At 66.5% G+C, this 92,746-nt stretch carries 62 protein-coding genes, 2 tRNA genes and 1 pseudogene; 39 read left to right on the top strand and 26 right to left on the bottom strand.

What is annotated here, in order from left to right; all coding sequences use genetic code 11:
• Nucleotides 1-205: 205 nt before the first annotated feature.
• The gene (locus tag OXQ33_RS08070; RefSeq protein WP_267434166.1) at nt 206-3,625 is read right to left on the bottom strand and encodes a TonB-dependent receptor; all 3,420 of its coding nucleotides are present in this window, start codon (nt 3,623-3,625) and stop codon (nt 206-208) included.
• Between the two features lie 310 nt (nt 3,626-3,935).
• Here OXQ33_RS08070 and OXQ33_RS08065 point away from each other — a divergent pair, with 310 nt between their 5' ends.
• The 5 genes from OXQ33_RS08065 to OXQ33_RS08045 are packed head-to-tail and all read left to right on the top strand — an operon-like array spanning nt 3,936 to nt 11,806.
• The gene (locus OXQ33_RS08065; protein WP_267434165.1) at nt 3,936-5,447 is read left to right on the top strand and encodes a tryptophan halogenase family protein; all 1,512 of its coding nucleotides are present in this window, start codon (nt 3,936-3,938) and stop codon (nt 5,445-5,447) included.
• Nucleotides 5,444-6,919, top strand: coding sequence for a tryptophan 7-halogenase (locus tag OXQ33_RS08060; protein WP_267434164.1), 1,476 nt, complete (start codon nt 5,444-5,446; stop codon nt 6,917-6,919). The genes OXQ33_RS08065 and OXQ33_RS08060 overlap by 4 nt, the downstream gene beginning before the upstream one ends.
• On the top strand, nt 6,916-8,529 hold the full coding sequence (locus tag OXQ33_RS08055) for a tryptophan halogenase family protein (protein WP_267434163.1): 1,614 nt from the start codon (nt 6,916-6,918) through the stop codon (nt 8,527-8,529). Before OXQ33_RS08060 ends, OXQ33_RS08055 begins: the two co-directional genes overlap by 4 nt.
• Nucleotides 8,526-10,325: a glycoside hydrolase family 9 protein gene (locus OXQ33_RS08050; RefSeq protein ID WP_267434162.1), complete on the top strand. Its 1,800-nt coding sequence runs from the start codon at nt 8,526-8,528 to the stop codon at nt 10,323-10,325. The genes OXQ33_RS08055 and OXQ33_RS08050 overlap by 4 nt, the downstream gene beginning before the upstream one ends.
• 35 nt (nt 10,326-10,360) lie before the next feature.
• Nucleotides 10,361-11,806, top strand: coding sequence for a GH1 family beta-glucosidase (locus OXQ33_RS08045; protein ID WP_267434161.1), 1,446 nt, complete (start codon nt 10,361-10,363; stop codon nt 11,804-11,806).
• A 450-nt stretch (nt 11,807-12,256) separates the two neighbouring features.
• Here the strand turns inward: OXQ33_RS08045 and OXQ33_RS08040 are convergent, their stop codons facing one another.
• From OXQ33_RS08040 to OXQ33_RS08030, 3 genes are all read right to left on the bottom strand, one after another.
• Nucleotides 12,257-15,166 (bottom strand): TonB-dependent receptor, encoded by a 2,910-nt coding sequence (locus tag OXQ33_RS08040; protein ID WP_267434160.1) that lies wholly within the window; start codon nt 15,164-15,166, stop codon nt 12,257-12,259.
• Between the two features lie 297 nt (nt 15,167-15,463).
• Nucleotides 15,464-16,504, bottom strand: coding sequence for a glycoside hydrolase family 43 protein (locus OXQ33_RS08035; RefSeq protein ID WP_346015347.1), 1,041 nt, complete (start codon nt 16,502-16,504; stop codon nt 15,464-15,466).
• Complete coding sequence (locus OXQ33_RS08030; protein WP_267434159.1) at nt 16,501-17,517, bottom strand: arabinan endo-1,5-alpha-L-arabinosidase; 1,017 nt, start codon at nt 17,515-17,517, stop codon at nt 16,501-16,503. Before OXQ33_RS08030 ends, OXQ33_RS08035 begins: the two co-directional genes overlap by 4 nt.
• Nucleotides 17,518-17,718: 201 nt before the next feature.
• Here OXQ33_RS08030 and OXQ33_RS08025 point away from each other — a divergent pair, with 201 nt between their 5' ends.
• The 7 genes from OXQ33_RS08025 (at nt 17,719) to cobA (ending at nt 27,446) form a co-directional block, all read left to right on the top strand.
• Nucleotides 17,719-18,300: an ANTAR domain-containing protein gene (locus tag OXQ33_RS08025; RefSeq protein WP_267434158.1), complete on the top strand. Its 582-nt coding sequence runs from the start codon at nt 17,719-17,721 to the stop codon at nt 18,298-18,300.
• Nucleotides 18,297-19,508 carry a CmpA/NrtA family ABC transporter substrate-binding protein gene (locus OXQ33_RS08020; protein ID WP_267434157.1) on the top strand — a complete coding sequence of 404 codons (1,212 nt, stop codon included), beginning with the start codon at nt 18,297-18,299 and terminating at the stop codon, nt 19,506-19,508. The genes OXQ33_RS08025 and OXQ33_RS08020 overlap by 4 nt, the downstream gene beginning before the upstream one ends.
• Before the next feature lie 343 nt (nt 19,509-19,851).
• A complete protein-coding gene (locus OXQ33_RS08015) occupies nt 19,852-21,096 on the top strand; it encodes a nitrate/nitrite transporter (RefSeq protein WP_267434156.1) in 1,245 nt (414 codons plus the stop codon).
• A 28-nt stretch (nt 21,097-21,124) separates the two neighbouring features.
• Nucleotides 21,125-23,605: a nitrite reductase large subunit NirB gene (gene nirB, locus OXQ33_RS08010; RefSeq protein WP_267434155.1), complete on the top strand. Its 2,481-nt coding sequence runs from the start codon at nt 21,125-21,127 to the stop codon at nt 23,603-23,605.
• Complete coding sequence (gene nirD / locus OXQ33_RS08005; RefSeq protein ID WP_230482309.1) at nt 23,602-23,940, top strand: nitrite reductase small subunit NirD; 339 nt, start codon at nt 23,602-23,604, stop codon at nt 23,938-23,940. Before nirB ends, nirD begins: the two co-directional genes overlap by 4 nt.
• Nucleotides 23,941-24,067: 127 nt before the next feature.
• Entirely contained in the window at nt 24,068-26,662 is a 2,595-nt protein-coding gene (locus tag OXQ33_RS08000; RefSeq protein ID WP_267434154.1) for a nitrate reductase, read from the top strand.
• Nucleotides 26,649-27,446, top strand: a complete 798-nt coding sequence (gene cobA / locus OXQ33_RS07995; RefSeq protein WP_267434153.1) for a uroporphyrinogen-III C-methyltransferase — start codon at nt 26,649-26,651, stop codon at nt 27,444-27,446. The genes OXQ33_RS08000 and cobA overlap by 14 nt, the downstream gene beginning before the upstream one ends.
• Nucleotides 27,447-27,677: 231 nt before the next feature.
• On the opposite strand, the gene OXQ33_RS07990 is transcribed toward cobA, so the two are convergent.
• From OXQ33_RS07990 to OXQ33_RS07945, 10 genes and pseudogenes are all read right to left on the bottom strand, one after another.
• A complete protein-coding gene (locus OXQ33_RS07990) occupies nt 27,678-43,823 on the bottom strand; it encodes a YDG domain-containing protein (RefSeq protein ID WP_267434152.1) in 16,146 nt (5,381 codons plus the stop codon).
• Between the two features lie 34 nt (nt 43,824-43,857).
• Nucleotides 43,858-50,493: pseudogene (locus OXQ33_RS07985) on the bottom strand (YDG domain-containing protein); the annotation flags it as partial.
• Nucleotides 50,494-50,557: 64 nt separating this feature from the next.
• Nucleotides 50,558-52,291, bottom strand: a complete 1,734-nt coding sequence (locus OXQ33_RS07980) for a ShlB/FhaC/HecB family hemolysin secretion/activation protein (RefSeq protein WP_267434151.1) — start codon at nt 52,289-52,291, stop codon at nt 50,558-50,560.
• Nucleotides 52,292-53,373: 1,082 nt separating this feature from the next.
• On the bottom strand, nt 53,374-53,652 hold the full coding sequence (locus tag OXQ33_RS07975; protein WP_267434150.1) for a hypothetical protein: 279 nt from the start codon (nt 53,650-53,652) through the stop codon (nt 53,374-53,376).
• A gap of 194 nt (nt 53,653-53,846) precedes the next feature.
• Nucleotides 53,847-54,329 carry a YetF domain-containing protein gene (locus OXQ33_RS07970; protein WP_267434149.1) on the bottom strand — a complete coding sequence of 161 codons (483 nt, stop codon included), beginning with the start codon at nt 54,327-54,329 and terminating at the stop codon, nt 53,847-53,849.
• On the bottom strand, nt 54,329-54,865 hold the full coding sequence (locus tag OXQ33_RS07965; RefSeq protein WP_267434148.1) for a hypothetical protein: 537 nt from the start codon (nt 54,863-54,865) through the stop codon (nt 54,329-54,331). The genes OXQ33_RS07970 and OXQ33_RS07965 overlap by 1 nt, the downstream gene beginning before the upstream one ends.
• Nucleotides 54,866-54,946: 81 nt before the next feature.
• Nucleotides 54,947-55,678, bottom strand: a complete 732-nt coding sequence (locus tag OXQ33_RS07960) for a phosphatase PAP2 family protein (protein ID WP_267434147.1) — start codon at nt 55,676-55,678, stop codon at nt 54,947-54,949.
• A gap of 141 nt (nt 55,679-55,819) precedes the next feature.
• Nucleotides 55,820-55,904: transfer RNA gene (locus OXQ33_RS07955), tRNA-Leu, on the bottom strand.
• 58 nt (nt 55,905-55,962) lie between these two features.
• Complete coding sequence (locus OXQ33_RS07950) at nt 55,963-56,274, bottom strand: hypothetical protein (protein ID WP_267434146.1); 312 nt, start codon at nt 56,272-56,274, stop codon at nt 55,963-55,965.
• Between the two features lie 31 nt (nt 56,275-56,305).
• Nucleotides 56,306-57,820 carry a YifB family Mg chelatase-like AAA ATPase gene (locus OXQ33_RS07945; RefSeq protein ID WP_267434145.1) on the bottom strand — a complete coding sequence of 505 codons (1,515 nt, stop codon included), beginning with the start codon at nt 57,818-57,820 and terminating at the stop codon, nt 56,306-56,308.
• A 200-nt stretch (nt 57,821-58,020) separates the two neighbouring features.
• Between OXQ33_RS07945 and rpmH the strand changes: the two genes are divergently transcribed.
• The 6 genes from rpmH (at nt 58,021) to OXQ33_RS07915 (ending at nt 61,969) form a co-directional block, all read left to right on the top strand.
• Nucleotides 58,021-58,155 carry a 50S ribosomal protein L34 gene (gene rpmH, locus OXQ33_RS07940; protein WP_007404632.1) on the top strand — a complete coding sequence of 45 codons (135 nt, stop codon included), beginning with the start codon at nt 58,021-58,023 and terminating at the stop codon, nt 58,153-58,155.
• Nucleotides 58,155-58,601 carry a ribonuclease P protein component gene (gene rnpA / locus OXQ33_RS07935; protein WP_346015348.1) on the top strand — a complete coding sequence of 149 codons (447 nt, stop codon included), beginning with the start codon at nt 58,155-58,157 and terminating at the stop codon, nt 58,599-58,601. The genes rpmH and rnpA overlap by 1 nt, the downstream gene beginning before the upstream one ends.
• A gap of 2 nt (nt 58,602-58,603) precedes the next feature.
• The gene (gene yidD, locus OXQ33_RS07930) at nt 58,604-58,816 is read left to right on the top strand and encodes a membrane protein insertion efficiency factor YidD (RefSeq protein ID WP_267434169.1); all 213 of its coding nucleotides are present in this window, start codon (nt 58,604-58,606) and stop codon (nt 58,814-58,816) included.
• Between the two features lie 18 nt (nt 58,817-58,834).
• Nucleotides 58,835-60,532 (top strand): membrane protein insertase YidC, encoded by a 1,698-nt coding sequence (gene yidC / locus OXQ33_RS07925; RefSeq protein ID WP_267434144.1) that lies wholly within the window; start codon nt 58,835-58,837, stop codon nt 60,530-60,532.
• Nucleotides 60,529-61,203, top strand: a complete 675-nt coding sequence (yihA, locus tag OXQ33_RS07920; protein ID WP_267434143.1) for a ribosome biogenesis GTP-binding protein YihA/YsxC — start codon at nt 60,529-60,531, stop codon at nt 61,201-61,203. The genes yidC and yihA overlap by 4 nt, the downstream gene beginning before the upstream one ends.
• 103 nt (nt 61,204-61,306) lie before the next feature.
• Nucleotides 61,307-61,969, top strand: coding sequence for a glutathione S-transferase family protein (locus OXQ33_RS07915; protein WP_267434142.1), 663 nt, complete (start codon nt 61,307-61,309; stop codon nt 61,967-61,969).
• A 168-nt stretch (nt 61,970-62,137) separates the two neighbouring features.
• Here OXQ33_RS07915 and OXQ33_RS07910 read toward each other — a convergent pair whose 3' ends face one another.
• Entirely contained in the window at nt 62,138-62,308 is a 171-nt protein-coding gene (locus OXQ33_RS07910) for a hypothetical protein (RefSeq protein ID WP_267434141.1), read from the bottom strand.
• A gap of 111 nt (nt 62,309-62,419) precedes the next feature.
• Here OXQ33_RS07910 and dapE point away from each other — a divergent pair, with 111 nt between their 5' ends.
• On the top strand, nt 62,420-63,535 hold the full coding sequence (dapE, locus tag OXQ33_RS07905; protein ID WP_267434140.1) for a succinyl-diaminopimelate desuccinylase: 1,116 nt from the start codon (nt 62,420-62,422) through the stop codon (nt 63,533-63,535).
• Here dapE and OXQ33_RS07900 read toward each other — a convergent pair.
• The 3 genes from OXQ33_RS07900 to OXQ33_RS07890 are packed head-to-tail and all read right to left on the bottom strand — an operon-like array spanning nt 63,513 to nt 66,100.
• Complete coding sequence (locus OXQ33_RS07900) at nt 63,513-64,040, bottom strand: Smr/MutS family protein (RefSeq protein ID WP_267434168.1); 528 nt, start codon at nt 64,038-64,040, stop codon at nt 63,513-63,515. The two genes, dapE and OXQ33_RS07900, sit on opposite strands and share 23 nt — an antisense overlap.
• A 25-nt stretch (nt 64,041-64,065) precedes the next feature.
• A complete protein-coding gene (locus tag OXQ33_RS07895) occupies nt 64,066-65,424 on the bottom strand; it encodes an MltA domain-containing protein (protein ID WP_267434139.1) in 1,359 nt (452 codons plus the stop codon).
• A gap of 25 nt (nt 65,425-65,449) precedes the next feature.
• Entirely contained in the window at nt 65,450-66,100 is a 651-nt protein-coding gene (locus tag OXQ33_RS07890; RefSeq protein WP_267434167.1) for a Tim44/TimA family putative adaptor protein, read from the bottom strand.
• 193 nt (nt 66,101-66,293) lie between these two features.
• On the opposite strand from OXQ33_RS07890, the gene secB reads away from it, so the two are divergent.
• Genes secB through OXQ33_RS07870 form a run of 4 tightly spaced genes read left to right on the top strand, consistent with a single transcriptional unit; the run spans nt 66,294 to nt 69,985 of the window.
• Nucleotides 66,294-66,809 carry a protein-export chaperone SecB gene (gene secB / locus OXQ33_RS07885; RefSeq protein ID WP_267434138.1) on the top strand — a complete coding sequence of 172 codons (516 nt, stop codon included), beginning with the start codon at nt 66,294-66,296 and terminating at the stop codon, nt 66,807-66,809.
• Nucleotides 66,810-66,822: 13 nt separating this feature from the next.
• Nucleotides 66,823-68,400: a murein biosynthesis integral membrane protein MurJ gene (gene murJ / locus OXQ33_RS07880; protein ID WP_267434137.1), complete on the top strand. Its 1,578-nt coding sequence runs from the start codon at nt 66,823-66,825 to the stop codon at nt 68,398-68,400.
• Nucleotides 68,401-68,408: 8 nt separating this feature from the next.
• Nucleotides 68,409-69,416, top strand: a complete 1,008-nt coding sequence (trpS, locus tag OXQ33_RS07875; protein WP_267434136.1) for a tryptophan--tRNA ligase — start codon at nt 68,409-68,411, stop codon at nt 69,414-69,416.
• The gene (locus OXQ33_RS07870; RefSeq protein ID WP_267434135.1) at nt 69,416-69,985 is read left to right on the top strand and encodes a topology modulation protein; all 570 of its coding nucleotides are present in this window, start codon (nt 69,416-69,418) and stop codon (nt 69,983-69,985) included. Before trpS ends, OXQ33_RS07870 begins: the two co-directional genes overlap by 1 nt.
• Nucleotides 69,986-70,073: 88 nt before the next feature.
• On the opposite strand, the gene dnaA is transcribed toward OXQ33_RS07870, so the two are convergent.
• The 3 genes from dnaA to mutM form a co-directional block, all read right to left on the bottom strand.
• On the bottom strand, nt 70,074-71,645 hold the full coding sequence (gene dnaA, locus OXQ33_RS07865; protein ID WP_267434134.1) for a chromosomal replication initiator protein DnaA: 1,572 nt from the start codon (nt 71,643-71,645) through the stop codon (nt 70,074-70,076).
• Between the two features lie 460 nt (nt 71,646-72,105).
• Entirely contained in the window at nt 72,106-72,369 is a 264-nt protein-coding gene (gene rpsT, locus OXQ33_RS07860) for a 30S ribosomal protein S20 (protein WP_007404699.1), read from the bottom strand.
• An 87-nt stretch (nt 72,370-72,456) separates the two neighbouring features.
• Complete coding sequence (gene mutM, locus OXQ33_RS07855) at nt 72,457-73,272, bottom strand: bifunctional DNA-formamidopyrimidine glycosylase/DNA-(apurinic or apyrimidinic site) lyase (RefSeq protein ID WP_267434133.1); 816 nt, start codon at nt 73,270-73,272, stop codon at nt 72,457-72,459.
• Between the two features lie 78 nt (nt 73,273-73,350).
• On the opposite strand from mutM, the gene OXQ33_RS07850 reads away from it, so the two are divergent.
• From OXQ33_RS07850 to OXQ33_RS07815, 8 genes are read left to right on the top strand one after another with little or no spacing between them, the layout of a single operon-like run.
• Nucleotides 73,351-74,082: a class I SAM-dependent methyltransferase gene (locus OXQ33_RS07850; protein ID WP_267434132.1), complete on the top strand. Its 732-nt coding sequence runs from the start codon at nt 73,351-73,353 to the stop codon at nt 74,080-74,082.
• Between the two features lie 28 nt (nt 74,083-74,110).
• Entirely contained in the window at nt 74,111-75,646 is a 1,536-nt protein-coding gene (ubiB, locus tag OXQ33_RS07845) for a 2-polyprenylphenol 6-hydroxylase (RefSeq protein ID WP_267434131.1), read from the top strand.
• A 51-nt stretch (nt 75,647-75,697) separates the two neighbouring features.
• Complete coding sequence (locus OXQ33_RS07840; protein WP_267434130.1) at nt 75,698-76,768, top strand: hypothetical protein; 1,071 nt, start codon at nt 75,698-75,700, stop codon at nt 76,766-76,768.
• Nucleotides 76,765-77,952 carry a bifunctional phosphopantothenoylcysteine decarboxylase/phosphopantothenate--cysteine ligase CoaBC gene (gene coaBC / locus OXQ33_RS07835; RefSeq protein ID WP_267434129.1) on the top strand — a complete coding sequence of 396 codons (1,188 nt, stop codon included), beginning with the start codon at nt 76,765-76,767 and terminating at the stop codon, nt 77,950-77,952. The genes OXQ33_RS07840 and coaBC overlap by 4 nt, the downstream gene beginning before the upstream one ends.
• Nucleotides 77,949-78,398 carry a dUTP diphosphatase gene (gene dut, locus OXQ33_RS07830; protein ID WP_267434128.1) on the top strand — a complete coding sequence of 150 codons (450 nt, stop codon included), beginning with the start codon at nt 77,949-77,951 and terminating at the stop codon, nt 78,396-78,398. The genes coaBC and dut overlap by 4 nt, the downstream gene beginning before the upstream one ends.
• Nucleotides 78,395-78,814, top strand: coding sequence for a hypothetical protein (locus OXQ33_RS07825; RefSeq protein ID WP_267434127.1), 420 nt, complete (start codon nt 78,395-78,397; stop codon nt 78,812-78,814). Before dut ends, OXQ33_RS07825 begins: the two co-directional genes overlap by 4 nt.
• Nucleotides 78,811-79,572, top strand: a complete 762-nt coding sequence (gene moeB / locus OXQ33_RS07820) for a molybdopterin-synthase adenylyltransferase MoeB (protein ID WP_267434126.1) — start codon at nt 78,811-78,813, stop codon at nt 79,570-79,572. The genes OXQ33_RS07825 and moeB overlap by 4 nt, the downstream gene beginning before the upstream one ends.
• A complete protein-coding gene (locus OXQ33_RS07815) occupies nt 79,569-79,925 on the top strand; it encodes a hypothetical protein (RefSeq protein WP_267434125.1) in 357 nt (118 codons plus the stop codon). Before moeB ends, OXQ33_RS07815 begins: the two co-directional genes overlap by 4 nt.
• Nucleotides 79,926-80,575: 650 nt before the next feature.
• Here OXQ33_RS07815 and galU read toward each other — a convergent pair.
• A complete protein-coding gene (gene galU / locus OXQ33_RS07810; RefSeq protein ID WP_267434124.1) occupies nt 80,576-81,436 on the bottom strand; it encodes a UTP--glucose-1-phosphate uridylyltransferase GalU in 861 nt (286 codons plus the stop codon).
• A gap of 112 nt (nt 81,437-81,548) precedes the next feature.
• On the opposite strand from galU, the gene wecB reads away from it, so the two are divergent.
• The 4 genes from wecB (at nt 81,549) to OXQ33_RS07790 (ending at nt 85,478) form a co-directional block, all read left to right on the top strand.
• The gene (gene wecB / locus OXQ33_RS07805; RefSeq protein ID WP_267434123.1) at nt 81,549-82,688 is read left to right on the top strand and encodes a UDP-N-acetylglucosamine 2-epimerase (non-hydrolyzing); all 1,140 of its coding nucleotides are present in this window, start codon (nt 81,549-81,551) and stop codon (nt 82,686-82,688) included.
• Nucleotides 82,672-83,940 (top strand): UDP-N-acetyl-D-mannosamine dehydrogenase, encoded by a 1,269-nt coding sequence (gene wecC / locus OXQ33_RS07800; RefSeq protein ID WP_267434122.1) that lies wholly within the window; start codon nt 82,672-82,674, stop codon nt 83,938-83,940. The genes wecB and wecC overlap by 17 nt, the downstream gene beginning before the upstream one ends.
• A gap of 344 nt (nt 83,941-84,284) precedes the next feature.
• On the top strand, nt 84,285-85,043 hold the full coding sequence (locus tag OXQ33_RS07795) for a metallophosphoesterase family protein (RefSeq protein WP_267434121.1): 759 nt from the start codon (nt 84,285-84,287) through the stop codon (nt 85,041-85,043).
• Between the two features lie 195 nt (nt 85,044-85,238).
• Nucleotides 85,239-85,478, top strand: a complete 240-nt coding sequence (locus OXQ33_RS07790) for a hypothetical protein (protein WP_219019341.1) — start codon at nt 85,239-85,241, stop codon at nt 85,476-85,478.
• 615 nt (nt 85,479-86,093) lie between these two features.
• On the opposite strand, the gene OXQ33_RS07785 is transcribed toward OXQ33_RS07790, so the two are convergent.
• Both OXQ33_RS07785 and rpsU read right to left on the bottom strand, forming a co-directional pair.
• Entirely contained in the window at nt 86,094-86,663 is a 570-nt protein-coding gene (locus OXQ33_RS07785) for an FKBP-type peptidyl-prolyl cis-trans isomerase (protein ID WP_267434120.1), read from the bottom strand.
• A 166-nt stretch (nt 86,664-86,829) separates the two neighbouring features.
• On the bottom strand, nt 86,830-87,036 hold the full coding sequence (gene rpsU / locus OXQ33_RS07780; protein ID WP_007404630.1) for a 30S ribosomal protein S21: 207 nt from the start codon (nt 87,034-87,036) through the stop codon (nt 86,830-86,832).
• 358 nt (nt 87,037-87,394) lie between these two features.
• On the opposite strand from rpsU, the gene cysS reads away from it, so the two are divergent.
• A complete protein-coding gene (gene cysS / locus OXQ33_RS07775; protein ID WP_267434119.1) occupies nt 87,395-88,867 on the top strand; it encodes a cysteine--tRNA ligase in 1,473 nt (490 codons plus the stop codon).
• A gap of 12 nt (nt 88,868-88,879) precedes the next feature.
• On the opposite strand, the gene OXQ33_RS07770 is transcribed toward cysS, so the two are convergent.
• Both OXQ33_RS07770 and OXQ33_RS07765 read right to left on the bottom strand, forming a co-directional pair.
• Nucleotides 88,880-89,194: a hypothetical protein gene (locus OXQ33_RS07770; RefSeq protein WP_267434118.1), complete on the bottom strand. Its 315-nt coding sequence runs from the start codon at nt 89,192-89,194 to the stop codon at nt 88,880-88,882.
• Between the two features lie 51 nt (nt 89,195-89,245).
• On the bottom strand, nt 89,246-90,289 hold the full coding sequence (locus tag OXQ33_RS07765) for a M48 family metallopeptidase (RefSeq protein WP_267434117.1): 1,044 nt from the start codon (nt 90,287-90,289) through the stop codon (nt 89,246-89,248).
• A 196-nt stretch (nt 90,290-90,485) separates the two neighbouring features.
• Between OXQ33_RS07765 and OXQ33_RS07760 the strand changes: the two genes are divergently transcribed.
• From OXQ33_RS07760 to OXQ33_RS07750, 3 genes are all read left to right on the top strand, one after another.
• On the top strand, nt 90,486-91,859 hold the full coding sequence (locus OXQ33_RS07760; protein ID WP_267434116.1) for a 3-deoxy-7-phosphoheptulonate synthase class II: 1,374 nt from the start codon (nt 90,486-90,488) through the stop codon (nt 91,857-91,859).
• Between the two features lie 123 nt (nt 91,860-91,982).
• Nucleotides 91,983-92,058, top strand: a tRNA-Glu gene (locus OXQ33_RS07755).
• Nucleotides 92,059-92,426: 368 nt separating this feature from the next.
• Nucleotides 92,427-92,746, top strand: a 320-nt coding sequence (locus OXQ33_RS07750) for an EamA family transporter (protein WP_267434115.1), incomplete at its 3' end; no start/stop codon positions are given.

The following is a 92,746-nucleotide window of genomic DNA, read 5'->3' as shown; positions in this document are numbered from 1 at the left end:
CCTGAAGGGGAGGGGCTCAGTTCGGGTCGACTCCATGTCATCCCGTTCTGGGGTAGGCGCCCCGGACAGGCTTCGACTTCGCTCAGGCTGAACGGGGGTTAGCCCGATCCCACAAAGAAAAACCGCCCGCCTCCCCTTGGAGAAACGGACGGTCGCAGGTCAGGCTTGCGGCCGGGGCCCGAAGGCCCCGACCGACTCGCCCGGATCAGAAGGTGCCGCGAAGCGCGAACGAGAAGCGGCGGTCGTTGACGATGTACGAGCGCGGCGCGGTCGCGGTCGAACCGCTGATATAGGCCTGCTCGGTCTTGATGACCTGATTGGCCAGGTTCACGCCCTGCACGCCGATCTTCAGATACTTGTTCAGGTTGATGAACGCCGAGGCGTCCAACTGCCCGCCCGCATCCTGATAGATGGAAGTGTAGGGGAAGATCACGTCCGCCGGGGTCAGCAGATATTTGGACCGCCAGTTATACGCCGCACGCAGCGAGACCGGACCCTTTTCGTAGAACAGCGCCGCATTGACCGTATGCTTCGACAGACCCTCGAGCGGGATGTTGCCCGGCTTGATGTTCGAGGTATTCGCCGGCGCGCCACCGTTCAGGAACGAGTTGGGCAGGCCCGAGCTGTCGATATAGGTATAGCTGCCGCTGGCGCCGAAGCCGCTGAGCAGACCCGGCAGGAAGTCGAAGGTCTGCTGATAGGCGGCCTCGAAGCCCTTGATCTTGCCGGTGCCCTCATAGTTGGCGGGACCACGGACCAGCACCGACTGCGTCACGCCATTGCTGGTGATCGTGCGGTTGGTCAGCGACTGGTAGAAGAAGTCCTTCACCGACTTGTAGAAGACGTCCACCGACAACTGACCGACGCGGGCGAAATACCATTCGACCGTCGCGTCGAACTGCCAAGCGGTCGCGGGCTTCAGATAGGGATTGCCCGCCGTCGCCGTGATCTGGCCGCTATTGGTGTCGAAACCGAGCTGCAGGAAGTTGCGGATATTCGCGAAATCCGGACGGGTCATGACCTTCGACGCCGCCAGACGCAGTACCACGTCACGGCCGATGCCAAACTTCAGGTTCATGCTGGGCAGCCAGTAGTGATACTGGCTACGCGCCGTGTCGGGCACCGTGATGCCGGTCGAGAATTGCTGGATGGCGTTATACCCGGCCTGGCCAAGCTGACAGATACCGGCGGGGACCGCGACCAGCGGCACGCCGTTCTGCAACACGGGCTGACCATTTTGCGTCACCGGCTGCGGGGCGCAGCGGGTGGCGAACGGATCGGTCGTGCCGGTCTGCTGCTGGGTCGGAGCGCCGATCGAGCCCGCCGAGGTGACGTCGGTCAGGACATAGCGGACACCGATATTGCCGCTCATCCGCACATCGCCGAACAGATTGCCCGGCGTCGCGAAGTTGAACTGCGCATAGGCATTCTTGTCCTGCTGCGACACGTCCTGGATTTCGGAGGGCAGATAGGGCGTGCCCGCGACGACGCCAGCACGCTGCGCCAGCGGCGACCATGTCGTCGCGGTCGAGCCATTGGCCGACTTCCACAGATTGCCGATCGACTGGAGATAGGCCGCCGACTGCTGGTAGTTCCCGGTCATATCGCCGGTATAGTAATAGGCAGACGGAGCGCCGTTGGTCGCGCCACGGAAGAAGTTCGGGAAGGTGTAAAGCTCGGTCTGACCCGGCGCCTGCGCGAACGAGACCGGGTTGGTGCCCGACCACACTTCCGACAGCGCACCCCAGTTATAGGTGGTGTAGCGCACCTGCGACGAGCGGTCCGCATAGCGCGCACCGAACTTGGCATGGGTCAGGAAGCTGCCATCGTCGAACTTATAGTCGACATCCGCCTTGAACGCGTATTCGCGGCCCTTGCTCTCTTCGAGATGGTCCATCGCCGCGCGCCAGAACTGGACGTTCCGGTTGGCGAAATAATCCGCGTCGCTCTGCTGGTTCAGGGTCGGGTTGGGCGTCGCCCAGCTTGCCTGCAACGTCGACGGCTTGTGCGGGGTCACGATCGGCAGGCTGCCGGTCAGGTCCAGCTCGGAATCGGCGAAGGTCGAGCCGAAGACGCGCAGATCGGTGCTGGTCTTGGTGGCGCGGGTATAGTCGCCGTCCAGGTTGATCGACAGGTGATCGTTGAGCTCGGTCTTCAGGTTGACGCCGAAATCGGTGACGGTGTTCTCGTCCCGCGTCATGCCGCGCGCGAGCGACTGCTGCGTACCGCCGGTCGGAATCCAGCAGGTCGCCTGGCCGCTGCACGATGCCCGGTAACCATTACCCGGCGCGGTGATGTAGCCCGACTGGAACAGGCCGTTCGCGTCGTAGACATAGTTCTTGGTCGTGCCGGTGGGGCACTGCGCGATCGTCGAGTTGGCAGGACCGGCGTTGTTCTGAACGCAACCCACCGGATAGGTGTTGTATTCCGACAGATCGGGCGCGGTCTCGAAGGTCCGCTCCGAGGTGTTGTTGATTGTATGGGTGCGCAGGAACTGCGCGGTCAGGACGGTGCGCTCGTCGGTGCTCTGCCACTGCCCCGCCAGCGCGATACCGTCACGCTTGCGATCAAATTCCTGCGTCGCGAACTGACCGCCGATCGGAGCGTAACGCAGCGATGCAGGATCGAGGAAACCGTCCGCGCCGGGCGTGCTGGCCGCGCCGCATTCGAAACCGGTCGCGCCGCCGACGGGCAGCGTGGTCTGGTCGACCGTGCCGGGCAGCGGGTTGCGGCAATTCTGCGCCGTGGTCGAATTGGCCGCCAGCGCCAGGACGTTGTCGCGGGTCTGGATGTTGGTGATTCGGATGCTGTCCGCGCGGCTGCGGACGCGCGAATAGGAGATGTTGCCGAGCAGGCCGAAGCGACCGATGCCGGTGTCCCAGGTGTCGCTAAGCAGCAGCGAGCCGGTCGGGGACCACTTCTTCTTGAAGTCGCCGTAATTGGCCTCCGCCGTGAAGCCGGCATGGAAACCCTTGTTGTCGAAGGGCTTGCGCGTGTTCAGGTTGACCGTACCGGCCAGACCGCCCTCGATCAGTTCGGCGGTGGCGTTCTTGTACACCTCGACCGAGCCGAGCAGTTCGGCGGGCACGTCGGAGAAGTTGATCGCCTGGCCGCCGATACCGGCCGAGAAGGTGTCGCGGCCGTTGAATTCCGAACGGACGAAGGTCAGGCCGCGCACCGCGACGCCCGAGCCTTCGACCGAGAAGTGGTCGGGATCGTTGGCGGCGGCGAAGCGGCTGATCGACACGCCGGGCACACGCTGCAACGCTTCGGTCACCGAACGGTCGGGCAGCGCGCCGATGTCGGACGCGGTGATCGCGTCGACGACGGTGTCGGAGTTGCGCTTGATCGTCTGCGCGTTCGCCAGGCTCTGGCGGATGCCGGTGACGACGACTTCCTTCTCGTCGACGGCTTCATCGCCCGCGGGCGGCTGGGACCCGGGGGCCTCGACGCTGGCGCTGGTGCGCGGGGTGGACGAACCGGCCGTACCCTGGCCCGCGACCGCACCGGTCGGCGAGGTCGTGCTCTGATCCGGATCGGTCGTCGTCTGCTGGTCGGCGGTCTGCGCCATGACGGGCGTGCTGAGCGCCGCGATGCACAGGGCACCGGCGGACGCACCGATCATAAGCCGATGAAAACGATTGGCAGTGACAGTGAGAGGCGCAACGCTGCGCATATGGTCATCCCCCCCTTTTTGCGCGCCCCTTTGGCGTCGCCCGTTAGGTCGAGATCATGCCTATCGACACGATCTTCGGACTCGTGATTGCGCTACCAGCAACATTTCGACAAGATGCTTAACTTATAAACGTCCGATCCGGTCGGAGGTGCGACATTCCTGCAACGCTTCCTTCTTGGTGGATTGCGGCGGCGGGGAAGGCGCGGCATGAAATGACGAAACGGCCCGGTCTTTCACGGGTCAGGAGGGGGAGCGAAGGGTGACGCAGGAACGGGTGCGGGTCGTCATCGTGGGCGGCGGCACGGCCGGATGGATGGCGGGCGCCGCTCTGGCGCGTCTCCTTTCGGGACAGTGCACCGTCCGACTAATCGAGTCGGAGGCGATCGGAGTCGTCGGGGTCGGCGAGGCCACCCTGCCCCATATTCGCGCCTTCAACGAACGACTTGGCATTCCCGAGGCCGAATTCATGGCGCGCACCCGCGCGACCTTCAAACTGGGAATCGAGTTTCGCGACTGGGGCCGGATCGGCGACAGCTATATCCATCCGTTCGGGACGTTCGGGCGGGGCAGCGGCGCGATCGACTTCCATCATTATTGGACGCGCCTGGCACGCGAGGGGCATGAACTGCCGCCGCTGGACGCGCTGTCCTATGCCTGCACCCTCGCGCGGGAGGCACGGTTCGATCACCCGATTCGCGATGCGGGAACGCTATCGTCGACCTTCGGCTATGCCTATCAGTTCGATGCGCTGCTCTTCGCCCCCTATCTGCGCGGGCTGGCCGAGGAAGCGGGCGCGGTGCGGACCGAGGGGATGGTCGTCGATGTCGAGCGGGACGGCGAAACCGGCCTGATCCGCGCGGTCGTCCTGGCGAACGGAGAGCGGGTCGAGGGCGACCTGTTCATCGACTGCTCGGGCTTCCGCTCGCTGCTGCTCGGCCAGACGCTAGACGAGCCGTTCGAGGACTGGTCGAAATGGCTGCCGACCGACCGGGCCGTGGCGATGCCGTGCCGGACCGAGACCGCCGTGACCCCCTATACCAGCGCGATCGCCATGCCCGCCGGATGGCGCTGGCGCATCCCGCTCCAGCATCGGACCGGCAATGGCTATGTCTATGCCAGCGACTTCATCGCCGATGCCGACGCCGCCCGTGCGCTGGAGGAGGCGGTGGAGGGCGAGAAGCTGGCCGAGCCGCGCCTGCTGCGCTTCAAGGCGGGGCGACGGCGGCGGAGCTGGGTCGGCAATTGCGTTGCGATCGGGCTGGCCAGCGGATTCCTCGAACCGCTCGAATCGACCAGCATCTATCTGGTGCAGCAGGCGATCACCGCGCTGATCGAGCTGTTCCCGGACAAGCAGGCCAGCGCCTCCGACCGTGACGAGTTCAACCGGATCATCGATCTGGAATATGATCGCATCCGCGACTTCCTGATCCTCCATTATCACGCGACGACGCGCGACGATTCCCCCTTCTGGAACTACGTCCGGACGATGGAGATCCCCGACAGCCTCGGCGAAAAGCTGGACCTGTGGCGCAGGCGGGCGCGCGTCGTGAAATATCGCGAGGGCGTCTTCCTGGATGCGAGCTGGATCGCGGTCTATCTGGGCCAGGGCATCGTGCCGGAGGGATGGGACCCGCGCGCCGATGTCGCGGGCACCGCCGATCTGCTGCGCGCGGTCGGCGATCTGCGGTCCGAGATCGCCAGCGAAGTCGCCATGCGCCCCGATCATCGCGGCTTTCTGGAACGCTATTGCCCGATGGTCGCCGCGGCATGACCGGCGCGGGACCGATCCGGAACGTGCTGGTCGTCGGTGGCGGCCTCACCGCCTGGTGCGCCGCCGCCGCGCTGAAGCGTCGGGCGCCGTTCCTCGACGTGACCCTGCTGGCGACACCGCTCGCGCCGGACGCGCTGGCGGATCGGATCGCCTGTACCCTGCCCTCCTTGGCGGGTTTTCAGGCCGATCTGGGCATCGGCGTGGATGACGGCGTGACGCGGACGGGAGCGGGCTATCGGCTGGGCACGCGCTTCATCGGATGGGCGGAGGGGCTGCCCGATTATGTCCATGCCTATGGCCCCTATGGCCATGCCATCGGTCCGGCGGCGTTCCATCTCCATTGGGTTCGCGCGGTGCGTGACGGCGTGGCGCGCCCCTTCGACAGCTATTCCCCCGCCGCCCGGATCGCACGCGAAGGGCGTTTCGCCCCGCCCGCGCCGGGCAGCATCTTCGGCGCGCACGACTTCGGCCTGACCCTCGACCTCGATCGTCACATGGCGATGATCCGCGCCTTCGCCCGCCATGTCGGGGTGCGGGAGGTGACGGGCACGGTCGCCGGGGTTCGGCTGGACGAGCGGGGGCATATCGACGCGATTGCCACCGGCGACGGCCGGACACTGACCGCCGACCTGTTCCTCGACGCCAGCGGTCCGGCGGCGGCGCTGCGCAGCGCGATCGATGACGATCGGCAGGACTGGAGCGCGTGGCTGCCCTGCGACCGCGTCCTGCTCGGCACGCGGGCGTCGGGCGAGGGCGCGCCGGTTCTGACCGACGTGACCGCCCATGCGGCGGGCTGGTGTTGGTCGAGCGGCGAGCAGGTGGGGCTGTCCTATGCGAGCGCCCATCTTTCCGACGCCGACGCCGCCGCGATGCTGTCGCGCGACGGAACGGTGGTCGAGGCGCCCATCGTCATCCGTCCCGGCACGCGCCCCCAGCCCTGGCGCGGCAACTGCATCGCGATCGGCGACGCCGCCACGCAGGTCGAGCCGCTGGAATGGTGCAACCTGCATCTGGCGCTGAGCGCGATCGACCGGTTGATCGCGATGCTGCCCGACCGCGCCATGGCCCCGGTCGAGGCCGCCGACTTCAACCGCCAGACGCTGGCCGAGGCGGAGCGGGTGCGCGATTTCCTGGCCGCGCACTACCGCACCGCGCACCGTCCCGAGCCGATGTGGCAGGCGATTGCACGCGCCGAACCGCCCGCCAGCCTCGCCCACACCCTGTCCCAATTCGCCGAGCGCGGTCGCCTGCCCTTCTATGAGGAAGAAACCTTCGCGCGCGATGGCTGGGCCGCGATGCTGCTGGGTCAGGGGTTCCTGCCGCGGCGGGTCGATCCGCTGGTCCATGGCGTTCCTCCGCACGAGGTGCAGGCGGTCATGACCCGCCTGTCCGACGCCATCGCCGCCGCCCTTCCCCAGATTCCCGCCCATGCCGAATGGCGCGCGGGCCAGATGAGACGCCTCGCCCGATGAGCATGTCGCCCCCCCATGACCATAGCATCCGCCGCGTCGTCATCGTCGGTGGCGGCACCGCTGGCTGGATGGCCGCCGCCGCCTTCGCCCGGTTGCTGAACAACGGCTATACCCAGGTGACGTTGATCGAGTCCGAGGAGATCGGAACGGTCGGCGTCGGCGAGGCGACGATCCCGCCGATCATCACCTTCAACCAGATGCTGGGCCTGGACGAGAACGACTTTCTCGCCGCGACCGGCGGCACGTTCAAGCTGGGCATCGAGTTCGTAGACTGGGGCGACAAGGGCGAGCGCTATTTCCACCCCTTCGGCCGGTTCGGCCAGGATTTGCAGGGGGTGCATTTCCATCAGCTCTGGCTGCGCGAGCGGAGCCGCCACGCGATCCCGGGCATCGCCGACTGGTCGATGAGCGCGGTGGCCGCGCGGACCGGACGTTTCGGGCGGGCCAAGGCCGATGCGCGCTCGCCGATCCGCGAGTTGTTCTACGCCTTTCACTTCGACGCGTCGCTCTATGCCCGCTATCTGCGCGGCTATGCCGAGCGCGGCGGCGTTACCCGGATCGAGGGGCGGATCGACGCAGTGAACCTGCGGCCCGAGGACGGTTATGTCGAGGCGGTGACGCTGTCCGATGGGCGGCGGATCGAGGGCGATCTGTTCATCGACTGCTCGGGCTTTCGCGGGCTGTTGATCGAGGAAGCGCTAAAGACCGGCTATGAAAGCTACGCCCATTGGCTGCCCTGCGACCGGGCGGTCGCGGCGCCCTGTGCCCTGCCCGATCCGCGCGAACCCGATCCCTTCACCCGCGCCACCGCGCGCGACGCAGGGTGGCAATGGCGCATCCCGCTCCAGCATCGGATGGGCAACGGCCTGGTCTATTGCAGCGAATTCCTCGACGACGAGACCGCGCGCGCGCAACTGGTCGGCAGCCTGGAGGGCGAGTTGCTGGGCGATCCGCGCCAGTTGCGCTTCACGGCGGGGCGGCGGCGGCAAAGCTGGAACCGCAATGTCGTGGCGCTCGGCCTGTCGAGCGGTTTCCTGGAACCGCTCGAGTCGACCAGCATCCATCTGGTGCAGGCGGCGATCCAGCGACTGGTCGCGCTGTTCCCCGACACGCGCTTCGATCCCGGCGAGCGGGACGAGTTCAACCGCCAGATGCACGATTTGTACGAGGATGTGCGCGACTTCATCATCCTCCACTATAAGGCGACGCGGCGCGCCGACACGCCCTTCTGGAACCGGGTGCGCACCATGGAGGTGCCCGACAGCCTGTCGCGCAAGATGGCGCTGTGGGCGGGTAAGGGGCGGCTGTTCCGCGAAGGCTATGACCTGTTCGCCAATCCGAGCTGGGTCGCGGTCTGCCTGGGTCAGGGGCTGGTCCCGCAAAGCTGGGAGCCCGCCGCCGATGCGCTGGATGAAAATCTGGTGGCACAGGCGCTGGAACAGATGCGCGGAGGCTATGCCGATGTGGCGGCGCGCCTGCCCAGCCATGGCGACTTTCTGCGGATGACCGCGCCGTCGCCACTGGCCCCCGGACTGGCGGCGGCCGGTGCGACTGACGGCGGTTTCGACTTCACTCGAACCACGCCCGGTTCGGCGGGGCGGCTGCTGTGAAGCGGATCGTTCTGCCCCTGCTCGCGCTCACCGGGATCGGCGCGAGCGATGCGCCGGGGCCGCATGTCAGTCAGATCGGCTTCCGCCCCGACACCGCCAAGCGCGCGATCATCGCGGCCAGCGGCTCGACCCCGCTTCCCTGGCAGTTGCTGGACGAGGCAGGTCGCGTCGTCGCGGAAGGGCACACCACCTATTTCGGTCCGGATGCGGCGTCGGGAGACAAGGTCCACCGGATCGATTTCGCCAGCTATACCCAGTCCGGCACCTATCGCCTCCGGGTCGATGGCCGGGTCAGCCACCCCTTCGTGATCGATGCGGGCATCTATCGCCCGCTCGCCCGCGCATCGCTGAACTTCTTCTACCAGCAGCGCGCCGGGGTCCCGATCGACGCGCGCTTCGCCGGCAGCCCGCAATGGGCGCGCGCGGCGGGGCATGTGAAAGAGGTCGTGACCTGCTTCAAGGGCCCCGACCTTGCCGGGACCAATTGGCCGGGCTGCCCCTATACGCTCGACGTCACCGGCGGCTGGTATGATGCGGGCGACCAGGGCAAATATGTCGTCAATGGCGGTATCGCCCTGTGGATGCTGCAAAATCTCTATGAGGTCGATGCGGGCTCGCCCCCCTTTCCCGATGGCAGCGCGGCCCTGCCCGAGGCGGGGAACGGGATCGACGACCTGCTGGACGAAGCGCGGTGGGAGATGCGTTTCCTGCTGGCGATGCAGGTGCCCGACGGGCAGACACTGGCGCTGCCGGTCGGGCGGCAGGGGCGCGGGCCTTACACGCTGACCGATGTCGATGCCGGGGGTATGGCGCATCACAAGATCGCCGACCGCAACTGGACCAAGCTGCCCACCGCGCCCGCCGACGACCGCGAAGAACGGCTGCTCTATCCGCCCAGCACGGCGGCGACGCTGAACCTCGCCGCCACCGCTGCGCAATGCGCGCGCATCTGGCGCGACGTGGACAAGGGCTTCGCCAAACGCTGCTTGGTCGCGGCGGGCAAGGCCTATCAGGCGGCGCTGCGCAACCCGGCCGTCTATGCCGCACAGGCCTTCAATGGCAGCGGCGGCTATGGCGACAACGACCTGACCGACGAGCTTTATTGGGCGACCGCCGAACTCTATGCCGCCACCGGCATGCCCGAACTGGCCGAGGCGCTGCACCGCAACCCGCTTCACGCCGCCGCCCTGACGGCGGAGCCGAGCTGGGGCGGGACCGCCGCGCTGGGCACGATCACGCTCGCCACCGCGACCGGCGTGCCGTCATCCGAGCGGGCGGCGGCGCGCGCCAAGCTCATCGCGCTGGCCGACCGGTTCCTGGAGGAGGAAGCCCGCTCGGGCTATCATATTCCCTATGCCTCGACCGCCTATCAATGGGGGTCGAACAGCGGGCTGCTGGGCCGGGGCATGATCCTGGCCCTCGCGGCGCGCTTCACCGGCGAGCGGCGCTACCGCGACGCGGAGGTCGACGCGATGGACTATGTGCTGGGCCGCAACCCGCTCGACCAAAGCTATGTCAGCGGCTTCGGGTGGAAGCCGATGCGGAACCCGCATCACCGTTTCTGGGCGCATCAGTTCGATGCGAAGACGCCCGGCCCGCCCCCCGGCGTGCTAAGCGGCGGCGCCAACAGCACCAGCTTTCCCGAGCCGGCCTCCGCGCCGATGAAGGGGCATTGCGTGGGCCAACGCTGCTGGATCGATGACGCGCGCGCCTATGCGCATAACGAGGTCGCGATCAATTGGAACGCGCCGCTGGTCTGGGTCGCGAGCGATCTGGCGATGCCGCCCAGACCATGACTTTTTCTCGATATTTTCGGAGGGGACCACAATCCATGGATCGTCGTAATTTCATGAAGTCCGGCATGGCGATGGGCGGTGCCGCGCTCGCCACCGGTGGCGGCACGCTGGCCGCCACCCGCGCGGCCGCCGCGACCGCATCGGACCTGAGCTTTCCCAAGGATTTCCTGTGGGGTTGCGCTACCGCCTCCTACCAGATCGAGGGCGCGGTGAAGGAGGATGGGCGCGGCCAGACCAACTGGGACGTCTTCTCGCACACGCCGGGCAGAATCGCGAACGACGACAATGGCGACGTCGCGTGCGACAGCTATCATCGCTATAACGAAGACATCGCGCTGCTGAAGAATCTCGGCGTGAAGGCCTATCGCATGTCGATCGCCTGGTCGCGCATCTTCCCCGAGGGTCGCGGCAAGCCCAACCAGAAGGGCCTCGATTATTATAACCGCGTGATCGACGGCCTGCTCGCGGCGGGCATCCAGCCCAATGTCACCATGTTCCACTGGGACCTGCCGCAGGCGCTGCCCGGCGGCTGGCAGAATCGCGACACGGCCAAGGCCTTTGCCGACTATGCGGGCTTCATGGCGGGCAAGCTGTCCGACCGCGTCCACCGGTTCATGACGGTCAACGAACTGCGCTGCTTCACCGATCTGGGCCATATGGTCGGCATCCACGCGCCGGGCCTGAAGCTGCCCCAGGGTCAGGTGAACCAGGTCCGGCACCATGGCGTGCTCGCCCACGGCCTGGGCGTCCAGGCGATCCGCGCCCATGCCAAGGCGGGAACCGAGGTCGGCATCGCGGACAATGCCAGCATCTTCGTCCCCGTCATCGAAACGCCCGAGCATATCGAGGCGACGAAGAAGGCGATGCGCGACGAGAACGCCATGTTCCTGACCGCCGTCATGGAAGGCAAATATATCGACAGCTATCTCGCGGCCGCCGGGGCCGACGCGCCCAAGGTGCAGGCGGGCGACATGGCCGCGATCGGCAGCCCGCTCGATTTCGTCGCGCTCAACATCTACACGCCCACCTTCGTCAAGGCGAACCCCGCCGATCCGCGCGGCTATACCCCCCTGCCCCATTTGAAGAATTCGCCGCGCATGGCCTCGCCCTGGCTCTATGTCGGCCCCGAGGCCGCCTATTGGGGCGTGCGTGCGGTTGCTGAGATGTGGAACCCCAAGGCGATCTACATCTCCGAGAACGGCACCTCGGCCGATGACGTGCTGAACGACAAGGGGCTGGTCGATGACGGCGACCGGATCATGTATCTGCGCAACTATCTGGGCCAGTTCCGCCGCGCCGCCGCCGAGGGATATCCGCTGAAGGGCTATTTCCTGTGGAGCCTGATGGACAATTTCGAATGGGCGGACGGCTATGGCCTGCGCTTCGGCCTGCACCATGTCGACTATACCACCCAGAAGCGCACCCCCAAGCTGAGTGCGCAATGGTATAAGGAACTCATCCGCCGCAACGCGCTGGTCTGATAGCGAAGCTTTGAAAATAAAAAAAGCCCGCCGGTCGTAGGAGCGGCGACTCTAAAAAATTATCATTAAATAAATTCTATTCCTTATTCATAATAAATAACATTTTTATAGCAGAAAACGACCCCCTTCTCACATATCATATCGGCATCGCGACTCGCGATACTGGGAGAGATAAGCCATGAAGACATTTATTGGAGCATTGCTTGTTGCTTCTTTTGGGGCTTCACCGATCATTGCACAGAGTGAACCCTGCCTCCAAACTTGCGATCGAGAATATTCGCGCAAGCTTTCCGACTGCTATCGCGGAACTGGTCCAGAAAGGGATCGCTGCGTTACAGAGGCGGCAATTGCGCGGGATTCCTGCGCACGCGGATGTCGCGGAGGCTGATTCAATCGGAAAGCGTGACGGGGAGCATTATCCCCGTCACGCTTTCCAAGCAATCATCCCTATTAGAACCGGAAGCGCACGCCCAGCCCATAGTACCGACCCTCGTCACGCACATCCCGCGGATAGGACAGGCCGTTGCCATAGCTGCGATAATTGTTGAACGGCTTGGCCAGCAGGTTGGCGGCGTCGAAGGCGATGGTGATCTCCTTCGTCAGGTTATAGTTGAACCCGAAATCGAGCCGTTGGATAGTGGTGGTGCCTTCGCCGTTATAGAAACCATCGCCGTTGATGAAATTGCCGTTCAGGAACGCATCGCGATTGTTGAACGACAGGCGCGTCGACACGTCGCCCTTTTCGTAGAACAAAGCGATATTGTACGTCCACTTCGACAGGTTGGTGATCGGCACGAACGGAGGTTCGGTGGTCCCGCCGTTCGAGGCGAACAGGTTGGCCGGATAACGCTGCTTGCCTTCCAAATAAGTGACGTTCGCCTGCACGCCGAAACCGCTCCACAGCCCCGGCAGGAAGTCGAAAAAGGTCTGGCCGCCGACTTCCACGCCCTTGATCCGACCCTTGCCCGCATTTTCCGGACGGCTGACTTCGATCAGGCCGTAAAAGGGATCGATGGTGCGATTGACGTAATTGCTGATGAAGCCATCGAGATCGCGATAGAATACCGCAGCCGTCAGAGATGCGGTCGGCGAGAAATAATATTCGACCGTCGCGTCATAGTTGGTCGAGGTCAACGGACGGAGGTCGGGGTTACCGCCGCTGCCATAAGCATTGGGCCGCGTGTTCAGGCCCGCCGGAAAGCGCGGGTCGAGCGGCTGGTCCGGAATGATCGCCTGGGTGTTCTGCGTGATGTTCAGTGCCGGATTCAGCTGGCCAAATTCGGGCTTGGTCCGGGTCTTGGTGATACCGAAGCGAATTTGCAGCTTGTCGTCGGGCCGGATACGCAGCGACGCGTTGGGCAGGATGTCGACATAATTGGCGCGGGTCGTCCGCACCTCGCTGCGGCGAACGCCGTCGAACTCCACGGTCGAGATGCCGCTATACTCGCCCACCGTGTTGACCACGCGGGTGCCGAGCATACCGTCGAACCGGACCGAGCCGATATTGAATTCATATTTGGCCTGCCCGTAAAAGGCATAGGTCTGTTCGGTCGCGTAGAAGGCGGCCAGCGGGTCGAGTTGGACTGTGGGCGAGGCGAAACGGTTCAGCGCGTCGCGATACCCCTGGTCGGCCGGATTGCCCGCCACCAGCCGCTGGAGCGCATCGAACGCATATTGGCGAAGCTGCGGCGCATTGCCCGCAATCCCGTCACGCGACGGCATCAGCCAGCTGGTGAAGCCCTGATTTCCGCGGAAGGCATTCTGGGTCAGCCCCAGATCGCCCGCCGGAACCTCCGACAGCGGGATCGCCAACTGCTCGGTATAGGCATAGCGGTTGCCGCGCTTCAGCGACGCATCGCGATCGGTCCAGCGGACGCCGAACTGCAATCTCGGCAGGAGCGACAGATCGGTCTCCAGGTCGAGGTCGGTGCGCCATTGCCACCCCTTGCCCTGTACGCGGTAGGTCGCTTCATAATAGCCGCGCCAGATGTAATTGGCCGGGTTCTTATTGTCGAAGCCGGGCAGATCGAACGACACGCCGTTGTCGACGAAGAAATCGACATTCGTCACCGGCGGCTTGGCGAAGGCCGTGTCGAAGCTCCATTCGTCGGAGCCATATTCCGACCGGGTATAGGCAAGGTCGGTGGACAGATGCGCGCGGCCGACATCCCATTTGGCGCCGCCCGCCGCCTGATAGGTGTTGGTGTAGCCCTTGGCGGTGCTGCGATACGCCTCGGGGCGATAGCCGCCGGTCTTGGTCAGGCTCTGAACCTGAAGCGGCTGGCCGGGACGCAGGACCACGTCGCTGAGCGTCGGATTGTTGTCGAGCAGCGGCACGCGGAACCAGTCGTTCGCGATCTCGCCGCGATAGCCCTGGTAGAGGAAGTCGTAATATAGTTCGAGATTGTGCGCGGGGCGCCACTGGACGCTGGCGTTGATCGCGGGGCGCCAGCGCTTACCGCTGTCATTATAGACGCCGACCGCCGTCGGTATCTGAAAGTCGCGGCCGACCGAGCTCGGCAGCACCGTCGTGCCCGCCGTCGGCGAGTTGGTGTTGCCCTCGCCCCAGCGCACCGCATTGCGATACTGCGCCTGGGTATAGGCGGCGTTGATGAGCCAGCCGATCTCACCGATCGCGGTGTCGGCGCGCTGGCTGATCAGGAGGTTGCCGAGCGGGTCGAACTTCTTCGACTGGTCGTTATAGGTACCGCGAACGCCGCCCGCGATGGTGAAGCCCTTTTCGAAATCGAAGGGGCGACGCGAACGGACATTGATCAGGCCCGCCAGACCCGGCTCCAGCAGATCGGCGGTGCCCGATTTATAGACCTCCAGCCCCGCCAGCGCGCCCGCTGGGAAATCCTGAAGGGCGGCGCGGCGGTTCTCCGCGGTGAAGATGTCGCGGCCGTTGAAGGTCGTCGCCACGTCGGGCAGGCCGCGCACCAGGACCTGGGTCACTTCGTCGCTATAGCGGCTGACCTGCACGCCGGTGACGCGCGCCAGCGACTCCGCCGCCGTATTGTCGGGCAACTTGCCGATATCCTGGGCGACGATCGCGTCGAGGATCGCGTCGGAATTGCGCTTGATCGCCTGCGCCGAACCCAGGCTGGCGCGATAGCCGGTGACGACGATGTCGCGCGGGTCGACGGCCTGTTCGTCCAGTCCCGTGGTCGAGGCCTGGACCGGGCTGCGGTCCGGAACCTCCTGAACATCCTGCTGGATTCCGACCTGTGTCTGCGTTTCGATCGGCGCGTTGGGATCGGCGGTCTGCGCCTTCTGGTCGGGCGCGGCGGTCTGCGCCATGGCGGGCGCGGCCAGAAGCGCCCATGGCGCAACCGACAGCAGCAGGACGTGATGCTTCATCGAATCTCCCCTCATACGGTCCGAACTTTCGGTACCGGTCGAAGCGATTTGTCTGACTATCCGACGCTCCGGTCAAGCTGGAGATGACGAAATAATGATAGACAATTCAGGTCGTGGATTTTGAGCAACACCAAGGCTTCAGCAGGCATCGTGATGTTAGCGCAAACATTGGCAAAATAACGTTTTTTGTCCGTCTTCTAGGCCGACTGGTGCATAGAATTTGCGCCGCTGTCTCTTGTCGGTCTTATAAACCGGGAGCAAACCGGATGCGAGAGCCGGAGCCCTCGCACCCTTGCCTCAGATCAAGACGGGACCGTTCGCGACCGGTCGTCCGAAATCGGGGGTGCCGTCGGCCCGATAGCCGAATCGCTGGACCCGCGTGTCGCGATTGGGGTCGTAGAGCGGATCGCCGGTGATCGGCTCGTAATCGCGGGCATGATAGACCAGCACGTCCTTGCCCGCCCGATCGACCGTGAAGCTGTTATGGCCGGGGCCGTAGATCCGCCGCGCGGCATCGGTGCGGAAGACCGGCTCGGGCGATTTGGTCCAGGCGGCGGGATCCATCAGATCGGCGTCGTCGCGCGCCATCAGCATCCCCATGCAATAACGCGCATCGGTCGCGCTGGCCGAATAAGTCATGAAGATGCAGCCGTTGCGGATCAGCGGCGCGGGGCCTTCCGCGACCTTGAACCCCTGTACCTCCCATGGCAGCGTCGGCACGGTCAGCCGCGCGGGCCGCGCCGCCAGCGTGGTCGGAGTGGCCAGCGGCGCCAGATACAGATTGGAATTGGTGTCGATCCCCGGCTCCTTCTGCGCCCAGGCCAGATAGCGGGTGCCGCGATGGACGAAGGTCGTGGAATCGAGTGTGAACGTGTCCCACGGCGTTTCCAGCTGCCCCAGCAGCGACCATTTCCCCGTCACCGGATCGGGGCCGTCGCATTGCAGGACATAGGTGCGGATGTGGAAGACGTCGCCGCCATCCCCCGCCGCGACATAGACATACCAGCGGCCATCGATCTGATGGATTTCGGGGGCCCAGATATGCCCGGCCATCCTGCCCGATGCGGGCCGCCGCCACAGCACCGTCTCCGGCGCGGTCGCCAGGCCGCCGATGGTCTTGGCGCGGCGCAGCACCACCCGGTCATATTCGGGGACCGACGCCATGAAGGTATAGAGGCCGTCCGCCTGAAGCGCGATCTGCGCATCGGCACGCTGCCGGATCAGCGGGTTCGTCACCCGCTCCGCGCCGGGGGCCGTCGCCCGACCCAGTGCCGGAATAGCGGCCAGCGCCGCGCCGCCCGCCACCAAAGCGCGACGGGTCATTACGAAGTCGGTCATGGCGTCTCCTTTTCAACCACGGGCCAGCCGCCCGCATCCCAGCGAAGCCGGGCGATCCGCAGCGTCGAGGCCCCCTTGGCCTCGGCGTCATAGGCATGATGAATGAGGTAATCGCGCCCGTCGCGATCGTGCAGCACGCCCGCATGGCCGGGCCCGCGAAACCGGTCGCGTCCTTCGGCATCGGCCCGCAACAGCACGGTTCCGCCGCCGTCACGCATCGCCCGTCCGCTCCGGTCGATATAGGGCCCGTCGATCGATCGCGCCCGACCGACGCGCAGGTGATAGCTGCTCTTCGTTCCCCGACAGCACAGGTCGAACGAGACGATCAGCCAGTACCAGCCGCCGTGATCGACGATGAAGGGCGCCTCGATCGCGTTGCCGCCGCCATCGCCCTCCCCCACTGCGCGGGCAGCGATCGTCACCGGGCGTGCGTCGGGTGCGGGCTTGCCGGTGCGGGGGTCGAGCCGGATCAACTGTATCCCGCCCCAGAAGCTGCCGAATGCCAGCCACTCGCCGCCCCGCCGATCGCGCGCGAAGGCCGGGTCGATCGCGTTGTAACCGTCGCCCTCGCGCGAGGCGATCACCAGCCCCTCGTCCCGCCAGCCATAGTCGGCGCGCGCCGGATCGAGCGTCGTCGCGGTCGCCAGACCGATGACCGAACGCTGCTTGCCGAAGGTCGAAACCGAGTAATAGAGCCGATAGCGCGCGCCGACGCGCGCTATGTCGGGAGCCCACATCTCCCGCGCGCCCGGGACCGCCGCGAGCGCCCAATCGGGAATGGCGGGCAGCGGCGAGGCCAGAGGCGTCCAGGATCGCAGATCGCGCGACATGCGCGCCACCAGCGGCTTCCTCGCGCGCTGTCCGGTCGAGTAGGAGTAATAGACATCGCCTTCGCGGATCAGAACGGGGTCGTGTGCGGGCACGATATCGCCGGACAATGGCCGATTGGTCGCGGCGGAGTGCAGCGCCTGTCCGCTCACCATCAGCGCGCCGGTCAAAAGCAGCACGCGCATGGCGCGCAAGCTCCATGATCGGCCCAAATGGCGCATGATCGGCGATCTCCCCCGTACGAATGATCTATCTTATTGGGATCGCGTTCATTCGATCCGATGCCATCTGATTATAGTCCGACATATGCCAAGGCAAGCGGCTTTGACAGGGATTGATCGCCTTCGCCTCTTGTCGATCGGGGGCCGACACGGCATCAAGCCGCCATGCGGATCGCGATCATCGATACCAGCAGCACGCGCGCCGCGATCATCTCCGATGGCCTGCGCGAGGCGGGGCTGACCGATCTGGTGGTGATCGACCCCGCCGGGCCGCTGGCCGCGCAGGTGGAGCGCGCCGCACCCGAGGTCGTGCTGATCAACCTGGAAAATCCCAGCCGCGACGTGCTGGAGGATTTCTTCGCCATGTCGCGCGCGCTGGATCGGCCCATCGCGATGTTCGTCGACCAGTCGGAGCCGGAATCGACCATGGCCGCCGTCGATGCGGGCGTATCGGCCTATGTCGTCGACGGCCTCGCCAAGCAGCGGATCAAGCCGATCCTCGACCTGGCCGTGCGCCGGTTCCAGGCCTTTTCGCGGCTCCAGACCGAACTGGCCGAAGCCAGGACCGCGCTGGCCGACCGGCAGGTGATCGACCGGGCCAAGGCGATCCTGATGCGCCGGCGCGGCGTCGACGAGCCCGCCGCCTATGCCCTGCTGCGCAGCCACGCCATGACCACCAACCGCCGCATCGCCGAGGTGGCGGAGGCGATCGTGACCAGCGAGCAGCTGATGGGAGATTTGCCATGAGCCTCGACCCGTTCCGCATCGGCTTCCTGCCGCTGGTCGACGCCGCCCTGCCTATCCTGGCGCACGAACTTGGCTTTGCCGAGGCTGAGGGGATCGCCATCGAGCTGGTCCGCGACGTGACCTGGGCGGCGGTGCGCGACCGGCTGCTTTATGGCCATACCGATGCCGCGCATCTGGTGGCGCCGCTCGCCATATCGACCGCGCTGGGGCGTGACCGTCCGGCGGTGCCGATGGCGGTGCCCTTCGTGCTGGGGCTGAACGGCAATGCCATCACCTTCTCGATCGCGCTGGGCGAGGCGGTCGGCCTGGGCGAGACTTTGGGCGATCCGGTCGCCATCGGTGCGGCGCTGAAGGCGGTGGCGGAGCAGCGGCGGGACGCGGGCAAGCCGCTGCGCTTCGGGGTGGTGCATCGCCATTCCAGCCACAATTACATGCTCCGCTACTGGCTGGCGGGCGTCGGCATCCGCCCGGACACGGATGTCGCGATCATCGTCACCAGCCCACCCTTCGCCGCCGATGCGCTGGCCGCCGGAGAGGTGGACGGCATCTGTGTCGGCGAGCCCTGGAACTCCATCGCGGTCGATCGCGGCGTCGGCCGGATCGCGCTCGCCACCGCGCAGATCTGGCGGCGCGGCGTCGAAAAGGTACTGGCGATGCGCGCCGACCGGGCGGAAGAGCGGCGCGACGGCGTCCTGTCGCTGATCCGCGGGCTCCATACGGCGGCGGCGCATTTCGTCGATCCCGAGACGGTCGAGCAGAGCGCAGCCATCCTGTCGCGCCCGCACTATCTGGACGCGCCGGTCGATGCGATCCTGCGCGCGATCACCGACCGCATCCGCGTGGTGCCGGGCGGCGAGCCGGTCCATTATCCGGACTTCATGTTCCAGTATCGCGAGGCGGCGAACTTCCCATGGCGCAGCCAGGCGGCCTGGCTCTATGCACAGATGGTGCGGTGGGAGGGCCCGGCCTTCTCGACCACCGACGCCGCGACCGCGCAAGGCGTGTTCCGCCCGGACCTGTACCGCGCCGCCCTGGCCGGATCGGGCGCGCCGCTGCCCGGTGCCAGCTCGAAGCTGGAGGGCGCGCTGGTCGAGCCGATCGGGGCGGGATCGACGCAAGGACGGCTGGTACTGGGCAGCGACCGGTTCTTCGACGGGCGCGCGTTCGATCCCGACGATATTCCGGGGTATTTGGCGGGCCTCCCCTGACCCCGTCGCCCCAGCGCAGGCTGGGGCCTTTTCGCGATTGGAGAACACCCCCGGCCAGAGATCCCAGCCTTCGCTGGGATGACGGAAAGCCCCACATTTTGCTGCAACAGCGAAAGGGACTTGCGCGGGGTCCGCGAATCAGGCAATTTTCGCTTCGTCCGGCAATGGAGTCGGACACGAGATAGCAGCGCAGGCCGTTCCAACGATGGGGCAGCGCGCTGGCGGAGGCGGGCTTTGCCCGTTCCCGCTTGGAGGCAACGAAGCCGCCAGGATGCGACCCGCAAGGGCACCGCGTCCTGGCGGCTTTTTTCGTTTTGGGCCCTGGGCCCATAGAGGCGGCACGATGGCGACGGCATTCTGGGACGACACCGAAAAGACAAAAGCCGATGACGGCGGCTTCTGGTCGAGCGGCCATACGCCGACCCTGATCGCGGCGTTCCTGTATTTCGACCTGGCCTTCATGGTCTGGGTGCTGTTGGGGCCCCTCGCCCCGCAAATCTCGGCCAGCCTGGGACTGACCCCGGCGGAGAAGGGCGTGATGGTCGCGGTGCCGACTCTGGCGGGTGCGGTCCTGCGTGTCGTCAACGGGCTGCTCGTCGACCGGATCGGGCCGAAGCGGGCGGGCGCGATCAGCCAGATCATCGTGATTGGGGGCCTCTTTTCCGCCTGGGTGCTGGGGGTGAACAGCTTTGGCGGCACGCTGGCGCTGGGCGTGATACTGGGCTTTGCAGGCGCGAGCTTCGCCATCGCATTGCCGCTCGCCAGCCGCTGGTATCCGCCCGAGCATCAGGGCAAGGCCATGGGCCTGGCGGGTATGGGCAATTCGGGTACGGTCCTCGCCGCGCTGTTCGCGCCCGCACTGGCCAAGCTGTTCGGCTGGAACGCGGTGCTGGGCCTCGCCTGCCTGCCGCTCACCCTGGTCTTCGTCGCCTATATGGCGATGGCCAAGGACGCACCGGGTGCCCCCGCCCCGCGCCGCTTGGTCGAATATCTCGCGCCGCTGAAACAGGCCGATGCCTGGTGGCTGATGGGCTTCTACGCCGTCACCTTCGGCGGGTTCGTGGGTCTCGCCGCCAGCCTGCCCATCTATTTCACCGATCGTTTCGGTCTGACCCCGGTGCAGGCGGGCTATGCCACCGCCGCCTGTGTCTTCGCCGGGTCGCTGGTCCGGCCGATGGGCGGCGCGCTGGCCGATGCGATCGGTGGGGTGAAGGCGCTGATGGCCGTCTTCGCCGCCGCCGCCGTCACGCTGACCGGCGTGGCGATGGTCGACGGGTTCGCCGCCTCGCTGGCGCTGTTCGTCCTGTCCATGCTGGCGCTGGGTGTCGGCAATGGTTCGGTGTTCCAACTGGTGCCGCAGCGCTTCGCCGCCGAGATCGGCGTGATGACCGGACTGGTCGGCATGGCGGGCGGCATCGGCGGCTTCTACCTCGCCTCGTCGCTGGGCATTGCCAAGCAGTGGACCGGCAGCTTCTCGGGCGGCTTCCTGATCTTCGCCGCCCTCGCCCTGGTGGCGCTGGCCGGGCTGACGCTGGTCAAGGGCCATTGGCGCCGCAGTTGGGGCGCAGCCGATGGCGTGCGGATCTGATGCTTTTCCTCTTGCCCGGATCGAACCGATGAAACACGAAGTCCTGAGCGCCGCCAAGGTCGACACCCGCGAGCATCTCATCGTCGTCGGCAACGGCATGGCGGGGTGCCGCGCGGTCGAGGAACTGCTCGCCCGCGATCCCGGCCGCTACCGCATCACCATCTTCGGTGCCGAGCCGTTGGTGAATTACAACCGGATCATGCTGTCGCCGGTGCTGGCGGGCGAGAAGACGTTCGACGAGATCGTCATCAACGGGCTCGACTGGTATGAAGATAACGGCATCACCCTGGTCAGCGGCGATCCCGTCACCGCCATCGACCGGGAAACGCGCACCGTCACCGCGAAGAGCGGCATGGTGCTGGACTATGACCGACTGCTGATCGCGACCGGCTCCGACCCGTTCATCATCCCGGTGCCCGGCCATGACCTGCCCGGCGTTATCAGCTTCCGCGACATGAAGGATGTCGAGCATATGCTCGCCGCCGCCGAACGGGGTGGCAGCGCGGTGGTGATCGGTGGCGGCCTGCTCGGGCTGGAGGCGGCGCATGGCCTCTCGCTTCGGGGTATGAAGGTCACCGTCCTCCACCTGATGCCGACCCTGATGGAACGGCAACTGGACGAAGCGGCGGGCTGGCTGCTGAAACAGGCGCTGGAGGCGCGCGGCCAAACCGTGCTGTGCGGTGCCGACACCGCCGAGATCGTCGGCGACGGCAAGGTCGAGGCGATCCGCCTGAAGGACGGGCGCGAGATCGCCGCCGATCTGGTGGTGATGGCGGTCGGCATCCGCCCCTCGGTCGCGCTGGCCCGTGCAGCAGGGTTGGAAGTCGGACGCGGGATCAAGGTGGACGACCATATGGTGACGTCCGACCCACGCATTCTGGCGGTCGGCGAGTGTGTCGAGCATGACGGACAGGTCTATGGCCTCGTCGCGCCGCTCTGGGACATGTGCCGGTCACTGGCCGATGCGCTGACCGGCGCGCCGTCCGGCTACCGCCCGACCGCCACCGCAACCAAGCTGAAGGTCGCCGGGCTCGACGTCTTCTCGGCGGGCGATTTCGGCGGCGGCAACGGCGCGGAGGATATCGTGCTGCGCGACGCGGCGCGCGGCATCTACAAGCGTGTCGTGGTCAAGGACGACCGGATCGTCGGCGCGGTGCTCTATGGCGACACCGCCGACGGCAACTGGTATTTCGACCTGCTCAAAAAGGGCGAGCCTGTCGGCGACATCCGCGACGCGCTGATCTTCGGCCAGGCCTTCGCCTCCGGAGGTGGGCAGGCGGACCCTAAAGCGGCCGTTGCGGCGCTCTCCGACACGGCGGAGATTTGCGGCTGCAACGGCGTCACCAAGGGCCAGGTCGTGTCGTGCATCGCCAAGGGCGCGCACAGCCTCGACGCCGTCCGCGCCACCTGCAAGGCGTCGGCGAGCTGCGGCTCGTGCACCGGGCTGGTCGAGACGCTGCTCGCGCTCACCCTTGGCGACGAGGTGGAGGCGGGGCCGAAGACGATGTGCAAATGCACCAGCTTCGGCCATGACGATGTCCGCCGCGAGATCGTCGCGCAGGACATGCGCTCGATCCCCGAGGTCATGCAGAAGCTGCACTGGTCGACGCCCGACGGCTGCTCCTCCTGCCGCCCGGCGCTCAATTACTATCTGCTCTGCGCGCTGCCCGGCGACTATGTCGACGACCAGCAGAGCCGTTTCGTCAACGAGCGGATGCACGCCAACATCCAGAAGGACGGCACCTATTCGGTCGTGCCGCGCATGTGGGGCGGGATCACCAGCCCGAAGGAACTGCGCGCGATCGCCGATGTGGTCGAGAAGTTCAACGCGCCGATGGTCAAGGTGACCGGCGGCCAGCGGCTCGACATCTTCGGCATCAGGAAGGAAGACCTGCCCGCCGTCTGGGCCGATCTGAACGCGGCCGGCATGGTCTCGGGCCATGCCTATGGCAAGAGCTTGCGCACAGTGAAGACCTGTGTCGGCTCCGAATGGTGCCGCTTCGGCACGCAGGATTCGACCGGCCTGGGCGTCAAGCTGGAGCGCGCGACCTGGGGGTCATGGATGCCGCACAAGTTCAAGATCGCGGTGTCCGGCTGCCCGCGCAATTGTGCCGAGGCGACGATCAAGGACTTCGGCGTGGTCTGTGTGGACTCGGGCTATGAACTCCATGTCGGCGGCAATGGCGGGATCAAGGTCCGCGCCACCGACCTGCTCTGCAAAGTGACGACGGAGCAGGAAGCGATGGAAATGTGCGCCGCCTTCATCCAACTCTATCGCGAGGAAGCGCGCTATCTGGAGCGCACCGCGCCGTGGATCGAGCGGGTTGGGCTGGCCTATATCCAGTCGCGCCTCCTGCCCGATGCCGACGAACGCGCCGAACTGGCCCGGCGCTTCTTCTATTCGCAAGCCTTCTCGCAAGAAGACCCCTGGGCCGAGCGTGTCGCCGGGGCCGAACGCGAAATCCATGCGCCGATGGCGCGCTTCCAGCCGGTTGGAGAAATGGCATGATTGGCGAATGGCTCGATATCGGCTGGGTCGAGGAAATCCCCCTGCGAGGGAGCCGCACGGTCCAGGTCGAGGGCGGCGACGACATCGCCGTCTTCCGCACCGGCGAGAACAGCGTCTTCGCGCTGCTCGACCGCTGCCCGCACAAGCATGGGCGGTTGAGCCAGGGCATCGTCCATGGCGGCGCGGTGGCCTGCCCGCTGCACAATTGGCGGATTTCGCTCAGCACCGGCGAGGCGCTGGGCGAGGACAAGGGCTGCACCCCGACCGTACCGGTGAAGATCAGCGGCGGCCGCGTGCTGATCTGCCGCGCCAGCACCCTGAAGGCGGCGGCGTGAAGAGCAACCATCTCCCTCTCCCCTCCGGGGAGAGGGTCGGGGTGAGGGGCAGGTGTCTCACCGAGCTGAACATCTCTGCGAGGCCCGAACCCCTCACCCAACCCTCTCCCCAGAGGGGAGAGGGCTTATGATCCGCACCACCTGTGCCTATTGCGGCGTCGGCTGCGGCATCCGCGCGACCGTGACCGGCGAGCGCGCCGTGCGGATAGAGGGCGACCCCGACCACCCCGCCAATCGCGGCAAACTCTGTTCCAAGGGCACCCATCTGGGCGAGACGGTCGGCCTGGAGGGCCGCCTCCTCCACCCCTTGATCGGCAAGCGCCGCGCGTCGTGGGACAAGGCGCTGGACCTGGTGGCCAAGCGCTTCCGCGATACCGTCGCACAGCACGGCCCCGATAGCGTCGCCTTTTATGTCTCGGGCCAGTTGCTCACGGAAGATTATTACCTCGCCAACAAGCTGATGAAGGGCTTTATCGGCTCGGCCAATATCGACACCAATTCGCGCCTGTGCATGTCAAGCGCGGTGGCGGGCCACACCCGCGCGTTCGGCGAGGACGTGGTGCCCGCCTCCTACGACGACATCGACGCCGCCGACCTGATCGTCCTGGTCGGCAGCAACACCGCCTGGTGCCACCCCATCGTCTATCAACGCATCCGCGCCCGGTGCGATGCGGGCGCGAAGCTGGTCGTCATCGACCCGCGCCGGACCGAGACGGCCGAGCAAGCCGACCTCCACCTCGCCATCCGGCCAGGAAGCGACGTGGCGCTGATGAACGGCGCGCTCGCCTGGGTCCGCGCGGCGGGGCTGGTGGACGAGGATTTCCTGAACGCCTCCCTCAACGTGCCCGATGATTTCTGGACCGCGCTGGACGAAGGCAGCGATCTCTGGTCGGTCGCCAGGACCTGCGACGTCGCGCCCGCCGATCTGCGCCGCTTCTACGAACTGTTCGCCGCCACCCCGCGCACCGTCACCCTGTTCAGCCAAGGGATCAACCAGTCGACCGCCGGCACCGACCAAGTCAACGCGATCCTCAACCTCCACCTCGCCACCGGCCGGATCGGCAAGCCGGGCGCGGCCCCCTTCTCGATCACCGGACAGCCCAATGCGATGGGCGGGCGCGAGGTCGGCGGCCTCGCCTCGACGCTGGCCGCGCATATGGACTTCGCGCCCGACAACCGCGCGCGGGTCCAGCGCTTCTGGGCATCCCCCACCATCGCCCCCAAGCCGGGGCTGAAGGCCGTCGACCTGTTTCGCGAGCTGGGCCAGGGCCGGATCAAGGCGCTGTGGATCATGGCAACCAACCCCGCCGTCTCGATGCCCGACGCGGGCGCGGTACGCGAGGCGCTGGCCGCCTGCCCCTTTGTCGTGGTCAGCGACGTGATCGCCGAGACCGACAGTTCGGTCCACGCCCATGTCCGCCTGCCCGCCGCCGCCTGGGGCGAGAAGGACGGCACCGTCACCAATAGCGACCGCACGATCAGCCGCCAGCGCGCCCTTTTCCCCTTGCCCGGCGAGGCCAAGCCCGACTGGTGGATCGTCAAGGAAGTCGGCCGCCGCATGGGCTGGAAGACCGCCTTTTCCTATGACCGCCCCGCCGAAATCTGGCGCGAGCATTGCCGCCTGTCCGCTTACGAGAATGACGGCCAGCGCCTGTTCGCGCTGCCCGGCCGGTGGAGCGGCGGCAATGGCGATTATGACGCGATGGAGCCGTTCCGCTGGGGCGGCACGCCCTTTGCCGATGGCCGTTTCCCCACGCCCGATGGCCGCGCCCGCCTGATCCCCGTGACACAAAAACCGCTACCCGAGCCGCTTCGCGACTGGCCGATGACGCTCAACACCGGTCGTTATCGCGACCATTGGCATACGATGACCCGCACCGGCCTGGCCCCCAAGCTGGCGCGCCACCGCGAGGAGCCGTTGGTCGAGGTGCACCCCGACGATGCCGCACGGCTGGCGCTGACCGATGGCGGTCTGGCCCGCGTCGCGACGCCGCAGGGAGAAAGCCTCTACCGCGTGGCGGTCAGCGCCGGACAACGCCCCGGCGAGCTGTTCGTACCGATCCACTGGACCGACCGGACCGCGAAGGGCGGCCGCACCGGCCTGCTCCCCCGCCCGTTGACCGATCCCTATTCGGGCCAGCCGGGCTTCAAGCGCACCCCCGCCAGTATCGCCGCCGTCGCGACTCGCTGGCGTGGCTTCGTCATCCTGACCGGCGAGGCGGTGGCGACGCCGGACTGCCTGTGGGCCACGCGGGTCGCCATTCCCGGCGGCTGGCTGTGGGAGGTCGCGGGCGATGGCGATCCGGTCGTGCTGGAAACCCTGCTTCCCAAGGGCCAGCGGATCGAGGTGACCGACCCCGCGCGCGGATCGCGCCGCGTCGCAGTGATCGCCGAGGATCGCCTCGCCGCCGCGCTGTTCCTGACCGAGCGGGGGGAGTTGCCGGGCCGCGACTGGCTGATCGCACAGCTCAGCGCAAGCGAAGTCGCCCCCACCATTCTCGCCGGACGCGCACCCGGCGCGGCGGTCGAGCGCGGGGCGATCGTCTGCGCCTGTTTCGACATCGGGGTCCGCACCATCGTGACCGCGATCCGCGACCGGCAGCTTGCCGATGTCGCCGCCATCGGCGCGGCGCTGGGGGCTGGCACCAATTGCGGATCGTGCCGCCCCGCCCTCGCCCGCCTGCTCGCCGAAACCCAGGAGCCCGCCCATGCGCATGGATGATTTTCCCGCCGGTTCGGTCTGGCTGGTCGGGGCAGGCCCCGGCGATCCCGAGCTATTGACCCGCAAGGCCGAGCGACTGATCGCCGCCGCCGATATCGTCTTCTACGATGCGCTGGTCGGCCCGGATATCCTGGCGCTCGTCCCCGACACGGCCGAACTGTCCAGCGTCGGCAAGCGCTCGGGCCGCCACTCCAGGGACCAGGGCACGATCGACAGCCTGATCGTCGCGGCGGCACTGTCGGGCCAGCGGGTCGTCCGGCTGAAGGGCGGCGATCCGTCGATCTTCGGCCGCTCGACCGAGGAGATCGACGCCTGCCGCGCCGCCGGAATCGCCGTCCGCGTCTGCCCCGGTATCACGGCGGCGAGCGCGGCGGCGGCTTCGGGCAGCATCTCGCTGACCCTGCGCGGCTTGTCGCGCCGCCTGACCCTGGTCACCGCGCATTTGCGGGAGGGCGAGCCCCTGTCGCTCGACTGGCAGGCCCTCGCCGCCCCCGATGCGACGCTGGCCGTCTATATGGGCCGCGCCGCCGCGCCAGAAATCGCGCGCCAGTTGATCGCGGCGGGCATGCCGCCCGAAACGCCGGTGATGATCGCGGTGAACGTCTCGCTACCGACCGAAAGGCTGATCACCGGCCGCCTCGACGCGCTGGGCTTCCTCACCCGCACCATCGGCGACAAGGACCCCGCCCTGCTCATGATCGGCGAAGCGATCGGCGCGCGCCGGACGGGCAGCAGTGTTCATTCGCACCAATGCACGACGCTGACATCCCTGAACGTTCGCTAGAGCCGATCGATATTCACCCATTCCTCCCCGTGCAGGGGAGGAATGATAACCCTTCCGCCTGAATGTTGATCCGGCTTAGGTTCCACGTCGCTCCGGACCACATGCGGCGGATATTCATCCATCGCCCGAGAATCATTCAGGCCCCGCCCCCTTCAAGGTGGCGGGGCCTGCAATGTCATTCCTTTGTTCGGGCGCCGCCACCGACGGCGCCCAATTCCCGCCTCACCTCACTTAACGTTGCAGGAACCTGATGATCGGGGTGATGATCCGGTTCGTCGGATAGGGAAGCGTGAAGCCCTTGGCCGGCACGCAATTGCCCGCACTCTTAGAACCCGACGCGCAGGCCTTATCCCCTTCGCCGCCGTCACCATCGTTCGAGCCCTTCGCCGTACCGTCGCCGTTCTGGCCATCGGTACCGCCTTGGTCATCGCCATTCTGCCGCCGGCCGGTATCATCCTGAGATCCGGCATTCTGGCCGTTCTTGCCGTCCTGCGCGTCGCCGGTCTGCTGACCGTTGGCGTCAGTTTGAGTGCCGGCATTCTGGCCGTTCTGGCTAGCCTGAGCATCACCGGTCTGCTGACCGTTGGCGTTGGTCCGGGTACCGGTGCCCTGGCCGTTCTTCCCGCCCGAGGTGCTGCCGGTCTGCTGACCGCTCGCATTGGTCTGGGTGCCGGTGGCCTGGCCGTTCTTGCCGCTCTGATTGCCACCGCTCAGGCCGGTCGTGCCAACCTGGCTGTTACCAGTCAGGCCGTTCGCGCCGTTCTGAATGCCGCCATTCAGGCCGTTGGCGCCGCTCTGCGTGCCGCTATTCAGCCCGTTTGTACCGGCCTGAGTGCCAGTGTTCAGGCCATTCGCGCCGCCTTGGGTGCCGCCGGACAATTGACCCCCGGCATTGCCTTGGGTGGCTGCCCCACCTTGCGCCGCGCCACCGAAGGGATCGCTGGCGAACCAGGGAGCGGTGGAGATGGAGGTCGAGCCACCAGCGCTGGCCGCTCCACCCGTGTCGGCCCGGATGACCGGAGGCAATTGGTTACCGACCGAAGCCGCCTCCCTGACGACCTCCGGCGTTACCACCCCGGCACCGGTGCTGCCGCCACCGGTGCCACCACCGGTGCTGCCGCCCGTGCTGCCGCCCGTGCTGCCGCCGCCAGTGCCACCGCCCGTGCTGCCGCCGCCAGTGCCACCGCCCGTGCTGCCGCCGCCCGTGCCGTTGGCGACAATGCGGAACATGCCGTTCACGACCGTGACCGCATAGTTCGAGCCCGCCGAGAGACTGCCCTGCCGGATGACATAGTCGCCCGCGCTTTCCCCGGCTTCGCGAACGGCGTTGCCGGTCATCGTGTCGCCCGCCATCATGCCACCGGCGGTGACCGTGAAGCTCAGTGCCGGATCGGCCTGCCCCTGCAGCTTCGACGCGCTGTTCAGGGTCACGACGACATCGCGCGGCGTGATGAGGCCGAGCGCGTTGACCTTGACGACATTGTAGTTGCCGCCGCCATTGCCGTCGTCGAGCGTCCAGTCCGTCACCGCGATCGACCGGCTACCGGCATCCTTGCCGTCGAAGGCCTGCTTCAACCCGGTCATCTGGTCGCCGGCCATCAGGCCGCTGACCGTCACCGTGCCGTTCGACACCATCGTGCCGTCATAGGCCTTGCGGTCGGCGGTCGCGGTCACCGTCAGATCGGCCTTGCGGATCGTGGCGACGCTGTTCGCGATCGGTACGAGGGTATAGTTGCCCGCATCGGCACCGGCCAGCATCACCCCCGTCAGGGTCACCGCCTTGTTGGCGCCGACATTCCGGTCGGCGAACGCCATGTTGGCGGCCACGGCGAGACTATCGCCGTTCACGACATTGCCGAGCGAGCCGATGCTGCCGGTGGCGACGGTGGTACCGTCATAGACCTTGTCGTTCACCGTGACCGTGGCGGTCAGAGTGCGCTTCGCGATGACACCCGAGGCATCCTGCAACGTCACGGCATAGTTGCCGCCGTCATTGCCGTCCGCCAGCGAGACGCCGACGACCTTGATCAGTCGATTGCCCGCATTCTTGGTGTCGAAGGCCTGACCGGCCGTCACGGTGTCGCCCGCGATCAGGCCGAGCACCTGGACGGAGCCCGACGAGGTCGTGGTGCCGTCATAGACCTTGTCCTCGCCCGTTGCGGTCAGGGTCAACCGCGCCCGTGCGACATCCGCAACGCCACGCACCATCTGGTTGACCAGCTCGTAATTGCCGAACGTATTTCCATCGAGCGCGTAGCCCGTCAGGTCGACGCTCTTGCCGCTGCCCGCATTGCGATCCGCCAGCGTGCCGGTGACGCCGCTGGTGTCGAGGACGACGCCATCGGCCGCCAGCAACGCCTGAGTGATGGCATCCCCGCCCCCCGCAACGAACGTCAGCGTGCCCAGCTGGTCGTGATCGAGCAGCGTACGACCGTCATAGGTCTTCGCGCCCAGGCCCGAGCCGACGACCGTCACCGCGCGCGGCGTGATCGTACCGACATCGGCGTCGGCGCTGTTCGACAGGAGGACATAATTGCCCGCATCGGCGCCGGTCAGCGCCATGCCGTTCACCGTGACCCGCTTGCCGGTGCCGACATTGCGGTCGGCATAGCTGGCGCCCGCCATGGTCAGGGTCAGGGCGTCGCCCGCGATCACACCGTCGATGTTGACCGGCAACAGGGTGGCGGCGGTCGTACCGTCATACACCTTGCTGACCGTGCCGGTGAGCTGGCCCGTCAGCATCTTCTGCGCGACGGAGCCGTTCGCGGCGATCCGGACGACGGCATAGTTGCCGCCGTCATTGCCGTCGTTGATGGTCCAGCGGTCGGCCAGGATCGTGCGGCTGCCCGCATTCTTGCTGTCGAAGGCCTGGGTGGCGCTGGCGGTGTCGTTGGCGACGAGACCGCTGATCGCGACCGTCCCGACCGACGCCGCTGTGCCGTCATAGACCTTGCTGTCGGCAGCCGCCGTCAGTGTCAGCAGCGCCTTGGCGACATTGGCGGTGCCGCTCGCGATGGTGCCGAGGACATAGTTGGCGGCATCCGCGCCGGACAGCGTCACGCCGTTGACGGTGACCGACTTGCCGATACCGGCGTTGCGGTCGACGAACGCGAAGGTCCCGGTGCCGTTGGTGGCGACGGTGTCGCCCGCGACCACGCCGGACAGGCCGGTGATGGAACCGGTCGCCGCCGTCGTGCCGTCATACACCTTGTTCGCGACCTGCGAGGTGACCTGCAACTCCTTGCGGACGATGACGCCAGCGGCCGGGTTGCCGAGGCTGACGGCATAGTTGTTGCCGCCATTGCCGTCCGCGATGGTCCAGCCACCGTTGATCGACAGCGTGCGGTCGCCCGCATTCTTGCCGTCGAACGACTGGGTCGCGTTGACCACGTCGCCCGCGACCAGGCCGACCGCCTGTACCTGTGCCGCCGAGGCGGTCGTGCCGTCATACACCTTGCTGTCGGTCACCGCGTTGAGCGCGATCGCCTTGCGCGTGATGGTGCCCGTACCGTTGCCGGTCGTGCTCAGCACGTAATTGGCCGCATCCGCTCCGCCCAGCGTGGCGCCGGTGACGGTGACCGCCTTGCCGATACCGGCATTGCGGTCGGCGAACGCCAGCGTTCCGCCCGACAGCGTCACCGTCTCGCCGCTCACCAAATTCTGGAGCGCGCCGAACGTACCGGTCGCCGCGGTGGTGCCGTCATACTCCTTGGTGTCGACCGCGACCGAGGTGGTCAGAACACGCTGGGTGATCGCACCCGCCGCATCGACCAGCGTCACCGCATAGTTGTTGCCACCGTTACCGTCGTTGAGCGCATAGCCCGCAGCGACCCGCAGCGTCCGTCCGCCAGCGTTCTTGCTGTCGAAGACCTGGCTGGCGGTGACGCTGTCGCCAGCGACCAGACCGTTGGCGACGACCGTCCCGGTCGAGGTCAAGGTCCCGTCATACTGGCGGATATCGCTGACGGCAGTGAGCGCGAGGGCGGCCTTGGCGATCGTCGCCGTGGCCGAGGTCGGCAGCGGGACGAGGTTGTAGTTGGCCGCGCTCAGGCCCGACAACATGCCGGTGCCGATCGTCACCGTCTTGTTCGCGCCCGCATTCCGGTCGGCGAACGCCATCGCGACCGAAACCGCGACATCGTCCCCTGCGATCACGTTCTGCAACGGGCTGAGCGTGCCGGTGGCCAGCGTGGTGCCGTCATAGACCTTGTCGTTGACGGAGACCGAGGTGGTCAGGTCGCGCTTGGCGATCACGCCATTGGCGTCCTGCAACGTCACCACATAGTTGCCGCCGCCGTTACCGTCGGTGAGGGTGACCCCACCCACCTGCAACAGACGCGATCCGGCGTTGCGGCTGTCGAACGCCTGGGTCGCGGTGACCGTGTCACCGCTGACGAGGCCGGTGACGGCGACCGTACCGCTCGACGCCGACGTGCCGTCATACACCTTGCTGTCCGCGACGGCCGACAGGGTCAGCTGCGCCCGGGCGACATCCGCCAGCGCCATGGTCGTGGCGGATGCCAGGACATAGTTGCCGAATGCATTGCCATCGAGCGTGTAGCCCGACAGCGTCACGCCCTTGCCGGTCCCGGCATTGCGATCCGCCAGCGTGCCGGTGACACCCGTCGCGTTCAGGGCGACGCCATCGGCATTCATCAGCGCCTGCGTCACCGCATCGCCATCCGCCGCAAGGAAGGTGAGCGTCCCATGCTGGTTGGTACCCAGCAGGGTCGTGCCGTCATAGGTTTTCGCACCCAGACCGGTCGTCGTCACCGCGATCCGGCGAGCGGTGATCTCGCCGACACTCGCGGATGCGGTCGTGCCCTGGAGCAGATAATTGGCCGCATCCACGCCGTTCAGCGTGATGCCCGACACCGTCACCAGCTTGTTCGTACCGACATTCCGATCGGCATAAGTGGCGCTGCCCGCCGTCACCGTCACCGCATCGCCCGCAATCACGCCGAGCAGGTTGGTCGGCAGCAGCGTCGCCGCCGTCGTCCCGTCATAGACCTTGGAGACGGTGCCGGTGATCTCGCCGGTCAGCAGCTTCTGCGCGATGGTGCCGACCGCGTCGACCTTGACCACCGCATAGTTGTTGCCGCCATTGCCGTCGCTGATCGTCCAGGCATTGGCGCTCAGCGTGCGGCTGCCGGCGTTCTTCGTATCGAACGCCTGGGTCACGCCGCCGATCGTATCGCCGCCGACGAGGCCGCTGGCGGTCACGACACCGCTCGACAGCAGCGTCCCGTCATAGGTCTTGCTGTCCGCCGCCGCCGTCAGCGTCAACGTCGCCTTGGCGACATCGGCCACCGCCTGGAGCGAGGCGTTCGTCAGGGCATAGTTGCCGAACGCATTGTTGCTCAGACCATAGCCCGTCAGCGTCACGCTCTTGCCGTTGCCCGCATTGCGATCCGCCAGCGTGCCGGTGACGGCGCTCAGGTCCGTCGCCACGCCGTCGCTGGTCAGCAGCGCCTGCGTCGCCGTGTCGCCGTTCGCCAGCACGAAGCTCAACGTGCCGAGCTGGCCCGCCGTCAGAGCAGTCGTGCCGTCATAGGTCTTGGCCGCGTTGCCCGTGACGCTCAGCGCGATCTGGCGGGCCAGGATCGTGCCGACCGCCGCCTGGGCCGAGGTCGATTGCAGCGCATAGTTCGCCGCATCCGTCCCCGTCAGCGCGAGGCCCGACACCGTCACCAGCTTGTTCGTGCCAACATTCCTGTCGGCATAGGTGGCCCCGGTGCTCGACACCGTCACTACGTCGCCCGCGATGATGCCGTCGATATTGGCCGCGCCGAACGTCGCCGCATCGGTGCCGTCATAGGTCTTGCTGATCGAACCGGTGATCTCACCGGTCAGCAGCTTCTGTGCGATGGTCCCGACCGCATCGACCTTGGCCACCACATAGTTGTTGCCGCCATTGCCATCGGCAATCGTCCAGGCATTGGCGCTCAGCGTGCGGGTGCCCGCGTTCTTCGTATCGAACGCCTGGGTCATGTCGCTGATCGTGTCGCCGCCGACCAGACCGCTGGCCGTCACGACACCGCTCGACAGCAGCGTCCCGTCATAGGTCTTGCCGTCCGCCGCCGCCGTCAGCGTCAGCGTCGCCTTGGCGATGTTGGCGGTGCCGTTGGCGATCGATGCGATGGTGTAGTTGCTGGCATCCGCGCCGGTCAGCGTGACACCGCTGACGGTAACCGTCTTGCCGTCGCCCGCATTGCGATCGACGAAGGCGAACGTGCCGTTGCCATTGGTGAGGACATCGTTGCCCGCGATCACGCCGACCAGGCCGGTGATGGTTCCGGTCGCCACGGTGCCGCCGTCATAGACCTTGTTGTCGACGGTGGCGTTCGCCTGCACGGCCTTTGGCGTGATCGTGCCAGCAGCGGTGGTGCCGATGGTGACGGCATAGTTGTTGCCGCCATTGCCATCCGCGATCGCCCAGCCGCCATTGACGGCCAGCGTGCGGGTGCCCGCATTCTTGCTGTCGAACGACTGGGTCGCGGTGACCACGTCGCCCGCGACCAGGCCGACCGCCTGCACCTGCGCCGCCGAGGCGGTGGTGTTGTCATAGACCTTGGTATCGCCGACCGCATTCAGGACGAGCGCCTTCTGCGTGATTGTACCCGTACCGTCGCCGATCGTGCTCAGCACGTAGTTGGCCGCATCCGCACCGGCCAGCGTCGCGCCGGTCACGTTGACCGCCTTGCCCGCGCCCGCATTGCGGTTGGCGAAGGTCAGCGTGCCGCCCGACAGCGTCACCGTTTCTCCGACGACGATGTTCTGCAGCGCGCCGAAGCTGCCGGTCGCCGCCGTATTGCCGTCATACTCCTTGGTATCGACGGTGACCGAGCTGGTCAGCACGCGCTGCGTGATCGCACCGGTCGCATCGACCAGCGTCACCAGATAGTTGTTGCCGCCATTGCCGTCTGCGAGGGCATAGCCCGCATCGACGCGCAACGCCCGGCTGCCGACATTCTTGTCGGCGAAGGACTGGGTCGCGGTGAAGCTGTCGCCCGCGGCCAGGCCGACAGCCTGGACCGCGCCGGACGAAGCCAGCGTGCCGTCATACTGGCGGATATCCGTCGTCGCCGTCAGCGACAGCGCGGCCCGGGTGATCGACGCGGTCGCCGTGCTGGCGATCGGAAGCAGGGCGTAATTACCCGCATCCGCACCCGTCAACGTCACGCCGCTGATCGTGACCAGCTTGCTCGCACCGACATTGCGATCGTTGAACGTCATCGCCGCCGTCGCGCTGACGGTGTCGCCCATGACGAGGTTCTGGAGTGCACCGAACGTACCGGTCGCGGCGCGCGTGCCGTCATAGACCTTGTCGGCGACCATGACCGCCGCGGTCAGTTCCCGCTTGGCGATCGTGCCCACCGCGTCCTGCAGCGTCACGACATAATTGCCGCCGCCATTGCCGTCGACGATGTTATAGCCGGTGACCTGCAGCACCCGGTCACCCGCATTGCGGCTGTCGAAGGACTGGACCGCCGTGGCGGTATCGCTACCGATCAGCCCAGTGATCCCCACCGAGCCGGTCGACGTCCGCACGCCGTCATAGGTCTTGCTGTCACCCACGGCGCTCAGCACCAGCGTCGCCCGCGCGACGTCGGCCAGCCCACCGATCGTGGTGGACGAAAGCGCATAGTTGCCGAGCCCGTTGCCATCCAGCGCATAGCCGGTCAGCGTCAAGGCCTTGCCCGTACCCGCATTACGATCGGCCAGCGTACCGGTCACGCCGGTGGCGTTCAGCGAGACGCCATCGGCCGACAGGAGAGCCTGGGTGGCGGCATCGCCATCGGCCGCGAGGAAGACGAGCGAGCCCATCTGGTTCGCCGCCAGCGTCGTGGTGCCGTCATAGGTCTTCGCACCCCGGCCGGTCGTGCTGACCACGATCCGGCGCGCGGTGATCTCACCGACGTTCGCGGATGTGGACGCGCTCTGAAGCACATAATTGCCCGCATCCGCGCCGCTCAGCGACATGCCCGACACGGTGACCAGCTTGTTGGTCCCGGCATTCTGGTCGGCATAGTCCGCGCCGGTGGTGCTCACGACCACCGCATCGCCCGCGACCACGCCCAGCAGGTTGGTCGGCAGCAGCGTCGCGGTCGTGGTACCGTCATATACCTTGGTGACGGTGCCGCTGAGCTCACCGCTCAACAGTTTCTGCCCGATGGATCCCGCGGCGTCGACCTTCGTCACCGCATAGTTGCCTCCGGCATTGCCGTCGCTGATCGTCCAGGCGTTGGCGCTCAGCGTGCGGTTGCCCGCGGCCTTGCTGTCGAACGCCTGGGTCAGGCCGCTGATCGTATCGCCGGCCACCAGGCCGGAGTGCGTGACCACGCCGCTGGACGCGACGGTGCCGTCATAGGTCTTGCTGTCCGTCACCGCCGTCAGCGTCAGCACCGCCTTGGCAATGTTGGCGGTGCCGTTGGCGATCGACGCGAGGCTGTAGTTACCGGCATCGGCGCCCGTCAGGGTCATGCCGCTGACGGTGACCGCCTTCCCGTTACCGGCGTTGCGATCGACGAAGGCGAACACGCCGCTTCCGCCCAAAGCCACGGCGTCGGCGCCCACCACGCCCGACAGGCCGGTCGCCGCGCCGGTCGCTGCGATGGTGCCGTCATAGGCCTTGTCGTTGACGGTCGCGATCGCCTGCAGAACCTTCTGGCTGATCGTGCCGAAGGCGGTGGTGCCGATGGTGACGGCATAGTTGTTGCCGCCATTGCCGTCCGCGATCGCCCAGCCGCCATTGACGGCCAGCGTGCGGTCGCCCGCGTTCCTGCTGTCGAACGACTGGGTCGCGGCGACCACGTCGCCCGCGACCAAGCCGACGGCCTGCACCTGCGCCGCCGAGGCGGTGGCGCCGTCATAGACCTTCGTATCCGTCACCGCGTTCAGGACCAGGGCCTTCTGCGTGATCGTACCCGTGCCGCCACCGATCGAGCTCAGCACGTAATTGGCCGCATCCGCACCGGCCAGCGTCGCGCCGGTCACGTTGACCGCCTTGCCCGCCCCTGCGTTACGGTTGGCGAAGGACAGCGTGCCGCCCGACAGCGTCACCGTTTCTCCGGCGACGATGTTCTGCAATGCGCCGAAGGTGCCGGTCGCGGCCGTATTGCCGTCATACTCCTTGGTATCGACGGTGACCGAGCTGGTCAGCACGCGCTGGGTGATCGCGCCCGTCGCGTCCTGGAGCGTCACCACATAGTTGTTGCCGCCATTGCCGTCGGTGACGGCATAGTCCGCATCGACCCGCAGCGCGCGGCTGCCAACATTCTTGTCGGCGAAGGACTGGGTCGCGGTGAAGCTGTCACCCGATACCAGGCCAGCAGCCGACACCACGCCGGTGGAGGTCCGGGTGCCGTCATATTGGCGCACATCGGTTACCGCCGTCAGCACCAGCGACGCCTTGGCGATATCCGCCACGCTGTCCGCGATACTGGTCAGCGAGTAGTTGGCCGCATCCGCTCCACTGAGGATGATGTTCGACGCCGTGACCGTCTTGGCCGCCCCCGCATTGCGATCGGCGAAGGCCAGGGTCGCGGTGACGCCGACGCTGTCGCCCACGACCATATTCTGCAACGGCCCGAACGTGCCGGTCGCCGTGGTCGTGCCGTCATAGACCTTGTTGTTGGCGGTCGCGATGACGCTCAGCTGACGCTGCGCGATCGCGCCGGTGCCATCGACCCGCTGAACGATATAGTTCGCGCCGTTATTTCCGTCATCGAGGCTGTAGCCGGTGACCTGCAACGCGCGGTTGCCCACGTTGCGGCTGGCAAAGGCCTGCGACAGATCGGTGATGGTGTCGCCGGTCTTCAGCCCGACGACACCGACCGTGCCGGTCGAGGCGACCGTGCCGTCATAGGTCTTGCTCTCGTTCGCCGCCGTAAGGACCAGCGTCGCACGATCGACATTCGCCAGACCGCTGACCGTGTTGGAGGCCAGCACATAGTTGCCGAGCGAATTGCCGTCGAGCGTATAGCCCGACAGGGACACGCCCTTGCCGGTCCCCGCGTTGCGATCGGCCAGCACGCCGGTCATGCCCGACACGTTCAGGGAAACGCCGTCGGTCGCCATCAGCGTCTGCGTCGCCGCATCGCCGCTGGCAGCGGTCAGCGCCAGTGAACCCAATTGGCTGTGCGCGAGGGCCGTGGTCCCGTCATAGGTCTTCGTACCCAGACCGGCCAGGTTGAGCGTCACCGTACGCGCGAAGATCGTGCCGATATAGGCGGTCGCCGAGTCTGACTGGAGCAGATAATTGCCCGCCGAGCTGCCGCTCAGGTTCATGCCCGTGATGGACACGGCCTTGTTGGTCCCGACATTCTTGTCGGCGAAGGTCGCGCCGGTGTTCGAGACGATGACGTCGTCGCCGCTGATGATGCCCGCCACATTGGCACCGCTCAGCGTCGCCATGTCGGTGCCGTCATAGGTCTTGGTGACCGTTCCGACGAGCTGGCCGGTCAGCAGCTTGCGATCGATCGTGCCGACCGCATCGACCTTCGTGACGGTATAGTTGTTGCCGCCATTACCGTCGCCGATCGTCCAGGCATTGGCGCTCAGCACGCGGGTGCCGGCGTTCTTCGTATCGAACGCCTGGGTCATATCGCTGATCGTGTCGCCACCGACCAGGCCGCTGGCGGTCACGACACCGCTCGACAGCGCCGTCCCGTCATAGGTCTTGCTGTCCGACCCTGCGGTCAGCATCAACGTCGCCTTTGCGATGTTGGCCACTGCCTGGATCGAGGCGTTCGTCAGGACGTAATTGCCGAGCCCGTTGTTGACGAGTTCATAGCCCGTCAGCGTCACGCTCTTGCCGTTGCCCGCATTGCGATCCGCCAGCGTGCCCGTCACAGCGCTCAGATCCGCCGCGATGTTGTCGCTGGTGAGCAGCGCCTGGGTCGCGGTGTCGCCATCGGCCAGGACGAAGCTCAGCGTGCCGAGCTGGCCAGCCGTCAGAGCGGTCGTGCCGTCATAGGTCTTGGCCGCGGTACCGCTGACGCTGATCGCAATCTGACGCGCCAGGATCGTGCCGACCGACGCCTGGGCCGAGGTCGATTGCAGCGCATAGTTCGCCGCATCCGTCCCCGCCAGCGCCAGGCCCGACACCGTCACCAGCTTGTTCGTGCCGACATTCTTGTCGGCATAGGTCGCGCCGGTGTTCGATACCGTCACCACGTCGCCCGCGATGATGCCGTCGATATTGGCCGCGCCGAACGTCGCCGTGTCGGTGCCGTCATAGGTCTTGCTGATCGAGCCGGTGATCTCACCGGTCAGCAGCTTCTGCGCGATGGTGCCGACCGCATCGACCTTTGTCACCGCATAGTTGTTGCCACCGTTGCCATCGCTGATCGTCCACGCATTCGCGCTCAGCGTGCGGCTGCCGGCATTCTTCGTATCGAACGCCTGGGTCATGTCGCTGATCGTATCGCCGCCGACCAGACCGCTAGCGGTCACGACACCGCTCGACAGCACCGTGCCGTCATAGGTCTTGCTGTCGGCTGCCGCCGTCAGCGTCAGCGTCGCCTTGGCAACATTCGCCACGCCCTGGATCGACCCGGTCGTCAGGACATAGTTGCCAAGGCCGTTGTTGCTCAGCCCGTAGCCGGTCAGCGTCACGCTCTTGCCGTTGCCCGCATCGCGATCCGCCAGCGTGCCCGTGACGGCGCTCAGGTCCGTCGCCACGCCGTCGCTGGTCAGCAGCGCCTGGGTCGCCGTGTCGCCGTTCGCCAGCACGAAGCTCAGCGTGCCGAGTTGTCCAGCGGACAGAGAGGTCGTGCCGTCATAGGTCTTGGCCGCATTGCCCGTGACGCTCAGCGCGATCTGTCGGGCCAGGATCGTGCCGACCGCCGCCTGGGTCGAGGTCGATTGCAGTGCATAGTTCGCCGCATCCGTCCCCGCCAAGGCCAGGCCCGACACCGTCACCAGCTTGTTCGTGCCGACATTCTTGTCGGCATAGGTGGCCCCGGTGTTCGATACCGTCACCACGTCGCCCGCGATGATCCCGTCCAGATTGGCCGCGCTCAGCGTGGCCGTATCGGTGCCGTCATAGGTCTTGCTGATCCGTCCGGTGATCTCACCGGTCAGCAGCTTCTGTGCGATGGTGCCGACCGCATCGACCTTCGCGACAACATAGTTGTTGCCGCCATTGCCGTCGGCAATCGTCCAGGCATTGGCGCTCAGCGTGCGGCTGCCCGCGTTCTTCGTATCGAACGCCTGGGTCATGTCGCTGATCGTGTCGCCGCCGACCAGACCGCTGGCGGTCACGACACCGCTCGACAGCAGCGTCCCGTCATAGGTCTTGCTGTCCGCCGCCGCCGTCAGCGTCAGCGTCGCCTTGGCGATGTTGGCGGTGCCGTTGGCTGTCCCCGCCAACTGGTAGTTGGACGCATCGGCGCCGCTCAGCGTCAGGCCGCCGACGGTCACCGCCTTGCCGATACCCGCATCGCGATTGACGAAGCTGATGACGCCGTTCGACATGTCGACCGACACCGTGTCGCCGGAAATGACGCCGGTCAGGCCGTTGATGGTGCCGGTCGCGGTGGTCGTGCCGTCATAGACCTTGTTGTTGATCGTGACGTCGGCGCTGAGCGACTTCGCCGTGATCGTCCCCGCCGCCGTGGCGCCCAGCGTCACATCGTAGTTGCGGCCACCATTACCGTCGATGACCGAATAATTGTTCACCTGAAGCGTGCGGCCTGCGGCATCCTTCGCATCGAACGTCTGGGTGGCGATGACGGCGTCACCGCCGACCAGACCGACGGTCTGGACGATGCCCGCCGAATTCACGGTGCCGTCATAGACCTTGGTATCGCCGACGGCATTCAACGTCAGCGCCGCGGGAGTGATCCGGCCGACGCCGGACACGGCGCCGCTCAGGATATAATTGCCCGCATCCGTCCCGCCCAGTGACGCGCCGGTGACGGTGACCGCCTTGTTGGAGCCGACGTTGCGATCGGCGAACGTCAGCGTCCCGCCCGCGACGGCGACATCGTCGCCCAGCGCGATGTTCATCAGGGAGTCGAACGAGCCCGTCGCCGCCGTGGTCCCGTCATACACCTTGGTATTGATCGTCGCCGTCGCGGTCAGCGTGCGGCGTGTGATCGTCCCTGTCGCACCGGCGAGCGTGACGACATAGTTACGACCGTCGACCCCGTCCGAGATACGATAGTCGGAATTCACGGTCAGCGCGCGGCTACCCGCATTCTTCGACACGAAGGACTGGGTGGCGGTGAAGCTGTCGCCAGCCATCAGGCCGGTCGCCGCCACCGTCCCGTTGGACAGCGTCGTGCCGTCATATTCGCGGGTCTGTTCCACCGCACGCAGGATCAACGACGCGGGCGTGATGTCGGCCGTCGTGTCGGCGATGGTGTTCAGGACGTAGTTGCCGGCGTCCGCGCCGGTCAGCGCAGCCTGCGAGACCGATACGGTTTCCCCGGTCCGCGCATTGCGCGAGGCGAACTGCATGGTCCCCGCGACGCTCAGGCTATCCCCGGCGATGACGTTGGTCAGCGGCGTGAAGGTGCCGGTGGCATTGGTCGTACCGTCATAGACCTTATTGTCGGCGATCGCCGTGGTGGCGACCAGTCGCTGGAAGATCCGGCCGGTCCCGGCGGCCGTGGTGACGAGGTAGTTCCCGCCACCATTGCCATCCTCGATGGTATAGCTGTCGACGATGAGCTGGCGCGTCCCGGCATTCTTCTGGTCGAACCTGGTCGTCGCGGTGAAGCCGTCGTTGCCCACCATGCCGGACGACGCGACGGGAACGACCGACAGGGTCGTGCCGTCATAGGTCTTCGAATCATTGCCCGCCGTAAGCGTCAGCGCCTTGCGACCGACATCGGCCAGACCCGTCACCGCAGCGGACGACAGCACGTAATTCCCGGTCGCATTGTTCGAAAGCGTCAGGCCGTTCAGGGTCAGGCTCTTGGCCGAGCCCGCATTGCGGTCCGCCAGCGTGCCCGTCATGCCCGAGGCATCGATCGCGACGCCGTCCGCCGCCAGCATCGCCTGCGTCGCCGCATCGCCGCTGGCCAGCATCAGCGTCAGCGGCGCGAGCTGGCTCGTGCTGAGCGAGACATTGCCGTCATAGGTCTTGGCGCCGCGCCCGGACGTATCGATCGTCACCGTCCGCGCGATGATCGCACCGATATCGCCCGAGGCCGAGGTCGAGCGCAGCAGATAATTGCCCGCGTCCGCACCGCCCAAGCTCATGCCCGTCACGGTCACCGTCTTGCCGGTGCCGACATTCTTGTCCGCATAGCTCGCGCCCGTGTTCGAAACGCTGACCAGATCCCCGGCGATGATGCCGGTCAGGTCCGCGCTGCTCAGGGAGGCGGTGGTGGTGCCGTCATAGATCTTGCTGACCGTGCCGGTAAGCTGACCCGTCAGTTCCTTCTTCGCGATCGTGCCGTTGGCGCCGACCAGCACCACCTGATAGTTCGCGCCGCCATTGCCGTCGTTGACGGTATAGGCGTTCACGGCGAGCGTCCGGCTGCCCGCATTCTTGCTGTCGAACACCTGCGTCGCGGAGGCCAAGGTGTCACCGGCGATCAGGCCGGAATGCATCACCGTGCCGGTCGAGGCCACCGTGCCGTCATAGGTGCGGCTGTCCGCCGCCGCCGTCAGCGTCAACGTCGCCTTGCCGATATTGGCGACGCCGTTGGCGATCGTCCCCAGCGTGTAATTGCCCGCATCCACACCCGCGAGGCCCCAGCCGCTGGCCGTGACGGCCTTGCCGACGCCCGCATTGCGATCGACGAAGGCGAGCAGCCCGCCGCCGGCGCTGACGGTGTCGCCGGCCACGACGTTCGCCAGCGTCACCGTACCGGTCGCGCCGGTGGTGCCGTCATAGCTCTTGTTGTCGGCCGCCGCCGTCGCCGTCAGCAGACGCCGCGTGATCGTGCCGCTGGCCGCCGAACCGATGGTCGCGACATAGTTCGCGCCGCCATGACCGTCGGAGATGACATAGCCCGCATCGACCTGGAGCGAGCGCGTACCCGCCCTCGGTGCGTCATAGGACTGGGTCGCGGCGACGGTATCGCCCCCGACCACACCGGTGACCTGAACCGCTTCGGACGACGTGGTGGTGCCGTCATAGACCTTCTCGCCGGTGACGGCGGTCAGGGTGAGCGCCTTCGCCGTGATCGTGCCGATCGTTCCGGCGATCGTCGAGGCGATCGAATAATTGCCCGCATCCACGCCCGACAGGCTCAGGCCGGAAACCGAAACCGCCTTGTTCGTGCCCGCATTCTTGTTGCCGTAGACGGCGGTGCCCAGGACGAGCGCTGCGGTGTCACCGGAAACGACGCCGGTCATGGCATAGTTGGCGTTGCTCAGCGTCGCGGCCGTCGTACCGTCATAGATCTTGGACGCCGTTCCCGTCAGCGACAGCCCCAGCGCCTTCTTCTGGATCGTGCCCAGGCCGCTGATCGTGTTGCTGGCGAGGACATAGTTCGCCGAATCCGCGCCGGTCAGCGACAGGCCGCTGACGACCACCGCCTTGCCGGTACCGGCGTTCTTGTCGGAATAGACGCTGGTCGCGCCCGTGCCGAAGGTCACGGCCTCGCCGCCGATCACACCGGCCAGCGACAGGCCACCCGCGCCGATCGTGGCGGAGGTGGTGCCGTCATAGGTCTTGCTGATGTCGACCACCGAGGCGGTCAGCGTCTTGGCGGTGATGGCACCGATATTGCCCGTCACGCTGGTGGCGAAGGTGTAGTTGGCGGCGTCCGCCCCGGTCAGCGCCATGCCCGTGACCGTGACGGTCTTGCCGGTGCCGACATTCTTGGTGTCATATGCCGCAACGCCGGTCGACAACGTCGCGCTGTCGCTGCCCAGCAGGCCGCTGACGCTGAAGTTGCCCGACGTCAGAGTCGCGGTCGTCGTTCCGTCATAGACCTTGCTGGCGGTGCCGCTGAGCGCGATCGTCAGGGCGCGCGCCAGGATGGTGCCATTGTTGGTGGAGACGGTGTTGGCGACGGTATAGTTGCCCGCGTCCGTCCCCGTCAGGGTCAGGCCGGCGACCACGACGGACTTGCCCGTGCCGACATTCTTGTTGGTATAGCTCGCCACCGCACCGGCGCCCAGCGTGGCGCTGTCGCCCGCGACCAGGCCCGTCAGCGTGACGTCGCCCGCCGAGAGGCTGGCGAAGGCGTTGCCGTCATAGGTCTTGCTCAGCGCACTGATGCTGGCGGTCAGCGCCTTGGCCGTGACCACGCCGACCTGTGCCGAGGTCGTCGCATTGACCGAATAGTTGCTGGCATCCGTGCCCGTCAGCGCCATGCCAGACACGCTCACCGTCTTGCCGAAGCCGACATTCTTGGTGTCGTAGCTGGCGGCGCCGCCGCTCAGGTTCACCGTATCGCCCGCGAGCACGCGTGATCGTGCCTGACAGGCCGGTCGGCTGGACGAGCGTGTAGTTGCCGGCATCGATACCCGACAAGGTGTAGCCGGTCACCGTCACCGCCTTGCCGTTGCCGACATTCTTGTCCGCGAACCGCGCGTTCACGCCCGACGTGACGAGCGCCACCGCATCCTGGCCGAGCCCGACAACGCTGCCGCCGAGCATCGGCGCCACCGTGTTCCCGTCATAGGCCTTGCTCCCCACGGTCAGGTTGCCGATCCGCAGCGTGGCCGGCGTGATGCTGGCGGTTGCCGTCGGTGCCGATCCGGCGATGCGATAATTGCCCGCATCCGTCCCGATGAGCACGCCCAGGGTGCTGAGCGTTACCGTCTTGCCCGTGCCGACATTCTTGTCGGCAAAGCTGCCGGTCGCTCCCGCATAACTCAACGCGACCGTATCACCGGCCAGGATACCGGTCAGCGACAGCCCGCTGGTATCGACCAGGGCGGCGGTTCCGGCATCATAGACCTTGTCGCGGGCCAGCAGCGTCCCGCCAAGCGACACCGACAAAGCGGTGATCGTTCCGGTCAGCCCGGTCGGCTGGGCGAGCATATAGTTGCCCGCATCGCCGCCCCACAGCGCAAAGCCCGACGCAGTAACGGGTTTGTCCACGCCGACATTCCTGTCCGCGAACTGGCCGACGCCAGCCTCGATCCGGACATCCTCTCCCGATACCACGCCGACCAGACGGCCACCACGGAAGGAGGCGGCGGTCGTACCGTCATAGGTCCGGGTGGCCACCAGCATGTCGGCGATCGTCAGCGCCTTGGCGACGATCGCCGCCGACACGCCGCTCGAAGGCGCCAGCACATAGTTGGAGGCCAGGTCGCCATTGGCGCTGTCCGACAGCGTATAGGCCACGCTCGTCATGTACGTGCCGACATTGCGGCCCGATAGCGCCGCTGCGACACCCTCGACGCCGAGCGTCTCCGCACCCACCAGCCCCGACAGCGCACCGATGCTCAGCGCACCCGGGGCCGTCGTGCCGTCATACGCCTTGTCGGCAATCGACGGTGTGCCGATCGACAGGGTCGCCGGCGAGATGTTCGCCGTTGCGGTCGGTGCCGTTGCCACGAAGAGGTAATTGCCCGCATCGGCGCCGGTCAGCGTGCCCGCCGTGCTGAGCGTCACCGTCTTGCCCGCACCGACATCCTTGTCGGCGAAGCTGGCGGTCGCGCCGGTATAATCCAGCGCCACCGCATCGCCCGAAACGCCATTGACGAGCGTCAGGCCGCCGGTGTCGACCGAGGCGGCGGTGGTGCCGTCATAGACCTTGTCGCCTGCGACTAATTGACCGGTCAGCGAAAGCTGCCGGGCGGTGATCGTTCCGGTCAGCCCGCTCGGTTGCGCCAGCGTGTAGTTGCCGGCATCGCCGCCCCACAATGTGAAGCCCGATGCGGTAACGGCCTTGTCCGTGCCGACATTCTTGTCCGCGAACTGGCCGACGCCCGCATCGACCCGGACATCTTCTCCCGATACCACACCGACCAGACGGCCACCACGGAGCGACGCGGCGGCCGTGCCGTCATAGGTCCGCGTCGCCACCAGCATATCGGCCATCGTCAACCCCTTGGCGACGATGGCCGCCGACACGCCGGTCGAGGAGGCGAGCAGATAGTTGCTCGCCAGGCCGCCATTGGTGCCGTCCGACAGCGTATAGGCCACGCTCGTCCTATAGGTCCCGACATTGCGGTTCGACAGCGCCGCCGCGACACCTTCGACGCCGAGCGTCTCCGCACCCACCAGGCCCGACAGCGCACCGATGCTCAGCGCGCCCGGGGTCGTCGTACCGTCATACACCTTGGCCGCGATCGACGGCGTGCCGATCGACAGGATCGCCGGGGTGATGCTCGCGGCGGCCATAGGCGCCGATGCGACGAGGACATAATTGCCCGCATCCGCGCCGGTCAGCGTGCCCGTGGTGCTCAGCGTCACCGGCTTGTCGCTGCCGACATCCTTGTCCGCGAAGCTGGCCGTGGCACCGGTGTAATCCAGCGCCACCGCGTCGCCCGACACCCCGTTGCCGATCGTCAGGAAGCGCGTGTCGACCGACGCCGCGGTCGTCCCGTCATAGGCCTTGTTGCTGGCCACCAATCGACCGACCAGCGAAACCTCGCGGGCCGTGATCGTCCCGGTCAGCCCGGTCGGCTGGTCCAGCGTGTAATTGTCGGCGTCGGTACCCGTCAGCGTGAAGCTGGACAGCGTCACCGCCTTGCCAGTGCCCACATTCTTGTCGACGAACTGACCGTTGATGTCGCCCCTGGTCACGTCATCGTTCGCGAGAACGCCCGTCAACGTTCCGCCGGTGACGATCGCCATCGTCGATCCGTCATAGACCTTGGGGGACACCGACAGGCTGGAAACGGTCAGCGGCCTGCGCGTAACGACGGCCGAAACCGTCGAGGGCGCCAGCGTGTAGTTGGAGGCCCGACCCCCATTCGTCCCGTCCGACAGCGTATAGGCCACCGTGGTCGTGTAGATCCCGGCATTGCGGCTCGACAGCGCCGCCGCGGCACCCGCGACGTCGACGGTCTCCGTGCCCACGAAGCCGGAGAGCGCACCGATACTCAGTGCACCCGGGGTCGTCGTGCCATCGTACACCTTGTCCGCAATCGACGGCGTGCCGATCGAAAGGACCGCGGGCGTGATGATGCTGGACGAGTTCGTCACCGACGTCGGTATCAGCGTATAGCCATAGACCGGCTTGCCCCCGGACGACGCGCTAAGGATGTAAAGCCCCGTCGCAGTGACGGTCTTGTCCAACCCGGCGTTCGCGTCGGAGAAGGACGCGCCCGCCGCGTCCAGGATGACCCTGTCGCCCGCGAGTACGCCCGTGGCGCCCAGCCCGTTGACCCGCGCCGTCGTCGTCCCGTCATAGGCTTTCGAGGTCACCCCTAAACGCGCGCCGATCGCCGCCGTCGCTCGATACATCAGGCCGTTTCCGGTACCCGCGATGCTGCTCTGCCCGTAGGTTGCGCCATATTGCTTGAACTCGAAGTTCAGGCCCTCGACCTGGTCGTTGTCGGGTGTCCGCGACCAGATCGACCAGTAACCGGCCGGCGTCACCAGGGCATTCGTCCCCCCGGAGTTGATGAATCTGTCGCCCACGAGGTTGATGGCCTCGCCCGACGCCCCCGCCGTCAGCACCGCTCCCGACAGCACCACGACACCATTCCCCAGGCTCGGCCCGTCATTGACGACACTGATGCGACCGCCCGTGATGGACGAAAGCGCGATATCGTTGCTGGCGAAATAGGTCTTATCGGTGCCGCTCCGCATGTCGAACGTCACGTTGCCGCTGCCGGCATTGATCGCCGACCCCGCCGCCATGGTAATCGCCGCGGCGCCGCCGTCGCGCTGCGCATCGATCACGCCATTGGCGAGCCAGTCGTTGGCGATCACCGTCACGTCGCCACCGCCGGTGGTGATGTCCGCATTGATCAGGACCGACCGGCCCGCCTGCAGCGTCAGCGCACCGGGAGTCGCGAACCCCGGGGTAACGGACACAGGCCGGCTGACCGTGATATCGTTCGAGGCCTGCAGCGTGACCGCCGCTCCACTGGCGAGCTGCGCCGCCAGATCGGTGGCGCTGACCGTCACCGTGTCGGATGGGTTGCTACCATAGGTCGGCGTTGACCAGCCGGCATTCGATGGGGGAACGTCGCCGAAGAGCAGGACGGCCCCCGATCCCGCATCAGCGTTGGAAGCACCCCGCTTGCCGGCAACACCAACAGCCAGCTTATCGCCGGTGGCGTTAAAGGCAACGCTGTTCCCAAAGTTATCATATGGATCAATCTGGGTTACATCCAGACTCGGCGTATTGGGATCCGTTCCTCGCCCAACGCCTGTCGAGAATACGCCTCCCGAAAAATTACCGTCGCTGAAGGAGAATAGTCGGACATACCCGGAATATTGGAAACTGTTATTGGCACCGGCATCATAAGGCGCGCCAACGGCCAGCTGTGTACCATCGGCGTTCAGGGCGACGGCGCTACCGAAGAATTCGTTCCGCCCCAATCCAGTGACGTTGATGTTCTTACCGCCGGTCTGCCCCTTGCCGATCACGGCAGTCAGCGATCCACCGCCAAAGGTGGTATCATTGAAGCTGTAGAGAAACACTGCGCCAGTTTGCTCACCGGCATTTCCGGCTGTCGCAAAGGCCGAGGCGCCGACTGCCAGTCTGTCCCCGGCTGCATTCAAGCTGACGGATCGTCCAAAGTCGCCATTACTGACCAGCGTGGCGAAATTTATATTATTGCCGCCAGTGTAATCCCTGCCGATCGTAGCGATGCGGGAAGCACCGCTGAAATTGGTGTCACTGAACCCGAACAGGTAGGCAGCACCATATTGCAAACTCTGCGTCGTATAATTCTGGCCATCATCGCCAGGAACACCGACAACCAAGCGGTCACCGCTTGCATTTAATGAAACGGCACTTCCGAAATAGTCATAGCTGCCTACCCCAGAAACGGAAATATTCGATCCGCTATAACCAGAACCCATAATGATGGGCGTCGAAGCACCGGAGAAATTTGTACCTGAGAACCTGAAAAGATATACAGCACCGGCATTTATAACGGCATTTGACGCCCCCATATCACCGGGTGCCCCCACGACAAGTCGCGTACCATCAGCGTTCAAAGATACCGTTTGGCCGAAGGCATCGGATTGTTCCAAACCGGAAATATTGATATTCTTGCCACCGGCATATCCCCTGCCGATGATTCCTTCCAAAGCACCGCCGCCGAAGTTGGAATCCGTGAAGCTGAAGAGATATACGGCTCCTGCTCCGTTCGTGGCGTTGTCTACTCCGCGATCGCTGACTGCGCCGACCGCCATCCGGGTCGCCGTCGCATTCAGTGCGACACTAGCACCGAAGTGATCGTTTTGCTCGAGACGAGCGACATCTGTCGGGGTATAGCCCTTCCCCATGATTCCGATGTAGGACCATCCTTGCTGTGCCACGACGTCACCGATGATCAAATTCTTCGGGTCGAGCAGCAACTGCCCCTTCCCCACGGTCACCCGGTCCAGCGCGGCGTGCCGCAGGTCCTGTGCGGAGGAAATCTCGACCGAGCCGTCGGCGGTGACGCCGCGCGCGTCGATCGCGCCGAGGAAGGTGGTCTGCGCATCGGACCAGATCACCGCCGTGCCGCCGTCGCCACGGCTCGCCGACACATCGATCCGCGTCCCGTCGTTGACGAAGCTATGTCCCGCCGCGGCCAGCGTCGGCAGGGCTCCCCAGCGTCCGGTGAAGCTCTGCGTATAGGACTTGGACGGATCCGCCGCCTTGCCGCCCTGGAACGCGCCGCCGATGCGGACCAGGCCGCCCCGCTGCCGCCCCGTCGCCGAGATCGTCGTGCTCAACAGGCGCAGGTCCATCGCGGTCAGGTCGATACGCCCGCCCGCGCCATAGATACCGTCCGCCGTGTACCGGCCCGAGGTCATGGTGGTGCCGCCGATCACGGAACGGATCGCGCCGCCGTCGATCAGACCGGAGGCGTCCGTACGCCCGTCGCTGTTCTCGAACAGCCGAGCGGCGCTGTAACCGACACTACCGCCCGACCCCAGCGCGCTTGCCGCGCGTGTCGTTCCGCCCAGCGACAACAGCCCGCCGCTGTTGACGGTGATGGTGCCGCCCGCCTGGCGCAAGCCGGTGGCGGAGGCGTCGATGACGCCGCCCAGGCCGACCGCTCCGCCCTCGACCGCGACGGCGCCGCCGCTGGTGCCGCTCGCCAGGATCATCGACCCCGTTTCGGTGATGATGCCGCCCGAGCCGCTCAAGGTGATCACGCCGCCCTGGGAGGTCGCGGAATCCGCGCGCACGACGCCGCCGACATTGACCGAGGCATTGACCACCTCGCGCGCGGCGGTAGCGGTCAGCAGGATCCGCCCGCCCCGCGCCGTGATCGTGCCCTCATTCTCGACCAGCGCCTTCAACGGCGTGCCGGACGCATCCTTCAGCGTTTCGTTGATCGCGTCGCCCGCGCTGAAGCGCACCAGCCCGTCGCCGTAAAGGTCGATACCGAAGCCCTTGCCTGCGCCCAGCGAGATACGGCCCATATCGGCCTGGATCAGCCCGGCATTGCGCACGCGCGGGGCGACGAAGGCCGCCATGCCGGCGTCACGGATCGAAATCCGCCCCTCGACGACGATCTCCGCGGCATCGTTGCCGCCATTGTCGAAGCGCAGCACACGGTCACCGGCCATGAAGCCCGCCGCGTCGATGTCGTGCGAGGTGACGATCAGCCCGGCCGTATCGACGGTCGAACCCTTGCCGAACAGCACGCCGTTGCGATTGATCAGCACCACCTGACCATTGGCCTGGATCGACCCCAGGATCGTCGACGGGTCGCTACCGGTCACGCGGTTGACGGTGATGGACTTCGCATCGGGCTGGCGGAAGATCGCCGCGTCGCCCGCGTTCAGGGAGAAGCGGTTCCAGTCGAGGATCGCCCGGTCGCTGCTCTGGTTGACGACGGTCTGCGCCGTTCCCTGGCCGGTGATCGTCGCCTGACCGGCCACGACCGTTCCGCCGACGGTCTGCGCCTGCGCGGATGCGGTATGCAGCAGCACCCCCGCTGCAACGGTCAACGCGACGCCGCTCGTGCCGCAATACCAACGCTTGCCCCTGTTCGTCATCATTTCATCACCCCGTGTTTGTCATATGCATCTGGCTGCGCCCGACCGGTCCGGTCGGGCGGGATCAGAAGCGGAAGCCGATATTGCCGACCAACCGGCCACCATGATCGAGCGGGCTGCCCGCCGGCGCCCGGACGATCCGGCTCGCCTCGATCCCACCCGAAATATGGTCGGTCAGGCTGAGCCGGAGCCCGAGCCCCGCCGATGCGGCCGAGGCGCTGCGGCGCTCCTGGGGAAGCAGCGCACCCGCCTGCCAGATGCGACCGCCGTCGATGAAACCATAGAGTTGCGTCCCGACCGACACGCCATCGACCACGCCGCCCGTGCTCCAGCGCAGTTCCGCACTGCTCAGCACGCAATGGTCGCCGACCAGCACACCGGCATCGAAGCGTCGACCGAAACGGCGGCCACCCAGGCTGCACTCCGCTGCGCTATAGAGCGGGCCGCGCGCGGCCGCCTGGCCCTGCGTGGCGACCAGCGCCGACACCTGCCCCCCCGCCAGGGCGAAAAGCGGCTGGAGGCGCTGGACCTCCATCGTCACCAGCATATAGTCGAGCCGGCCATTGGCGCGGCTGTTGGCCCGGGCATCGAACCAGGTCAGGCCCGTCTCGACGCCCAGTCGCAACTGCGTCACCGCCTGCTGGCTGTTCGTCTCGGCATAGTTGAGGGCCGCCGTGGCCGAACGCAGCCGGTCGCGCATCTCGCCCGCGCCCAGCAACTGGGAGTCGGCATTGGCCAGCCCCGTCCCCACCTCGATCCCCAGATTGCGGTTGCGCGAGCGGATGATCGGATAGGCCAGCGAAACCCGCGCCGTGGCCGTATCACCCTGATAGTCGAGCAGGCGCAGCAACGGGGTGACCGGACGCGTATGCGAATAGCCGCCCGACAGGTTCAGCGTCAGCCCATCGGGGCCGATCATGGAGCTGTAATCGCCGGACAGGTTCCAGAAGGCATCGTCCGTGACGCTCTTGAACGCGCCCAGGCGCACCCGGTCGCCGCCGGTCAGCACGCCGTTGAAATCGACCGTGCCCCCGACGACGTGCGTCCCCAGCGAACGTGGAAGATAGCTGTTATAGCCGACATCCATGCCGCGGCGCGTCCGCCCGATCTCGATGGTCAGGACCGAGCCGCCGATCACGTCCTTGGACGGCGACAGGGTGGCGCGCGCCTGGACGCCGGGCACATCGTTGATGAGGAGAAGATAGCGTTCGAGATCGGCCGTGCGCAGCGGCCTGGACGCCTTGATCCGATCGGCGATGCCCGCGACCGGCCCGGTGTCGAGCAACCCCTTGGGCAGGGGTTCGCCGACGAACTCGACGCGATCGACGAAACCCTCGATAACGCGGATCACGACGATGCCGTCCTCGATCCGCTGCTCGGGCACGACCGCGAAGGACAGGGCATAGCCTTTACGGCTGTAGAGCCGCGTGATCGCATTCGCGAAGACGAACACGTCTTCGACCGAAACCTCCTCGCCCGGCGCGTGCTTCCATTCCTTCAGGAGTTCGGCGACCGGGATCGACTGGGCGCCATCGATCCGGACATCGCGCCACACGAAGCGTAACTTGCCCGCATCGGCGGGCGCCGCCTGCTGTTCGCCCTGCCCGATGACGAGCCTGGGGGTGGGCTTCAACTCCGGTGCCGCCTCCAGATTGCCGCCGACCCGGTTCGGATCGACCGTCGAGGGAACGCCCTGCTGCGCGAAGGCGGGCTGGGCGGCCAGCATCACGCCGAACGTACCCAATGCCCAGGCGAGGTGATGGACCCGGGCGGCATGGCGCGACTTCAGGAATCGCAACCGAGCAGACGAAGCGAGGAGATGATCTGACAAATTTACCTCATTGAAAAAGGACGCGGGCCGAGCACCCCGATGAGCGAGTGTCCCCGTGCCGATGGACGCGACGGAAGGGTGCGGGCGGGCGGCGTCCGAGGGCGGATGCCGCCGCATGGGTCCGCCCGGACGAGCCGTTTCGGAAAGTTTTTGCAGCGCGAGAGAAAGGGGCGAAATCTCGCGCTGCATTCCGCTCGCTCGGATGGAGTCCGACCGAACGAAATTCGAAGTCGATAGATGTGCCGGGAACAAGCGAAGCCGTGTGCGACGAGCGCTGGATCCTGCCGCTGCACCTCGCGCCGGTGAAAGCAGGCGGATCATTGACCGCGCGCGATATGAACGCAGGGCAGGCAACACATGTCCGGACAAGACGGACGACAAGACTGTTTTGATCACGCGGCGCGGACGAATGATCAATCCATCGCCGTTATTCGTCTCAGCGATACCACTGACAAATCTTACCGCTACACACACCACATCTTGTAGTGCAATCATCGACACCATATTTAAAATATGTTCACCACGAACCGCCCGATAGGCATCGTCGCAATATATACCGAGGCCATTTGACACGCGGGCTCCCCGCAATGACAACAGCGAAATCAAATATCGCTCGTTGGGTGATATCAATTGCGACATGGATCCCCCCACATCGTTAAAGCACAAAGCTATCTAATGCGGGCTTTTTAACCTTCGCGAAGAAATCAGGCAAGTTTACAACTTTAAACTATGGCCGTTTTCTTGAGTTGAATTATCGGTAACATAATGTGTTTGAACTATATTGTCTAACTCATGTAAATATATTCATTAGTTGGCATTAACATCATGCTTAACGTCAATCTATCGATGGAAAGTTTCTTAACATATGGAATATAATGGATTTTACTTTCCAGATTTTTGTTTACCGGCTCGAGGCAAGCTTCTGAATTTTACCTTTATTCGTCTATTGACCGATTCTACAGAATAACCATTTCCTCTTCAGGAAGATCAGCCTGAAACATGTGATATCGACCAGAATATTAGGATCAGGGACTTGCTCTTGTGTCCGGTCATGTCGACGTTAGTAATTGTTCCATAAAGCAAAAATCGGGGCACATTGCCGGTGCCGCAAAGCTTTCCCGTGTTCCTGCTATAGGCTGGGGCTCAGCGGCGTTGTTCTGAACCGCTGCGACAGAAGCGATCGCAGCGACACTATCGTTGTCGCGGCGGTCGTATCGGGTGCGGGCTAAAGCGACCGGCACGAGTCCCGCCCTCCAGGCATGAAGCTCCAGGATCGGCAGGGCGATCGAAACACCATGAGCATCGGCGTTGCGGACGGCTTGCGTCATCAGATCGAGAGGGCTGTCATGCCCTCCATGCGCAACCGCAAAGTCGCCATCCCTCATGACGACGCCGTCTACAAACCAGATGGAGCGATGCTTCGGCCGCCGGATGGAATTCCACCGCGGCGCCACCGACTATGACCGCCGAACCATCCACTTCAACGGCTTCGTCCCTCTGGCCGCCCCCCCTGCTACAGTCGTTACGCCGTGCCAGCGTCGTCGTCATCGGGCAGCACTTCGCCGCCGTCCTTGCGGATGAAGCTGATCTTGCCCTGCGTCTCCAAGATCGCCCAAGCGACTTGATCCATATGGGCGATTCCCGCCAGCCGCATCTCCGCCTCGACCTCTGCGCGCGTGATGCGGTCGCGGCGCAGATTGGCTTCGATCAACTCCCCATCCCGGATGATGACCTGCGGCCGACCGTCCAACAACGTTTCCAGCCTGGGTGAAAGATAGGTCGCCCAACTCATCACCAGCGCCCAGAAGGCAAAGGTCGCGATCGCGAGGATCGAACCGGTAAGGCTGAAGTCGTTATGCGTGACGCCTTGCTGGACCAGGTCGCCCATCACGACGATGACCACCAGTTCGAAGGGTGTGAGTTGGCCGATTTCCCGCTTCCCCAGCAGCCGCAGCAACAGGTAGAGTGCCGCGAACGTAACAGAGGCCCGTAGGACGATGTCCATTACGGCAAGACCGGAATGGCGATATGCGCCTCGGTCAGTGGGGCGTCGTCATCCAGAAGCGTGACGTTTCCCGCGACATGGCCGATCAACGGCGGATTGGTCTGGCCGTCGATCTTGACTTCCAATGTCTCCCCGGCCTTCAGCGCGCCATATTCGAAGCGATACTGCCCATGCTCGAAGCTCTCATTGGCAGGGGCTGGGACCTGACTGTTGATGGTCAGATCGCGCCACAGGGTCGCGTCCACCCCGATGACGGGCTTGGCAATGGCTTGTCGGGCGGTGACCCGAATACGGGTCTCGAAAAACAAGCCGCTGCGTAGCGGCCGGGCGATCTTGAGCTCCAGCGAAGCGGCGGGAGCGTTGACGGTCGTAACGGGCGCGGGTGCACCTCCCAGCAGCCCGGTCGCCGCCACGGCCAGCGTTGCGCCCAGAACAACGAAGGCGAGCGGGCTGGCATGCGCCCGAAGCCCTCGCACGGGCGCCACATGGCGCTCGTCGATGCCGTCGGGCAGGTCGGTGCTATCCATCTGCGTCATCGGGCCATTTTGCCCTATGGTGTATGCACAACGCCATATGGCTCGCTCCTCGCGTTCATTCCGCCATGCGCCATAAACGCCTCAAGGGCGTGCCAGGGCAATAAGCTCAGGTGAATAAAGTGCAGATCGGGCGGAGACTGCGTCCGTCCTGTCCTGCGGCATCCGAGGCGATGGCGGCGCCCCTGCAGGGCGGATGATCGGCGTCGCGGCGCCCCCGATCCCGCGCTGCCGTTTCGCAAGCTCGCGCCGGGTCCATCGGACCGCCAGATCGATCGCTGCGTCGCTCGCGCGTTCGGCGATCAGGCCTATGGCGATCCCGGCGACCACATCGCTGGCATAATGCGTTCCGCGCGGCACCTGCACGACAGAGACCGCCAGCGCTGCACCACGGGCAGCGAGTGAATGGTCGGGATAGGCTCGCGCCATGGCCTCGCCGACCGCCACCGCACCGGCGCTGTGGCCCGAGGGGAATGAATTCTCCTCGTGACGGTCGCTATCCCCGCGGCGCACCCGCGGATCATCACCGTTTTTCGGGCGCCTGCGGTCGATCACGGCTTTGATCCGGCTCTTGGTCCATGTCGCCAGCGTGTGGGCCGCCAACATCCTGACGCCGGCGCCGGTGAGGTGCCGATCCCGTCGGGCGATACCGAGAGCGATCGTGGCGGCGCAGATCGTCCGCATTTCCGGCTGATCGCCGATCTCGCTGGCGGCGCCCATCAGCCGCACCGGCCAACTGTCGCGTTCGTCATTCACTTTGGAGGTGATCTTGCGGTCAGCCCGCTCGACAGCCGTGGTTTTGCGTTCCCGATCCATGGTCGTTCAACACATGGATCAATCCTTTGGCTCCGCCCGATCGGCGTGGGAATGCGCGGTCTTATGAGATGACTGCGGCCTGGTCTGGTCTTGCGGAGCGGCGACGCCGCCATGACCATGGTGCGCGGTTCCGACCGGAAGTGGTGCCCCTGGCCGGACTCGAACCAGCATGCCTTGCGGCGTTCGATTTTGAGTCGAATGCGTCTACCAATTTCGCCACAGGGGCAGCGAAGAGGCGCTGCTAGACGAGGGTGATGCGGGGTGCAAGCGATGATTGTCGTTGCCTAGGGACAATCATGCGTGGCGATGCAGACGAAATAGACCAGGGTCGTCATCAACACCAATGCCACAGCGACCAGATAGAGTGGCAGGATCAGCCAGTTGGTGCTCCTCCGCACGGTGAGCAACGCCAGCCCGACGAGCCCCGGCGTTACCGCAAGAGCGGCGAGGCCATAGATGAAGATCGGTCCCTGCGGCCCCCACGCCACCGGGTCCGACCACAGGATCGCCAACCATGTCAGCGGCGGCCCCAACAGGATCAGGGCCGCGATCCCCGTCGCGCGGGCCAGCGTCGACGCCATGTGCCGCTTTGCCATGGCCGAACGTCCCACGCCGCGACCGCGCGCGTCAATTGGTCGGAGGGCGCTGGCGATAGCTGAGCGCTTCGGCGACATGGATGCGCCCCACCCGCTCCGCGCCCGCGAGGTCGGCGATGGTCCGGGCGACCCGCAGCACGCGGGTATAGCCCCGCGCGGTCAGGCGCATCCGCTCCGCCGCCTCGGCCAGCAGCGTGCGCCCCGCTTCGTCCGGCATGGCCCAGCGTTCGAGAAGAGCACCGTCCGCCTCGGCATTGGTACGGACGGTGACAGGCGCGTCGCGATACCGCTCGGTCTGAAGCGCACGGGCCGCGGCCACGCGCCGCGCGACCATCTCCGACGATTCGGCGGCAGAGGGTTGGAAGAGATCGACCGCGCGCACCGGCTGGACCTCGACCGACAGATCGATTCGGTCGAGCAGCGGCCCCGAGATCTTCGCCTGATAATCGGCGGCACAGCGCGGGGCGCGTGCGCATGCCAGTGCGGCGTCACCCAGATGGCCGCAGCGGCACGGGTTCATCGCCGCGACCAGTTGCACCCGCGCCGGGAAGGTCACATGGGCGTTGGCGCGCGCGATGCTGACCGTGCCCGTCTCCAGCGGCTGGCGGAGCGAATCGAGCACGACACGTTGAAACTCGGGCAGTTCGTCGAGGAACAACACGCCCAGATGCGCCAGGCTCACCTCGCCCGGTCGCGCCTTCAGCCCGCCGCCGGTCAGTGCCGCCATGGAGGCGGAATGATGCGGCGCACGGAAGGGTCGCGTCCGGGTCAGCCGCCCGCCGGCCAGCGTGCCCGCCACCGACTGGACCATCGACACCTCCAGCGCTTCGGCGGCGTCGAGCGGCGGCAGGATACCGGGCAGACAGGCGGCCATCAGCGATTTGCCCGATCCGGGCGGTCCGCTCATCAGCAGGTTATGGCCACCCGCCGCCGCGATCTCCAGCGCGCGGCGGGCATTTTCCTGTCCCTTGACCTGCGACAGATCGGGCCCGGGTGCGGCATCCTCCACCGTGCCCCCCTCGGGCAGCGGCAAGACGCTATGGCCTTTCAGATGGTTGATGAGCGACAACAGGTCCGGCGCGGCGATCACCGAACCGCCGCCGGCCCAACTCGCCTCCGCCCCTTGCGCGGCGGGACAGATCAGCCCCTTGTTGACCGCCCCCGCATGGATCGCCGCGAGCAGCACGCCCGGTGACCGGCCGATCCGTCCGTCCAGCGCCAACTCCCCCACCACGACATGGTCGGCGAGCAGTTCGGCGTCGATCACCCCCATCGCCGCCAGCAAGGCGAGCGCGATGGGCAGATCGAAATGCGATCCTTCCTTGGGCAGGTCGGCGGGCGACAGGTTCACCGCGATCCGCTTGGGCGGCAGCGCCAGGCCCATGGCGGCGATCGCCGCGCGCACCCGTTCGCGACTCTCCCCCACCGCCTTGTCCGCCAGGCCGACCAGGTTGAAGGCGGGCAATCCCGCGATCAACTGCACCTGCACCTCGACGGCGCGCGCCTCCAGCCCAAGATAGGCCACCGTGGATACGATGGTCGCCATGTACCGCCCCCCCTTGCACGAGCACTCCCCTGCCCGCATAGCCTCCCTGCAAAGGATGACCGTCGCCCGCAAGAGGGAGACTGGCGTCGATGCGATGCCGACAGCGGATTGACTTGGAACCCGGCTTTGCGTAAGCGGCTTGCCACCAAGGCCGTCCTCGTGGCGGCCGTTTTTATTCAGACGTATCCAAGGAATGAACGATGAAGCGGACCTTTCAGCCGAGCAATCTGGTGCGCGCTCGCCGTCACGGCTTCCGTGCGCGGATGGCGACGCCCGGCGGCCGTGCGGTGATCCGGGCGCGTCGCGCGCGCGGTCGCAAGAAGCTGTCGGCGTAATCACGACGCTGACCCGCCGCCGCGATTTCCTCGCGGCCAATGGCGGGCGACGCGTGGCGATGCCCGGCTTCGTGCTGCAGGTGCGCCCGCGTGACGACGGTGAAGCCACGATTCGCGTCGGCTTCACCGTCACCAAGAAGATCGGAAACGCGGTCGTTCGCAACCGGATGAAACGCCGGTTGCGGGCGCTCGCGCGCGATCTTTTGCCGGTCAAGGGCATTGCCGGTGCGGACCATGTCCTGATCGGGCGGCAAGGCGGGATAGAGCGCGATTATGCCGCGCTCACCGCCGAACTGTCCAAGGCGCTGACCCGCGCCGCCTCCCCCGAAACCGCGAGCGACCAAAGGCCGCGCGAGCCGCGTGTCCATCATGGTCGCGGCAAGGGGCGTGGACCCCGCGGCGGCGTGCATCGCCAGCCCGCCACCCCCACTCAAGAGCCCGCGTGACCATGTTCGCGCGGGCCTTGATTCTCATCGCGCGGGGCTGGCAACTCGGCCCCTCGCTCATTTTACCGCCCAGTTGTCGCTATCAACCATCCTGTTCGGCCTATGCAATTGAGGCCATTGGCCGCTATGGCGCGGTCAAAGGGGGCTGGTTGGCGCTCAAGCGCATTGCGCGGTGCCATCCCTGGGGCGGGCACGGACCCGACCCGGTACCCTGACACAACTGGGGTTTCAACGTGAACGAAGACCGCAAGAATTTCGTCGTGTTCGCGGTGATCGCGGCGCTGATCCTGTTCGGATGGCCGCTCATCCAGAGCAAGTTCTTCCCGAGCAACCCGCCCGCGACCAAGATCGTGGACGGCAAACAGGTGCCGGTGGCCAACAGTTCGGCCAACCCGACCGCGACGACGCCGACCGCGATCCGCGATCGCCGCGTCGTGCTGGCCGAGAACCCGCGTGTCGCGATCGAAACGCCGCGCCTGAAGGGCTCGATCAGCCTGAAGGGCGCGCGGATCGATGACCTGGTTCTGCTCGACTATAAGGAAACGGTGGCGAAGGACTCGGCCCCGATCCGTCTGTTGTCGCCGGCCGGGACGCCGGGTGCCTATTTCGCCGGATTCGGCTGGCGCACGGACGGGCTGAACCCGCCCGCCGCCGATACCGTCTGGACCGCCAGCGCGCCCGTGCTGCGCCCCGGCCAGCCGGTCACGCTGACCGCCGCCAACGCGACGGGTCAGCAGTTCCGCATCACCCTGTCGGTCGACAAGGACTATATGTTCACCGTCCAGCAGACGGTGGCGAACGGCGGCACCGCGCCGGTGCCGGTCGCGGCCTATGGCTATGTCAATCGCGGCATCTCGGCCGATCCGGACAGCTGGACGATCCATGTCGGCCCGATGTCGGTCAACAACGGCTCGGCGCAATATGGCCCGAACTGGAAGGATCTGGACAAGGCCCCGACCCGCTTCACCACCACCGGCGGCTGGCTGGGCTTTACCGACAAATATTGGCTGGCGACGCTGATCCCCGACCAGGGCAAGGCGTTTGACGGCCAGTTCCGCGCCGGTGCGAACCAGACCTATCAGGCCGACTATACGCTCCAGCCGCAGACGCTGGCGCCGGGCCAGCAGATCACCCAGACGACCCGCTTCTTCGCGGGCGCCAAGGAAGTCGCGCTGCTCGACCGCTATACCGACAAGGAAGGCGCGACGAAGCTCGATTATGCGCTCGACTGGGGGTATCTGCGCGTCCTCGAAAAGCCGATCTTCTATTATCTCGACTGGCTGTTCCGCCTGGTCGACAATTTCGGCGTCGCGATCATCCTGCTGACCGTCACCATCCGCGCGCTGATGTTCCCGATCGCGCAGCGCCAGTTCGCCTCGATGGCGGCGATGCGCGCGGTGCAGCCCAAGATGAAGGCGCTCCAGGAACGCTACAAGGACGACAAGGTCCGGATGCAGCAGGAGGTCATGGCCCTCTACAAGCAGGAAAAGGTCAACCCGCTGGCGGGCTGTCTGCCGACCCTGATCCAGATCCCGATCTTCTATGCGCTCTACAAGGTGCTGATGCTGACGATCGAGATGCGGCACCAGGGCTTCGTGCTGTGGATCAAGGACCTGTCCGCGCCCGATCCGCTGACCCCGGTCAACCTGTTCGGTCTGCTGCCCTTCGTGCCGCCGCACTTCATCGCGATCGGCGTGGTGCCGATCCTGCTGGGCATCTCTATGTACTTCCAGTTCAAGATGAACCCGCAGCCGATGGACGATGCGCAGAAGCAGGTCTTCGCGATCCTGCCCTGGGTGCTGATGTTCGTCATGGCGCCGTTCGCGGTCGGGCTTCAGGTCTACTGGATCACGACCAACTGCATCTCGATCCTCCAGCAGCGCCTGCTCTACGCCCGCCATCCGGGCCTGAAGCAGCCGGTCGCCAAGTGAGCGAGCTTCCTCCCATCCCCGCCCCCGAAGAGCCTCAGGGCTTTTCGGAGGAGTTGGTCGAATCGGCGCGCAAGCTGTTCGCCGGGCCGGTCACCTTCCTGAAGTCCGCGCCCGCGCTGAAATTCCTGCCCGATCCGATCGTGCCGGAAGTCGCGGTCGCGGGGCGGTCGAACGTCGGCAAGTCGTCGCTGCTCAACGCCCTGACCAACCGCAACGGTTTGGCCCGGACCTCGAACACGCCGGGGCGGACCCAGGAGTTGAACTTCTTCGACGTCGGCACGCCCCCCGTGCTGCGGCTGGTCGACATGCCGGGCTATGGTTTCGCTAAGGCGCCCAAGGACATGGTCAAGCAGTGGCGTTTCCTAGTGAACGATTTCCTACGCGGACGGCAGGCGTTGAAGCGCGCGCTGGTGTTGATCGACTCGCGCCACGGCATCAAGGAAGTCGATCGCGATATCTTGGAGATGCTGGACCGTGCGGCGGTCAGCTATCGCATCGTCCTGACCAAGGCGGACAAGGTGAAGGCCAGCGAACTCGCCGCCGTGGTCGAGCGGACCGAGGCCGAAGCCCGCAAGCGCGCCGCCGCGCACCCGGACATTCTCGCCACCTCCAGCGAGGGCGGCATGGGCATCGCCGATCTGCGTGCGGCGGTATTGGAGGCGATCGGCTGACCGCCATCCGCTCCACCGGATCGTGAAGGCCCGTTCGGTTCCGCCGAGCGGGCCTTTTTTGTGCGGTTGCGGGCCGCGTCCGGGCCGGTTACGCCTTGTCTCCATGAAGCTGATCATCGGTAACAAAGCCTATTCCTCCTGGTCGCTGCGCGGCTGGCTCGCCTGTCGCCAGTCGGGCCTTCCCTTCGAGGAGGTGGTCGTCCCGCTCTATAACGCCGACTGGGACCGGCGGCGCGAGGGGGCGGAATTCGCCCCTTCCTCCGGCAAGGTGCCGATCCTGTGGGACGGCGAGGCGGTGGTGTGGGACAGCCTGGCGATCATCGATTATCTGGCCGACAAGGTCGGGCGCGACCGCTTCTGGCCCGAGGATGACGCCGCGCGCGCCATGGCCCGTTCGATGGCGGCGGAGATGCATTCCAGCTTCGTCGCGCTGCGTCGCAAGCACAGCATGAACATCCGACAGGTCTATCCGGCCCAGACGCCCGACGAGGATGTGATCGTCGATCTCCGACGGATCATGGAGCTATGGGCACAGGCGCGCGCGCGGTTCGGCGGCGATGGCGACTTCCTGTTCGGCGCGTTCGGTGCGGCGGACATGATGTTCGCGCCGGTGATCACGCGGATCGTCACCTATCAACTGCCCGTCGCACGCTTCGCCGTGCCCTATATGGACGCGGTGCTCCGCCATCCGTTCATGCAGGACTGGATAGCCGCCGCACAGGAAGAGGAATGGGTGATCGAGCGGTTCGAGCAGCCTGTGGCTTAGTGGATCGTCATTGCCTTCGTTCGCGCCGAGCGAAGGCGAAGTGTGAGGGGTGGTGGTTCGGGCTGGGCGTGGCCTTCGACTTCGCTCAGACTGAACGGGGTTTTGTATCCAGCCCATACCCCACCTCCGTTCAGCCTGAGCGAAGTTGAAGGCCACGCCGACCCAACCTCACCGAGCCGTAGGTTGCACCTCGTTCAACGGAGCCCGCTGCTCGCTCGCCGGTTCGGCCACGCGCGAGGCGAAGATATAGAGCAGGATCGCCGCGATCCCGACCGCGATGGCCAGCCAGAGAATCAATCGTCCGCCCGCCTTATGGCCCTTGTGATCCGGGTCGTTCATCGCGTCACTCCTGTTGTCGAGGGCTGAAACGATGCCTGACCGCTTTGGGGTCCGTGATCGCCCCTTAATCGCCCGATTGCCGTTCGCGTCGCCGCTGCCTATGCCCCCGGCATGACCGACGTGCTGCAACTCGCCCAGTCCCTGATCCGCGCCGACAGCGTCACGCCCGCGCAAGGAGCCGTGTTCGACGTGCTGGAGGCGGCGCTGGTGCCGCTGGGCTTCGCGGTCGATCGCTTCACGGTCGGCGAAGCGCCCGATGGCCCGGTGGAGAATCTGCTCGCCACCCGCGACGGCGCGGGGCCGCATCTGGCCTTTGCCGGGCATGTCGATGTCGTCCCCGCCGGGGAAGGCTGGCAGGGATCGCCCTTTTCCGGCGAGGTTCGCGAAGGCCTGCTCTTCGGGCGCGGCGCGGTGGACATGAAGGGCGCGGTCGCCGCCTTCGTCGCGGCGATCTCCCCCGCCCCCGGCATCCCCCTGTCGCTGATCATCACCGGCGACGAGGAGGGCCCGGCCGTTTACGGCACCCGCGCGCTGATCGACCGGATGGCGGCTCGCGGCATCGCGCCCGACCTCTGCCTGGTCGGCGAGCCCACCTCCGCCCAGCGACTGGGCGACATGATGAAGATCGGGCGGCGCGGATCGGTCAATATCTGGATCACCGTGCCGGGGCGGCAGGGGCATGTCGCCTATCCACACCTCGCCGACAATCCGATCACCCCGCTGGTCGCGATCCTGGCGGGGATAGAGGGGGTGACGCTCGACACCGGCAATGCCTGGTTCCAGCCGTCCAATATCGAGATCACGGACCTGCATGTCGGCAATCCGGCGCACAATGTCATTCCGGGATCGGCGCAGGCGCGGCTGTCGATCCGCTTCAACGACGAACAGAGCGGTCAGGCGCTGATCGAGCGGATCACCGCCATCGCACGCGCCCATGCCCCCGCCGCGCAGGTGACGGGCCGCATCTCGGGCGAGGCCTTCCTGACCCAACCGGGGCCCTTCTCCGCGATGATCGCCGACGCCATCCGGGCCGAGACCGGGATCGAACCCGAATTGTCGACCACCGGCGGCACATCGGACGCGCGCTTCCTGTCGAAGCTGTGCCCGACGGTCGAGTTCGGCCTGCTCAACGCCACGATGCACAAGGTGGACGAGGCGGTGGCGGTCGACGATCTGTACGCGCTGACCCGCATCTATGCGGGCGTCATCGCTCGCGCGGGCGCCTGAACACGATATAGAGCGCGCCCTGCCCACCATGGCGCGGATGGGCATTGCGGATCGCGGCGATCGAGTCGGCATGACGCGACGCGCCCAGCCAGTCGCTGATCGCCGCACGGATCGCGCCGCGCGCATGGGGCCGCTCGCTCTCGGGCCGTGGCGGCTTGCCGGTCACGAGCAGCAGAACGCGGTCGCCGCGCGAAATCGCCCGCCCCAGCCCCTGGTCGAGCATCGCATGGGCGGAGGCCAATGTGTGGCCATGCAGGTCGAGCGAACTGTCGGGCATTACGCTGCCCCGCGACAGCCGCTTGTCCCAGCCGCCGTCGAGCGTCTCGCCCGGCCCCTTTCTCGGCGCAGTCGGCGGCGGTGCGGGCTGGCGCAACGGCGGCACCCGGCCCTTGACCCGCACCTTCGGCGCGCCCGGCGTTTCCTGAAACACCGCCTCCATCGTCGCGGGCGGGGCTGCGGGGCGGGCAGGAACGACGGCGGCGCGCAAGGGGCGCACCGTCTCCATCACCCGCGCCCAGAGTTGCGCTTCGTCAGAATTGAGGGGGCGCACCGAGCGTCCCGTTCTGGCTGGGCAAGCCGGCGCGTGCCAGCGTGCCGACCGGCAGCAGCAGGAACGCCGTTCCCCGCGCCGACATGCCGCCCGCCACCGCCCGTGCCGTCTCGCCCGCACCCCAGAAGGTGTCGAAGCGGTTGGAACCCTTGATCGCGCCGCCCGTGTCCTGAACCACCCACAGGCCGGTCACGTCCTGCCGGTCCATCGACAGGAAGACGGGGGCGCCCAGCGGCACGAACTTGGGATCGGCCGCCGCGCTGACCTGCCCGGTCACGGCATAGCCCATCGCCCCCTGCGGCGCGCCGCTCAGTTCGCGGAAGAAGACGAAGCTCTTATTCTCGCGCATGATCGCGCGGCCTTCCTCGGGATGGTCGTGCAGCCATTGCACGATCCCCTGCATCGAGGTCTGGCCCGGCCCCAGCAGCCCGCGCGCCTTCATCAGCGCGCCGATGCCCGTATAGTCCCGGCCATTCTGGCTGTCATAACCGATCCGCATGATCCCGCCATCGGGCAGGCGCAGCCGCCCGGAGCCCTGGATCTGAAGGAAGAACACCTCGATCGGATCCGCGCCCCAGGCCAGGATCGGCGCGCGGGCTTCCAGCGAGCCCTGCTCGATCGCGGTGCGGTCGTCATAGGGGACGAGGTTCGTCCCCTGCACCTTGCCGCGAACCTTCTTGCCCTTCAGATCGGTTGAGAAGGCGCCGAGATCGACATCGATCAGGTCACGGGGCCGGGCATAGATGGGGACTTCGTAACCCGAACGGCGATCCCGCGATCCGGCGATTTCAGGCTCGTAATAGCCGGTGGCGAGCGAACGCCCGTCGCCGACCTGCACCGCCTCGAAATAGCGCGCGAAAAAGTCCCGCGCGCCGCCGCTCGGCACGTTGGCGGCGGCCTGGCAAGCGGGTTGCCAGTCGGCCCCTTGCGTCAACCCGCTGGTGTCGGTGCGCCGCATCAGGCCAGGGCAGGACAGCAGGAACGCCGCCCGCGCCGCTTCCGCCTGGGGTTCGGTCATCGGCAGGCTGGCGACCGCCGGTCCGGCGATCAGTCCCGCCTGCGCCGCATTGACCGCGCCCGGCACGGCGACCACCGGGGTCGCGGGCAGCGGTGTGGACGGCAGGATGCGTACCGGTCCCGAAGACACGCGGGACACGCTGGGGCCGTTCGGCTGCACCGCCGAGCCGCCGGTCTGGGGGCGAGGCGCCGGACGGGGGGATGGCTGGTGCGGCGCGCGCGACGGATAGTCGGCCGACGCGCCGGGCGGCACGATCCGCCCGGCACAGGCCGAAACACCGATCGAAAGCGCGACGACCGCCGCGACGCGAAACCCTTTCAAGGCCCCCTATCCCCCCGTAACCGCGTCAGGCTTCGTCGGTGTCGACAAGCTTCCAGTTCGGGTCGCCGCTCTTCAGCGTGCGGGCGAAGGTCCAGACGTCATGGGTCTCGACCGCATCGCTCAGCGATCCGGCGATGACATTGCCCTCGGCATCGCGGGTGATGGCGGCGATATCGGCGTCGAAACGGACGGTGATCCGCGCCTGACGCCCCTCGACCTGAGCATCGACGATCTTGGCGCTGTCGATACGGATCAGGCGGTTGTCGAGCGTCTGCCCGGCCTCGCGCCGCTGTTCGATGGCCTCGGAGAAGGCGGCCAACACATCCGCCTCGACCAGATCGGCCAGCGCGTCCTCATCGCCCTTCCAAAAGGCTTCCAGCGTCATGCGATAGGCCGCCTGCGCGCCGCCCAGAAACTGGGTCACGTCGAAGCCCGGCTCGCCCGAAATGACCGAGCGCAGGCCCTGTTCGGCGCGCGGGTCGATATTGCGGTTCATCACCGGCGTCGTTCCCTGCACCGGCTCGGCGGCGCGCGGCAGCGTCACCGGCAGCGGGCGGTCGTCGGCACTGCGCGCCAGCGGCTGCTGTTCATGACCCGTGCGCTTGCCCAGCACGCTGTACAACCTCAGCGCGAGGAAGAGCGCGACCATCGCGAGAAGAACGACGTAGAATAACAACACAAGCGCCTTTCACTATCACGACCGATATAGGCGCACGGGCCGACAATGAAAACCCGCGCTCCCGACGGAAGAGGGCAAGGTTGAATCCGTGCCTGCCCGCTGCTACGCGCAACGGCCATTGGGCCGAACGCGCGAACCCGCCCTTTCGGTTCCCTATCCCCCTTGACCTACACGCAAGAAGGTATCGACGATGGACGAACAGGGTTTGCCGCAGGGCTTCGAAGCGCCGACCGCGGACGGTGAGGATGCCGGCCCCGCCGCCGGTCTGATCTCGCAATATGTGAAGGATCTGTCGTTCGAGAACCCGAACGCCCCCGCCATCTATCAGGCGCAGGCCGCCCCCGGCATCGACGTGCAGTTCAACATCGCCGCCAGCCAGGTGGGTGAGGAAGTCCACGAACTGGTCCTGAAGATCGAGGTTCGCGCCGAGTCCGAAGGCAAGACCGCCTTCATCGTCGACCTGAGCTATGCTGGCCTGTTCGGTTTCCGCAACGTGCCCGCCGACCAGATCCAGCCCTTCATGCTCGGCGAAGCGCCGCGCCTGCTCTTCCCATTCGCCCGCCGCGTGCTGGCCGATGCGGTGCGTGACGGCGGCTTCCCGCCCCTGATGCTCGAGCCGATCGACTTCGCGCAGCTTTACCTCCAGCAGGCCGAGGCGCAGGCGGGCGGCGCGCAGCCCAACACCCCGGAAACCGGCCACGCCTGATCCGGACTGAGCGATGAACCTGACCAAGGCGCTGGGCTCCGTCGGCGGGCTGACTCTGGCCAGCCGGGTGCTTGGTCTGGTTCGCGACTCGCTGTTCTTCCGCTTCGTGGGCGCGAACTTCGCCTCCGACGCGTTCCAGATCGCGTTTCGCCTGCCCAACATGTTCCGCGCGCTGTTCGCGGAAGGAGCCTTCTCCGCCGCCTTCATCCCGATGTTCAACCGCAAGGTGGCAGAAGGTGACAAGACGGAGGAAGGCTCCGGGCTGGCGCAAGGGCTGGCCTTTGCCGAACATGCGCTGTCGGTGCTGCTGCCGATCCTGATCGTGATGACCGCGATCGTCGAGGTCGCGGCCTGGCCGGTCACCTGGGTCCAGACCTTCGGCTATGGCAAGGGGAGCGCGGCTGAGTTCGACTATATCGTCCTGCTCAACCGGCTGACCTTCCCCTATCTGCTGTTCATCAGCCTGGTGTCGCTGCTGGGCGGCATCCTCAATTCGCTGCACCGTTTCTGGGTCAACGCGGCCGCGCCGATCCTGCTCAACCTGACGCTGATCGTAGCGCTCCTGTTCTTCCACACGCACGACCCGATGGCGACAGCGCGCAACCAGGCGATCGCGGTGTCGGTGGCGGGGCTGCTCCAATTCGTCTGGCTGTGGTGGGCCTGCCGCCGCGCGGGTGTTCGGTTGAAGCTCCGCTGGCCGGTCATCAACGACGATGTGAAGCGGCTGATGAAGCTGATCCTGCCCGCCGCCGCGGGCGCGGGCGCGGTGCAGATCAACCTCGTCATCTCGACCGCGCTGGCGGCGCGTTTCCTGCCCGCCGGATCGGTCTCCTACATCTATGCTGCCGACCGGCTGAACCAGTTGCCGCTGGGGCTGATCGGCATCGGCCTGGGCACCGTCCTCCTGCCCACCGTCTCCCGCCTGCTGGGGGCGGGGCGCGAGGTGGAGGCGATGGAGACGCAGAACCGGGGCATGGAGCTGGCGCTGCTCCTCACCCTGCCCGCGACGGTCGCACTGATCGTCTGCGGCCAACCGATCGTCGCGGCGCTGTTCGAGCATGGCAAGTTCACCGCGACCAACAGCTATTATACCGCGCAGGCGCTCGCCGCCTTTTCGATCGGGCTGCCCAGCTATATCCTCGTAAAGGTGCTGACGCCTGGCTATTATGCGCGGGCCGATACGCGGACGCCGGTGCGCTATGCGACCTGGTCGATGCTGGTCAATCTGGTGCTGAACCTGATCTTCATCTGGTGGCTGGGGCATATGGGGCCGCCGCTCGCCACCGCGATCGCCTCGACGGTCAATGTCGTGCTGCTCTATCGCACCCTGGCGCGGCGCGGGCATTTCGTGGCGGACGCCCAGCTACGGCGGCGAAGCTGGCGGATGCTGCTCGCCGCCATCCTGATGGGCGGGGCGATGGCGCTGCTCAATGCGCGGTTCCAGCCCTATGTCACCGGCACCAATATCGAGCGCTGGGGCGCGCTCCTCCTACTGGTCGCGACGGGGATGCTGGTCTATGCGGTCGCCACCTTCGCGACGGGCGCCTTCCGTCTCGGAGACATCAAGCGGCTCGTTCGCCGCAACAGTTGAGGACCATCATGCGCGTCGTTTCCGGCATCAAGCCCACGGGCAATCTCCACCTCGGCAATTATCTGGGCGCCGTGAAGCAGTGGGTGGCGATGCAGGACGACATCCAGGCGAAGGGCGGCGAGACGATGTACTTCATCGCCGACCTGCACGGCCTGACCGAATGGATCGCGCCCGCCGACATGGCCGCGAACACGATCGAGATGACCGCGACGCTGATCGCGGCCGGGATCGACCCCGAACGCTCGATCCTGTTCAACCAGACCCGCGTGCCGCAGCATAGCGAGCTCGGCTGGCTGCTGAACAATGTCGCGCGGGTCGGCTGGTTGAACCGCATGACCCAGTTCAAGGACAAGGCGGGCAAGAACCGCGAGGGCGCGAGCGTCGGGCTGTACGACTATCCGGTGCTGATGGCCGCCGACGTGCTGCTCTACAACGCCACCCATGTCCCCGTGGGCGAGGACCAGAAGCAGCATCTGGAACTGGCCCGCGACATCGCGACCAAGTTCAACAATGATTATGAGCGCGAGGTCTTCACCCTGCCCGCGCCGCTGATCAGCGCGGCCGCCCCGCGCATCATGTCCTTGCGCGACGGATCGGCCAAGATGTCCAAGTCCAACCCGTCGGAGATGTCGCTGGTCAAGCTGATCGACAGCGACGACATGATCGCCGAGAAGTTCCGCAAGGCCAAGACCGACCCGGACGTGCTTCCCGAGACGATGGAAGGGCTGGAGGGCCGGGCCGAGGCGCGCAACTTGATCACCATCTACGCCGCCATGGCCGACCGCGAACCGGCCGACGTGCTGACGCAGTTCGCAGGCCAGGGCTTCGGCGCGTTCAAGCCCGAGCTGGCCGATCTGGCGGTGGCGACCTTGAGCCCGATCCGCGAGCGGCTGACCCGGTTGCTCGACGATCGCGGCGAGGTGGGGCGCATCCTGGAACGCGGCGCGGAGAAGGCTCGCGATCTGGCCGCGCCGATGCTGCTCGACGTGCAGCGGACCATGGGTCTGCAAATCTGATGCCCCCCGGCCCCGTCGCCAAGGTCCCCACCCGGATCATGGTGATGGGGCCGCCTGGCAGCGGCAAGTCGACCCTCGCACGGCGGATCGGCGAACGACTCGGCCTGCCCGTCCATCATGCCGATGCGCTGTTTCATGCCCCCGGCTGGGTCGCCCGGCCGCGTGACGATTTCATCGCCGACATGGCCGCCCTCGCCTCCCGCCCGGAATGGGTGATCGACGGCAATTATTCCAGCGCCCATTACGGACCCGCGATCGCCGAGCGGCTCGCGCGGGCGGAGCGGGTCATCCTGCTCGACCTGCCCCGGCGGGTGACGATTCCGCGCATCCTGCGGCGGGTGGCGCGCTATCATGGGCAGCAGCGCCCCGACAGCGCGGCGGGATGCCCGGAACGGCTCAATTTGGCGTTCCTGGCCTATTGCTGGCGCTGGCGGCGTGCGGTGCGACCGGGGATACTGCGGGCCCTGGAGCCTGTGGACGAGCGCGTGATCCGGTATCGGCGGTCCCCGGAGATGGAACAGGTGCTGAGGGATATGGATTCCCTTGGCCTTCGACTTCGCTCAGGCTGAACGGCTGGGGGGAATGGGGGGTCATAGCCCAAACCCCGTTCAGCCTGAGCGAAGTCGAAGCCCACGCCCCAACCCGCCCCAAAGGGCTTCAGCCCTCCAATTCCTTCATCAACACCCGCACCGCATTGTCGATATCGCGGTCGGTATCGCGCAGTTCCTCAATCTTGCGCACCGCATAGATCACGGTCGAATGGTCGCGCCCACCGAACTTGCGCCCAATCTCGGGCAGCGAGCGGGTGGTCAGGCGCTTGGCCAGATACATGGCGATCTGGCGCGGGCGGGCGATGGCGCGTGCGCGGCGGGCCGAGACCAGATCGAGCGGCTTGAGCTCGAAATGGCGGCTCACCAGCTTCTGGATTTCGTCGATGGTGATCCGCCGCTGCGCCCCGCGAAGCACCTCGCCCAGCGTCGCCACGGCGAATTCCAGATCGATCTTGTCGCCGGTCAGCTGCGCATAGGCGACGACCCGGTTCAGCGCGCCTTCCAGCTCACGGATATTGCCGCGAATACGCGAGGCGAGCAGGTCGAGCACGTCCGTCGGCACTTCGATCTCGGGCAGGTCGGCGACCTTGCGGTTCAGGATCGTGCGACGCAGCGTCAGGTCGGGCGCCTTGATGTCGGCGACGAGTCCCGCACCTAGCCGACCGATGATTCGCGGTTCCACCCCATCGAGCGCCTGGGGCGAGCGATCGGCGGAGATGACCAGCCGCTTGCCCGCACCGACCAGCTCGTTGACCGTGTGGAAGAATTCTTCCTGCGTCGAATCCTTGCCCGCGATGAACTGAAGATCGTCGATCAGCAACAGATCGGCGGAACGCAGCCGCGACTTGAAGCTGAAGGTATCGCGCGCCCGCATCGCCGCGACGAAGTCGAACATGAACCGCTCGGCCGACATGCACAGCACGACCGCATCGGGGTGCGACTCGAGAAAGGCATGGGCGATGGCGTGCATCAGATGGGTCTTGCCCTGCCCGGTGCCGCCATGAAGGAAGAGCGGGCTGAAGCGCGGCGGGCCCGGCTCGGCCAGCGACAGCGCGGCGTTGAACGCGACTCGATTCGACGAATCGACCACGAACCGATCGAAGGTCAGACGCGGATCGAGCGGCGGGCGGTCGCTGGGAACGCGCAGCGCCGGGGCGGGTGCCGCCGCGACCGGGCTGGCGGCCTTGGCCACGCTGCGGGGAGCCGGACGCGCCGCCGGGGCGTCGACCGCGACGGGGGCGGGCCGCTTGCGCGCCGCCGGCTCGCCGAACAACGAAGGCTGCTCGTCATCTTCGCGTGCCTGCGGCTGGGGCTCTTCGTTGCGCACTACGACTCGGAGCGGGGCGGCCTCCAGCGTCTCGGTGGTCAGGCGAGCGACCTTGCTGGGCGCACGGGTCTCGATGACCACGGCGCGCACCTCGGGCAGAACCGCCTTGAATTCCAGATGCAAGCGGTCCGCATAATGGCTGCGCACCCAATTGGTCGCGAAGGCCGAGGGGAGCGCCAGACGGACCGTGTCGGGCTCGTCACCCTCGATCAACTCCATCGGCTTCAGCCACTGGTCGAACAGGCGGGCACCGGCCGATTCGCGCAGGTTCGCGCGGACGCGCGCCCAGGCACGAGCCTGGTCCGTCGTCGGTCGCGTGGCCTGCCAATTCGTCACCCGTGTACTCCACATATACCGACCGCACTGGCGCGGACGATGACCGTTTCGATCGGCGACACAAACCCGATGGGCGAATCAAACGGATTCGGCCCGGTTATGCCACTTTGCTATTTCCATGACGCGGGCACGAAGCACCGCTGCTGGGATACCGATTATGAGCGAAGGCGGGGTCCGATCAAGACCATGTCCGGCCATAAATCTGAAATAAACCGGATTGACAGGCGAAAGCCCGCAGAATCCCGTCCAATTATCTCATAACACGTTGATATTGCACGAGATTAACCGGTGAATTCGAATCGTTGAAAAAGACCGAATCACTCGAATCGCGGATAAAGCTGGGGTTGCGCGAAACGGCGGATGGTTCCGCCGGATCGAGTCCGAAAAAGCCGTTAACGCCTGTCTTGCGCGCACGAAAAAACCCGCCGGGGGACCGCCCCCGGCGGGTTTCATTCGTCGCGGAACCGAGAGGCTTTTAGGCCAGCGCGGCGATGCGCTTGGTCAGGCGCGAGAACTTGCGCGCGACCGTGTTCTTGTGCAGCACGCCCTTGGCGACGCCGCGCGCCATTTCCGGCTGCGCCGCGGCCAGAGCGACCGTCGCGGTTTCCTTGTCGCCAGCGGCCAGCGCGGCCTCGACCTTCTTCACGAAGGTACGGATGCGGCTGACGCGGTTGCCGTTGATGACGGCGCGACGCTCGTTGCGACGGATACGCTTTTTGGCCTGCGGCGTGTTCGCCATGAAAACCTCTAAATCTCGATCAAAAGGGATAGCGGCGCGACGCACCAGCTTTGAAGCCGGGGCCCTTACCTGTTGGTGGGCCGTCCGTCAACTCCGCTGGCAGGTCGAACACCAGAAAGTGGAGCGCCCCGAATCGGTTCGGCGCCGGACGATCGTGCCGCATTCGCATGCCTCGCCCTCCCGACCATAGACCCGCCATTCCTTGGAGAAATAGCCCAGTTCGCCATCGGGCCGCACATAATCGCGCAGGGACGATCCTCCCGCCAGGATCGCGGCCTCCAACACGGCGCGAATCGACTCGACCAGCCGGACGAGTCGCGCCCGCGAAATCTGGCCGCCCGCGCGCCCCGGCGTGATCTTCGCCAGGTGCAGCGCCTCGCAGACATAGATATTGCCCAGCCCCGCGACGATCCGCTGGTCGAGCAGCATCGCCTTGATCGGCGCGGCCCGCCCCTCCAGCGCCGCCGCCAGATAGTCGGCGGTGAAGTCGGGACCCAAGGGCTCGGGCCCCATCGCCAGGAAGGGCGGATAGCTCGCCAGCTCGGCCGTCGACCAGAGATCGACGAAGCCGAATCGCCGGGGATCGTTCAGCGCCAGCCGCCGCCCCGTGCCCGTCTCCAGCAGCAGATGGTCATGCGCCAGCGGCTCGCCCGGATCGATCCGCCAGCGCCCCGACATGCCGAGGTGGAAGATCATCGTGTCGCCGCGATCGGTGTCGATCAGGCCATATTTGGCGCGCCGCCCCAGCGAGGTGACGGTCGCCCCGGTCATCCGCTGGCGCAGATCGGCGGGAAAGGGCCGGCGCAGGTCGGCACGGCGCGGCTCGACCAGCGTTAGCCGCTCGCCCGCCAGCACCGGGGACAGGCCACGGACCGTCGTTTCGACCTCGGGAAGTTCGGGCATCGTCTCTCTGACTGGTTTCCTTGCGCCAACAGCTAGGTAGCGTTTGCCCCGCCAGCAAGGCCGGGCTAGGGCAAAGCGATGAGCGATACCGTGTCCTTCGGCTATGAAGATGTGCCCCGCGACGAAAAGGCCGCCCGTGTCGGCGGTGTCTTCACCAATGTCGCCTCCAAATACGACTTGATGAACGACGCCATGTCGGGCGGCATGCACCGGCTGTGGAAGGACCGCTTCGTGCGCCGGGTGAAGCCGCGCGCCTCGGACCAGATTCTCGACATGGCGGGCGGCACCGGCGACATCGCCTTCCGCCTGACCGAATCGGGGGCCAGCATCACGGTCGCCGACATCAACCCGGCGATGCTGGAAGTCGGCATGAAGCGTGCCCAGGAACGCGGCATCGACGGCCTGGTCTGGACCGAGGCGAATGCCGAGGTCCTGACCTTCCCGGACAAGTTCTTCGACGCGTACACGATCGCCTTCGGCATCCGGAACGTCACCGACATCCCGGCGGCGCTTCGCGAGGCGCACCGCGTGCTGCGCCGTGGCGGCCGGTTCTTCTGCCTGGAATTCTCGACCACCGTCTGGCCGGGCTTTTCCGAGGTGTACGACGCCTATTCGCACAAGCTGGTGCCCAAGCTGGGCCAGATGCTGGCGGGCGATGCGGACAGCTATCGCTATCTGATCGAGTCGATCCGCCGCTTCCCGGACATGCCGACCTTCGAGCGGATGATCCGTGAGGCCGGTTTCGTCGAGACCAAGGTCGAGCCGATCATGGGCGGCCTGGTCGCGATCCATTCGGGCTGGAAGATTTGATGCAGGGACACCTGGGCGGACCTGCCCTGTGACCCAGCCGGTGGTGCATCTCTGGCGTCTGCTCAAATGGGGGCGGACGCTGGCGCGGCATGGCGCGCTAAAGGGGATCGAGCGCGATCCCAACACCCCCGCGCCCGTGCGGCGGCTGGCGCGCATCGCCCGGTTCGGCGCGCGTGTGCCCGCCAAGCCCGCTTATGCCGATGCCTTCCAGGCTATCGGCCCGGCGGCGATCAAGCTGGGTCAGACGCTCGCCACCCGCCCCGACCTGGTCGGTGACGACGCCGCGCACGACCTGCTGCGGTTGCAGGACCAGTTGCCCCCTGTCCCCTTCGCGACGATCTGCGCCGCGATGGAGGCCAGCATGGGCCGGCCGCCCTCGCATTTCTTCGCCTCGATCGAGGAGGTGCCGGTCGGCGCCGCCTCGATCGCGCAGGTGCACCGCGCCGTCACCACCGATGGCCGGACCGTCGCGGTCAAGGTGCTGCGCCCCGGCGTGGAGGACGACTTCGCCCGCGCCATCGACACCTATCAATGGGCCGCCGCGCAGGTCGAGGGGATGAGCCCCGAGGCCGCGCGCCTGCGCCCGCGCCTGACGGTCGAGAATTTCCGCCGCTGGACGCTGCGCGAACTGAACTTCCGACGCGAAGCCGCCTCGGCCTCCGAACTCGCCGAGGCGATGACCGCCGAGTCCGATTTCATGGTGCCGCAGATCGACTGGGCGCGATCGACCGCCAAGGTACTGACGGTCGAGTGGATCGACGGCATCAAGCTGTCCAACCGACAGGCGCTGGTCGAGGCGGGATACGACCTGCCGCACCTCGCCCAGACGCTGGTACGGGCGTTCCTGCGCCAGGCGATTGCGGAAGGGTTCTTCCACGCCGACATGCACCAGGGCAATCTCTTCGCCCTGCCCGGCAACAAGATCGCCGCCATCGACTTCGGCATCATGGGCCGGATCGACCGGCGCGCGCGGGTGTGGCTGGCCGAGATCCTCTATGGCCTGATTACCGGCAATTATAAGCGCGTCGCCGAGATTCATTTCGAGGCGGGTTACGTGCCGCCGCATCACAATGTCGCCGAGTTCGCGACCGCCCTGCGCGCGGTCGGCGAGCCGATGCGCGGCCTGCCGGTCAAGGACATGTCGATCGGCATGATGCTGGACGGCCTGTTCTCGATCACCCGCGACTTCGACATGGTGACGCAGCCGCACCTGCTGCTGCTCCAGAAGACGATGGTGATGGTCGAGGGCGTGGCGACCAGCCTCGATCCCGACATCAACCTGTGGGACTCGGCCGCGCCGTTCGTACGCGAGTGGATCAGGACCGAACTCGGCCCCGAGGCCAAGATCGCCGACCGGCTGATCGAGGATGTGCAGACGCTGGCCCGGCTGCCCGAACTGGTCCGCCGGATCGAGGCGCGCTATCCCGCCCCCGGCGGCGAACCGCCCGCGCCGCCGCTGAAGCAGATCGAGGTGGTCCGGATCGGCGGCGGCTGGCGCTATGCGCTGCTGTCGATGCTGTCGGCGGCGGCGGGCGTCGCCGCGACCCTGGCCGTGCTTCGGTAGGATACGGGGGTAGGCATGCCCGGCAGCGCGCCCTCCGCCCCCTCGCGCCGTATGCCGCGACCGCTCTGGCTGGGCCAGCCGGGGCGGCTGTCGAACATATCGCCCATGGTGGCGATGGGGGTGCTGGCGCTGCTGGTCCTGTTCGTACCCGTAGCGCTGGCGACGCAAGGGCTGGTCGAGCCGGTCGCGGATCACCTGTCGCCGGTTTCGCTCGCGATCCTCGATCATGTCCGGCACGGGCAGTCCTTCTACCCCGCTGCGATCGATGCCCTGCGCGAGAATGACCGGGCGCTGCGCCCCGCCCTGCTCGCCATTCCGCTGCCCGCGCTGACCGTGACGCTGGCCGTGCTGCCCCAGTTCGTGGGGCGGTTGCTGATGGTGGCGCTGGGCCTGGCGGTGATGGCGAGCTGGCTGCGTCGCATCGCGCCGGTGATGAGCCATCGCGGCCCGGTGCTGCTCGCGGCGATCCTGCTGGCGGCGGGGCTTTATCCGCTGATCGATCGCGCGATGGTCGCGGTGCCCGAGGCCTGGGCCGGGCTGCTGATCGCCTTGTCGCTGGTGCAGCGCCGCCCGGAGGGAAGCCTCAGCGCCATCGCCCTGGGGCTGGCGGCGATGATCCTCAGCCCCATGGCGCTTCTCTATGGCATGGTCATGCTGGCGCTGGCCTGGCGGGCGAAGGTTCGGCAGGAGACGATCGGCTGGATGATCGCCCTGGCGGTCGCGCTGCTCGTTTTGGCGGCGCATGCCCATGCGCTCCACGATCTGGTGGGCACGGCCGACCCCGCCATGGGCTCGCCCATCGCCATTCTCTCCCCCGGTCACTGGGTCGCGAGCCTCGCTTCCATCCATGCGGTCGGCTTCCTGCCGATGGCGCTGGTCGTGCCGCTGACCGCATTGGCCGCACTGGGCTGGGCGAACTGGCGGCAGGCATTGGCGCGGCGGGCGGGGGCGACGATCTTGGCCTATGCGCTGGTGGCACTGCTGACCGGAGCGCCCGTGATGATGCTGGGCCTGTCCCCCTTGTTCTTCCTGGGCGTCGTCTTCGCCCCCGATGCGGTACGCGAGTTGATCGCCGCCGTGCGTGACCGGCGACGCATCACCGTGACGCGAGTCGTGCGATGAGCCATATCCTGTTGATCGTCGGCGGCGGCATCGCCGCCTATAAGAGCTGCGAACTGATCCGCCTGCTCCGCAAGAGCGGCCACAGCGTCCGCTGCGTCCTGACCGAAGGCGGCAGCCATTTCGTCACCCCGATGACGCTCGCCGCCCTGTCGGAGAACCAGGTCTTCACCACCCTGTGGGACCTGAAGGACGAGGCGGAGATGGGCCATATCCAGCTGAGCCGCGAGGCCGATCTGGTCGTCGTCGCGCCCGGCACCGCCGACCTGATGGCGCGGATGGCGAACGGCCATGCCGACGATCTGGCGACCACCCTGCTGCTCGCCACCGATACGCCGGTGCTGGTCGCACCCGCCATGAACGTGCGCATGTGGCTGCACCCCGCGACGCAGCGCAACGTGGCGCGGCTGCGGGCCGACGGCGTCGAGGTGATGGCTCCCGACGAAGGCGCGATGGCCTGTGGCGAGTTCGGCCCCGGCCGCCTGCCCGAGCCGCCCGCCATTCTCTCCGCGATCGAGGCGAAGCTGGCCCCCGCCGCCCGCCCGCTGGCCGGTCGCCATATCCTCGTCACCGCCGGGCCGACCCATGAGCCGATCGACCCGGTCCGCTACATCGCCAACCGGTCCTCCGGGCGACAGGGTTTCGCGGTGGCGGGGGCGCTAGCCGCTTTGGGCGCGCGGGTGACGCTGGTCGCGGGACCGGTCACCTTGCCGACTCCGACGGGGGTGACGCGGGTCGATGTCGAAACCGCGCGGCAGATGGCGGCAGCGGTTGAGGCGGCCCTTCCCGCCGACGCCGCCGTGATGGTCGCCGCCGTCGCCGACTGGCGGGTCGAGGCGGCGGAGCAGAAGGTGAAGAAGGACGGCGGCGCCGCGCCCGCCCTGACCCTGGTCGAAAACCCGGATATCCTTGCCACCGTCGCCGTCTCTCCCGACCGCCCCGCACTGGTCGTCGGCTTCGCGGCGGAAACGGAGAATGTCATCGACCATGCCGTCGCCAAGCGTGCGCGCAAGCGGGCCGACTGGATCGTCGCCAACGACGTGTCGGGCGACGTGTTCGGCGGTGAGGCCAACCGCGTCCACCTGATCACCGCCGAGGGCGTCGAAAGCTGGGAGCGGATGGGCAAGGACGATGTGGCCAGGGGGCTCGCGCAACGTATCGCCGATGCGCTACAAGACCGGTCATGACGCTTGCTCCCATCTCCATTGCCATCAAACGCTTGCCCCATGGCGAAGGGCTTGTCCTGCCCGCCTATGCCACGCCCGGCGCGGCGGGCATGGATGTCGTCGCGGCGGAGACGCTGACGCTCCATCCGGGCAAGCGCGCCGCCGTCGCGACCGGCTTCGCCATCGCCATTCCGCCGGGTTACGAGGTGCAGGTGCGGCCCCGCTCCGGCCTGGCGCTGAAGAACGGCATCACCTGCCTCAACACGCCCGGCACCATCGACGAGGATTATCGCGGCGAGGTGAAGGTGATCCTGGCCAATCTGGGCGAGGCGCCGTTCGAGGTGGTGCGCGGCGAGCGGATCGCGCAACTCGTCCCCGCCCCCGTCCAGCGCGCCACGCTGACCCTGGTCGATGAGCTGGACGAGACGCAGCGGGGGCATGGCGGGTTCGGATCGACCGGCCGATGATCGTGCTGTCGCTCCTGGCCGCCGCGCTGCAAGTCACCGTGCCGGCGACGCCCGCCACGCCGCCGCCCGCGCCGACCGCGGCCGAGCCGCCGCACGACTGGTCGACGCTGGCCGCGATCACCCTGCCCCCGGCCAGCCCCGACATGGTGCGCTTCGTCCGCGACGAGGTGACGTCGGGGCGTTGTCCCCGCGCGAAGGCGACCGACGAGCAGATGGTGCTGGTCGTGCCGCTGGCCGTGCGGCTGGGGCCGGACGGCATCGCGAACAGCGTGGTGCCGCTCGCCATCGGCTGTCCGACGGTCGAGCAATATAGCGCGGGCGTGGCGCAGCGGATGATCCGCCACCTGACCCACCGCACGATGATGGCGGGCGATCGCTGGTATCGCACGGTCATCACCTATACATGGCCGGGATGATCCTGACCGACGACGAACTTGCCCGTTATGCCCGCCATATCGTGTTGCGGGAATTCGGCGGCGGCGGTCAAATCCGGTTGAAACAGGCCAAGGTCGCGGTGATCGGCGCGGGCGGAATCGGCTCCCCCGCCATCCAGTATCTCGCCGCCGCCGGGACCGGATCGCTCGTCCTGATCGACGACGACGTGGTCGAGCCGTCCAACCTGCAACGCCAGACCATCTTCACCACCGAGGATCGTGGGCTCCCCAAGGTCGAGGCCGCCGCCGCCCATGTCGCGCGGCTCAACCCGCATGTCGCGGTCACCGTCCATCGCACGCGGGTGACGGCGGAGAATGCGGGAGCGCTGATCGAGGGTGCCGATGTCGTGCTGGACGGGTGCGACAATTTCGCGACCCGGCTGGCCGTCGCCGATGCCGCGCTGGCGGTGCGAATCCCCCTCGTCTCGGCGGCGGTCGGGCAGTTCGAGGGGCAGTTGGCGGTCTATCGCGGGTGGGAGGCGGACAAGCCCTGCTACCGCTGCTTCGTCGGCGACGCGGTCGATCAGGCGGGACTGACCTGCGCGGATGACGGGGTGCTGGGGCCGGTGACGGGCGTGATGGGCAGTCTCGCCGCGCTGGAAACCCTGCGCGCCGCCGCACCCTTCGGTCGGGACACCGCGGGCAGCATCCTGATCGCCGATATGCTGACCATGCGGTTCCGCACGCTGATGCTGCCCAAGGACCCCGGTTGCCGTTGCGCCCGATCGGTGGCGGCATGAGCACGCCCCCCGCGCCCCCTGCCCCGCCCGCAGGCTGGTTCGACTGGACCGGCGACAAGAGCTGGATCGGCCGGATCACCGGCCTGCCGGACAGTACGCTACACGTTCATGCGGGGATGGCGATCCTAGTGCTCGCGGCGCTGGTGATGCGGCGCAAGCCCTGGGACTGGCGATGCTGGCTGACCGTGCTGGTGATCGAAACGGTCAACGAAGCCTATGACCTGCTCCAGCCCTTCTACCCCACCGACGAGGGCAATCTGCCCGCCAGTTGGTCGGATATGTGGGAGACGATGCTATGGCCGACCGTCATCCTGCTGACCTTCGCGTGGCTCGGGCGGCGGGGTCAGCGGTAGCCCAAAATTCTCCCCATCTCCGATGGGGAGGGGGACCGCCGGGCGCCAGCCCGGTGGTGGAGGGGCATGGGGGTACAGCCCGCCAGGGCCGATCACTCATTCCTCCCCTGGAAGGGGAGGTGGCAGGCCGAAGGCCTGACGGAGGGGTGAAGCGCTCTCGATAGGGGGACACCCCTCCACCATGCTACGCATGGTCCCCCCTCCCCTTACAGGGGAGGAATGATGACCCTTCGCTTGAATTGCGGTCCGGCTTAGTTCGGATATGCCCTTTTTTTCCCCTCGCCCCTCATAGAGGGGAGAGGGTTGCGCAGACTTGGTCTTTGCGAAGCAAAGGCTTAGTCGGAGCGGGTGAGGGGTGAGCGCGCGGAGCGCGCGCGAGCCCGAGGCTCGCTCAACCCCTCACCCAAGCTGCGCTAGCCAGCACGCTGGCAAGCTCCGCTAACCCTCTCCCCTGTCCAGGGGAGAGGGAAGAAGCCATAGCATGAAGATCGATTGGTCTTGGAAACCGCATCCCCTGATCGAGAACGCCCCGCCCCTCCACCGCCCGACAGTACCGGGCGCCCCCCTCCCCAAGCGAGCTTGGGGAGGAATAAGAAAAGGGGCGGTGGCCTTTCGGCCCCGCCCCTCCCCTTACCACTCGGGAAACCCGATCAGGCGAACAGCGTCTTGGCGAATTCGCGTACCGCCGGACCGATGTCCTCGCGCGCGACGCCCAGTGCCAGATTGGCGGTCAGCCAGCCCGCCTTGTCGCCGCAGTCGTAACGCTGCCCGTCGAAGGTAAAGCCATGGAAGGGCTGGTTACCGATCAGCTTGGCCATCGCGTCGGTCAACTGGATCTCGCCGCCCGCGCCAGGCTCCTGCGCGTCGAGGATCTGCATCACCTCGGGCTGGAGGATATAGCGACCCGGGATCATCAGGTTCGACGGCGCCTTGCCCTTGGGCTTCTCGACCAGCGCGGTGACCTCAGTCAGGCGACCGTCCTGCTTGCCGGGCGAGATGATGCCGTATTTGTCGGTCTCGCTGTCAGGCACTTCGAGCGCGCCGATGACGTTGCCGCCGACCTTGTCATAGGCCTCGACCATCTGCTTCATGAAGCCGCCGACCATCAGTTCGTCGGGCAGCAGCACCGCGAAGGGCTCGTCGCCGACAATCTCGCGCGCGCACCACACGGCATGGCCCAGGCCCAGCGGCTCCTGCTGGCGGACATAGACGGGCGAACCCGGCTTCTGGCGGATGCCGTCGATCACCGCGAGCGACTTGCCGCGCGCCTTCATCGTGGCTTCGAGTTCGTAGGAGATGTCGAAATGATCCTCCAGCGCGCCCTTGCCGCGACCGGTGACGAAGATGATCTGCTCGATCCCCGCCTCCAGCGCTTCCTCGACCGCATATTGGATCAACGGCTTGTCGACGACGGTCAGCATTTCCTTGGGCATCGACTTGGTCGCGGGCAGGAACCGCGTTCCCAGACCGGCCACCGGAAAAACGGCCTTGCGCACTTTCTTGATCGTCATGAAACCTCCCTGAACACGGACGGCATTACCCTGATTTTGCGCCGCAACATAGCGTAACGACGCGCCGATACGATTAGGATGTCCTTAAAAGCGACAGCATAGAATGCGATCCATGAACCCTGCACCCATCCCTGCACCGATTCTGGTCGTCTTTGGAACCCGGCCCGAAGCGATCAAGCTTTTCCCGGTGATCCGGGCCCTGGCTGCGACAGGCGCACCGGTGCGCACCTGCGTCACGGCCCAGCATCGCGGGATGCTGGACCAGGTGCTGGCAATCGCCGGGCTGACCCCCGACCATGACCTGGACCTGATGGAGCCTGGCCAGTCGCTCGACCGGCTGACCGCGCGGCTGCTGATGGGTCTGGGCGAGGTGATGGACGGGGTGCGTCCCGCCATGGTCGTGGTCCAGGGCGACACCGCCACCGCGATGACCGGCGCGCTGGCCGCCTATTATCGCAAGATTCCGGTCGCCCATGTCGAGGCGGGGCTCCGCTCGGGCGATATCTATCAGCCCTGGCCGGAGGAGGTGAACCGGCGGATCGTGGCCCCGATCGCCGCGCTGCACTTCGCCCCCACCGAAATCGCCGCCGCCGCACTGCGGGCCGAGGGGATCGATCCCGCGCGTGTGCACGTCACGGGCAACAGCGTGATCGACGCCCTGCATTGGACCCGCGACCGGATCGCCGCCGACCCGGCGCTGGCGGCCGATCTCGACCCCGTGCTGGCGCGCATGACGGGCAAGCGGATCGTCCTGGTGACGACCCACAGGCGCGAGAATTTCGGCGGCGGCATGGCCTCGATCGCGCGCGCGCTGCGCCGGATCGCCGAGCGACCCGATATCGGCATCGTCTTCCCCATGCATCCCAACCCCAATGTGGCGCAGGTGATGGACGAGATATTGGGCGACCATCCCGCCATCGCCCGGATCGCGCCGCTCGATTATCCGCATTTCGTCCGCGCGCTCGACGCCACCCATATCGTCCTGACCGACTCGGGCGGCGTGCAGGAGGAAGCCCCCGCCCTCGGCAAGCCCGTCCTCGTGATGCGCGAGACGACCGAACGGCCCGAAGGCGTCGCGGCGGGCACCGCCCGGCTGATCGGCACCGACGAGGACCGGATCGCCGAGGAAGTCTTCGCGTTGCTGGACGACCCCGCCCGCCATGCCGCCATGGCACGCGCCCATAACCCCTTCGGCACCGGCGACACCGCCGACCGGATCAGCAGGATCATTTGCGATGCCCTTGGACTCTGAACTTTCAGTCACGGTGATGGGCTTGGGCTATATCGGCCTGCCCACCGCCGCCGTGATCGCCCGCACCGGCGCGATGGTGACCGGCGTCGACGTCACCCCCTCGGTCGTGGAGACGATCAATTCGGGCCGCGTGCATATCGAGGAGGTCGATCTGGACGGCCTCGTCTCCGGCGTCGTGTCGCGCGGAAGCCTGAAGGCCTCGCTGACCGTCGCGCCCGCCCACGTCTTCGTCATCGCCGTCCCCACCCCCTTCACCGAGGCGCGTCAGCCGGACATCACCTATGTCCTCGACGCCGCGCGCGCCGTCGCGCCGGTCCTGAAGACCGGGGACACGCTGATCCTCGAATCGACCTCTCCGGTCGGCACCACCGAGCAGGTGCGCGACCTGATCGCGGATGCGCGCCCCGATTTGAAGATGCCGGGCCTCACCCGCGCGGGCGAGCAGGCCGACATCGCGATCGCCTATTGCCCCGAGCGCGTGCTGCCGGGGCGGATCCTGGTCGAGCTGATCGACAATGACCGGGTGATCGGCGGCATCACCCCGCGTTGCGCGCGCAAGGCGCTGACCTTCTACCGTCGCTTCGTGCGCGGGGCCTGCGTCACCACCACCGCGCGCGCGGCGGAAATGACCAAGCTGACCGAAAACGCCTTTCGCGACGTCAATATCGCCTTCGCCAACGAACTGAGCCTGGTGGCCGATACGCTGGGCGTCGATGTGTGGGAGGTCATCCGGCTGGCCAACCGTCATCCGCGCGTCAACATCCTGTCGCCGGGCCCCGGCGTCGGCGGGCATTGCATCGCGGTCGATCCCTGGTTCCTGGTCGCCGCCGACCCCGCCAACACGCCCTTGATCCGCACTGCGCGCGAGGTGAACGACGGCAAGACCGACCATGTCATCGCCCGCGCCGCCGCGATGATCGAGGCGCAGCCCGACGGCCGCCCGGTCGCCTGTCTTGGCCTGGCGTTCAAGGCGAATATCGACGACTTCCGCGAAAGCCCCGCCCTGAAGGTCGCGACCGCGCTTGCCCGGCAATTCGGCGAGCGGGTGCGGATCGTCGAGCCCTATGCCACGACCCTGCCCCGCGCGTTCGACGGGACGGGCGCGACCTTGATCGACATCGACACCGCCTTGGAAACCTGCGAGGCGATGATCGTTCTGGTGGATCACGACCTGTTCCGATCGATCCCGCTGGAGGAGCGACGCGGCAAGACCGTCCTGGATACGCGCGGGCTCTGGCCCGACCAGGGCTGATGCCCGCTTCGCATTGCATGGGGGATTGGGGGGGGACTAGGGTCCGGACCCACAAACGGCAACGGCCGTGACGGAGCCGATTTTGGTTCAGGGCAAGAAGCGAAGAGTGGAGCGATGCTGATGCATCGTGACCGACAAGCGACGCCGCCCTGGACCAAAATCGGCCCGCCGCACAGCGGTTGCCCTGTCGCGTCCGCCGGTCAGCGTCGCGAGGCTTGCAGGTAGCGCCGCTACCTGCTGCACCACGCTCCTTGCCGGACGAACACGACAGGGCAATCACGGCCATTGCCGTTTATGGGTCCGGACCTTAAGGACAACCGCCTGTTGCGGACACCAAAACATCCATGCTTGCCAAGTTACTGAATCTTCGAAAGCGCGTACCCGATTTCGTGCCGGTCATGGAGCCGGGCGTTCGGGTCTATGCGGTCGGCGACATTCATGGTCGCCTCGACCTGCTGGACCGGATTCTGGAACGGATCGACTCGGATCATGCCGCGCGTGCGCCCGTACGACGCCACATCATCTTTCTGGGCGACCTGATCGATCGCGGACCGGATTCGGCGGGCGTGGTGGAGCGGATCAGCCGGCTCGCCGCCGCCGACCGCCATGTCCATTGCCTGATGGGCAATCATGAGGAAATCCTGCTCCGCGCGATCGATGGCGATGACAAGGCGCTGCGCCTGTTCTGCCGGATCGGCGGGCGGGAAACGATGATGAGCTATGGCGTTACGGCCCAGGATTATGAGCGGCTCGACTATGCCGAGGTTCATGAGCGACTCAATGCGATCGTCCCCGCCGCGCATCAGCATTTCCTGTCCAACCTCAAGGAGATGATGATCATGGGCGACTATGCCTTCGTCCATGCAGGCGTTCGTCCCGGCATCCCGATCGCCGAGCAGAAACTGGCCGAGACGCGCTGGATCCGCGATCCCTTTCTCGACCACCGCGCACCGCTGGAAAAGATGGTCGTCCATGGCCACACCGTCGCCGAAGAGGCAGAAATCCTGCCGCATCGCATCGGGATCGATACCGGCGCCTATCAGAGCGACCGGCTGACCGCCCTGATGCTCGAAGGCTCGGAGCAGGTCATTTTCTCTACCTGAAGCCTCTTTACCGAGGCGAAACGATTGCTGGGGCATTCCGTTTGACGGCAAAGCACAGTATAGCCGCATAGCGGCGAAGTAATGTTGCATTGCCGCATCAGTGTGGGAGCATAACTGTCCCATACTCGTTGGTGGGGTTGCCATGTCCCGGTCTCCGTGCCATGGCCCTACCCGCATATCTTAAGGGAGTTCGACATGCGTCTTGGGAAGTTTCTCGTCGCCGCTGCCGCCGTTTCGATGACCGTCGCCCCCGCGATGGCCGCGAATCCGGCTGCCAGCCTCTCGGTTTCGAAGTCGGTTCGCGCTTCGGCCCCGGCCGCCAAGAAGAACGGCCTGGCCGGCGGTGGCATCCTCGTTGCGGTTCTGGCGGCTGCTGCCGTCGTTGCCGGCATCGTCGTGGTCGCCGATTCGGACGACAACGCCGACAGCAACTAAGTTGCTTCAGCCTCACGGCTGAAAGGAATAGCGGCCTTCGGGCCGCTATTTTTTTGTGCCCTGAAGATGGTGCCGGCGGGAAGCTGATATCGGCAGAACGCCAACGATGGCCTCGCGACGCCCCCAAGCGACCTACAGCGTCGGTCGCCACATTTCTCTAGTCGCCGTACTAGCGCAGGCTGGGGCCTTTCTCGGCTAGGAACGGAACTCGCCCAGATTCAAGGGGCCAACGTACATTAGAACAGCGATAAGATTGGTTCGCGCGAAGACGCGGAGACGCGAAGGCGTATCGCCCGCGACGCCGTAAGACTTTCTTTCAAGCGGCGGACCATGCCCACGAAATCGCGCCGTTCGAGACACCTCTGCACGAATTGCCGATGCGATGGCCTAGGCTTGGCATACAGCCCGCCCAAGTGTCAGGAGCGCTCATTCCGAGAATGGGTAGCTCCGAGCCTTCGCTGAGGTGACTTGCATCATCGCGGCTAACACCACGGAAAATAGCTCGCGCCAGTCCGCCATTCCGTCCCCGTACCGCCCATAAGAAAATCCCCGGAGCCCCGTCAGGAACTCCGGCGATCTCGTTTCGATCCGGTTGGCTCCCGCGGAGCCGGTCGATCAGCGGGGCGACGGCGCGCCGGGAACGCCGCCGGGTGCCCCACCGGGCATTCCGCCCATCATCGACTGCTGCGCCTGCATCTGCCGCAACACCGCCTCGGGGATGAAGTCGAGCAACTCGACATCGAACACCAGCGTCGAATTGGCCGGGATCTTGTCGTTCGCCCGGTCGCCATAGCCGATCTTGGCAGGCAGCCAGAAGCGGTACTTCGCGCCCTTGGGCATCAGCTTCAGCGCCTCGGAGAAGCCGGGCAGCACACCCGACAACGGCATCGGCGTCGGCTGCTGCGACTTGTCGAAGACGGTGCCGTCGATCAGGCGACCGGTATAGTTGATCAGCGCCACGTCGCTGGCAGTCGGATGCGCACCACCCTGCCCCGGTTCGATCACCTTGTACTGGAGACCCGAGGCCGTGGTGACGACGCCCGACCCACGCGATTCACGCAGCAGCGGGGCATCGCCCTGACGCGCCAGCAGCGCGGCGACGACGACGGCGGCCACCACCGCAACCCATATCCAGACCAGATAGGAACGCCGGACGGGACGAAGGGGAACAGCGGTTACGGACATGCCTGCTTCTCGCTCTGTACGTGGGCGTTCGTCGGGGCCGTCACGATGCGACCCTCAAAGCGCTGGGGCACGATCCGCCAGAGCGAATCGGCCGACCGTCCGATCGGCGCCCCGCCCCCGCCGCTTTACGACAAGGGGACGAAGCCCAGCCGATCGAGTCGGTCTATTACCGGGCGCCGTCGCGCTCGGCGCGCTTGCGCTCCAGCTTGCGGGCGCGACGCACCGCCGCCGCACGCTCACGAGCGCGCTTTTCCGACGGCTTTTCGTAGTGGCGACGGAGCTTCATTTCGCGATACACGCCTTCCCGCTGCAGCTTCTTCTTGAGCGCGCGAAGGGCCTGATCCACATTGTTGTCGCGAACGATGATCTGCATAAAAACGAATTGCTCCGGCAAAACAGAATAAAGCGGCCGCAGAATGCTGTGGCCGCAACGTTGGGCGCTCCTAGCAGTGCGGTCTGGCGAATACAACCCGCTGGATCGCAAATCGCTCCGGCCCGCGTCATTCGCCCAGGGATATGAATGATCTTGTCATGCTGCGGCCATGCCACGGTGATGCGCCGTCCCCTATAGCATCCCTCGTCCGGCCAACTCCCGTACGTCGGACACCCTGACATGTTCTCGGGGCCTTTCAGGCCTTGGAACGAAACAGGCGCGGTGCCTCCCCTGTCATCCGCGCCGGTCCCGGTCCGGCTTCCACCGGACCGGGGCCCCCTTTCGGGGCGAAGCCGACATGGCTAAGGCAAGCGCCATGACCGCGCCCGCCACCTCCACGATCCCGCTGACCCTGTACAACAGCCTGACCCGCGCCACGGAGACGTTCCGACCGATCGATCCGGCCAATGTCCGCGTCTATTCCTGCGGCCCGACCGTCTACAACTACGCCCATATCGGCAATCTGCGCGCCTATGTCTTCACCGACACGCTGTCGCGGGTGCTGCGCTGGAAGGGCTGGCCGCTGACGCACATCATCAACATCACCGATGTCGGGCATCTGACCTCCGACGCGGATGCGGGCGACGACAAGATGGAGGCCGCCGCGAAGAAGAGCGGCCAGGATATCTGGGCGATCGCGGGCCATTATACGACCGCGTTCAAACAAAATCTGAAGGACCTGGGCATCGCGGATCCGACCCGCTTTCCGCTGGCGACCGAGCATGTGCCGCAAATGATCGAGTTCGCCAAGGCGATCGAGAAGAAGCACTGCTACCGCCTGCCCGACGGCCTGTATTTCGACGTGACGACCGTGCCCGATTACGGACGGCTCGCCCGCCATCACGACGATGAGGGCGAGAGCCGGATCGATCCCGTCGCGGGCAAGCGGCACCCCGCCGACTTCGCCATCTGGCGCGCCTCCGCACCCGGCGAGAATCGGCAGATGGAATGGGACAGCCCTTGGGGCCCCGGCGCGCCCGGCTGGCATCTGGAATGCTCGGTGATGAGCAAACAATATCTGGGCGCGCAGTTCGACATCCATACCGGCGGCATCGACCATCGCGAAATCCATCACCCCAACGAGATAGCACAGAATCAGGCGCATGGCTGCACCGCCGACACCGGTGCGAACATCTGGATGCACAACAACTTCCTGGTCGACCGCACCGGCAAGATGTCCAAGTCCTCGGGCGAGTTCCTGACCCTGCAAGCGCTGGTCGATCGCGGTTTCCACCCGCTGGCCTATCGCCTGATGTGCCTTCAGGCGCATTATCGCTCGGAAATGGAGTTCGGCTGGGACGGCCTGGCCGCCGCACAGGTCCGGCTGAAGCGACTCGTCCAGTCGGTCGAGGGCTTGCGTGCCCGTGCCGATGCCCCGGAGAAGGGCGACGCCTCCTCCTATCGCGAGCGACTCGACGCCGCGCTGTCGGACGATCTGGCGACGCCCCGCGCGCTGCCGGTGCTGGACGAGATGCTGGGCGACAAGAAACTGTCCCCCGGGGTGCGGCTGGCGGCACTGGCCGATTTCGACGCGACATTGGGCCTGCAACTGACGACGCTGACCCGTGCCGACCTGCGCACCCGACCCGCCAACGCAACGCTGGACGAAGCGGCCATCGAGTCGCATCTGGCCGATCGCCGCGCCGCACGGGCGGACAAGGACTTCGCCCGGTCGGACGCGATTCGCGACACGCTGCTCGCCGCCGGGGTCGAGGTAATGGACGGCGATCCGCTGGGCTGGGACTGGAAGCCGGTGCTGCCGGAAGGCTAAACCCTTCCGGCGTCAGCGCCGCCCGCGCGGGCTTCGCATCCGCAGGCCGATGAACAGCACGGTCGGCCAGAACATCGTGTTGGCGATATCGCCCAGCGTGTCGGTCCAGCGCCAGGATCCGTAATGCAGCCGATCGAGTATCTCGTTCGCCGCCTCCGCCAGCGCAACGCAGGCGAGCGGGATCGGGGTGGCCAGCGACTTGCGGGTCAGGATTCGTGCCAGGAACAGCACCGCCATCCCCGCATGGACGTGCAACAGGCTGTCCGCCATGCCGGTTCCGTCGCCGATCCATTGGATGAAGTCGGCATAGCGTGCGGGAATATCCATGATCGCGCCCTTGCCGTCTGTGGCCCCAAGAGACAATCCCTGCGCCCCGCCTTATTGTAGTGGTTCAGCCGCGTGATCGAGCAGCGGCGGGCGATAGGGAATGGGCGCACCCGCCGGGATCGCCGCGATCTCCGCCGCCACCGCATCGGCCCGCGCGGAGGAGGACGGATGGGTCCGGCTGCGGAACAGGCCGCCATCGACCTCACCGCCATGCTCGCGCCAGAAGCGGACGGCGTCCTGCGGATCATACCCCGCATTGCGCATCAGATGGACGCCGAGCAGATCGGCCTCGGTCTCGGTCCGGCGGAACAGCCGCCCGTTGCGACCGAACTCGGACAGGAGGCCCCGCTTCACCCCGGCCGCGTCCAGCCGCTCGCGATGATGCAGGATATTATGCGAGAATTCATGCGCGACGACGACCGCGATCATCCGGTCGTCGAACCGCTCGAAAAAGCGCGAACCGATCTGCACGATGTCGCCATCCGCCGACGCCGACAGGCCGGGGCCGATCAGCATCTCGAAGCGGGAGCGGCACCCCGGCTGGGCCGCGATCGTCACCTCCCGCCGCTGGCCTTTTCGCAACAGGCTAAGGTGCAGGGGACGATCGGCGGGCTCGGCCGCGATCCGACGCTGCGCGGCGTCGCGGGTGGCGGTGTTGGCCTGGGTCGTCCCTGCCGGATCGACGGACAGCGGCTTGCCGTCGACCGCCTCGATCGTATCGTTGGCGAGGACGCCCGCCTTGGCGGCGGCGCTCCCCGCGACCACCGCCTCGACGGCCACAGGTCCCTCGAAGCCGAACAGCGCGGGCAATTGCTTGCGCACCGCCGGATCATATTGGTCGATGGCATGGACCACCAGACCGGGGGTCGGCGCGACATCGCGGCAGATGGCGGCATTGGCGGTCGCCAGCCGCCACGCGATCGTGGCCAGCCGCGCATCGGCATCGCGCATCACCCCGAACAGCGCGGTATCGTCGCTCTGTTCGCTCACGACCATCGACGCGACCGGCATGGTCGCAACCGCCTGGGGCGGCACCGAAAGCAGGAATGCGGACAGGGCGACGAACGCCGACGACAGGATGGGGGCACGCGACATCGCGCTTTTGCTAGCCGCTCCGTCCGCCAACCGCAAAACCGATCGGCGCAATCGGCCACCGCTCGGCGCAAAGCAGTATCATGCGCAACAAAGGGCGCGACTTGAGGGGCCCAAACGCCAACTTCATTGCGTCTGCCCACGATTCGGCGCATGGGCGATCGGATCGATAGCAAGAAGACGAAAGAGCAGGACCGCCATGGCCGCGAAATGGGCCCCCGATAGCTGGACGAGTGCCGAGGCGCGCCAGCTCCCCAACTATCCCGACCAGAATGCGCTGGACGCCGCGACGAAGACGCTGGCGACCTATCCGCCGCTGGTCTTTGCGGGCGAGGCGCGCAGCCTGACCGCGGAGCTGGCCGAGGTGGCCGAGGGTCGGGGTTTCCTGCTCCAGGGTGGCGATTGCGCCGAGAGCTTTGCCGAGCATAGCGCCAACAATATCCGCGACACCTTCCGCGTCATCCTCCAGATGGCGGTGGTCCTGACCTTCGCCTCCAAGCTGCCGGTGGTGAAGCTGGGCCGCATGGCGGGCCAGTTCGCCAAGCCGCGTTCGGCCGATACCGAGGTGATCGGCGGCGTCGAACTGCCCAGCTATCGCGGCGACAATGTCAACGACATCGCCTTCACGCCCGAGGCGCGCGTGCCCGATCCCCAGCGGATGCTGCGCTCCTATGCGCAGTCGGCGGCGACGCTCAACCTGCTGCGCGCCTTTGCGCAAGGTGGCTATGCGAACCTGCACCAGGTGCATCGCTGGACCCACGATTTCATGGGCCGCAGCCCCTGGGCGCAGAAATATGCCGAGACCGCCGACCGGATCGGCGAGGCGCTGGACTTCATGGCGGCGTGCGGCATCAACCCCGCCTCGGTCCCGCAACTGGCGCAGACCAGCTTCTACACCAGCCACGAGGCGCTGCTGCTCCCCTATGAGCAAGCGCTGACCCGGCAGGATTCGCTGACCGGCGACTGGTACGACACGTCGGCCCACTTCCTGTGGATCGGCGATCGCACCCGTTTCGAAGGATCGGCGCATGTCGAGTTCCTGCGCGGCATCGGCAACCCGATCGGCGTGAAGTGCGGCCCCAGCCTGGAGCCCGAGGCGCTGTTGCGGATGCTCGACACGCTCAATCCGGGCCGCGTGCCGGGGCGGATGACGCTGATCACCCGCTATGGCCATGACAAGATCGAGGCGCATCTGCCCAAGCTGGTCCGTGCGGTGACGCGCGAGGGCCACCCGGTCGTCTGGTCCTGCGACCCGATGCACGGCAACACGATCAAGGCGGCGACCGGCTACAAGACCCGCCCCTTCGACCGCATCCTGGCCGAGGTGCGCGGCTTCTTCGCCGTCCACCGCGCCGAGGGCACCCATGCGGGCGGCATCCATGCCGAGATGACCGGCCAGAACGTGACCGAATGCACCGGCGGCGCGATCGACGTGACCGAACAGTCGCTCGCCGATCGCTACCACACCCACTGCGACCCGCGCCTGAATGCGGGCCAGAGCCTGGAACTGGCCTTCCTGCTGGCCGAGATGCTGAACGAGGAAATGGCCGAACGCCGCAAGGCCGCGGCCTGATCTGACCGGAAGGGGCGGCGTGACGACCGGTCACCCCGCCCCTTCCACATTTATGTCGTTTTCGACGACCCGGTGCTTGACGCCCCACCCTACCCCCGCTAACAGCGCCCCTCCACCGCACACGGCCCCTTCGTCTAGCGGTCTAGGACGTCGCCCTCTCACGGCGAAAACACGGGTTCGAGTCCCGTAGGGGTCACCAGGCTAATAGCTTGATTTAGCTGGTAAATGCAGGGTCACGCAGAATCACGTGGCCGAGACCCCCAGCTAACTTTTGAAAAACCAATCGCTTTCCGTGGCACAACGCTTGTGCGGGCGCCCTGCTCTGCCCACGACGTGTGCGATCGGCAGCATGTAGAAGTGGCTGGATGCATAAGGCTGTCACTTGAAAGCCAAAGCCTAATTGGCCTTTGCCGCGCAGTTGACGTTTACCATGAGCCGTTTGGCCGCTTTCGGCCGCAGGACTCATTTTCGGCCGTTCGCGGCTCGTGTCCGGCCCTGCAAAAGCAGACGTCGGTTCATCGGGCACCGCCTATCGCCAAAAGCTGCGACATACGGCAACGAGACGGCATGAACCGTCTCGCCTTTCTTGCCCTCGCCCTGGCCGGACTTGCCTGGGGGCTTGGCTTTCCACTCGGCAAATTAGCCCTGCGTGAACTCGATCCGGCGCATATGGTGCTGCTCCGCTTCATCGTTGCCAGCATCGTCGCTTGTCTATTCGCCCTTGCCACGAAGGAGGCTCGTGCGCTGTTCCGTTCGCCGCCAGTGCTGCTGGCGGGTGCGCTTTACGGACTGGCCTTCGTGGTCCAGTTTGAGGGGCTGGCCGGGGTCACCGTCACGCTTGCTGCCCTGCTGGTTGGAGCGATGCCCGCGCTGATCGCAGTCTCGGC

Origin of the sequence: Sphingomonas sp. GM_Shp_1 (assembly GCF_026540895.1) — a bacterium.
Taxonomy (GTDB): domain Bacteria; phylum Pseudomonadota; class Alphaproteobacteria; order Sphingomonadales; family Sphingomonadaceae; genus Sphingomonas.
This window is presented reverse-complemented; position numbering and strand designations above follow the sequence as displayed.

Excerpts from the sequence above, each read along its gene's own strand:
- OXQ33_RS08070 (WP_267434166.1), bottom strand. The coding sequence starts at position 3,625 with ATGATCGGTGCGTCCGCCGGTGCCCTGTGCATCGCGGCGCTCAGCACG.
- OXQ33_RS08060 (WP_267434164.1), top strand. The coding sequence starts at position 5,444 with ATGACCGGCGCGGGACCGATCCGGAACGTGCTGGTCGTCGGTGGCGGC.
- OXQ33_RS08055 (WP_267434163.1), top strand. The coding sequence starts at position 6,916 with ATGAGCATGTCGCCCCCCCATGACCATAGCATCCGCCGCGTCGTCATC.
- OXQ33_RS08045 (WP_267434161.1), top strand. The coding sequence starts at position 10,361 with ATGGATCGTCGTAATTTCATGAAGTCCGGCATGGCGATGGGCGGTGCC.
- OXQ33_RS08040 (WP_267434160.1), bottom strand. The coding sequence starts at position 15,166 with ATGAAGCATCACGTCCTGCTGCTGTCGGTTGCGCCATGGGCGCTTCTG.
- OXQ33_RS08035 (WP_346015347.1), bottom strand. The coding sequence starts at position 16,504 with ATGACCGACTTCGTAATGACCCGTCGCGCTTTGGTGGCGGGCGGCGCG.
- OXQ33_RS08030 (WP_267434159.1), bottom strand. The coding sequence starts at position 17,517 with ATGCGCGTGCTGCTTTTGACCGGCGCGCTGATGGTGAGCGGACAGGCG.
- OXQ33_RS08025 (WP_267434158.1), top strand. The coding sequence starts at position 17,719 with ATGCGGATCGCGATCATCGATACCAGCAGCACGCGCGCCGCGATCATC.
- OXQ33_RS08020 (WP_267434157.1), top strand. The coding sequence starts at position 18,297 with ATGAGCCTCGACCCGTTCCGCATCGGCTTCCTGCCGCTGGTCGACGCC.
- OXQ33_RS08015 (WP_267434156.1), top strand. The coding sequence starts at position 19,852 with ATGGCGACGGCATTCTGGGACGACACCGAAAAGACAAAAGCCGATGAC.
- nirB (WP_267434155.1), top strand. The coding sequence starts at position 21,125 with ATGAAACACGAAGTCCTGAGCGCCGCCAAGGTCGACACCCGCGAGCAT.
- nirD (WP_230482309.1), top strand. The coding sequence starts at position 23,602 with ATGATTGGCGAATGGCTCGATATCGGCTGGGTCGAGGAAATCCCCCTG.
- OXQ33_RS08000 (WP_267434154.1), top strand. The coding sequence starts at position 24,068 with ATGATCCGCACCACCTGTGCCTATTGCGGCGTCGGCTGCGGCATCCGC.
- cobA (WP_267434153.1), top strand. The coding sequence starts at position 26,649 with ATGCGCATGGATGATTTTCCCGCCGGTTCGGTCTGGCTGGTCGGGGCA.
- OXQ33_RS07975 (WP_267434150.1), bottom strand. The coding sequence starts at position 53,652 with ATGACGCAAGCCGTCCGCAACGCCGATGCTCATGGTGTTTCGATCGCC.
- OXQ33_RS07970 (WP_267434149.1), bottom strand. The coding sequence starts at position 54,329 with ATGGACATCGTCCTACGGGCCTCTGTTACGTTCGCGGCACTCTACCTG.
- OXQ33_RS07965 (WP_267434148.1), bottom strand. The coding sequence starts at position 54,865 with ATGACGCAGATGGATAGCACCGACCTGCCCGACGGCATCGACGAGCGC.
- OXQ33_RS07960 (WP_267434147.1), bottom strand. The coding sequence starts at position 55,678 with ATGGATCGGGAACGCAAAACCACGGCTGTCGAGCGGGCTGACCGCAAG.
- OXQ33_RS07950 (WP_267434146.1), bottom strand. The coding sequence starts at position 56,274 with ATGGCAAAGCGGCACATGGCGTCGACGCTGGCCCGCGCGACGGGGATC.
- OXQ33_RS07945 (WP_267434145.1), bottom strand. The coding sequence starts at position 57,820 with ATGGCGACCATCGTATCCACGGTGGCCTATCTTGGGCTGGAGGCGCGC.
- rpmH (WP_007404632.1), top strand. The coding sequence starts at position 58,021 with ATGAAGCGGACCTTTCAGCCGAGCAATCTGGTGCGCGCTCGCCGTCAC.
- yidD (WP_267434169.1), top strand. The coding sequence starts at position 58,604 with ATGTTCGCGCGGGCCTTGATTCTCATCGCGCGGGGCTGGCAACTCGGC.
- OXQ33_RS07915 (WP_267434142.1), top strand. The coding sequence starts at position 61,307 with ATGAAGCTGATCATCGGTAACAAAGCCTATTCCTCCTGGTCGCTGCGC.
- OXQ33_RS07910 (WP_267434141.1), bottom strand. The coding sequence starts at position 62,308 with ATGAACGACCCGGATCACAAGGGCCATAAGGCGGGCGGACGATTGATT.
- dapE (WP_267434140.1), top strand. The coding sequence starts at position 62,420 with ATGACCGACGTGCTGCAACTCGCCCAGTCCCTGATCCGCGCCGACAGC.
- OXQ33_RS07900 (WP_267434168.1), bottom strand. The coding sequence starts at position 64,040 with ATGGAGACGGTGCGCCCCTTGCGCGCCGCCGTCGTTCCTGCCCGCCCC.
- secB (WP_267434138.1), top strand. The coding sequence starts at position 66,294 with ATGGACGAACAGGGTTTGCCGCAGGGCTTCGAAGCGCCGACCGCGGAC.
- murJ (WP_267434137.1), top strand. The coding sequence starts at position 66,823 with ATGAACCTGACCAAGGCGCTGGGCTCCGTCGGCGGGCTGACTCTGGCC.
- trpS (WP_267434136.1), top strand. The coding sequence starts at position 68,409 with ATGCGCGTCGTTTCCGGCATCAAGCCCACGGGCAATCTCCACCTCGGC.
- OXQ33_RS07870 (WP_267434135.1), top strand. The coding sequence starts at position 69,416 with ATGCCCCCCGGCCCCGTCGCCAAGGTCCCCACCCGGATCATGGTGATG.
- dnaA (WP_267434134.1), bottom strand. The coding sequence starts at position 71,645 with ATGTGGAGTACACGGGTGACGAATTGGCAGGCCACGCGACCGACGACG.
- rpsT (WP_007404699.1), bottom strand. The coding sequence starts at position 72,369 with ATGGCGAACACGCCGCAGGCCAAAAAGCGTATCCGTCGCAACGAGCGT.
- mutM (WP_267434133.1), bottom strand. The coding sequence starts at position 73,272 with ATGCCCGAACTTCCCGAGGTCGAAACGACGGTCCGTGGCCTGTCCCCG.
- OXQ33_RS07850 (WP_267434132.1), top strand. The coding sequence starts at position 73,351 with ATGAGCGATACCGTGTCCTTCGGCTATGAAGATGTGCCCCGCGACGAA.
- OXQ33_RS07840 (WP_267434130.1), top strand. The coding sequence starts at position 75,698 with ATGCCGCGACCGCTCTGGCTGGGCCAGCCGGGGCGGCTGTCGAACATA.
- coaBC (WP_267434129.1), top strand. The coding sequence starts at position 76,765 with ATGAGCCATATCCTGTTGATCGTCGGCGGCGGCATCGCCGCCTATAAG.
- dut (WP_267434128.1), top strand. The coding sequence starts at position 77,949 with ATGACGCTTGCTCCCATCTCCATTGCCATCAAACGCTTGCCCCATGGC.
- OXQ33_RS07825 (WP_267434127.1), top strand. The coding sequence starts at position 78,395 with ATGATCGTGCTGTCGCTCCTGGCCGCCGCGCTGCAAGTCACCGTGCCG.
- moeB (WP_267434126.1), top strand. The coding sequence starts at position 78,811 with ATGATCCTGACCGACGACGAACTTGCCCGTTATGCCCGCCATATCGTG.
- OXQ33_RS07815 (WP_267434125.1), top strand. The coding sequence starts at position 79,569 with ATGAGCACGCCCCCCGCGCCCCCTGCCCCGCCCGCAGGCTGGTTCGAC.
- galU (WP_267434124.1), bottom strand. The coding sequence starts at position 81,436 with ATGACGATCAAGAAAGTGCGCAAGGCCGTTTTTCCGGTGGCCGGTCTG.
- wecB (WP_267434123.1), top strand. The coding sequence starts at position 81,549 with ATGAACCCTGCACCCATCCCTGCACCGATTCTGGTCGTCTTTGGAACC.
- wecC (WP_267434122.1), top strand. The coding sequence starts at position 82,672 with ATGCCCTTGGACTCTGAACTTTCAGTCACGGTGATGGGCTTGGGCTAT.
- OXQ33_RS07795 (WP_267434121.1), top strand. The coding sequence starts at position 84,285 with ATGCTTGCCAAGTTACTGAATCTTCGAAAGCGCGTACCCGATTTCGTG.
- OXQ33_RS07790 (WP_219019341.1), top strand. The coding sequence starts at position 85,239 with ATGCGTCTTGGGAAGTTTCTCGTCGCCGCTGCCGCCGTTTCGATGACC.
- OXQ33_RS07785 (WP_267434120.1), bottom strand. The coding sequence starts at position 86,663 with ATGTCCGTAACCGCTGTTCCCCTTCGTCCCGTCCGGCGTTCCTATCTG.
- rpsU (WP_007404630.1), bottom strand. The coding sequence starts at position 87,036 with ATGCAGATCATCGTTCGCGACAACAATGTGGATCAGGCCCTTCGCGCG.
- cysS (WP_267434119.1), top strand. The coding sequence starts at position 87,395 with ATGGCTAAGGCAAGCGCCATGACCGCGCCCGCCACCTCCACGATCCCG.
- OXQ33_RS07770 (WP_267434118.1), bottom strand. The coding sequence starts at position 89,194 with ATGGATATTCCCGCACGCTATGCCGACTTCATCCAATGGATCGGCGAC.
- OXQ33_RS07765 (WP_267434117.1), bottom strand. The coding sequence starts at position 90,289 with ATGTCGCGTGCCCCCATCCTGTCGTCGGCGTTCGTCGCCCTGTCCGCA.
- OXQ33_RS07760 (WP_267434116.1), top strand. The coding sequence starts at position 90,486 with ATGGCCGCGAAATGGGCCCCCGATAGCTGGACGAGTGCCGAGGCGCGC.